Raw genomic sequence first — 114,258 nt, 5'->3', positions numbered from 1 at the left:
GAAGGGAAAGACTATGATCACGAATACCGGCTGGTGATGCCCGACGGTTCCATCAAATATGTTAGAGCGGTGGCACGAGCAACGCGAGATTCCAACGGTTGCGTGGAGTTCGTCGGATCGGTGACCGACATCACGGCGACCAAAGAGGCGGAGCGTAGGCTTCGTGACAGCGAGCAGCGCTTTCGAGATTATGCCGAAACCGCGTCTGACTGGTTCTGGGAAACCGGCCCAGACCATCGCGTCACCCAGATATCGGAACACTCCGATACCAACACCGTCCCCGCGGGCCTGATCGGGCTCACACGCTGGGACATTGCTCCTGATGCTGCTCTCGAGCCCGAAAAATGGCGGCAACATCGAGCGGCGCTCGACGCCCACGTCCCGTTCCGCGACTTGGTGTATCGCAGCAGAGACCGCGATGGACGGCCAATCTACGTCCGGACCAGCGGCAAGCCGTTCTTCGACGCCGACGGCGCTTTCCTGGGCTACCGTGGCGTTTGCTCCGACGTGACCGCGGCCATCCGGGCCAATCAAGCCGAAGACGCGCTGCGCAAGGCCCAGGCCGAACTCGCCCATGTGACACGTGTCACGACACTGGGTGAGCTGACCGCTTCGATTGCCCACGAAATCAATCAGCCGCTCGCCGCGGTGATCGCAAACGCCGACGCCTGCCTCGCCTGGCTGCAGCGCAGTCCGCCGGATATCAAAGCGGCCCGCCGCTCCGTGGAATGGATCATCGAGGATGGCAGGCGTGCCGGCGACGTGATCCGTCACGTTCGGGCGCTCGCCAAGGGGTCTGACATCGAGATGGTTCCGCTCGATGCCAATGCGGTCGTGCGGGAGGCCGTTGCACTCGTTCAGCGCGAAATGGCCAGCCACGCCGTGTCCGTCCGCATGGAGCTGTCGTCGGCGCTGCCGAGGATCTTTGGCGATCGCATTCAATTGCAGCAGGTCCTGATCAACCTCATCATGAACGGGATCGAGGCCATGGGAGACGTCCACGATCGCCCGCGCGAGCTGGCGATCCGTTCAGAGGCGAGCGGCGATGGCGCGATGCAAATGAGCGTTTCCGACCGCGGAGTCGGCATCAGCGAACAGGCGATGGACCGCCTGTTCACGCCGTTCTTTACCACGAAGTCCTCCGGCATGGGCATGGGTCTGTCGATCTGTCGATCGATCATCGAGGCCCATGGCGGACGACTTTACGCCGTGCCAAATCAGGAGCGCGGCGCGACTTTTCAGATTACCTTGCCCCTCCATCGAGAGGAAGCATCGTGACCGAGCGCGCGGACTCTTCGCCGCCACAGAAGGACGGCGATCAGCCCATTGTCCTCATCGTCGACGACGACGCGTCCATGCGCCGTGCGCTCACCAATCTGTTCGAGTCGGTCGGTCTCAAGGTCGAAGCATTCGGCTCGGCGCCGCAGCTCCTCCAGGCCAAGCCGCCAGACGTCCCAAGCTGCCTGGTGCTCGACATCCGCCTGCCCGGAACGAGCGGCCTCGAGCTGCAGACCGATCTTGCCAAGGCAAATATCCACACGCCTATCATCTTCATTACCGGTCACGGCGATATTCCCATGACGGTTCGGGCCATGAAGAGCGGGGCGATCGACTTCTTGACCAAGCCGGTCCGCGATCAGGACATTCTCGACGCAGTCCAGGCCGCGATCGAGCGAGACCGCAAGCGCCGCGACCTCAACAGGACGGTCTCGACCGTCAGATCACGCTTCGAGTCACTGTCCTCGCGGGAGCGAGACGTATTGTCACTGGTGACGTCCGGCCTGATGAACAAGCAGGTGGCCGCCCAGCTCGGATTGGCCGAAATCACCGTTAAAATCTACCGCGGCCAGATCATGCGGAAAATGGGCGCGAAGTCGCTGGCCGACCTGGTGAGAATGAGCGAGGCGCTCGGGATTGGCCCGAACAAGTCCGATGCACAAACCTAAGTATGAGTTTCCAATCGTGACCGGCAGGTCCACCTTACGCCTTTATGTTGTAGCCGTGGGCGACGGCAAGCGTAATTCCCGGCGAGGAGCGGACGTCTTGTCAGTGGCTTCGGTCATCTCGGTGCTTGACGACGACCCCTACGTTCGGGCCGCGATCAACAATCTCTTGGAATCGCGCGGATACAACGTCCACACATTCGCCTCGGCGGAAGAGTTCTTGAGCTCGACCGATTCGAGCGACACCTCGTGCGTGATCGCCGACGTGCAGATGCCGCTGATGAGCGGAATCGATCTGTTGACGCAGATGCGGGCGCAGGGTTCGGCCACGCCGTTCATATTCATCACAGCTTTCCCGGATGACGGCGTGCGTGTGCGGGCACTCAATGCGGGCGCAATCTGTTTTCTCGGTAAGCCGTTCGCTGCCTCGGATCTGATGCAATGCCTGGACCGTGCGCTGGCACTCGATCACCAAACCACGTCGTGAGCGCCCGCGGCCCACAAACGCGGCAGTGACCGAGATGGCCGGGCTGGCGGCCTACTCAGAAAATTCGCGGAACCTCGCCACACCGCGAGGCCTGCGCCGACCGCCTCAATCCACCTTGATGTTCGCCGCCTTGATGATCGGCCACCATTTCGCGATCTCGGCCTTTTGCCGCGTGGCGAGCGCTTCGGGCGTGAGCTGATCCTTGGGCGTCATCTCCAGGCCCTGGCTTTCGAGCTGCTTCCTCACCGCAGGATCGTTCAGTGCTTCCACGGCCGCGGCATTGAGCTTTGCGACGATCTCCTTCGGCGTGCCCTTCGGCACCCACATGCCCGACCACAGCGTCATGTTGAAGCCCTTCAGGCCCGCCTCCTCCGCGGTCGGGATCTCGGGCGCCGAGGCGAGGCGCTTGTCGTCGGTGACGGCGTAGGCGCGGATGGTGCCGGCGCGGACCTGGCTGATGGAGTTGGAGGTCTGGTCGACGATGATGTCGATCTGGCCGGCGATCAGGTCGTTCAATGCGGGCGCCGTGCCGCGATACGGCACGTATTGCAGCTTGATGCCGGAGACGCTCTCGAAATAGACGCCGGCGATGTGGCTGCCGGAGCCTGCGCCGGCCGTGCCGGCGGTCGGCGGCGACGGCCGCGACTTCAGCCAGTCCAATAGCTCCTTCAGCGAGGTCGCGGGCGCCGCGTTCTTGCTGACCACGATCATCGGATTGCTCGGCAGCAGCACCACCGGCTCGAGGTCGGCGACGAGGTCGTATTTGAGCTTGTAGACGGCGCCGTTGGCGACGTGGGTGCCGAGATGGCCGAACGAGATGGTGTAGCCGTCGGGCGGCGATTGCACGGCACGGCCGACCCCGATCGAGCCGCCTGCTCCGGTCACGTTCTCGACCACCAGGGGCTGGCCGAGCGAGACGCGCATCCGCTCGGCAAGCACGCGCGCCATCGCATCCGACGGCCCGCCGGCCGCGAACGGCACGATGATGGTGATGGGACGGGAGGGATAATCGTCGACGCGCGCGACGCCTGCGACAGCGAGAACAGCAATCAGCGCAGCCCAGACCGCCTTCGTCATTGTCTTCTCCCCAGCGATGTCGATATTGTTCTTGCTCTTCCCGCGTACGGGAAGAGGGATCATTCGTGGCGTATTGCCGCGCTAGAACTGGGAATAGTCGATCGGCTTGTGACGATCGAGCGTGCGGGTGACCGGCGGCAGCGGGTATTTCAGGCCGGTCGCGCAGTTGAACAGCATGACGCGGTCGGTCTTGCTGACGCGGCCGTCGGCGAGGCTCTCCTTGTAGGCGGCGTAGGTTGCGGCGCCCTCGGGACAGAGCAGCAGCCCCTCCTCGCGCGCGACCTCGTTCAGCGCCGCCGAGATCTTGTCGTCGTCGACCGCAATGGCAAAGCCCTTGCTCTCGCGCACCGCGCGCAGAATGAGAAAATCGCCGATCGCCTGCGGCACGCGGATGCCCGAGGCGATGGTGTGGGCGTCCTCCCAGCGCGTCGCGTGCTCGGTGCCGGCCTCATAGGCCCGCACCATCGGCGCGCAGCCCGAGGCCTGCACCGCAACCATGCGCGGGCGCTTTGATCCGATGAAGCCGATCTTCTCCAGCTCGTCGAAGGCCTTCCACATGCCGATCAGGCCGGTGCCGCCGCCGGTCGGATAGAAGATCACGTCGGGCACGTCCCAGCCGAGCTGCTCGGCGAGCTCCAGGCCCATCGTCTTCTTGCCTTCGATGCGGTACGGCTCCTTCAAGGTCGAGGTGTCGAACCAGCCGACCTTGGCCTTGCCCTCGCCGACGATCTTGCCGCAATCGTCGATATAGCCGTTGACGCGGTAGACGGTCGCGCCCTGGAGCTCGATCTCGCTGACGTTCACTTCAGGCGTATCCGCCGGGCAGAAGATCGTGGTCTTGATGCCGCAGGAGGTCGCATAGGCCGCCAGCGCCGCGCCGGCATTGCCGTTGGTCGGCATCGCCATGTGCTTGATGCCGAGCGCCTTGCCCATCGACACCGCCATCACGAGACCGCGCGCCTTGAACGAGCCGGTCGGCAGCCGTCCCTCGTCCTTGACGATGATCTCGCCGCCGCCAAGCTTCTTGCCGAGCTTGGGCAGCCGGATCAGAGGCGTCGTGACTTCACCGAGCGAGACGATGTCCTTGCATTTGCGAACCGGCAGCAGCTCGCGATAGCGCCACATGTCGCCGGGGCGTTGGGCGAGTGCGTCCTTGGTCAGCGCCTTCTTCACGCCCGCGAGATCGTAGCGCACCAGAAGCGGCTTGCCGACCTTGGAGAGGTTGTGGACCTGGTCGGCGGCGTAATGGTCGCCTTCCATGGCACATTCGAGATGGGTGACGAAGGTCGGGCGCTCGATGGTGAGGTTGTCATTGTCGTGCATGGGATGATTTCCTTCTTGTTCTGCAAACGGCTCTCTCTGCTCGTCATTGCGAGCGAAGCGAAGCAATCCAGAGTCTTTCCGCAGAGGCGGTCTGGATTGCTTCGCTGCGCTCGCAATGACGGCGGTGGGCGGCGATGCCAGCCATCAAATATTCAACACCCGTCCATACGCATCCAGCACGGCTTCCTTCATCATCTCCGACAGCGTCGGATGCGGGAACACCGTGTGCATCAACTCTTCTTCCGTGGTCTCCAGGTTCATGGCGACGACGTAGCCCTGGATCAGCTCGGTGACCTCGGCGCCGACCATGTGGGCCCCTAACAGCTGGCCGGTCTTCTTGTCGAAGATCACCTTGACCAGGCCCTGATCCTCGCCGAGGGCGATCGCCTTGCCGTTGCCGACGAAGGGGAAGCGGCCGACGCGGACCTCGCGGCCGTTCTCCTTGGCCTTGGCTTCGGTCAAACCGACGGAGGCCACCTGCGGATGGCAATAGGTGCAGCCCGGGATCATGTTCTTGTCCATGGGATGCGGGTGCAGGCCCTTGATCGCCTCGACGCAGATCACGCCCTCATGTTCGGCCTTGTGCGCAAGCATCGGAGGACCGGAGACGTCGCCGATGGCATAGATGCCGGGAACGTTGGTCTTGCCGTAGCCGTCGACCACGATGATGCCGCGATCGGTTTTGACACCGACTTTTTCCAGGCCGAGATTCTCGATATTGCCGACGACGCCGACCGCCGAGATTACGCGCTCGAACTCGGTCGCGACGGGCTTGCCCTTGCCGTCGTCGATGGTGGCGACGACGCTGTCGGCCTTCTTCTCCACCTTTGTCACCTTGGTGGAGGACATGATCTTGATGCCCTGCTTCTCCAGCCGCTTGCGGGCGAAGCCTGCGATCTCGGCGTCCTCGACGGGCAGGATCTGCGGCAGGACTTCCACCACGGTCACGTCGGAGCCCATGGTGTGGAAGAACGAGGCGAACTCGATGCCGATCGCGCCGGAGCCGACCACCAGCAGCGACTTCGGCATCCGCTCCGGCACCATTGCTTCAAAGTAGGTCCAGATCAGCTTCTTGTCGGGCTCGAGGCCGGGCAGCACGCGCGGCCGTGCGCCGGTCGCGACGATGATGTGCTTGGCCTGATAAGTCCCCTCGCCCAGCGCGCCCTTCGGGCCCTCGACGTCGGACTTCTTCACGGTGACCTTGCCGGGCGCATCGATCGAGGCGGCGCCCCAGATCACGCTCACCTTGTTCTTCTTCATCAGGAAGCCGACGCCGTCGTTCAGCCGCTTGGAGACGCCGCGCGAGCGCTGCACCACGGCCTTCGGATCGAACGAGACCTTCTCCGCCGACAGGCCGTAGTCTTTGGCGTGCTGCATGTAGTGATAAATCTCGGCCGAGCGTAAGAGCGCCTTGGTCGGGATGCAGCCCCAGTTCAGGCAGATGCCGCCGAGATAGGACTTTTCGACGATCGCGGTCTTGAGGCCGAGCTGCGCGGCGCGGATTGCGGTGACATAGCCGCCGGGGCCGGAGCCGATGATGATGACGTCGAAGGATGTATCGGCCATAGCGGCTCCCGTTCAACTCAAGAAGCGCCGCGGGCGCGGCGCTTGACCAGAAAAGACCTCACCAGCCATTCGAGCACCACCGCCAGGACTATGATGGCCAGCGCGGTGAGCACGATGGGCTGGGCGATGTTCCGTGCCAGCTGCTCGCCGGCAAAGAACGCAGAGTGAAGAAAATCGAGCCCGATCGGGTTGAGCGCGACGATGGCTCCGAGTAGCAGCGATATCCATGGCCAGCGGGTCCGGACATGCAAGGTTGCCCCCTCTGCCGCCGCGTCAGACCATCATCATCACAGGGTTTTCGATCAGCTGCTTGAACGCGCCGATCAGCTCGGCGCCGAGGGCGCCGTCGATGGCACGGTGATCGCAGGACAGGGTCACGCTCATCATGTGCGCGATCTCGATCTTGCCGCCGCGCACCACGGGACGCTCCTCGCTGGTGCCGACCGCGAGAATCGTCGCATGCGGCGGGTTGATCACGGCGGTGAAGTGGCTGATGCCATACATTCCGAGGTTGGAGACGGCGGTGGTGCCGCCCTGATACTCCTCGGGCTTCAATTTGCGGGAACGTGCGCGCGCCGCAAAGTCCTTCATCTCGTTGGAGATAGTCGAGAGCGTCTTGGTCTCGGCCTTGCGGATGATCGGCGTGATCAGGCCGCCGGGCATCGCAACGGCAACGCCGACGTCGGAATGATGGTGCTTGACCATGCCGCTTTCGGTCCAGCTCACGTTGCAGTTCGGGATCTTCTGCAGCGCCACCGCCATCGCCTTGATGACGAAGTCGTTGACCGAGATCTTGTAGAGCGGCTTCTTCTCCTTGTCCTTGGGTGCAGCCGCATTGATCTCCTCGCGCGCGGCGAGCAGCTTGCCGATGTCGCAGTCGATGGTGAGATAGAAATGCGGGACGTTCTGGATCGACGCAGTCAGGCGCTGCGCGATGGTGCGGCGCATGCCGTCATGCGGGACAATGTCGTACGAGCCCGGCTCGAACAGCGACAGGATCTGCTTGTCCGACATGGTCGGCGCGATCGCCGGCGCGCCTGACGGCGCCGCGGCGGGTGCCTTGAGGCCCTTGCCGGATTTGGCCTGCTCGACGTCACGGGCGACCACGCGGCCGTGCGGGCCGGTGCCGGTGACCATGCCGACATCGATGCCGGCTTCCTTGGCGAGGCGCCGCGCCAGCGGCGATGAGAACACGCGACCGCCATGGCCATTGGCCTGGGCGGCCGGAGCTGCGGGCTGCGGCGCGGGTGCTGCGGGCGGCGGCGCGGCCTTGGGCGCAGCGGGCGCTGGCGCGGCAGCCGGTGCGGCCGCTGGGGCTTCGGCGGCCTTCGGCGGCGCGGCCGAAGCGCTGGGCTTGGCGCTCCCTGCGGCTTTCACGTCCTCGCCCTCACCGGCGAGCACGGCGATCACGTCGTTGACCGGAACGTCCTGCGTGCCCTCGGGCACCAGGATCTTGGCGATCGTGCCCTCGTCGATCGCCTCGACCTCCATGGTCGCCTTGTCGGTCTCGATCTCGGCAATGACGTCGCCGGATTTGACCTTGTCGCCTTCCTTCTTCAGCCACTTGGCGAGGTTGCCCTTCTCCATCGTCGGCGAGAGAGCGGGCATCAGGATGTTGATGGGCATGCTGACCTCAAGAAGAACTTTGCAAAACGTCGTCTCCGACAGCGGCGACGAACAGACCAGGTTTAGTTGCCGATGTCGCCCTGCCACAGGCGCTCATTGGCAGGGATGGAACGCCAATTCTTCATCATGGTGATGGAGCGATCGTCGGCAAGGTCGATCCAGGGGATGCCGAACTTGTCGAGGATATCCTTGGAGCCGGGGAACGTGATGGACTCTCCGATCACCACCATCTTGACCTTGAACAGCGCGAGCGCGCCGGCGCACATCGAGCAGGGCGACAGCGTCGTGTACATGACGGTATCGTGGAACGAGATCGCGCCGGCCTCGCGCAGGCAGCTCATCTCGCCGTGCAGGATCGGATTGTTCTCCTGCACGCGATTGTTGTGGCCGCGGGCGATGATCTTGTTGTCGCGCGTCAGCACCGCCCCGATCGGCAGGCCGCCCTGCGCGATTGAGGCTTCCGCCTCGCGGATCGCCTCCAGCATGAAATCGTAATGATAGGATTCGATTGCCATGGTCAGTGCCCCTTGCCGCGCGGCGTCGTGGTGCCGGTGTCGGTGGGACGCTCGATCTCGGCCTGGAACATGTCGAGGATCCGGTTCAGCGCGTCCTCCTCGGTGTATTCGCTCTCGCGCGCGTAGGCGCGCGCGGCGTGGCGGGCGAGATCGACGAGCAATAGCCCCCACATGTCGGGCTCCTCGAAGGCGCGCTGGAACGCCATCGACAGCCCGCCATCCAGCACGAAGACGCGCAGGATCTCGACCGCGTCGTCGCGGGTCATGACGTCGGGCGGCAGTGGCTGCTCCTTGGGGCCGCTCATTGCGACGAACTCGATGCGTCCTGGAGGACAAGAACCTTCCCGTCAAACTCTACTCCAATCGCTCGCTTCAGCATGGACCGGAGCGCAAGGAAACCAACGGCGAAAAACAAACCAGCCAAAACGACCGGCTGGAAGATCATCGCGTTGACGACGGTCGTGGCAGTGGCCGCAAATTCCGGATAGCCCAGCATGCGCGACAGGATCGCCACCAAAAGCATCACCGGAAACTCAACGACCATGACCACGAGCGGAATAGCCGCCGTAAAAGCCAGAGCTGCCAATATCCAGCGCCAGTAGATATGCCAGGTTAGCTTATACATGGTTGCCTATTCTACCTGTAGCAGACGGCTTTGGCGGCCTCGACCACCTCCGCCGCCGAGGGCAGCGCGAGCTTCTCCAGGTTCGCGGCATAGGGCATCGGCACGTCCTTGCCGGACACGCGCGTCACCGGCGCGTCGAGATAGTCGAAGGCGTTCTCCATGATGCGCGCGGCGATCTCGGCGCCGACGCCGCTCTGGGCCCAACCCTCTTCCACCGTCACGGCGCGGCCCGTCTTCTTGACCGAGTTGACGATGGTCTCGGTGTCCATCGGCCGCAACGTGCGCAGATCGATCACCTCGGCCTCGATGCCGTCCTTGGCAAGCTCGTCGGCGGCCTTCAGCGCATAGGTCATGCCGTTCGACCAAGAGATGATGGTGACGTGGCTGCCGGCGCGGACGATGCGCGCCTTGCCGATCGGGATGATGAAATCATCGAGCTTCGGCACTTCGCCGGTGTGGCCGTACAGCACCTCGTTCTCGAGGAAGATCACCGGATTGGGATCGCGGATCGCAGCCTTGAGCAGGCCCTTGGCATCGGCCGCCGAATACGGGGCGACGACCTTGAGGCCCGGAACGTGCGAGTACCAGGCCGAGTAGTCCTGGCTGTGCTGGGCGGCGACGCGCGCAGCCGCACCGTTCGGTCCGCGGAACACGATCGAGCATCCCATCTGGCCGCCGGACATGTAGAGCGTCTTGGCCGCGGAGTTGATGATCTGGTCGATCGCCTGCATGGCGAAGTTGAAGGTCATGAACTCGACGATCGGCTTGAGGCCGGTCATCGCCGCACCGACGCCGACGCCGGCAAAGCCATGCTCGGTGATCGGCGTGTCGATCACGCGCTTGGCGCCGAACTCCTGGAGCAGGCCCTGGGTCACCTTGTAGGCGCCCTGATATTCGGCCACCTCTTCGCCCATCACGAACACGTCCGCATCGCGGCGCATCTCTTCGGCCATGGCGTCGCGCAGCGCTTCGCGGATGGTCTGCGTCACCATCTCGGTGCCGGCAGGCACCTCGGGATCGGGCTCGGCAACGGCCTGCGGAGCTGGCGCAGCCTTCGGCGCGGGCGCCTCGGCCTTTGCTGCGGCTGGCGGCGCGGACTCCGCAGCCTTCGCGGCCGCTGCAGGTGCTTTCGCCAGATCAGCCGCGCTCTCACCATCGGCGAGAATGGTCGCGATCGGTGTGTTTACCGCGACATCAGCGGTGCCTTCGGGGATCAGGATCTTGCCGAGCGTGCCCTCGTCGGTCGCCTCGACCTCCATGGTCGCCTTGTCGGTCTCGATCTCGGCGATCACGTCGCCGGACTTGATCGTCTCGCCCTCTTTCTTCAGCCATTTGGCGAGGTTGCCCTTCTCCATCGTGGGCGACAACGCGGGCATCAGCACTTGAATTGGCATATCGACTCCAAAGAAAGCTAGCGCGCGTTCAGCGGTAAACGTCGGTCCAGAGCTCGGCGGCATCCGGCTCGGGATCATGCTGGGCGAAATCGGCGGACGCGTTGACGATGTCCCGCACCTCGGCGTCGATCGCCTTCAGATCGGCCTCGCTGACCTTGGCGGCGAGCAGGCGGTTGCGCACCTGCTCGATCGGGTCCTGGTCGTGGCGAACCTTCTCGACCTCCTCGCGCGTGCGATATTTTGCAGGATCGGACATCGAATGGCCGCGATAGCGGTAGGTCTGCATCTCCAGAATGAAGGGACCCTTGCCGGCGCGGCACCAGGCCGCCGCCTCCTCGCCCGCCGCCTTCACGGCGCGGACGTCCATGCCGTCGACCTGCTTGCCGGGAATGTTGAAGGACGCGCCGCGCTTGGAAAAATCCTGCTGCGCCGAGGCGCGTGAGACCGAGGTGCCCATGGCGTAGCGGTTGTTCTCGATGACAAAGATCACCGGCAGCTTCCAGAGCTCCGCCATGTTGAAGCTCTCATAGACCTGGCCCTGGTTAGCCGCGCCGTCGCCGAAATAGGTGACGCTGACGTTACCGTTGCCGCGATAGTGATTGGCGAAGGCGAGGCCTGTGCCGAGCGAGACCTGCGCGCCGACGATGCCGTGACCGCCGTAAAAGTGCTTCTCCTTGCTGAACATATGCATGGAGCCGCCCTTGCCCTTGGAATAGCCGCCGCGGCGTCCTGTCAGCTCGGCCATCACGCCGTTGGCGTCCATGCCGGTCGCAAGCATGTGACCGTGGTCGCGATAGCCGGTGATGACCTGATCGCCCTCTTTCAGCGCCATCTGCATGCCGACCACCACGGCCTCCTGGCCGATATAGAGGTGGCAGAAGCCGCCGATGGCGCCCATGCCGTAGAGCTGGCCGGCCTTTTCCTCGAACCGCCGGATCAGGAGCATGTCGCGGAGCGCCTTGAGCTCCTGCTCCCTGGTGAATTCCGGGGGCGAACCGCCGTCGGTCTTGTCCTGTGGAGCGCTTGCGGCGGCTTTCTTGGGTGCGGCCATGGGAATTCCGGGTCAGAGAAAACTTTCGCCCTCTCTAACCCAAGTCAAACGCCCTTGGAAAGCACCGCGGCGGCATGGCACGACTTTCATTATGCCGCACTGCAGCGTGATCGAAATATTGGAAAATCTTTGGCGCTGATCAGGCAACAAATCTATGCACGCCATGGCGTGCGCAGATTCGTGACCGGATCAAGAACGGTGCGTGCGCCAATCCCGACATTCGGAGCGGGCGGCGCCGAAGCGGCGCCGCCCTTCCGACCCGATCAGAAGAAGCCGAGCTTCTTCGGGCTGTAGCTGACCAGGAGGTTCTTGGTCTGTTGGTAGTGATCGAGCATCATCTTGTGGGTCTCGCGCCCGACACCCGACTGCTTGTAGCCGCCGAACGCCGCATGGGCGGGATAGGCGTGGTAGCAGTTGGTCCAGACCCGGCCGGCCTGGATCTCCCGGCCGAAGCGGTAGCAGCGATTGGCGTCGCGGCTCCAGACACCGGCACCCAAGCCGTAGAGCGTGTCGTTGGCGATCGCGAGCGCCTCTTCGTCGGTCTTGAAGGTCGTGACCGAGACGACGGGGCCGAAAATCTCCTCCTGGAAGATTCGCATCTTGTTGTGGCCCTCGAACACGGTCGGCTGGACGTAGAAGCCGCCGGTGAGATCGCCGCCGAGATCGGCGCGTCCGCCGCCGGCCAGCACCTTGGCGCCCTCCTGCTTGCCGATGTCGATATAGGAGAGGATCTTGCTGAGCTGCTCGCTGGAGGCCTGCGCGCCGATCATGGTGGCGGCATCACGCGGATCGCCCTGCTTGATCGCGGCGACGCGCTTGAGCGCCCGCTCCATGAAACGGTCGTAGATGTCGGCGTGGACCAGCGCCCGGCTCGGACAGGTGCAGACCTCGCCCTGGTTCAGCGCGAACATGACGAAGCCCTCGATCGCCTTGTCGAAGAAATCGTCGTCCTCGGCGGTGACGTCCTTGAAGAAGATGTTCGGCGACTTGCCGCCGAGTTCCAGCGTCACCGGGATGAGATTCTGGCTGGCATATTGCATGATGAGCCGGCCCGTCGTGGTCTCGCCGGTGAAGGCGATCTTGGCGATGCGCGGGCTCGACGCCAGCGGCTTGCCGGCCTCGAGGCCAAAGCCGTTGACGATGTTGAGCACGCCCGGCGGCAGCAGGTCGGCGATGATCTCGGCCCAGACCATGATCGAGGCCGGGGTCTGCTCGGCGGGCTTGAGCACCACGCAATTGCCGGCGGCGAGCGCCGGCGCGAGCTTCCAGCAGGCCATCAGAAGCGGGAAGTTCCAGGGAATGATCTGGCCGACCACGCCGAGCGGCTCGTGGAAATGGTAGGCGATGGTGTCGTGGTCGATCTCGCCGATCGAGCCTTCCTGGGCACGCACCACGCCGGCGAAATAGCGGAAATGGTCGATCGCGAGCGGCAGGTCGGCGGCGCGCGTCTCGCGGATCGGCTTGCCGTTGTCCCAGGTCTCGGCAATCGCCAGGCGCTCGAGGTTTTCTTCCATGCGGTCGGCGATCCGGTTCAGGATCGCGGCGCGCTCGGCGACGCTGGTGCGGCCCCAGGCGGCCTTGGCGGCATGCGCCGCATCGAGTGCCGCCTCGACGTCCTGCGCGTCGGACCGCGCGATCTTGCAGACGACCTGGCCGGTCAGGGGCGAGGCATTATCGAAATATTTCCCGGAGATCGGCGCGACGAACTTGCCGCCGATGAAATTGTCGTAGCGTTCGGCAAAGGGAACTTTGGTGACGCTGAGGAATTCCACCTTGTTCATTGATCACTCCCGATGTTGCTGTTTGCGCTTGTCGTCGCCTGTTCGCGACTTGCGCAGACGATGATGCGGGAGGCGTTTTCTGTCAGCCCGGGCGGACGCGATCGCGGAGCGGACCTGTCGCAGTTCTGCGACAGTTGTACTCGCCCGTCAGAAGCAAGGAGCAATTGGCGCACCAGCGGCTTCCACCGTCATTGCGAGCTGCGACGCAATGACGATTGAGGAATAGCGCGGCCTAGTGGTTCAGCTCGAACCGCTTGAGCTTCCGGTGCAGCGTGGCGCGGCTGACGCCGAGGGCCTTGGCGGCGGCGGAAACGTTGCCGCCGGCGCGCAGCAGCGCGCGTTGCAGCACCGCACGCTGGCCTCCGGCAAGATGATCGTGCGCGGCATCACCGCCGAGAAGATCGGCCGCGGGCATCGGCCGCAACGCACCGCCGGTCGCGATGCCGAGCGCCAGCCGGGCGGAGCGCGTTGCGCCGATCACCAGATCGTCCGCATCGACCGCAACGAGGCCGCCGCAGCTTCCGTCCGCCGCCTGCGTCAGCACGATGCGGGCATGGGCGAAGACCTTGCGAAACAGGTCGGCTTCGATCCGCTTGGCCGCCTCGCCCGCCGCGAGCGCGATCAGGCTGGCGAAGGCGTCGGTGCGGTCGGCGCGGCAGGAGGAGACGTCGAGCACGCCCGCGAGCGCCGCCTCGTGGTCGTAGATCGGAACGGCGGTGCAGCTCAGAAGCGTGTTGCGGGCAAAGAAGTGCTGGTCGCGATCGATGGTCAGCGGACGCTGCTCGACGAGGCAGGTGCCGATGCCGTTGGTGCCCTCATGCTCCTCGCTCCAGAGCGCGCCCGTCCACAGGCCCCAGGACTGAAACGTCGCATCGTCCGCCGCCGTGCCGCGGCGATCGACCGGCACGCCCTCGCGATCGGCGAGCAGCACACAGCAGCCCGCAGCGCCGACGGCCTGATATAGCCGGTCCATCGCGCCCTGCGCGGCCGCCAGAAGCGGCGCGATGCGCTCTCGCGCCTGCTGCAGCTCGGCTTCGGTCAGCCGCATCGGCGCGGCGCGACCGCTGGGATCAAGGTGATGCAATCGGGAGGAACGACGCCACGAGGCCACGAGCGCGGAGCGAGCCGCCTGGCCTGACGCGATGGCGGCCTCGACACGGGCCGCGTGATGCCGGGGCATTGTCCCATTCATCACAGTTTCCTCCGGATAGCAGTGTAGGACGTACCGGTGCTGTCCGGTTGATCTGCGTCAACTTCAGCGAGCGCCACCAAAGGCATGAGCCCGCCGCGGCGCCGCCGTCAAGGCAACCGCGCGGTTCCGGGGTTACGACCTTCGCAGGAGGCAAAAGGATAGAGCGGTCGGATTTCAGCAGCGAACTTTCGCTGCGACTTTCAGAAGCTGCTGATGGCTAGTTCGCCGGGATCATCCGAACGAGATCGCGCGGATGGACATAGTCGAGCTGGAAGCGCGCGCGCTCGTCCAGCATGTCCGGGTCGAGCTTCTCCGACCGCAGCAGCGACACCCGTTGCTCGCTCCTGGCCCGCTCGCGCTTGAGCTGAGCCAGCTCGCTCGTCAACGCGATGATCTCCTGATCCAGTTCCTGGCGGGCGTTGAGACCGTATTTGCCGGTATAGGCGTTGACGCCGAAATAGCCGACGATCGCCGCCGCCATCGCATAGAGGGCAAGGCCGGTCAGGATCGACTTCAGGCGCGCGCGTGAGACCATCTTCGGAAGATGGGACAGGTTGGTTAAGGGAGTGCTAATTGCCTCTCTCAATACGCCAATCGTCATGCCCCGGCTTGTCCCGGGCATCCACGTTCTTCAGTGAGGTCGGCAAAGACGTGGATGGCCGGGACAAGGCCCGGCCATGACGGAGAGAGCGAGAACTCAGCCCTGATTCTTCGCCACATGCGCGGCGAAGGCCTCGATGTATTGCTGCAGCACCGTCTTGAGGGAGTCCTTGGTCAGGTTGCCCTCCGCATCGAAGGCATCGCCGACGCCATTGAGATAGATTTCCGGCTGCTGAAGGATCGGACCGGAAATGCCAGGCAGGATGGTCTGCAGATGCTTGGCCGCACTGACGCCGCCGAGCGGACCCGGCGAGTTGGAGATGATGCCGACCGGCTTGCCGAGGAACGAACTCTTGCCATAGGGCCGCGAGGCGACGTCGATGGCGTTCTTCAGGACGCCCGGGATCGAGCGGTTGTATTCGGGCGTGACGAACAGGACGCCGTTCGAACTCTTGAGCTTCTCGCGGAAGGCGAGCCAGTCCGCGGGCGGCGCGCCCTCGAGGTCCTGGTTGAAGAACGAGATGCCCGCCGGCGTGATCACCTCGAGCTTGAGCGAGGCAGGCGCGAGCTTGGCGAGCGCATTGGCGATCTTGAGCGAGAAGCCGTCCTTGCGCAGGCTGCCAGCGATCGTGACGATGTTGTAGGCCATTGGGTGTCCTTGAAGGTGAGCGGGAATGCCGGGACGGCACTTAAGCCATCCGGGCCGATAGATGCAAGTGCATGAACTGGTCCGATTTGGAAACGCTGCGTTTCCGGAAATGGGTCCGCTTGCGCTCCACCCGGGCCACAATCAAAAGCAATCAGGCCGCCAAGCGGCGGCCTGATGTTTACCGGTAACGGACCGAAGCGATCACTTGTTCGGGTTGATGAGGAATTTTTCGCCGGTGGCGCGCTTGGCATAGACCCCGATATTGGCGAGATCGAGCGCCTCGGCGAGCGACACCACCTTGGTGTAATGGCTGGCGAAGGTGGTCTTGAGCTCGGATGCCACGCGCTGGCGCAGGCGGCCGATCTCGGCCGGGCCGATGTTCTGAAGGAATGGCGTAAGCAGCCAGCCGCCGACGCCCCAGCTGAGGCCGAACGAGCGGTTTAGCTCCGTCGGCCGCGTGTCGAGGCTGCCATAGATGTAGACCTGCTTGTACACGTTGGAGCCGTAGCGGCTGTATTCCTTCGCGGTCTTGTTGGCCGCGATCTCCATCGCGGTCAGGATCTGGCTCGCCAGCTTGCCGCCGCCGATGGCGTCGAAGGCGATGGTGGCGCCGGTCTCGACCAGCGCGTTGGTGAGATCGTCCATGAAGCTCGGTACGCTGGAATCCACGACGTATTTGGCGCCGATCTTGTGCAGGATGTCGGCCTGCTCCTTGTTCCTGACGATGTTGACGAGGCCGATGCCGTCCTTGATGCAGATCTTGTTGAGCATCTGGCCGAGATTGGAGGCGGCCGCCGTGTGCACGAGCGCCTTGTGGCCCTCCCGCCGCATCGTCTCGGTCATGCCGAGTGCGGTCAGCGGATTGACGAACCAGGAGGCGCCGTCCGCCGCCGTGGTGCCCGGCGGCAGCTCCATGACGTCGCGGACCTTCAGCACGCGGTACTGCGTGTACATCGCGCCGCCGATCATCGACACCGTCTTGCCCATCAGGGCCTTCGCTGCGTCCGACGATCCAGTCCGGATCACCGTGCCGGCGCCCTCATTGCCGACCGGCAGCGACTGATCGAATCTCGCCGCCATCATCCGCATCGCCGCCTCCGGCATCGTCGCGGTGATGACCGGCATCTCCTTGGTGCCGGAGGCCTTGGCGGCCGACATGTCGGCCGCCCCGATCAGCAGCCCGAGGTCTGACGGGTTGATCGGGGTCGCCTCGACGCGAACCACGACCTCATCGTCGGCCGGCTCCGGCGTCGGGACCGTCACGAGAGACAATTCCAGCTCGCCGCTTTTCTTGAGCAGCGAACGCAATTCCAGTCCGGTCTTGCCGTCACTCATGTCGATCCTCCCCTGTCCTTCTCTTCGCGCGGATCGAGACGCCGGCTTATGCCAGCGCCTTCAGTGCCGCCTTGCCGCCATAAAGCGCCTGCTTGCCGAGCTGCTGCTCGATGCGCAGGAGCTGATTGTATTTGGCGGTGCGGTCGGACCGCGCAAGGGAGCCGGTCTTGATCTGACCGCAATTGGTGGCGACCGCGAGGTCGGCGATGGTGGAATCCTCGGTCTCGCCGGAGCGGTGCGACATCACCGAGGTGTAGCCGGCCTTGTGCGCCATTTCGACGGCGGCGAGCGTCTCGGTCAGCGTGCCGATCTGGTTGACCTTGATCAGGATCGAGTTGGCGCGGCCGGTCTTGATGCCTTCGGCGAGGCGCTTGACGTTGGTGACGAAGAGGTCGTCGCCGACCAGCTGGCACTTCTTGCCGATCAGGTCGGTGAGCTCCTTCCAGCCGTCCATGTCGTCTTCCGACATGCCATCCTCGATCGTCACGATCGGATAGCGCGAGACGAGGTCTGCAAGATATTTCGCCTGCTCGGAGATCGAGCGGGTCTTGCCCTCGCCTTCGTAGACGTATTTGCCGTCCTTGAAGAACTCGGTCGAGGCGCAGTCGAGGCCGATCATGATGTCGGTGCCCGCCTTGAAGCCGGCCTTGCCGATCGCGTTCATGACGAAGTCGAGCGCGGCGTCGGCCGACGGCAGGTTCGGGGCGAAGCCGCCCTCGTCGCCGACATTGGTGTTGTGGCCGGCCTTCTTCAATTCGGACTTCAGCGTGTGGAAGACTTCCGCGCCGTAGCGCAAACCTTCGGCGAACGAGGATGCGCCGACCGGCAGGATCATGAATTCCTGGAAGTCGATCGGGTTGTCGGCGTGCACGCCGCCATTGATGATGTTCATCATCGGCACCGGCAGCAGGCGCGCCGAGGTGCCGCCGACATAGCGGTAGAGCGGCATGTCGAGCGAGTTCGCGGCCGCCTTGGCGCATGCCAGCGAGACGCCGAGAATGGCGTTGGCCCCGAGCCGGCTTTTGTTCGGCGTGCCGTCGAGGTCGATCATGATCTGGTCGATCTGGGCCTGTTGCTCGACGTCGAGGCCGCTGAGGGCCTCGAAGATCTCGCCGTTGACGGCGCCGACCGCCTTGGTCACGCCCTTGCCGAGATAGCGGGTCTTGTCGCCGTCGCGCAGTTCCACGGCCTCATGGGCGCCGGTGGAGGCGCCGGACGGAACCGCGGCGCGGCCGAGCGCGCCGTCCTCCAGCACGACATCGACCTCGACGGTGGGATTGCCCCGGCTATCGAGAATTTCGCGGCCGATGATGTCGATGATGGCGGTCATGATGTCCACTTCCGTTCGTTAGGGCTGATCGGTGCCGCGGGTCTTACACGGGCCGCAAGCAAATGTGAACGCTTGGACGCACTGCTCTGACTGACGCGTGAGGTGCCTCAGACTATGCTCCGCGGCACCTGGTCCGCGTGCCCAACCTCAATCTCAAACAGTCGGGGTAACGCCATGAATCGCCGCCAGTTTCTTGCTTCGAGCGCCGCGCTGCTTGCCGCCCACCCAGGTTTTGCGCAGGAAGGCCCGTTCCGGACGAGATACTATCCCATCAGCCCGGGCATCGGCCTGCATGATCTCACCCCCGCCCCCGACGGCACCATCTGGTTCACGGCGCAGGGCAAGGGCCTGCTCGGCAGACTCGATCCCCGCGATGGCCGTTTCAAGACGGTCAGCCTCGGCCAGGGCGCGGCCCCACACGGCGTGACGATCGGCCCCGACGGCGCGCCCTGGATCACCGAGGGCGGCCAGAACGCGATCGCGCGGGTCAACCCTTCCGATCTCAACGTCACGCTGTTCCGCCTGCCGGAAAGGTTCGCCTCAGCCAATCTCAACACCGGCGTGTTCGACAAGGACGGCACCTATTGGTTCACCGGGCAATCCGGCTATTACGGCCGGCTGTCTCCGAAGACCGGCGAGATGAATGTGTTCAAGGCGCCGAAGGGGGTCGGCCCCTACGGCATCACGGTAACCCCCAAGGGTGATGTCTGGTACGCCTCCCTCGCCGGCAGCCATATCGCGAAGATCGACCGCGCGGGCGGCAATGCGATTGTGGTCGAGCCGCCGACCCCGAACCAGGGCTCGCGGCGCGTCTGGTCGGATTCGAGGGGCCGGATCTGGGTCAGCGAGTGGAACAGCGGCCACGTCTCGGTGCATGATCCCGCCGACAGCTCGTGGAAGACCTGGAAGCTGCCGGGCGAACGTCCCCGCGCCTATGCCGTGTACGTCGATGACAAGGACAAGGTCTGGCTGACCGATTTCTCCGCCAACGCCATCGTCCGGTTCGATCCCGCTACCGAGAAGTTCAACGTCTTCGCCAGCGACAAGGCCAACGCCAATGTCCGCCAGCTCGACGGCCGTCCGGGCGAGCTGTGGGGCTGCGAGTCCGGCAACGACCGCATCGTCATGATCCAGACGATCGCCGCCGGTTGACGGCAGCGGCATTTGCGTCCATCCCGGCATCCGTAAAAGGATGTGACGACGATGGCGAAAAAATCCCTCCAACTCGGCCGCGCGGTCGAGTGGCCGCACACGCCGGAAGAAGCCCAGCTCGATCGCGTACCCAATCCGCAGAAGGGCACGGACTATCTGGTCCGCTTCACCGTGCCGGAATTCACCTCGCTCTGCCCGGTCACGGGCCAGCCGGATTTTGCGCATCTGATGATCGACTACGCGCCGGGGGCGTGGCTGCTGGAATCGAAATCGCTGAAACTCTACATCGCGAGCTTCCGCAATCACGGCGCCTTCCACGAGGACTGCACCGTGATGATCGGCAAGCGCATCGCTTCCGAGATCAAGCCGAAATTCTTGCGCATCGGCGGCTATTGGTATCCGCGTGGCGGCATCCCGATCGACGTGTTCTGGCAGACCGGCCGCGTGCCGAAGGGCCTGTGGGTGCCTGAGCAAGGCGTTGCGCCCTATCGCGGACGGGGCTAGTTGGAGACGACGACGATGACATCAATCTCCGCAACATTCCGTAACTTTGCGCTAGGCGTCCTCGGCGTCCTCTTGCTGACCGGCACATCGGATGCCGCTGAGGTGCGGGTGATGATCTCCGGCGGACTGACGGCCGCCTACAAGGCGCTCGTGCCGGAATTCGAGAAGGCCACGGGCAACAAGGTGCTCACGGAATACGGGCCGTCGATGGGAACGACCGCCAACGCGATTCCCGTCCGGCTCGAGCGCGGCGAGCCGGCCGACGTCCTGATCATGGTGGGCTATGCCCTGAGCGACCTCGCGAGCAAAGGCAAGTCGTCGCCGGCAGCCAGGTCGATCTCACGAGGTCACCGATCGGAATCGCGGTGAAATCGGGCGCGCCGAAGCCGGACATCAGCTCGGCCGATGCCGTCAAGCGCGCGCTGCTGGCGGCGAAGACGATCGCCTATTCCGACAGCGCCAGCGGCGTCTACGTCTCGACCGAGATGTTCGACAAGCTCGGCATTGCCGACGTCATGAAGGACAAGGCCCGCAAGATTCCGGCAACGCCGGTCGGCGAGATCGTCGCGCATGGCGAGGCCGAGCTCGGCTTTCAGCAGATCAGCGAATTGAAGCCCGTCAAGGGCATCGACATCGTCGGACCGCTGCCGGACGAATTGCAGAAGATTACGATCTTCTCGGCTGGGATTGCGACGGGCGCAAAGGAGCCGGAGGCTGGCCGCGCCTTGATAAACTTCCTCGCCTCCCCCGCCGCACGCGACGCGATCATCGCGAGCGGGATGGAGCCTATCGCGGCAGCTGACGGGGCGAAGTGAGACAACCCGGCCCGTGTCCGGACGCGGTGCAGCGTGAAACGCTGCGCCGCTGGCGCGGACCCGGCGCGACGAATTTCTGGACCCCATAGCAGATCGACGTTGCGCGCGTGGCTTACCTCTGCGAGTCAGTATATCTAGCCCAATCTAGGAACGCTTAGCTATGCTCACCGTCTATGGCGAAGGTCGTGGCTTCCGTGTTGTTTGGCTGCTTGAGGAATTGGGGTTGGCTTATCGGCTGCGCCCGGTCGATCTGCTGGCAGCCGAGGTTGATCGCGATTTCCTCGCGATCAACCCCGCCGGCTTCATTCCCGCACTGCAGGACGGCGAGACGATCATGGTCGAGTCGATCGCGATTCTTGAGTACCTGCTTGCCCGCCACGGCTCAGGTTCGCTTGCCGTCGCCCCGGACGATCCCGCGTTCGCTTCCTATCTGCAATTTCTCCACTTGGGCGAGGCCGGGCTCGCCGGACCGATGAACGCCGTCTTGGTCGGTCGCCAACTGGCACCCGAAGCCGAGCGAAATGCCCGAGTTACCTGCTGGGCGCTCGAGACCTTCGAGAGCCGCCTGGGGTTGGTGATCCGCCGCCTCGCGGAGTGCCCCTATCTCGCTGGCGACCGATTCACTGCTGCCGATATCTCGGTGAGCTACGCCCTCCTGCTCGGCCTGCGAACTGGCAACTATGTCCCCGGTTCTACCGAGCGGGACTATCTCGCTCGCACGACGGCACGCCCTGCCTACGCCCGAGCGATGGAAAGCTGCCAGGCCACCAAGGCTTGGGCGGCGAGATCACCGGGATTGTAGTGCTCGAGCCCGCTCCTGCCCAACAAGCTTACGAGTTGACGGCCTAGTACGCGCTCAGGAGATCGACCTTCGCATTCGCCAGCACCAGGCGCCGCGCCAGGATCGCGGCGAGATTGCGCATGATCTTCAACGACGTTTCCGGGTGCAGCCGGCGGTAATCGGCAAAGCTGTCGAGCGGCAGTTCGAGGCAGGTGACGGGCGTGTCGGCCAAGACGTCGGCGCTGCGGCTTTGCTCCAGGATCGCCATCTCGCCGAATTCCATGCCGGGGCCGAGGGAAGCGAGCCGAACGCCGCTGCGCAGCTTCACGCTGACCATGCCGCTCTGGAGAAAGAACAGCGAATTGGCGGGCTCGCCTGCCGCGATGATGCGCTGGCCGGCCGCGTAATGCCGCGTGGTCGACAGCTTGATGATCGCGGCGATCTCCTCGGCGTCGAGCTCGGCCAGCAGCGCCTGCTCGCCGAGATGCGCGCTCTCCTTGAGATCGGTGAAGCCGCCGAAGCGGTAGATCACCTGGTCTTCGGCCCATTCGATGGCATCGTCGAGCAGTGCGAAGCGGCGCAGCCGGCGCGGCTCGGCGGTGCGCGCGGCGATCGCGCTCCACACCGCGGAGTTGGTCTCGAAGCCGGACAGGATGGCGGTGACGCCGGCATTGCCGAGCGCGGCCAGCGTCTCGCCAAGCAGCGCAGCGCCGGCCGCGGTGATGTCGGGGACGCGGCGGAAATCGATGATCAGCAGCGGTGCGTTCGGCGGCTCGCTGGTGAGCCGTCGGGTGACGTAGTCGATGGTGGCGAAATTCATCGCACCGACCAGCTCGAGCACGCGGATGTCGCTGTGTCGTTCGTCGAGGATCTGCTGCTCGTGTGGCTGGCGGCTGCGGCGCGAGGAGATGCCGTAGACGTCGTAATCCGCCATGATGCTGGTGCGGACGTCGGCGTTGCGATTGAGCATGTGCAGGTCGAACCGCGCCGACAGCGCCTCGCAGACCTTCAGGCCGCGCACGCTGTTGAAATGGTTGTCGAGCAGCGGCGAGAACGTGCCGAGCCCGAGCTGCGAGGGCAGCGCCGCGACGATGCCGCCGCCGACGCCGCTCTTGGCGGGAATGCCGACGCGATAGGTCCACTCACCGGCATAGTCGTACATGCCTGAGCTCGTCATCACCGAGAGCGTGCGCGCGACGATATGCGGCGTGATCACCTGCACGCCCGTCACCGGATTGATGCCCCGATTGGCGAGCGTTGCCGCCATCACCGCGAGGTCGCGCGCGGTGACCAGGATCGCGCATTGGCGGAAATAGACGTCGAGCACGGCATCGACGTCGTCGGGCAGCACCGCGTAATTCCGCAGCAGCCACGCAATTGCCCGATTGCGATTGCCGGTCGCGGTCTCCGACGCGTGTACGACCTCGTCGACGCTGAGCTCGCGGCCGGCGAACGCGCTGAGCTTGGCGCGGACGCGCTCGAAGGCGCCCTTCCCTTCGACCTCATAGATAAGGCCCGAGCAGGCGATCGCGCCGGCATTGACCATGGGGTTGAAGGGACGGTTGTCGTTGGTGAGCCGGATTGAGTTGAAGGCCTCGCCGCTCGGCTCGACACCGATCGTGGCCGAGACGCGCGCCTCGCCGACCATCTCCAGCGCCAGCGCGAAGACGAAGGCTTTGGACACCGACTGGATCGTGAACGGCACCTCGCTGTCGCCGACCTCGTAGACATGGCCGTCGATGGTGACGAGCGCGATGCCGAAATGATCGGGATTGGCGCGCTTCAGCTCGGGAATGTAGTCGGCAAGCTCGCCGGAATTGTCGGTCCGGAATTCGGCGTGGCAATCGGTGAGGAAACGCCGCAGCGGCGGCTTGGTGGGATATCCGGTCGAGCGGGCTGGACCGGCTGCGCTGGCCGAATGACTGGTCTGGACGTCCACGGTCTCACACCTCGATTTGCCCAGAATCGAAGCAATTCGTGTGCCATGTATACCGGGCCGATGGTGTCGTGGTGGGGAGCAATGCCCCTTGGCGTCGCACCCTTCGCGGGCGGGCGTTATTGGGCGGCGTTTCGCGTGGCGGGCGGGGAGGTCCCGCCCACCACGCTTTTTATCCGCGTCAGGTGATCGCGATCGGACAGCCATTGCTGCCGGTAGCGCCTTTGATCGGCGATGGCGTGAAGCAGTAGACGAACTGGTACTTCTTGTCGGCAATCAACTCGTCAAAGATCAGGTTCTCGTGGTTGAGGATGCCGTGCTTGGTCTGCAATTCGGCGTGAACCACGAAGGCGAGCGACTTGTCCGGATTGGGCACCACTTCGACCGCCCAGGTGTCAGCCGCAGTCAGCGCGAGATCCTTCTCGATGATCCACTTCGCGGCATCGAGGCCGATTCCAGGCTCGCCGCTATTGTAGCGATCATTGTTCTTCATCCACAGGGAGCCCCAGCCGGTGTGGAACATGATCGCATCGCCTGGCTTGATGTCGCTCTCCGCGATGCTTTGCTTCGCAAGCGCCGCCTTGATATCGGCCGAGGTGATCTCTTGGCCCGCGTCCATCATGCCGCCCTTCAGCGCGACCATATCGATCAGGTGGGCGCGTGTGAACAGCGGCTTGAGCTTCTCGGCGCCAAGCTTCTTCAGGCCGTAGGCGTCGCCAATCTCTGCGGCGCTGAAGCCGTTGTAGAAGCGCATCTCGCTCTTGTCGCCGTCCTTGCCCAGCTGGATACCGATATGGCCGAGCCCGTCGAATTGTGTACCGGTCTGGCCGATTTCGGTGGCGAGAAACTCGTCGTGATAGACGAGCTTGTTGTCGCCGAACGGGCCGCCAGTCGGCCCGCCGGGAATGCGCAATGAGAATGCGCGGGCGCCGAACAACGGCATGCCTTGCTCGTAGACGCGGCCGATCTTGTAGATCTTGCCATCCTTGATCCACTTCACGGCATCGAGAACCTTCGCCGGGGTGATGTGGTTCGACGCGCCCGCCTCGTCGTCTTTGCCCCATTTTGAGGGCCACCAAGGCTTGTCCACGCCCTTTGGCATCGCCGCGGTTTGAGCCTGCGCCGCGGTAATCGGTGCGAGTGAGAACTTGCCGTGCATCGCACCTGCGAATGCCGCCCCAGCCGCACCGGCAATGCCTGCCGTGCGGAGCAAGGTCCGCCGATCGGTCGCGGCACCGCCCTTCTCTTCATCGCCTTTGGTATCGTCCATCGTTTCCTCCCGGGGTTTGCCCGCTGAGATCGGGCTTAAGATCCTGTTTTCGGAATGCTCGTCCTCCATTAGGCTGTTGTCCAGCGACAAAAATAAGACCAGGGTTGAGGATCGCCGATGAGCCTGTTCGAGAGCGACAAATCCGCCGAGCGGACTCCGGTGTCACTGATCACCGGCTTTCTTGGCAGCGGCAAGACGACACTGCTCAACCGCCTGCTGCGCCATGACGCGATGAAGGACAGCGCCGTCGTCATCAACGAATATGGCGAGGTCAGCCTCGACCACCTCCTCGTGGAACGCGTCGACGGCGAAGTCGCCGTGCTTGCGAGTGGTTGTATTTGCTGCACTATTCGCAGCGATCTGGAAGACACCCTGCGCGCGCTGCTGGTGCGCCGCGATCGTGGCGAGGTACCGCCGTTCCGCAGGATTTTGGTCGAGACAACGGGGTTGGCTGACCCCGCTCCCATTGCTCAGCTGCTGCTGAACAACCCTTTGGTCTCGCATTTTCTGCGGCTAGACACCGTGGTGACGACCGTCGACGCAGTCAATGCAGCGCGGCAGCTCGACCGCCAATACGAGGCGGTGAAGCAGGTCGCGCTCGCCGACCGGCTGCTGATCACCAAACGCGATTTGGTCAAGGACACTGACACATTGGACTTGCGGCTTCGTCGGCTCAATCCTGGCGCCAGGATCGAGAGCGTGGTGCATGGCGAGGTCGATCCGGCCCAACTGTTCGGCGCTGCCCTCATTGACCCCGAAAAGAAGACAGCCGATATCGAGCGCTGGCTCAACGAACAGGCGTTCGCCGACGTCGCCAAGGCGGCGCATGAGCGCGCCCATCATCACGGTGACGGTCATGCCCATCACGAGCATCACAGCCACGATGCATCGATCCTTAGCTTCATGATCGCATTCGACGATCCCCTTGACTGGATGGCCGTATCGCGCTGGCTCGCGCATCTGCGCGCCACCCGGGGAGAGGACCTCTTGCGGGTCAAGGGCATCTTGAATCTTCGCGATGAAGCGACACCGATCGCGGTCCATGGCGTCCACCACGTCTTCCATCCGCCGGTGGCGCTTGCAAAATGGCCCGATGCCGACCGCCGTTCGCGCATCGTGTTCATCACCCGTGGCATTACGCGCCACGAGGTGCTTGACCTCTGGCAGGAGGCCCACGCGGGCGCCTGAGTTCCGCAAAGACCGCTCGCGAAGCTTTTTGAAGGGGCGACGCTTCTCCCGGACGCGCCTCAGACGCGGGCGTCTGACGGGGCCCGCTGCCGCAGCATGCGGGCACAGACGAGGCCCAGCACCACCATGATCGCGGCGCTTGCGAGCAACGTCGGCACCTTGCCGCCATGCTGGAGCCCGAAGCCATAGGCGAGCGGTCCCACCGTCTGCCCCATGAAGAAGAAGAACGAATGCAGCGACATCGCTGTCGCGCGCGCACCGATCGACAGCTCGCTGGCGAACACCTGCAGGCAGCCATGGATCATGTAGAAGCCCCAGCCCATCGCCAGCATGCTGACGAATTGCAGCTTCCAGCCGGGACCGAAGGCGAGCGCGCCGAGCTGCAACGCCACGAGGCTCGCGCCCGCGATCATCATGCCCTTGACGCCGAGCCGCGGCAGCATGCGCGAGACGGTGAGCGTGTAGAGCAACCCGCCGACCGCAAATCCCGCGATCACGATGCCCGCGATCGAGAGGGATTTCTCGCCGAGCTCGAACAGGAACGCGGCGATGAAGGGAAACAAGCCGAACACGCAGCAGCCTTCGACGAACACGGCCGAATAGCTGTAGCGCGTGTTGGGATTGGAGAAGATCGTGCGGTAGCCCTGCCGCAACGTCCTGAAATCCGTCTTCGGCGGCGCCGTCAGCGCGGCCCCGCGAAATCCTGCCGCAACCGCCACGGCCGCGATCAGCCCGAGCGCGCCGAGGATCACCAGCACGCCGCGCCAGCCGATGAAATCGCCGATGATTCCGCTGGCGGACGAGCCGAGCAGATTGCCGGTCATCGAGCCCGCCATCGTGCGCCCGATCGCAACCTGCCGCTTGGCCGGCGCAACGAGATCGGCGGTGAGGCCGAGCGCGACAGGAAACACGCCGCCTGCGGCGATGCCGGCCAGGATGCGGCTTGCGAACAATCCGGAGAAGGAGGTGGCGAGCGCGCCGAGGATGCAGGCAACGCCCAGCAGCGCCAGGCACGCCGTCATCAATCGCGCCTTGCCGAACAGATCGGCCGCCGCTCCGATCGCCGGCTGAACCAGCGCGTAGATCAAGGCAAAGCCGGCCGCGATGCTGGCGGCCGTCGTGATGCTGATCGCGAAATCATCCGCGACATGCGGCAGGACGGGATCGAGCGCGCGCGTCGACAGTGCGGCCGAGAAGCCGGCGAGCGCAATGATGTTGATCGCGGGCGGAAATTTCTGGTCGGACGACGGCCTGGTCACAGGCTGGTGCATCAGCGCATGGTGCTCTTTGACGTCGTCTTGGCCAGCGCATCGAACGCCATCAATCGCGCGACCAGCCCTCGAACTCGCGCAGCGGCACCATGTTGGGGCCGTCCGATGGCGCGCGATCGGGATCAGGATGGGTCTCGATGAAGACGCCGGCAACGCCGACCGCGACAGCTGCACGCGCCAGCACCGGCACGAATTCGCGCTCACCGCCCGAGGACGTCCCCTTCCCGCCTGGCTGCTGCACCGAATGGGTGGCGTCGAAGATGACGGGCGCGCCGGTGCTGCGCGCAAGGATCGGCAGCGCGCGCATGTCGGACACGAGCGTGTTGTAGCCGAATGAGGCGCCGCGCTCGGTGACGAGCACGTTCGGATTGTTCGCGCTGGTGATCTTGGTCACGACGTTGGCCATGTCCCAGGGCGCCAGGAACTGGCCCTTCTTGACATTGACGACCTTGCCGGTCGCAGCCGCCGCCAGCAGCAGATCGGTCTGCCGGCACAGGAAGGCCGGAATTTGCAGGATGTCCACCGCCTGCGCCACCTCGGCGCATTGCGTGGCGTCGTGCACGTCGGTCAGCACGGGCAAGCCGAGCGAGGATCGGATCTCCGCGAAGATCGGCAGCGACTGCGCAAGACCCAGCCCGCGCGCCGCCGCCGCGCTGGTGCGGTTGGCCTTGTCGAACGAGGTCTTGTAGACGAGGCCGATGTTCAGCCGCGCCGCGATCTCCTTCAGCGCGGAGGCGACCTCCAGCGCATGCTCGCGGCTCTCCAGCTGGCAGGGCCCAGCAATGACCGAGATCGGCAGATCATTGCCGAATTTGACCCTGCCGACGGTGACGACCGGCGCTGCTGACGTCGAAGAGCTCAAGGCAAATCCCTCGTTTCGGCGCGACCATAGCCGCCATGAGGGTCGGATCAACCCCTCTTCCGCCCGGGCGGTCCGAATATCAGGGTTGCGCCAGGGTCCCCCCAGCCGCGCTGGCGTTGGCTATTTCACCGCCGAGAAAGCGGTCGGCGCCAGGATCTGGCTGACGATATTGGCAACGATCTGCCCGTCGGATTCGCTCTCGGCGCGGGCCTTCATCCAGTCCGGATCGGTCATGAACGCGGCCCACTTCTTCTCGCGCTCGGCGAGGGAGTCCCAAGCGAGGAAATAGGTCAGCTCCTGGTTGGATTCACCGATCACGGTCGTGAAGAACCCCGCCTGCTTGATGCCGTGCTTCTCCCAGATCTTCAGCGTGGCAGCCTCGAACCGCTTGAGCAATGCCGGCAGGCGGCCGGGCAGGCAGCGATAGACGCGCATTTCGTAGATCATTCATGGTCCTCCCTGACAGGAGCGGCGGTTATACCCGCTGGCCACAACTCTGTCTTGAGCCTCGCCCGGGCGCCCCTCATGGCGTTTCGTGCATAGCTCGATAGCAGGGGGCCGACGCTCTTGATAATGTACGCTCGGTCCTGGCGTATCAGCCGCCGACGGCCCGAGAGCAATCGGCGAAACGACCGAAGCGATCAAAGGAGGCAGAGGCAATGACCTATTTTGATCTCGGACCGTACAGCCGCAAAATCACCACGACTTCGCCTGATGCGCAGCTCTGGTTTGACCGAGGGCTCAATTGGGTGTTCGGATTCAACCACGGCGAGGCGATCAAATGTTTTCGCAAGGCGCTCGAGTTCGATAACAGCGGCGCCATGGCGCACTGGGGCATCGGCTACGCCGCGGGTCCCAACTACAACCTGCCCTGGGTCCGCTATGACGCACAAGGCCGTCAATTGGCGCTCGCTGCATCATACGATGCGACGCAGGACGCGCTCGCGCAGGCGGACAAGGCGAGCCCGGTCGAGCAAGCCCTGATCCGCGCCCTGTCTGCGCGCTATCCGCAGCGTGAAGCGATCGAGGACATGGCGCCGTGGGACAAGGCCTTCACGCGAGAGATGCGAAAGGTCTTCGCCACGTATCCCGACGATCTCGAGGTCCGAGCCATCTTTGCCGAATCGATCATGAACGAGACGCCGTGGCTGATGTGGGACCTTGAGTCTGGAGAACCCACCAAGGGCGCCGGCACCGAGGAATGCAGGGCCGTGCTCGAACAAGCTTTCGATCGATGGCCGGCTGCGTGGAATCATCCGGGACTGCTTCATCTCTACGTCCATCTCATGGAGATGTCGCCCTTCCCGCAACGGGCGATGCGGGCTAGCGACCGGCTGCGCGCGATCGTCCCCGATAGCGGCCATCTGATCCACATGCCGACGCATCTCGACGTGCTGTGCGGGCAATACAACGACGTCCTGCTCTACAATCAGAAGGCGCTGACGACCGACCGCAGGTTCCTCGCTTATTCGGACGATCCGGGTGTCTACCTGGTCTATGTCATCCACAACTTCCACTTTGCCATCTACGGCGCGATGTTCCTGGGTCAATACGCCCCCGCTATCGCAGCGGCCGAGGAACTCATTGCCACCGTGCCCGAGCCAGTGCTGCGCATTCAATCGCCCCCCATGGCGGACTTCCTGGAAGGCTATTTGACGATGAAGCAGCACGTTCTCGTGCGTTTCGGCAAATGGCACGACATCATTGCCCAACAGCTGCCGGAGGATCGCGAGCTATACTGCTCGGTGACGGCGATGATCCACTACGCCAAGGCGGTGGCTCATTCGGCGCTTGGCCACGTCGCCGACGCCGAAACTGAGAAAGCGTTGTTCGCACAGGCGAAGACGCGCGTGCCGGAGAGCCGGCTCGTGCACAACAACAATGTCGTCGCCCTGCTCGGCGTGGCCGAAGCCATGTTGAATGGCGAACTGGAATATCGCAAAGCCAACTACGACTTTGCATTCGCTGAGCTGCGTAGATCCGTCGCGCTCAGCGACGCCCTGCCCTATGACGAGCCGTGGGGATGGATGCAGCCACCGCGTCACGCACTCGGCGCGCTGCTCCTGGAACAGGGACGGATCGAGGAAGCCGAGGCGGTGTACCGTTCCGATCTCGGCCTCGATGGAAAGCTGAGCCGAGCCTGCCAGCATCCCGACAATCTGTGGTCGCTTCACGGCTTGCACGAATGTCTCATGCGGCGTGGCGACAAGACCGAAAGGCCGCTGATCAAGCAGCGACTTGACCTCGCCCAGTCGCGGGCGGAGGTGCCGATCAAGGCATCTTGCTTCTGCCGCAGGATGGACATCGCGGCCGCGTAGCCGGACGTGCGAGCAAGACTTCGTCAGGGAAGACCGAGCCGGCTACACCAGCCGGCTCTGCACCATCGCCGCCTGAATGAACGAGGCGAACAGCGGATGCGGCTCGAACGGCCGCGACTTCAGCTCGGGGTGGAACTGGACGCCGATGAACCAGGGATGATCCTCGTATTCGACGATTTCAGGCAGCACGCCGTCGGGCGAGAGCCCTGAGAATTTCAGGCCGTGCTGCTCGAGGCGGTCCTTGTAGGCGGTGTTGACCTCGTAGCGATGGCGGTGACGCTCGGAGATTTCGGTCGCGCCGCCATAGACCTGCGAGACGCGGCTGCCGCGGTTGAGCGCTGCCGGATAGGCGCCAAGCCGCATCGTGCCGCCGAGGTCGCCCGCCTGCGAGCGCTTCTCGAGCTCGTTGCCGCGCAGCCACTCCGTCATCAGGCCGACCAGGGGCTCCTTGGTCGGGCCGAACTCGGTGGAGTTGGCGTCCTCGATGCCGACCAGGTTTCGCGCGGCCTCGATCACCGCCATCTGCATGCCGAAGCAGATGCCGAAATACGGCACGTCGCGCTCGCGCGCGAACTGCGCCGCCTTGATCTTGCCTTCGGCGCCGCGCTGGCCGAAGCCGCCGGGCACCAGGATGCCGTTGACGTGCTCGAGGAACGGCGCCGGATCTTCCTTCTCGAAGATCTCGCTCTCGATCCAGTCGAGATTGACCTTCACCTTGTTGGCGATGCCGCCATGCGAGAGCGCCTCGATCAGCGACTTATATGCATCCTTCATGCCGGTATACTTGCCGACGATGGCGATGGTGACGTTGCCTTCGGGGTTGCGGATGCGCTCGTTGATCTGCTGCCAGCTGCGCAGCTCCGGCGGAATCCGCGAGGCGATGCCGAAGGCGGCGAGCACTTCGTCGTCGAGGCCCGCATTGTGATAGGCCTCGGGGACCGCATAGATGTTGTCGACGTCGCGCGCCTCGATCACGGCGCTTTCGCGCACGTTGCAGAACAGCCCGAGCTTGCGCCGCTCCTCCTTCGGGATCTCGCGGTCGGTGCGGCAGAGCAGGATGTCCGGCTGGATGCCGATGGAGCGCAGCTCCTTCACCGAGTGCTGCGTCGGCTTCGTCTTCAATTCGCCGGCGCTCGGAATATAGGGCAGCAGCGTCAGATGGATGTAGACGGCATGGTCGCGCGGCAGCTCGTTCTTGAGCTGGCGGATCGCCTCGAAGAACGGCAGGCCCTCGATGTCGCCGACGGTGCCGCCGATCTCGACCAGCACGAAGTCGTAATCGTCATTGCCGTCGAGAACGAATTCCTTGATGGCGTTGGTGACGTGCGGAACCACCTGGATGGTCGCGCCGAGATAATCGCCGCGGCGCTCCTTCGAGATGATGTCCTGGTAGATGCGTCCCGTGGTGATGTTGTCGGCCTTGGTCGCCGGCCGGCCGGTGAAGCGCTCGTAGTGACCGAGATCGAGATCGGTCTCCGCGCCGTCATCGGTCACGAACACTTCGCCGTGCTGATACGGCGACATCGTTCCGGGATCGAGGTTGAGGTAGGGGTCGAGCTTGCGGAGGCGGACCTTGTAGCCCCGGGCCTGCAGCAGGGCACCCAGTGCCGCCGAAGCCAAACCCTTGCCGAGCGAAGAAACCACGCCGCCGGTGATGAATATGTACCGCGCCATGGGACTTAACCTCTAATCCCTCGAATTCGATTCGCCAAAGCGATTCGTATTCCGCCCCAAAGATTTTGCGGGCCTGTGGGTGATCCAGAACTGAGAGTGGTGACAGTGCCTTGATGGGGATTGTTGATGCAGGACGGTAGCCATCGCCCTGCATGGCCCCCCTGCTTTATTGCGAGCGTGGCACCTGAGGACCGGTCGGAGCCGGTGCTTGCTGCTGCTCGTCGGCCTTCTTCAGCGAATCCAGGATGCCGCCCGAGGTCGGCGGCGCGATCGGCGATCCGCCGGCCGGCTGGGTCTGCGCGGGCTGGCCGATGATCGATGACGGCTTGCGGTCGTAACCGGCATACCAGGACAGGAACAGGCTGGTGAGAAAGAAGCCGACGGCGAGGATCGCCGTGGTCCGAGTCAGCAGGTTCGCCGTGCCGCGGCTGGACATGAAGCCCGCGCCGCCGCCCATGCCGAGCCCGCCGCCTTCCGACTTCTGGAGCAGGACGGCACCGATCATGACGGCGACGATCATGAGGTGGATGACGATGACAACGGTCTGCATGATATCCTTCCGTCACAAGCGGGCGGCGCCTGACGGCGGCCGATCGCGCTTCGCGGGTTTTCCTGAAGTTGCGCGGTGTTACACGATCGGACGTGGCAATGCCACCCCCGATCGGGCCCGGACCCACGGTTCGGGTTGGCAGCGCTTAGTTAGGACAGCCCTTGGCAATGGCAAGGAAATCGGCCGCTTTCAGGCTGGCGCCGCCGACCAGGGCACCGTTGACGTTTTTCACCGCCATCAGCTCGGCTGCGTTCGAGGGCTTGACCGAGCCGCCATAGAGAATCCGCATCCTGGCCCCCTCGCCCTTGAACCTGGAGATCAGGAACTCCCGGATAAAGCCATGAATCTGCTCGACATCCTGGGCCGTGGGGGTCAGGCCCGTGCCGATCGCCCAGACCGGCTCATAGGCCACGACCAGATTGGCCGCCGTCGAGCCATCCGGCAGCGAGGCGTCGAGCTGCCCGCGCAGGACGTCGAGGGTCTGGCCCGCATCGCGTTGGCCCTGCGTTTCGCCGATGCAGACGATCGCAATGGCCCCGGCGCGCCAGGCCGCCTCGGCCTTCTGCCGGATCAGCGCATCGCCCTCGCCGTGGTCGGCGCGGCGCTCGGAATGCCCGACAATAACGGCCGTTGCGCCTGCATCCACGAGCATTTCGGCAGCGATATCGCCGGTATGGGCGCCGGAGGCCTTGGGATGGCAGTCCTGGGCCCCGACCGCAACCTTCTTGCCGCGCGCCTTCTCGGCAAACGCCACAATCAGGGTCGCCGGCGGGCAGACCAGCAGGTCGGCCTTGCCAGCCACGTCTGCCGCGCCGTTGAGCATGGCGTCGAATTCGACAGCCTGGGCCTTCAGGCCGTTCATTTTCCAGTTGCCGGCGATCAGCGGTCGGATGGCGTCGGTCATGTCAGTTTCCAGCGATACGGGGTTTGTCCATGCGCTAGCAGAGGACCTGCCGCAGTTCCAGATTCTTGTTTTGACGCGTTTTCGTGGCGCGAACCGGGCTCCGCTTCGCTTGAAAACGCTTTGGGACTCTTAACCGCAGCTTCTCGCCGTCGCATGAGGCGAGGTTGCGGGGGGAAAGCCGCCACTTTATGATGATCTATCAATTTGGTGACGCGCTTTTGCGGAATCTGCATTAAGACGCGCTCCGTTCCCCTCCTGACCAAACAAGTTGGACCAAATGCTCCGAGGAATGCGTAAGGCCTCATCGAACTGGCTCGGCAAGACCATTATGGCCGTGGTGATGGGCGTGTTGATCGTCAGTTTCGGCATTTGGGGCATCGCCGACATCTTCAAGGGCTTCGGGCAGTCCACGGTGGCCAAGATCGGCCGCACCGAGATTTCGCTCAACGAGTTCCGTCAGATCTACACCGACCGCCTGCAGCAGATCAGCCGCCAGTTCGGCCGTCCGCTGACGCCCGACCAGGCGCGCGCCTTCGGCCTGGATCGCCAAGTGTTGCAGCAGACCATTGCCGAGGCCGCCCTCGACGAAGAGGCGCGCCGGCTCGGACTTGGCCAGTCCGACGAGCAGATCCGCCAGCTCATCATGAACGATCCCAACTTCAAGGGCGTCGGCGGCAATTTCGACGCGAACCGCTTCCAGGCCTTGATCCGCAACTTCGGCTACACCGAACAGCGCTATGTCGCCGAGCAGCGCAAGGTGTCGCTGCGCCGGCAGATCACCGGCACGGTCGGTGCCGGCCTCGAGCCGCCCAAGGCCATGATCGACGTGCTGACGCGGTTCCAGAACGAGCAGCGCGCCATTGAATTCGCCAAGCTCGATGCTGCGCAGGCCGGCACCATCGAGGCGCCCTCGCCCGAAGCCCTCGCGACCTATTTCGAGGACCACAAGGTCCAGTTCCGCGCGCCCGAATATCGCAAGATCGCCTTCGTCGTGATCTCGCCGGAAGAAATCGGCAAATGGACCGAGGTCTCCGATGAGGATGCCAAGAAGATGTTCGAGCAGCGCAAGGACCGGCTCGGCACGCCGGAGAAGCGCCAGATCCACCACATCGTGTTTCCCAACGAGGCCGAGGCCAAGGCGGCACGCGAGCGCCTCGCCGGCGGCATGTCGTTCGAGGACCTCGGCAAGGAGCGCGGGCTGAGCGCTTCCGACGTCGATCTTGGACTGGTGGCCAAGTCGGCGCTCGATCCTGCGGTCGGGACTGCTGCCTTCGCGCTTCCGGCCGGTGAGATCAGCCAGCCGATTCAGGGCGCCCTCGGCACCTCGATCGTCAAGGTCGACAAGATCGAGCCGGGCGTGGAAGCCGATTACGCCAAGCTCGCCGGCGACATCAAGCGCGAGATCGCGACTGAGCGCGCGCGGCTCAAGGTCGCCGATCTCCGCGACAAGATGGAAGACGAGCGCGGCGGCGGCTCCAGCGTCATCGACGCGGCGCAGAAGCTCGGCCTCACTGCCGTGACCATCGAAGCCGTCGACCGCTCCGGCCGCGCCCCGAACGGCCAGCCGATCGCCAACATCCCGCAAGGCCTCGACGTGGTGTCGCAGGCCTTCAACACCGACGTCGGCGTCGACAACGACGCGATCTCGTTCAAGGGTGGTTATGTCTGGTACGACGTGCTCGCCATCACGCCCTCGCGCGACCGCAATCTCGACGAGGTCCGCGACCAGGTCGAGGCGCGCTGGCGCCAGGACCAGATCGCGACCAAGCTGAAGGCCAAGGCGACCGAGATGGTGCAGAAGCTCGAATCGGGCGGCAAGCTCGCCGACGAGGCGGCCGCGGTTGGCACCAAGGTCGAGACCGCGACCGGCTTCAAGCGCGACGACTCGCCCGCCGGCGTGCCCGGCACCGTCGTGGCGGCGGCCTTCCGCACCGCCAAGGATGGCATCGGACAGACGGCCGTGAGCGGCGGCAGCGAGATGATCGTCTTTCGCGTCACCGAGATCATCGATCCCGCGGTCGACTTTGCCTCGGACGCGGTCAAGAAGCTGAAGGAGAGCCTCGAGCGCGCCCAGACCGAGGAGCAGGTCGCTTCCTACGTCAACAAGCTTGAAACCGACATCGGGACCACCATTAATCAGGCCGCCTTCGCGCAGGTGACCGGCGCGAACCAGTGAGTTGAAAGCACGCGATGGACGACCTGAAATCTATCATTGGAAAAGTGGCGACCGGCGCCAGCCTGTCGCGTGACGAAGCCGCTTCCGCCTTCGATGCCATGATGAGCGGCGAGGCCACGCCCTCGCAGATGGGCGGGCTTCTGATGGCGCTACGGGTGCGCGGCGAGACCGTGGACGAGATCACCGGCGCGGTCGCGGCGATGCGCTCGAAGATGCTGACCGTGCAGGCGCCGCCCGAGGCGGTCGACATCGTCGGCACAGGCGGCGACGGCTCCGGCTCGGTCAACGTCTCGACCTGCGCGTCCTTCATCGTCTCGGGCGCCGGCGTGCCGGTGGCCAAGCACGGCAACCGCGCGCTGTCGTCGCGCTCGGGCGCCGCCGACGTGCTGGCCTCGCTCGGGGTGAAGATCGATCTCAAGCCGGGGCAGGTCGGCCGCTGCGTGCGCGAATGCGGCATCGGCTTCATGTTCGCCCCCGCCCACCATCCCGCCATGAAGAACGTCGGCCCGACCCGCGTCGAGCTTGCCACGCGTACGATCTTCAACCTGCTCGGCCCCCTGTCCAACCCGGCCGGCGTGAAGCGGCAGATGGTCGGCGTGTTCTCACGGCAATGGGTGCAGCCGCTGGCGCAGGTGCTCAAGAACCTCGGCTCCGACTCCGCCTGGGTGGTGCACGGCTCCGACGGTCTCGACGAGATCACCCTCACCGGCCCGACCTTCGTCTCCGCGCTCCACAACGGCGAAATCCGGAATTTCGAGGTGACGCCGGAGGAAGCCGGGCTTCCGCGTTGCGAGGCCGGTGCGCTCAAAGGCGGTGACGCCGACGCCAATGCGATCGCGTTGCAGAGCGTGCTCGACGGCAAGCAGAGCCCCTATCGCGACGTGGCGCTGATCAACGCCGCCGCCGCGCTGGTCGTGGCCGGCCGCGCCAAGGACCTCAAGGAAGGCGTCGCGATCGGCGTCCGCTCGATCGACAGCGGCGCGGCCAACGCGAAGCTGAAGCACCTGGTCGCGGTCTCCAACAGCTGAACTCCCGCATGTCTGACATCCTGACCAAGATCGAGACCTACAAGCGCGAGGAGATCGCGGCGGCGAAGCGCGCGCGTCCGCTCTCCACGGTCGAGGCGCAAGCCAAGGCCGCCTCCGAGCCGCGCGGTTTCCTGCGCGCGATCAAGGCCAAGCACGCCAAGGGCGGCTACGCGCTGATCGCCGAGATCAAGAAGGCCTCGCCCTCCAAGGGACTCATTCGCGCCGATTTCGACCCGCCGGCACTCGCAAAGGCCTACGAGGCGGGCGGCGCAGCCTGCCTGTCGGTGTTGACCGACACGCCCTCGTTCCAGGGCCATCTCGACTTCATGGTGGCCGCGCGCGAAGCAACCTCGCTCCCCGTGCTGCGCAAGGATTTCTTGTTCGATCCCTACCAGGTGGTCGAGGCGCGCGCACACGGCGCCGACTGCATCCTGATCATCATGGCGGCGCTCGATGACGCCGCCGCCAGGGAGCTCGAGGACGCCGCCATCGCCCATGGCATGGACGTCTTGATCGAGATCCACGACCGTACCGAGCTCGACCGGGCGCTGAAGTTGCGGTCGCCGATGATCGGGGTCAACAACCGCAATTTGCGTACCTTCGAGACCACGCTGGCGACCAGCGAGGCGCTGGCGCCGCTGATCCCCGCGGATCGGCTGATGGTCGGCGAGAGCGGCATCTTCACGCAAGAAGACCTCGCCCGGCTGGAGCGCGTCGGCATGTCGACCTTCCTGGTCGGCGAAAGCCTGATGCGGCAGGCCGACGTCACGGCGGCAACACGCGCGCTGCTCGCGCGCGAGGCGACGGCGCGCGCGGCGGGCACGCGCTGAGATGGCGCGCAAGCCAGCAAAGACCAGGTCAGCCAAGACGAAGCAGGCCAAAGCCAAGGCCGGCCCCGCCCTCACCCATATCGGCGCCTCCGGCGAGGCGCGGATGGTCGACGTCTCGGACAAGCCCGCGACGGAGCGGCTTGCGGTCGCCGAGGGACGCGTCGTCATGACCAAGACGACGCTCGATCTGATCGTGTCCGGCAACGCCAAGAAAGGCGACGTGCTCGGCACCGCGCGCATCGCCGGCATCATGGCCGCCAAGCGCACCTCGGAGCTGATCCCGCTCTGTCATCCGCTCGCGCTGTCGAAGGTCATTGTCGACATTGAGCCTGACGCAAAGCTGCCGGGCTGCGTGGTGCGGGCCAGCGTGAAGGTGACGGGACCGACCGGCGTCGAGATGGAGGCGCTCACGGCGGTATCGGTCGCCTGCCTCACCATCTACGACATGATCAAGGCAGTCGAGCGCGGCGTTCGCATCGAGGGCATCCATCTCGTCGAGAAGCTCGGCGGCAAATCCGGCCATTACCGCGTCTGAAGCGGGCTTGCGTTGACGCGCCGCTTTCGCGCCGCGCGCATGGATTGCTTTTGCGCGCGACCGTTCACGTTTCGTTAACCGCGCTTCCTAACTTAACCTCCACACCGTCCCCGTAAACCAACGGGTGTTCTCAGGCTCATGAATTGATCCTGACGTGTGCGCGGCAACGATCCAGCATGAAGATGAAATTCGGCAGTCGTCTCTTTGACCAGGTCTTCGTGCGCAGCGGACCGATCCGCTGGCTGGTGGTGGGCGGCACGCTGCTGATCGCGGCCATCGCCATAGGCTCGGTGCTGATGGCGCAGAACTTCCGCGAGCGGGCGCTGCGCAATTCCAGCCGCGAGCTGGAAAACACCGTGCTGCTGCTCGCTCATCATTTCGATCAGCAATTGCAGGACTTCGCGGTCATCCAGAAGGATTTCGTCGATCACGTCCGCACCACCGGAATTGCGACCGGAGAGGACTATCGCAAGCGCCTCTCCGGCGAGGACGTGCACCGGATGCTGCGGTCGAAGATCGAGGCGCTGCCTTATATGGGCGGCGTCAACATCATCGATGCCGAAGGCAATCTGATCAATTCGTCGACGGCATGGCCGGCCCCAAAGGTGAATGTTGCCGATCGCGCCTACTTCCGCACCTTCAAGTACGATCCCTATGCGCCTGATGTCCTGATCGAGCCGCTGCACAGCCGCATCTCCGGCGCATGGACCATTCTGGTGGCGCGGAGGGTCGTCGGACCACGCGGCGAGTTCCTCGGTATGGTCGGACGCGGCATCGAGCCCGCCAATTTCGAAAAATTCTTCGCCTCCGTCGTGCTCGGCGAAGGCGCGACGATCTCGATGCTGCATCGCGACGGCACGCTGCTCGCCCGTTATCCGCATTCCGGCGAATTGATGGGACGAAACTTCAAGACCGGTCTTTTCGAGCATCAGAGGGTGTTCGGCCTCGATCATTTCGCCGGCCGCGTCAACAGCCCCATCGATGGTGAGGACCGGCTGATCTCCTCCCATGCGCTGCCCCACTTCCCGATCCTGATGATGGCCACCACCACGCGCGCGGCGGCCCTGGCGGATTGGCGCGAGCAGATCGGCATTCTGATCTCGGTCGCGGCCTCTTCCGCGCTCGCGATTGCAGGCGTGCTGATTGCCGTCGTGCGCAAGCTGCTGGAGCAGCACCGCCTTTCGCGCGAACGGCTGACGCTGGAAAAGCAGCGGCTGGACCGCGCCGTCAACAACATGACGCAGGGCCTCCTGCTGTTCGACGCCGGGCAGCGGCTCATCGTCTGCAACCAGCGCTACATCGAGATGTACGGTTTGTCGGCCGAGGTCGTGAAGCCCGGCTCAAGCTTCCGCGACATCATCGCCCATCGCAAGGCAACCGGCTCGTTCACCGGCGACGTCGACGCCTACGTCGCGCGCGTCCTGAAGGACATCCATCTCCGCAACTCCATGGTGGTCGATACCGCCGATGGCCGCTCGATCCACATCCTCAACGAACCGCTCGCGGATGGCGGCTGGGTGGTGACCCATGAGGACGTCACGGAGCGCCGTCGCATCGAGGAGCGCATCACCCACCTCGCCCATTACGACGCGCTGACGGACCTGCCCAACCGCGCCATGTTCCACGAGCATCTGCGGCAAGAGCTGGCCGCGGTCGGCGACGGCGAGCAGATCGCGGTCCATTACATCGACATCGACGAGTTCAAGGGCGTCAACGACGCGCTCGGCCATCTCGTCGGCGACGAGCTGTTGAAATCGATCGCGGCGAACCTCCGCCGCTGTGCGGGTCCGGAGGACTTCGTGGCACGACTCGGCGGCGACGAATTTGCCATCGTGCAGGGCGCGGTGACGTCGTTGGATCAGGTCAACGAGCTCGTCGCGCGCGTCTTCGACACCATCCGCACACCTTTCGACTGCATGGGCCATCATCTCACCAGCGACGCCAGCATCGGTATCGCGCTCGCGCCGGAGCACGGCACGGCGCTCGACCAGATCCTGAAGAATGCGGACATGGCCATGTACGCGGCCAAGTCCGCCGGACGCCACACCTACCGCTTCTTCGAGCCGGACATGGACGCCAAGGTCCGCGAACGCCGCCAGCTCGAGGGCGACCTTCGCCACGCCATCGCGCAAGCAGGTCGCGAAGGCGGGCTCGAGGTCTATTACCAGCCCTGCCTCGGCCTGAAGGACGACCGCATCACCGGCTGCGAGGCGTTGGTGCGCTGGCGCCATCCCGAGCGCGGCTGGGTCTCGCCGGCCGATTTCATCCCGATCGCCGAAGACACCGGCCTGATCAACGAGATCGGCGAATGGGTGCTGGCGACCGCCTGCCGGGATGCGGCAAGCTGGCCCGACGACATCCGCCTCGCCGTCAACGTCTCGCCGGTGCAGTTCAAGAGCGGCACGCTGGCGCTGAAGATCATGGCGGCGCTCGCCGCGTCGAACCTGCCGGCGAGCCGGCTCGAGCTCGAGATCACCGAGGCGGTCCTGATCCGCGACGACGATGCCGCGCTCGCGATCCTGCACCAGCTCCGCGCCATCGGCATACGCATCGCACTCGACGATTTCGGCACCGGCTACTCGTCGCTGAGCTATCTGCACCGCTTCCCGTTCGACAAGATCAAGATCGACCGCTGCTTCGTCGACGACATCGCCCGCCCCGACGGCTCCGCCAGCATCGTTCAGGCTGTCGTCAACCTGGCGACCGCCCGCCGCATGACCACGACGGCCGAGGGCGTCGAGACCGAGGAGCAGCAGCGTCTGCTGCGCACGCTCGGCTGCTCCGAGATGCAGGGCTACCTGTTCAGCGCCGCCAAGCCCGCCGGCAAGATGCTGGAGCTGTTCGCGCTGCACCGTAGCCGGCTCGCCCAGCGCGACGGCAGCGAGAGCCGCCGCCGCGAGGTCGGCTAGGTCGGACCTCGGTTGTCGGCGCAACGGCACTCCCAGAAGCTTTCCTCCAGGCAGACGACGCAGGTTTGCTCGAGGCGCTCCTTCAGCGCTTGTCGTGCCCTGTGAAGCCGAACGGTCAGGTTGTTCATGGTCACGCCGAGGTCGGCGGCAACGGATTCCCGCGGCTCGCCGCCGAGATCGATCCTTCGAATGACTTCGGCGTGCTCTGGCTTCAACAAGGACAGATGAACGTGGAGGCACTCGCAGACTGCGGCATTCGCCGCGGCGTCCTGCTCGGCCGGCAGCCGATCGTTGAGCTCATGCGGGAACGGCATCTCCCTCGTCCTGCTCCTTGATGCCTGGCGGTGGAAGTCGGCGATGGTCGTCGCCAGAACCCGGCTCAGCCAGCCTCGAACCGAGTCCGCGTCGCGAATGTCGCCGGACCGCTCCAATGCGCGCAACATGAATAGCTGGAGCACCTCTTCCGCTTCGGCCCGACCGCCAAAGCGTCGCTGCAGATAGCCGCGCAGGCGATCGTAGCTGCCGACGAGCGCGGCACGAACGACCGTGTCCTGCACGTCCGGGGAGCCGGCCGCCTGTACCGGCAGAGTCTCGTTACGCGATTTCATGACCCATCGTCCTTGCATGCCATTGGAGAGATCGCTTCGTTGCAGCGAAATTCGTCAGATCGCGCGCAAGCGCGGTCCGCCGAGGCAGCAGCTCCCGAGAGAGTCGTGAACGATCGTCGTCGTGATTGCGCGTCGGCCTCGCTATGGCGCGAGCCAATGATCGCCCCGTCCACGTTCTTCTGCTCAACGCGCAGCGTCACGCGAGTGCCTGGCGCATCGCCATCATCCGCCGGGTACGGCACCCGTCACAGACGTGTCCATCCGCGCTCGGACCTGGAGCGACGCAGTACGATCTTCGGGAGCTAGCTCAGGCGATGGGGGGCCGATAGTGGCGGCGGAACGCGCCTTCCTCGCCGATCACGTCCGGGTGCGCCTCGCAGCGCGAATGCGGCGACACGAACTCCGCGATCCCAGGTGCTTGAGGCGACACTGCGCTGAAGCACAATACCGAGCCACAGCAGGCCGCATGCCGGTCGCCGGGCTCGTCCCGCTCGTTGTCACAATCTCCGTCTTTCGCAACGTCGTGCGAATGCACCGCCGATCCGGCACTGCTTGGATCGTGCGCATGCGCGGGCTGCTCGCAGGGTATCGAAGTGAGTGGAGCGACCGAGATGGCGAGCGACGGTGTCATCGACGCAAGCAGATAGGCCATGGCGACAAGCCATCCCCACCACCTTCGCCTCGGCTTTCTCGAGCCAATCATTCCTGCACCGCTGCTTGCCCTCGAAAATATAACTCTGGTTGTATCGCCGGCCAACAGAAAACGGCGCGCATGCCGAGCCAGCCATGCGGGACGGACCTTGCGCCACACGGAATTTGTCGGCTTCGGCAAGACATCTACCTCAAGCAGCCCATGAAATATTTTTCGCGGATCCCGTAATGTTGGAAGCCCACCGGCGTCGCGTTCAACCATCAATGGTGCTTCATCCAGCCGACGCTCTTAATGTTATTGAATGAGTCCGTCGTGTGGCACAAAAAGCATTGGTCCACCGATGCATGCTCCTGTCCCGCAATCATCCGATCCATCATGAAATGGTCCATATAGTGGCTCGGCGGCGCCTTATGACATTCGGCGCAGTCTTTCGAGGTTGGCGACGGATGCAGGGAGCCCGTGATTTTCCAGGACGCCAGCGCATGGCAATCGGCGCATTCCCGTCCAAACAATCCGCGGTGCGGCTCCCGGTTGCTGTGGCAGTTGGCGCAATCGAGCGCGGCCCTTTCGGGCCAGTCGGACTTTGGCAGTCCGAGAAACTCCGTCAGATCGGCTCTCAGTTGATCGACCGCGCTCCACTCGAACCCCCTCTTACCGGAGGCCGCCATCGTGACTTGCAGCAATGACGCATGGTTCATCCGGATCGGACGCGAGTCGCCCGCGTGCTCGCGATGGCAGCCGGAACACTGACCGCCGATGACGGCATGAAACGCCGTCGATTGCTTGGCGAGATCCGCGGCCGAAGGCGCATGACAGGTAATGCAGGCGGCTGCCTCGACGCCTTTGACCGGCGAATGGCAGCTCTCGCATCTGTCGGCCAGAAATGCGTGCTTGGCGGACAGCGGCCCGGGACTGACGAGCCTTGTCCAACCCGGCACGAGTCCCGGGCTGCCCCGGTACAGGGCAATCGATGCGACCGCCGCGCTCGCGACCGCAAGGGTCGCGACCACGACATAGAGCACGCCCCTGACAGTCACGCGAGCCACCGCAGCCCATAATAGACCTCGGTGGCCACGTGCACCGCGAGCAGCGCGTACATGACGATCGCCGCCAGGACGTGGAGCCCGATCCACTGCATGAAGATCGCCTTGACCGCCTCGCTCGATCCGATCGCCGTTTCGAGATCGGAAATGCCGTCGACGAGCTGCAGCAGCGGCACGTCCTGCAACGCCAGTGCATGCATCCCGCCCCCGTCTCGCGGATCCCGATCGGGGGACATCGCCGCTGCGCAGCGCTCATAGGCCGACCTCAAGGTCGCCAGGTGCGACTGCTGCTGGCGCAGCTCCATCGCGGTCTGCGGCAGGTAATAGCGGCCGACGAATCCGGTGACAACCACAATCAGCATGCTGGTCAGAAGGGCGATCCCGAGCGGACTCTGGAGCTTGTGCCCGGTATGCAGCAGCGCGAGGAATGCAGCGACGATCCCGGCATAGGCGTGAAACGCCAGGAGCGTCGGCATCGACACGCATCGCGTGACGAGGGCCTTGAGCCTCGTGCTGTATTTGGTCATGGGATAGGCGAGAAGCAGGATCATCAGCGCGGCCGCGAACGCGCCGAGGATGAAGCCGGCGAGGCTTCCGGCAAAGCGGCTGTCTGAGTGAAGCACGAAAGCCGGCGCCAGCAGCAGCAGGGCCGCCAGCACGGCGTCGGCGATCAGGCGCTCTCTCCCGGTCAACATCTCAGACCTCGACGACCAGATCCCCGACCGATCTCGCCTGGCAGGCCAGGATGAGACCGTTCGCCTTGTCCTCCGCGGTCAGGGCGTCCTGGACCTCCATCGTCACGTTGCCTTGCAACAGATGCGTCTTGCAGACGCCGCAGACCCCTGCCCTGCAGGAATAGTCGATCGCAACGCCAGCGCTCTCGGCAACCTCCAGCACGCTCTTGTCCGGCGGCAGCGCCGCCATCTTGCCGGATTTGGCGAAGCGAATGGTCGCCGTTGCCGGACCGACTGCTGCGGCCCCTCGGTTGCCCGCTTCTCCTTCCGCCATTTGCGCTTCGCTGGCGGCCTTGCCGGCCGGTGGAACGGCGCCGCGGGCCGGCCCGAAGGCTTCGGTCTTGATCTGCTCGCCAGGCACGCCGAGGCCGATCAGGGTTTTGCGGAGCGCATCCATCATTCCGGGCGGACCGCACAGATGAACGCGCCGCTTCGCAAGATCCGGCACCGCCTGTATCAGGAATTCGGCCGTGATCTGCCCCTCGCGTCCCATCCAGGACGTGCCTGAGGCCCGCATCATCGTGGCCGCGACGTGCAGGTTGTCCATCCTGCGCTGCAGGTATTCCAATTCGTCCCGGAAGATGAACTGCTCGGTCGTCTGTGCGCCGTAGATGAGGTAAATCTGGCCGGGCCAGGCGATGTCCGAGAGATAGCGGATCGCCGCCATCAACGGCGTGATGCCGACCCCGCCACCGATCAGGACGACGCTGTCGGCCTCCGTGCCCGTGAACGTAAAGGCGCCGGACGGGCCCGTGACATCGACGAGGTCCCCCTCCTTCAGCTGGCCGTGCATGTAGTCGGACAGCAGCCCGCCTTCCTGGCGCTTGATCGTGGTCTCGACATAGGCGGTCTGCGCCGCGGACGAGGCGATCGTGTAGGAACGCCTGACCGTCTGTCCGTCAACCTCGATGGCATAGGTCAGGAACTGCCCGGGCAGGAACGCAAACGGAATCGTACCACCCTCCGCCGCCTGCAGTCGGAAGGTCTTCACGTCAGGCGTCTCCCGATAAATCGCGCAGACCCTCAGCTTGCCCTTCCAGGGGCTACTCGCCGCACCGCGCGGCGGTCGGCGGTCTGTATCCCCGGAAGTCGTCGTTCCGCCGATGTCGTTCAGCGGACTGGCGGCTGGCGTGGTTACAGTGGTTATGATTGGCGTGACCGCAGCCGGAGCGACTGCCACGCGCGTCAGCCGGTCGACGAGCGCGTTCGCCCGGCGCATGCGCGCGATGTAAACGGCGAGCATCCCCACCGAAAACAGCGCCAGCAGCGCCATGGTGGTGACGTGAAACCAGGAGATCCCGGTCGCGCCGTCATCGGCATCCACAGTGCTTCGGGCAGACGGCAGGTTCATTTGCGACTTGAACCAGGCCTGCGCGATCTGCTGTGGCGGTTTGCCTTCGTGAAGCGAACGCAGCGCGACCACGCCGCTCTGGACCGCGTTCAGGGACTCGCGAAGCCGGCGCGAGGCCTGATCGGCGGCGGCGATGTCGCCGCCGGCGATGGCGTGCCGCAGGTTCGTTTCGGCATCCGCCAGGCGATCGGTCTCGGCGCCGATCCGCGCGTGCGCCTCGCTCTCCAGGCTGCTCCTCTGCTCGGCAGACAGCGCCGGCATCTCCATCAATGCCGGATAGAACGCCTTGCGCGGCCGGCCCATCATGCCGTCCATTCCGCCCATCATTCCGGCGGACGAAGCGGCGGGCGACCCGCCAGCCGCTTGTCCATCGCTCGGACCGGCCGATCCCTCCGGCTCCGGCCTCGCCTCGCCGCCGGCCCCGGCGGGATGGTGCGCCGCGTGATCGCCCTCAGCCTCCGCGACCTTCCAAGGCTGCGCGAACCTTTCGGCGGCAGCTGTTACGCCGCGGCCGACGTCGGATGCCGGCGCGGCCATCGCGGTGAGCTGGCTCGCCAGGATGCCCAGCGCAAGCAGGCCGAAGCGACGTCGAAGGATCGGACCGGACATGATCTTGCGCGTTCACATCGGCGGTCAGAACGATGCGATCAGAGGCAGCAGGATCGTATCGGCGGTCTGCTTCTGACTTTCGTTCAGCGACGCGTAGAGCCGCGTGAAGGCCGAGCGAGCCGACTTGATCGCCTCCAGACGCTCGGACAGATGCCGCTCGTAGTGCTCCAGACGATCCGCACCGCCGAGCTTGTCGTCCATGACGAGCATCTTGCGCGCTTCCAGGAGGTGCTGCCGGCTCGACCGCAATGCGTCCGCGACGTTATTCCAGTCCGCACTCTGCTTGTCGCTGATCTGCAGCTCCGCCTTCAGGAAAGCGATCCGCCCTTCGAGCCGCTCGGTCACGTCCGCCGGACCGCTCATTCCACCGCTGCCGCCGGATGGGCTCATCTGGCCGCGCATCATCTTCTCCATCATCTGCATCATCATCGGCATCATCTGCATCATGCCGGAGTTCTCCTGACAGCCCGCACCCTGGCAGTCCCGCATCTGGCCTTGCGGCGACATCTTCATCTTGTCGTCGTTCATCCGGCCGCCGCCCATGCTCTGAGATTGCCCTGCCGGCTGGCCCATGTTCATCTTGCTGCCGGAATCCGAGGGATCGGGCCTCTTCATCTTGTCGTCATCCATCATCGCGATCCGAGCAGGATCGGCGGAGTATGCCGGCGACAGCACAACCGCCCCCAGGACGAGCACGGCGAACGTGGCTGCGCTCATGACGACATTTCTCGAGTTCATGTTCATTCTCCAGGTTTGGTTCAGTTGGTCATCTGACCGTCGAGGTGGGCGATCAGACGACGAGGCGCGCGGCAGTCAGGCCTTATGGACGCGAAGCTTCTCCGGCTCTTACGCACGGACGTGCCACGCGGCTTGATGGTCTCTTCCGCGAGATCAGCCCGGACGTCATCATCCGCCCGTCTCCTGGGCCGAGCGGCTCCTGTCGACATCCTTCGACCACGTCCGGTAATAGGCGATGATCGTCATGATCCACAGACCCGCTGCACCGACGATCAGCTGCGTCCATATTCCCTCGGAGCCCGACTCGATCACGAAATGCGCGACGAAGGACAGAAACAGGCCGACGCAGAACACCGACAACGATTGCTGGCCGCATCTGATCAAGGGCTGCAGCAGCGGCGACTTGAGGCCCGGCCAGTCGATCGGGATGAGCCGGACGACGATGAGCATCAGGCTCGCCAGATGGATGAGACGATAGGGACCGAGATTGGTCTTGTCGTTCGGAATGAAGATCGCGGCGAGCCCTTCAGGGACGGAATCGCGCAGTCCCGGGATTCGTTCGGCCAGCGTCACGACCAGCGCAAAGAGCAGGACGGCACAGCTGAAGGCGAACGCCGTGCGGGACGACAGCAGCCAGCGGCTCGCGGCCGCCCCTCCCAAGGCCAGCCAGGCGCCGAAGACGAACAGCAATTGCCAGGCGAACGGATTGAAGTACCAGACTCCAGCCGGATAGGACGGCAAATTCCATCCGCAATGGCGGGCCGCCAGATACAGACCGAGCGAGCCGATCATCACCGCGTTGCGCCAGCGCAGCATGACCCACTGCACGGCGGGAAACGCGGCCATCAGCACGATGTAGAGAGGCAGCACGTCGAGATTGAGCGGCTTGAACTTGAGGATCAGGCCCTGTGCGAGCGTCTCGACCGGAAAATTCATCAGCGGCGCGACGTTGAACTGATCCATCAAATGCAGATCGTCGTACCTGTGCGCGATGTAGTGCACGGCCGTGAGATAGACGAAGAACAACAGAAGGTGAGCGACATAGAGCTGCCACACCCGCCGCAGCAGCCGGGTTGCTCCGATGACGAAGCCACGCTCCATCATCATCGCGCCGAACACGAAGGTCGCGGTGTAGCCGGAGATCAGCACGAACAGATCGGCGCCGTCGCTGAAGCCGTAATTGCGTGTCGTGAACCAGACCAGCGCGGAATCCGGAATGTGCCCGAGAAAGATCAGCCAGTTGGCGAGGCCGCGAAAAAGATCGAGACGCAGATCGCGCCGCGGCACGACCAGCACGGATCTGATCGTGATCGTCTCCCACAGCCGACGACGCAACAGAAGCATAACTTGCAGGGGCTGCGCGGGGTCGTTAACCGTCTCTTCAGTCAACCGCACGTTCTCCATCATTACGATCGCCATTTCGGATCGCAACCTCGTCGTCGCTCGTTCGAGCCGGCACGCTAGGTTGCGTCGTTGTTGCCCGCTTGACGGACATCAAAGCCGGTCGACGCACCAGCAAATTCTTTTTGTGGTTCAATCGCGTAATAAATCGAGATGGATCTCGTCCTCCATCGGCAGTTCACCTGCCGATGACTACATGCCCCCCGAGCGACATGCTTGAGGGCATTGCACGAGGTTACGATTTCGCGCGTCGGCTTAAGATTTTTTTCTGTAAGAAGATCGCCGCTTCGCGTCGCCTGCAGCAACTCGACGAGTCTTCACATCTCAGCACTCGGCATGCGCATCGGCATGTTGATCTTGCTCAACCCGGACGATCGCACTCCGGGTTTGGTTGCGGCTCGATCAAGCCACCGGGACTTGATTGGCACCACTTGATGAATTCGAACAGGAGAAACCAAATGAGTCACCGCAAGCTGATCATCGCGGCCGCGATCATGTCCTTCGTTGCGCTGCCCGCGATGGCGCAGAAGAGCGCGACCGACGAGAAGAACGGCCATCACTATTCGGGCGGACCGAAGACCGAGGTCCCCCATCACATGGGCAAGAAGGAGAGCGACGGCGGAACGACCAGCGGTTCCGGGGGCAGCCACCATTATGGTGGCGGGCCGAAGACGGAAGTCCCGCACCATACCGGCGCGAAGAAGCCGCAATGACCAAGGCTTGCCGTGCCGCGATCCCGAACTGGGACGGCGCTGCAAACGAAATCGCCCGGAAGCGGCCATCCGCTCCCGGGCGATCCATTATCTGTAGAGCTCGTAAGGTCTAGTTCGGCACTGCAGCCTTGGTCGCAGGCTTGGCGGCGACGGCATTTGCGGTGACGCCATGGAGGAAATCGTAGGCCGCGTGCAGGGCCTTGTCGTCCTTCTCTTCCGGCGGAACGTAGGACTGCGACCCGGTCTGCTCGCTGCCGTCGGCGGCCGACAGATGGCCGCGCATCTGGGACTCCGCCATGGTGTCCATCCGCCCCTTCAGCTCGGGCGGGACGTCCTGGAGGATCTCGATGTCGGGCGCGATGCCCTGGGCCTGGATCGAGCGGCCCGACGGCGTGTAGTAGCGTGCCGTGGTCAGCGCCAGCGCGCCGTGGTCGGCGCCGAGCGGAATGATGGTCTGCACCGAGCCCTTGCCGAACGAGCGCGTGCCAATGATCGTCGCGCGCTTGTGATCATGCAGTGCGCCGGCGACGATCTCGGAGGCTGAGGCCGAGCCGCCGTTGACCAGCACCACCAGCGGCTTGCCCTTGGTGAGGTCGCCGCCATGGGCGGTGAAGCGCTGCGTCTCTTCCGGAGAGCGGCCGCGGGTCGAGACGACCTCGCCGCGCTGCAGGAAGGCGCTCGACACCGACACGGCCTGGTCGAGCAGGCCGCCAGGATTGTTGCGCAGGTCCACCACATAGCCGGCGAGCTTCTCCTGCGGGACCTGCTTGGAGACCGAGGCGATCGCCTTCTTCAGGCCGTCGGTGGTCTGCTCGTTGAAAGAGGTGATGCGGATATAGCCGATGTCGCCGTTCTCGACGTGGAAGCGCACGGGGCGCACATGGATGATCTCACGCGTGATCGCGACGTCGAGCGGCGCATCCGCGCCCTTGCGGATGATGGTGAGCTTGGTCTTGGTGTCGACCGGCCCCTTCATCTTGTTGACCGCCTGCTCGAGCGTCATGCCCTGCACGGCCTCGCCGTCGATCTTGCTGATGAGGTCGCCGGACATGATGCCGGCCTTCGAAGCCGGCGTGTCGTCGATCGGCGAGACGACCTTGACGAGGCCATCCTCCATCGTGACCTCGATACCAAGGCCGCCGAACTCGCCGGAGGTGGTCTCCTGCATCTCGGTCCAGGCCTTGGCATTCATGTAGCGCGAATGCGGGTCGAGCGAGGTCACCATGCCGGTGATCGCACCCTCGATCAGCTTGGCATTGTCGGGCTTCTCGACATAGCTGGCCTTGACCCGCTCGAACACCGCGCCGAACAGATTGAGTTGGGCATAGGCATCATCCGCGCTCACTGCCGCCCGCGCCGCCCATACGCCGCCCTGCGGGCTGGCTACCAGAAGGGTCAGACACGCTCCGGTGAGCGCGCCCAGGGGGAACAGCAGGGATTTCCGCATGGATGAGGGTGCCTTTTGCTGGGCGGTTCTCTTGAGGCTGGGACGCGCCATGCAAATGGCGATCCAGCCCATCTCTCACAATACCATTCTGGTTTCTTCAAGGCCGGGACGCCACACAGGCGGGTCGACCGAAGAAATCCCTTCGCCTTGGCCTAAACTTTTGGCAACGTTCCGAAACTGTTTCGACGCAAGACGACAGCGGTCGGGCCGCCCACGCCTCGCAGCTATGCGATTTTAGGATGGTTTTGGAGGGCCGGACGCGATAGGCGATGGCGATAAGACTTCAAATTCTCGGGAGGACAACAATGAATGAAGCGCCCCGCATCCGGCCGGAACGGAACGTCGAGCTCGGTGCCAGCGACGAGCCGTTCCAGAACCTGCACGAGTTCGTCCGGAAGGCGCGCGCCAACCTCAACCAGAATGCCTGGGACTACATCGTCGGCGCCGCCGAGACCGAGACCACGATGCGGCGCAACCGCATGGCGCTCGACGAGATCGCCTTCCGCCCGCGCGTGCTGCGCGACGTGCGCAAGGTCGATGGCAGCGTCGAGCAGTTCGGCCGCAAGGTGCGGCTGCCGGTGGTGCTGGCTCCCGTCGGCGCACTCGAGATCTTCGATCCGGACGGCGCGGCGAGCGTCGCGCGCGCTGCAGGCACGTTCGGCGCGGCGCACATGCTGAGCTCGGTGTCCGAGCCCGGTCTCGAGAAGACCGCCGAGGCTGCCCCTGATGCACTGCGTCTCTATCAGCTCTATGTCCGCGGCGACGATGCCTTCGTCGCCGACGTCGTCAGCCGGGCCGAGAAGAACGCTTATGCCGCCTTCTGCCTGACCGTCGACACCGCCCATTACAGCCGTCGTGAACGTGACATCGCCAAGCGCTACGTTCGCGAGAGCCGCCTGCGCGCCACCGGCGGCGATTTCCAGAAGGGCCTGGAGTGGCGGACCGTGAAGATGATCAAGGACAAGTTCAAAATTCCGCTGATCCTCAAGGGCATCGCCACCGCCGAGGACGCACAGATCGCGCTCGATCACGGCGTCGAATGGATCTACGTCTCCAATCATGGCGGCCGCCAGCTCGACCACGGCCGCGGTGCCATGCACGTCCTGCCGGAGATCGTCGACGCCGTGAAGGGCCGCGCGAAGATCATGGTCGACGGCGGCTTCTGCCGGGGCACCGACATCGTCAAGGCGATCGCGGCGGGCGCCGACCTCGTCGGCATCGGCCGGCTGCAATGCTGGGCGCTGGCCGCAGCTGGCGAAGCCGGTGTCGCGCGGATGCTGGATCTGCTCGAAGACGAGGTGCTGCGCTGCCTCGGCCTCCTGGGCGCCACCTCATTCGCCGAGATCGACAAGTCCTGCCTGCATCCGGCGACCGCCACCAACGCGCCCAGCGTGTTCAGCGCGTTCCCGCTGTTCGACCACGATCCCTATCGTTACTGAGCATACTGAAGTGAAAAGGACGCAATGACATCGCTCTCTCCCGGCAGCGCGGATGCGCTGCTGTTCGACCTCGGGCGCGTGGTGCTCGACATCGACTTCTCGAAGGCGATCGCCTGCTGGGCGGGACATGCCGGCTGCCAGCCCGAGGCCATCATCGCGCGCTATGTGCGCGACGAGGCCTACCGCCTGCACGAGATGGGCAAGATCAGCGACGCGGACTATTTCGCCTCGCTCCGATCCTCGCTCGGGATCGGTATCTCGGATGCGCAGTTCCTGGAAGGCTGGAACGCGATCTTCGCCGGTGAGATGCCCGATATCGCCGAACTGTTGCCGCGCGCGGCGAAGCGGATGCCGCTCTACGCCTTCTCCAACACCAATCGGCCGCACGTCGACTATTTCTCGAAGGAATATGCCGGTCTGCTCGGCCATTTCCGCGAGCTGTATCTGTCCTCCAGCATCGGCCTGCGCAAGCCGGATGCCGAGGCCTTCGACCATGTCGTCGCGGCGATCGGCGCGCCGGCCGAGCGCATCGTCTTCTTCGATGACCTCGCCGAGAACATCGAAGGAGCGCGGGCACGCGGCTTGACCGCCGTGCATGTCACCTCGCCGCGCGACGTCGGGAACGCATTGAAAGCGCTGGGGATCTGAGCCACAGGAAGCCCGGACCGTGCTCAGTTCCAGGGGCTAAATTTGGTGGAGATGAGGAACCCAATCACTTTGTGCATTTTTATACAGAGTTCCGGGAACGGAATCCTGCCCTTCGGACTCATGAGTCCGTTGGGCCTTCTACATTGGACTGATCGACGTGCTGGGCAAGACCTATCTCACCAAGCAGGCTTCTCTCCTGCTCGAATTCGCCAGAACCACCTCGGATTCTGACCTCTCCGCCAAACTGATCAGCAAGGCCGCCGACCTGAAATCCCAGGCCGATCCGCTGCCCGACAAGGATCAGGGCCCCAAGGCGCCCGACGTCGCGGATTTCAGTCCGGGCGATCCGACGGAGCGTTGACCGATGTTGGCCGTGGCGCTCGTCATTCTCGTCCTTGCCATGGCTATCCTCGTTCCGGTCTGCCTCGCCTTCCGCATCATGCCGCGGCGGAGTTGAGCCAGCTCAACCATCCGAGTGCTCGCGTTCCTGCGTGGGATGCTTGATCGCGAGAATGACGATTTCGCCAGCCTCTACTTCCAGCCGGTATTAGACCAGATAAGGGTACCGCCGCGTTACCAGCTTGCGTACGCCCTCGACCTTCTGCGGTCTTCCAAGCCGTGGAAAGCGAACGAGATTTTGAAGCGATTCAAGAATCGCAGCGCGCACGCGCAATGCACCTTGCGGGCTGTGCTCCCTGACATAGTCGGCAATCTCAATCAGATCCTTGGCCGCGCGTCGTAAATCTGAGCCTCATCGCTCGAAGCGGCGAAAGGCTGCTTCGATCTCGGCGTCAGACGCAAATTGCCGGAGGTTCGCTTGTGTGAGCCCCTCGAGGACCGCCGCAAGGTGGCCGGGATCCATTTCCTCAGCCTCCTCTCCGCCGTCGCTCAAAGCCAACATGGCGCGCGCGATCTCGTCCTGGCTATCCGCAGGAAGCTGCCGCACGGCCTTGAGCGCCTTTTCGAGCAGTTTTGTCATGGACAGAAGATAAGCCGACCCGAGACCGAAAGGAAGTGTGGCTTCTTGCTGGCCAGGGAGGCCTTTTTGCTTCAGTCCCTCCGCTCAGCTAGAACTTGCCGACCGAGTCCTGATTTGTTGCGGAGTTCGCCCGTGGCCCTGATGCCGGTTTCTGACGCGCTCGCCGCGGTGCTGACCGGCGCCGAGCCGCTGGCCGAAGAGATGGTTCGCCTCGACGAGGCCCACCATCGTGTGCTCGCGCACGATGTCGCGGCGCGGCGCACGCAGCCGCCGGAGGCGATGTCGGCGATGGACGGCTATGCCGTGCGCGCGTCCGACGCGGCCATCGAGTCCAGGCTGACCGTCGTCGGTGAGGTCGCGGCGGGTCGGCCGTTCGCGGGAAGGGTCGGCCCCGGCGAAGCCGTGCGGATCTTCACCGGCGGCGTCGTTCCCGACGGCGCCGATGCCGTCGTGATCCAGGAGGACACAATTGCCGACGGCAAGCATGTCACGATCAAGGAAGCCGCAATTTGTGGCCGGCACATCCGCCCTGCGGGCGTCGACTTCCGCGAAGGCGACGTGCTGCTGCGCAAGGGAATCCGTCTCACCGAGCGCGATCTCGCCCTCGCCGCCGGAATGAATCATCCTTATCTCGGCGTTATCCGCCGCCCGAGGGTCGCGATTCTCGCCACCGGCGACGAGCTGGTCATGCCGGGCACCGCGCCTGGTCCCGGTCAGATCGTCTATTCCAATGGCTATGCCCTGCACGCCCTTGCCCGCAGCGAGGGCGCCGAGACCATCGACCTCGGAATTGCCGCCGATACGCTGGAGTCCACGTCCGCCGGCATCCGCCGCGCGCGCGAGAGCGGTGCCGACATCCTGGTCACGACCGGCGGTGCGTCGGTCGGCGACCACGATCTGGTCCAGCAGGCGCTCAAGGGCGAAGGCATCGAGATGGCGTTCTGGAAGATCGCGATCCGGCCCGGCAAGCCGATGATGCATGGTCGCCTCGGCGCGATGCGCGTGATCGGCCTGCCCGGCAATCCCGTGTCGTCATACGTGTGCGCCTTCCTGTTCATGGTGCCCTTGATTCGGGCCCTGTCGGGCGGTTCAGTGATTCATCATCAGCGCGAGCGCGCCGTGCTGGGCCGCGACCTCGGCGCCAACGATCAGCGCGAGGATTATCTGCGTGCGCGGCTGGAGGTGCGCGACGACGGCACGCGCGTCGCCCTTCCCGTCAGCCATCAGGACTCCTCCCTGCTTGCGAATCTCTCTGCGGCACAGGTACTTCTCGTGCGCGCACCGTTCGCGCCGAAGGCCGAGGCCGGCACACCTTGCGAGGTGCTGCGGCTGCCCGTCTGAGCTGCTGAGCCACACGCATTCCGCGAGTTCAGCCGCGTTCACCATAAATTAAGCAGTTGCGGAACACATATCGAACATATAGTGTCCGTTCATGATTTGTTTCGAGGATGTAGCGGCTTATTGCCGACTTCATCGTCTCGGAATCGAACGACATCAACCGGGGGACTTTGGTCGAGATGTTGACGCGCAAACAATACGAGCTTCTGCGGTTCATCAGCGAACGTCTGAAGGAAAGCGGCGTGCCGCCGTCCTTCGACGAGATGAAGGATGCGCTCGACCTGCGCTCGAAGTCAGGCATTCATCGCCTGATCACTGCGCTTGAGGAGCGCGGCTTCATTCGCCGCCTGCCCAACCGCGCCCGTGCCATCGAGGTGATCAAGCTGCCCGAGCTCCAGGCCGCAGCCGGCAATCGCCGCGGCTTCACCCCGAGCGTCATCGAGGGCAATCTCGGCAAGGTGCGCGCGAGCTCCAGCCCGCCCGCGGATGAGGGCGAGCGCCCCGTCGCGGTGCCCGTGATGGGCCGCATCGCGGCCGGCACGCCGATCGAGGCGCTGCAGACCCGCAGCCACACCATCAGCGTCCCGCCGGACATGCTCGGCTCCGGCGAGCACTACGCGCTCGAGGTGCGCGGCGATTCGATGGTCGAGGCCGGCATCCTCGACGGCGACATGGCGCTGATCCAGCGCAACGAGACCGCCAATACCGGCGACATTGTGGTGGCGCTGATCGACGACGAGGAGGCCACGCTCAAGCGCTTCCGCCGCCGCGGCGCCTCGATCGCGCTCGAGCCCGCCAATGCCGCCTACGAGGTCCGCATTCTTCCGCCGAACCGCGTGAAGATCCAGGGCAAGCTGATCGGGCTTTACCGGAAGTACTGATACCGGAAGTAAGCGCTACGCGCGCTTCGATCGTCGATCCAAGATTGGAGCGGATACTTGTCCGCTCCGGCTGGATGGTCTTTCTGGTTCTGCGCTGACTGTTCGGCGCCTCTTCCCGCGCGACACTCGCCCATGCGGACACGCGGCCATTTCGCTCCGCCGGTAGAGTTGTGCCGACAGCGCCGATAGTGCGGGCCAAATGCAAGGACGCGAGGTTTGTTCCTATCGAATCCGGGAAAGATAATGTGATCGCGTGCTGCGGATGCGAGCCGCAGATTTGCCCATAACCGAGCAGAGCGTTGGAGGCTTCCACTCTGATAGAGGCCTGCGCCTCGAAAGAGACGCGGGTCGCTATCCCAGTATGAGGAGCACCCGATGTGTGACTATAGCCTGCATGCCGTCGCGACGCGCCCCGCCGAAGTTGGCGAGACGATCGTCACGACAACCTTCCGCGGCACCTCGACGCGCGGCTTCGCCTCCGAAGCCGATCTCTCCGTCGCGGTCTGTCTGCTGCCGGGAACGGAGCTCGCTTTCGCCGATAACGTCCGCTACGACAACCGCTGGATCTGGACGCGCACCGTCAACTCCCGCGTCGGCAAGTTCGGCAAGATCGACCCGCACATTCCCGATCGCCATCATGACGCGATCGAATTTCCGGACGGCAAGTACGTGCTGGTGACGCAGCTCGTCGAAGGCCAGCGCGCGACCGTGCTGCAATTGCCGGTGACGCAGCAAGCCATCGAGCGCGAGCACAAGCCGCAGATCGTCGCCGACACGCGGCCCACGATCACGCGCCTGCCGATCGGCTGACGCGGTCGGCCCCGACCGAAAAGTCGAGGGCCAAATTCAAATGCCATCGCCGGCCGCGGCCGGCGAGATGGTATGGTTTGCGTCCTGCGGGATCCCGTCGGACCGGTTTTTCCCCGCATTGATCTTCAATCGTCGGCCTGCAAGTCGGCCTCCGATGGCGTTGCGTCCCGGTTGCGAGGCACGGCCGTCTTCGGCACGAGGCTGCCGTCGAAATCCCCCTCGCCGGCGCCGGCCGGCAGCCAAGGACGGCTTGCCCCTCTCGCCCTCACCGCCTGCACCGAAAAACCCTCTGCGCTTCGCGTCAGAGCCAGCGCGCCCTGACTGGCAAGACGCGCCCGATCGACCACCATCGCCGCGCAATCGGGCGGCGCGGGCCGCGCCGTCACCACCAACGCGGCGCGGCTGCAATCATCGGCCAGCGCGTCGATGCGCGTCGCCAACGCGATCAGCCGTCCGTCCGCGAGCGGCGCCACGCAACCGGACTCGTCACATGACACGCTGCTCGCCAACGAGGCGTTGCCGGCATCACGCGGATCGGCATCTGCGGCCAGCCACTCCTTCAGCAGGAAGCTGTCCTTGCTGGCGCGGATCACTTGCAAGCGCTCATCCCCGCCCCGGACCGCGACGCTCGCGCCATCCCCGGCAATCAGGACATCAGGCTGGCGCACCGACAGCCCCCAGAGGATCGCCGCCAGCAGCACCAGGGCGCCGGACCAGCGCAAGGGCGTGCGCAACAGGCCCATCACGATGAGCCCGAGGCTCGCCGCGATCAGCGGCGCGATCCCGAACGCCGGAATGCGGCCGACGGCGCCCGGCAGGGCCGCCACCCAGCGCGCGACCAGGACCATCCACTCGATGCCGATCCCCATCAACCACCAGAACACGCCGTCGAGCCCGAAAGGCGCTGCGAGCAGTCCCAACAGCCCGGCCGGCATCACCAGCGCCGAGACCACCGGCATGGCGCCGAGATTGGCGAGCACGCCGTATGGCGTCACGCGATGGAAGTGGAAGGCGGCGTAGGGCGTGGTCGCGAGCCCCGCGATCAGCGAGGCCAGGAACAGCATCGCGATCTCGCGGCCGCCCCACAGCGCGATCCGCGCCGTCGCGGAATGATCGGGTGAGGCGAGCAGGTTCGGCATGCCGATCTGCACCAGCGCCACCAGCCCGAGCGTTGCCGCAAATGACATCTGGAAGCTCGGATGCACCAGCGCCTCGGGCGCGACCGCGAGCACGATCAGCGCCGCCACCGCCAGCGTGCGGAAGGTGATGGCGCGGCGGTCGACCATGACGGCGATCAGCACCACCGCCGTCATGAAAAACGATCGTTGCGTCGCGACCTCCGCGCCCGACAGCAGCAGGTAGAACGCCGCCGCGACCAGCGCGGCGGCCGCCGACCATTTCTTGATGGCAAAGCCGGCCGCCAGCCCCGGGATCAAGGCCAGCAGCGCGCGCACCGCGAAGAAGACGACGCCGGCGACGACCGCCATGTGGTAGCCGGAGATCGACAGCGCATGGCCGAGCCCCGAGACGAACATGGCATCGTTGACCGGCGCGGTAATCGCATCGCGCCGCCCCGTGAGCAGCGCCGTTGCGATCGCCCGGTTGTCGCCTTCGAGCGTTGCGCGGATGCGCGCATCGATCGCATCGCGCAGGCCCTGCATGAAGGCGGCGTAGCGCAGCCGCAGGCCGCCGGCATCCGGCGGCCTGGACGCCGTGATCGCGCCCATCACGAAGCCGGAGGCACCGATGCTCTGGAAGAACATGTCGCGCGAGAAATCATAGCTGCCGGGCCGCACCGGCGAGATCGGCGGCAGCAGCCGCGCCTTCAATTGCACGAAGCTGCCGACTTCGGGCGCCGTGCCCTTGCGCACCGAGAGGCGGACGCGCTCGAGCTTGACGTCGCCGCGCTGCGCCTCCATCGCGCTGACGCGCAGCACGAAGCGATCGGTACGCTCGCGAATGTCGCGCGCTTCCACGAAGCCCGACAGCGACACCGAATAAAGCGGCTTGGCGAGCACGGGATGGGCGACGCGCGCCGTCTTCCAGGTCGCCATGGCAAATCCGGCGGCGACCGCCGCGATCATGATGGCAGGAGCAAACAGCCGGCTCCGCCGGAGCAACACCGCGCCGAGCATCAGCGCGATGGCCGTCGCGGCAACCACCCACAGCACCGGCTCATGATCGGCGGCGAAATAAAGCGCGATGCCGCCGCCAAAGGCGACGGGCACCCACGGCAACAGCCGGCCTGGCCCGGCCTCGGCGCGCGCCCACTGGCGCAGCATTTCGACGATGGCCGGCCAGATGCCAAACCCCGCCGGCGCAAAGCCGCCGGCCGGGGCGGCGCGGCCGACCGGCCACGTCCCGGCAACTCCCTGGGAGCGTCCTGGCCGCCCCGGCTCCGCCATTCCCTGCACCTTGCGATACGCGACGGGTGCGGAGGCTACCGGACCGTGCGGCTGCGCGAATAGCGGTACAGATCGGGAACGGGCGACGGAGCGCCCTACTTTTCCTCTTCCATCGTCACGGCGACGTCCGCCTTGGCGGACAGCCGCACCTTGTTGCCTTCAACATCGGCAACGAGGCCCTTGTCGATGAAATGATGGTGGCCCTTGTGGCTGCCCTCGCCGCTGTCCTTCCTGGTCAGCTTGATGCGGTTGCCCTCTACCCTGTCGACGGTGCCGACATGGACACCGTCGGCGCCGATGACTTCCATATGCTCTGCGATGTTCTGCATGGCGGGATCCTTGGTTGGATCGCAGCCAACGCGGCAGGCGCGCGTTCGTTTCAATCGTATTCCGGGGCGCGACGAAGTCGCGAGCTATGATGCGCAATTGCGCATCATAGCTCGCGCCAAGTGGCGCGCCCCGGAATGACGACACTGATGGAACGACCGCTAAATCAGCGGCGCCTGCGACGAGGCGTGGTGATTGACGATCTTCCAGTCGCCTTCCTCGCGGATGATGACCCAGCTCATCTTGACGACGAGATCGTCCCGCTCGCCGGCGAGATCGAACGTGATGATCGCGGCCATGTTGATCAGGTCAGGGCCGGCCTGCGCGGCGTACACGTCGGAGAAGGTCGCGCTCGGCCTGCGCCAGCGCGGCAGGCCGTTGAAATAATCGGCAACGCCGTCCCTGCCCCGATAGAGTTTTGGGTTCGAGCCGAAGAAGAACGCGTTCCTCGCATAGAGCGAGGACAGCGCGGCCGCATCGAGCGTCGCGAAGCCGGCGCACCATTTCGCGATGATGGCGGAAACGATGGCGTCGGCTTCGCTGCTCATGCCCTCGCCTCAGCCCTTCGCGACTTCCTTGGCGAACGTATCGCGCAAGCCGATCGTACGCGAGAACACCGGCTTGCCCGGCGTCGAGTCCTTGTCGCGGACGAAATAGCCCTGGCGCTCGAACTGCATCGGCTCGGTCGAATTGCTCTCGGCAACTGACGCCTCGACCCGCGCATCGGCGAGGATCTCGAGCGAGTTCGGGTTGAGATCGGCCGCGAAATTCGAGGCGTCCGGACTCGGATTGGCGAACAGCTGGTTGTAGATGCGGATCTCCGCCGGCTTGGACGTCGCCGCCGGCAGCCAGTGCATGGTCGCCTTGACCTTGCGGCCGTCGGGCGCGTTGCCGCCCTTGGTCGCGGGATCATAGGTGCAGCGCAGCTCCACCACCTCGCCCTGGTCGTTCTTGATCACGCCGGTGCACTTGACGAAATAGGCGTAACGCAGCCGCACCTCGTTGCCCGGCGACAGGCGGAAGAACTTCTTCGGCGGGTTCTCCATGAAATCGTCCTGCTCGATATAGAGCTCGCGGCCGAACGTGATCTTCCGCGTGCCGGCGCTAGGGTCGTCCGGATGATTGATCGCCTCGAGCTCCTCGGTCTGTCCTTCCGGATAATTCTCGATCACGACCTTGAGCGGCCTCAAGACTGCCATGCGCCGCTGCGCCGTGCGGTTCAGCTCCTCGCGGATGCAGAACTCCAGCATGCCGACATCGACGACGCTGTTTGCCTTGGCGACGCCGATGCGCTTGACGAATTCGCGCAATGCGGCCGGCGGCACGCCGCGGCGGCGCATGCCCGCCATGGTCGGCATGCGCGGATCGTCCCAGCCGGCGACATGACCCTCGCGGACGAGCTGCGTCAGCACGCGCTTGGACAGCAGCGTGTAGGTCAGGTTGAGGCGCGCAAACTCGTACTGGTGCGGCTTGGACGGCACCGGCAGCTTCTCGATGAACCAGTCGTAGAGCGGCCGGTGGTCCTCGAACTCCAGCGTGCAGATCGAATGCGTGATGCCTTCAATCGCGTCCGACTGGCCGTGGGCATAGTCGTAGCTCGGATAAATGCACCATGCGTTGCCGGTGCGCGGATGGTGCGCATGCAGGATGCGGTACAGCACGGGGTCGCGCAGGTTGATGTTGCCCGCGGCCATGTCGATCTTGGCCCGCAGCACACGCGCGCCGTTGGGGAATTCGCCGGCCTTCATGCGGCGGAACAGGTCGAGATTCTCCTCCACCGAGCGGTCGCGGAACGGCGAGTTCTTGCCGGGCTCGGTCAGCGTGCCGCGCGAGAGGCGGATCTCCTCCTGGGTCTGGTCATCGACATAAGCGAGGCCGTCGCGGATCAGCTGCTCCGCCCATTCATACAGGCGGTCGAAATAGTCCGAGGCGAAAAACAGGTTCTTGCCCCAGTCGAAGCCGAGCCAGCGCACGTCGGCCTGGATGGAATCGATATATTCCTGCTCTTCCTTGACCGGATTGGTGTCGTCGAAGCGCAGGTGGCAGCGGCCCGGAAACTCCTGGGCGATGCCGAAGTTGAGTGCGATCGACTTGGCGTGGCCGATGTGCAAATAGCCGTTCGGCTCCGGCGGGAACCGGGTCACGATCTCCTTGTATTTGCCCTGGTCGAGGTCGGCCTGGATGATGTCACGAATGAAATCGCGCCCAACCTCAGCTGCCACCGGTTCTGTCATTACGAAAATCCTGTAGGGAAATCAGCGGTTCTTCTGCCAAATTCGCGTGGCCGCGCCAAGAGCTTAAGCAAGGCCTGTCAGGTCCGCCGCCGCCCTTTAGTTATGTCCCGTTCCTGCTATACACCACCGCCTCCAATGCATAGGCCCTGCCAAGAATGTCCGATTCCGTCGTCACGCGCTTCGCTCCCTCGCCGACCGGCTTCCTCCATATCGGGGGCGCCCGCACGGCGCTGTTCAACTGGCTCTTTGCCAAGAAGCACGGCGGCAAGATGCTGCTGCGGATCGAGGACACCGACCGCGAACGCTCCACGGAGGCGGCAATCGGCGCCATTCTCGACGGGCTGAAGTGGCTCGAGCTCGGCTGGGACGGCGAGGTCATCTACCAGTTCGCCCGCGCCGCCCGGCACCGCGAGGTCGCCGAGCAGCTGCTGGCCGACGGCAAGGCCTACCGCTGCTACGCCACCGCCGAGGAGCTCGCCGCCATGCGCGAGAAGGCGCGGGCGGAAGGCCGCACCCGCCTCTATGACGGCATGTGGCGCGACCGCGACCCCGCGGCGGCTCCCAGCGACGTCAAGCCCACCATCCGTCTGCGCGCGCCGCAGACCGGCGAGACCGTGATCGAGGACCAGGTCCAGGGCCGCGTGGTCTGGCAGAACGAGAACCTCGACGATCTCGTCCTGCTGCGCGGCGACGGCAACCCGACCTATATGCTCGCGGTGGTGGTCGACGACCACGACATGGGCGTCACCCACGTGATCCGCGGCGACGACCACCTGATCAACGCCGCCCGGCAGAAGCAGATCTACGATGCGATGGGCTGGGCGCTGCCGAGCATGTCCCACATCCCCCTGATCCACGGCCCGGACGGCTCGAAACTGTCCAAGCGGCACGGCGCGCTCGGCGTCGATGCCTACCGCGCCATGGGCTACCTGCCGGCTGCGCTGTGCAACTACCTCGTCCGGCTCGGCTGGAGCCACGGCGACCAGGAGATTTTCTCGACCGAGGAGATGATCGAAGCGTTCGATCTCGCCAGCGTCGGCCGCGCCGCCGCCCGCTTCGATTTCGCCAAGCTGGAAAACCTCAACGGCCATTACATCCGTCACGCCGACGATCAATCACTCGTGAAGATGTTCGAGGACGTGCTCGACCACATCGTGCCGAGCCGCGACGAGATTAAGGCCAAATTAAACGACACCACGCGCGCGCAGCTGCTCAAGGCCATGCCGGCCCTCAAGGAGCGTGCCAAGACGTTGATCGAGCTGATCGACGGCGCCCATTTCATCTTCGCCGACCGGCCGCTGGCGCTCGATCCCAAGGCGGAGGCGCTGCTGACGCCGGAGAACCGCAAGCTGATCGGCCAGCTTCATTCCGCGCTGGAGAAAGTCGAGACGTGGAGCGGCGCCACCACCGAGGCCGCGCTACGCGCCTTTGCGGAGGAAAATAGTCTCAAGCTCGGCGCGGTCGCCCAGCCGCTCAGGGCGGCGCTCACCGGACGGACGACGTCGCCCGGCATATTTGAGGTTTTGGACGTGCTGGGCCGCCAGGAAAGCCTCGCCCGGCTCAAGGATCAGGCTACGACGTAAGTCGACCATGCGTGCGGCGATCTTGCAGCGCACATAGCAATAATATACCCATCTCCCCCACATTCTGGAACATCCGGCCTGCCCCCATGGTCGCCCTGGGGGCCTCCGGCTCCGGCCCGTTTCACCACACATCGGGGACCTCTGATGGACGCAAAACCAAGCCCAAAGACCGCGACGCTGACGGTCGGAAACAACAATTTCGATCTCCCGATCCTCAGCGGCAGCGTCGGGCCTGACGTCATCGATATTGGCAAGCTTTACGGCCAGTCCGGCCTGTTCACCTACGATCCGGGCTTCACCTCGACCGCGAGCTGCCAGTCCAAGATCACCTATATCGACGGCGACGCGGGCGTGCTGGAATACCGCGGCTACCCGATCGAGCAGCTCGCCGAGCACGGCGACTTCCTGGAGACCTGCTACCTCCTGCTCTACGGGAACCTGCCGACCGCCGCGCAGAAGAAGGATTTCGACTACCGCGTGACCCATCACACGATGGTGCACGAGCAGATGGCCCGTTTCTTCCAGGGCTTCCGCCGCGATGCCCATCCGATGGCGATCATGGTTGCGGCCGTCGGCGCCCTCGCCGCGTTCTATCACGACTCCACCGACATCAATGATCCGAAGCAGCGCATGATCGCCTCCATGCGCATGATCGCGAAGATCCCGACGCTGGCCGCGATGGCCTACAAGTACACCGTCGGCCAGCCCTTCGTTTATCCGAAGAACTCGCTAGGTTTCGCCGAAAACTTCCTGAACATGTGCTTCGCGGTGCCCTGCGAAGACTACAAGGTCAGCCCGGTGCTCGCGGATGCGCTGGAGAAGATCTTCATCCTGCACGCCGATCACGAGCAGAACGCCTCGACCTCGACGGTGCGCATCGCCGGCTCCTCGGGCGCAAACCCGTTCGCCTGCATCGCGGCCGGCATCGCCTGCCTCTGGGGCCCGGCCCATGGCGGCGCCAACGAGGCCGCGCTGAACATGCTCTATCAGATCGGCACGGTCGACAAGATCCCCGAGTTCATCGCCAAGGTGAAGGACAAGAACTCCGAAGTCCGCCTGATGGGCTTCGGCCACCGGGTCTACAAGAACTACGATCCGCGCGCCAAGATCATGCAGAAGATGTGTCATGCCGTGCTCAAGGAGACCGGCCATGGCGACGATCCGATGCTGAAGGTGGCGATGGAGCTCGAGAAGATCGCGCTCAGCGACCAGTACTTCATCGACCGCAAGCTCTACCCGAACGTCGACTTCTATTCGGGCATCACGCTGAAGGCGATGGGCTTCCCGGTCTCGATGTTCACCGTGCTGTTCGCGGTCGCCCGCACCGTCGGCTGGATCAGCCAGTGGAGCGAGATGATCGAGGATCCCCAGCAGAAGATCGGCCGCCCGCGCCAGCTCTACACCGGCGTCGCCAAGCGCGATTACGTTCCGATCGACAAGCGGTAACAATCGGCCATCACGCCTTTTCGAAACGGCGCCATCGCAGGATGGCGCCGTTTTTTCGTTTGCGAGACAGCCTTGTAGGGTGGGCAAAGCGCAGCGTGCCCACCACCTCTCGCGACTGATAGGAAGTTGCCCACCCTACGAAACCGGTTGCTGCCGCGCACAACAACAAGTCGGATCATCGCGCCAGCCAGCGCTTGACAGCCGAAACGCTTCGCGCGCAAATTCTTACACTAAGTAAGAATGACGACAGGGATGGAAATGCCGGAGCAGCCGAGAAGTCGGCGGCAGACGCGCGCTGCCATTTTGACTCATCTGCTTCAGTCGGGCGGCTCGTTTCGTCCGCCACTGGCCAAGGCCGTGCGCCTGTCGGAAGCGAGCCTGTCGCGCATCCTGCTTGACTTGAAGGCCGAAGGCCTGATCGAGGAAGTGCGGCGCCCTGCCCCTTACGTTGGTGGCCCGACCGGCCTCGTGTCGCTCGACGGCGCGGTGGCGCTTGGGGCTCTGGAGCTGACTGGCCAATGGCTCGGCGTCGGCGTTGGCAGTCTTTCCGGCGAACTGCATTACACCGAGCGCGTGCCGCTGCCGAAGAAGCCGACGGTCGACTCCGTTGGCGATGTCTTTCGCGAGGCACTGGCCTTGCTGCACGACTGGACACGGCGGCGCCGCATCAGGCTAGCACAGATCGGCGCGACCGTTCCGGGCCTCGGCCGTCTCAGCGTATCAGGCAATCCGATCATTCCCTGTGACGTCGAACGTATCAGCAGCATGTTCGGCGAGATGTTCGCGGGCGTGCCTGTTGCCTTCACCAATTCGGTGGTGGCGCACGCCGCCTTTCATCGTTGCCGTAACGAGGACTATCCCTTTAGCGATCCACATCTGTTCGTGTTCGTCGGCCAGGGCGTCGCCGGCGCCTGGGTGGATGATCCTAGCGAAGATGACGCGCTCGACCCGGTCGAGCTCGGCCACATGGTGTTCGGCACCGACGGCCCCCGCTGCCGCTGCGGTCATCATGGCTGCGTCGAAGCCTATACGTCGCTGCCGGCGCTGGCCGAGCTGCTGCATATGACGGAAGCAGAATTGCTACAGCTCGGCCATGATTGGGTGACCGCGATTCCTCTCACGTCCAGGGTGCGCCAGGAATTGCGCCAGCGGCTGTTCCGGCTTGGTCTCGCCATCGGCAACACATTGAACGTCAAACCATGCCGCGGCGTAGTCGTCAGCGGCTGGCCATCGCTGCTCGCCGAGAAGGAGCGAAAGGCCGTGATCGACGGGATCGACGCCTGCCTGCTCGGCGGACGCAAATTGGCGCAGGTCTCCGTCGCCTTCGTGCCGCCGTCGACCGGCAACGATCCGCAGGCTGCGCTCGCCTTCGCCGCGTTTTGCCTGGCGAGATCTGGCGGCATGCCGTCCGCATCGACGGAGGCCGCCTGAATGACTTAAGCCGCGTGCGGCTCGCGCACGCCAACAACAGCGCCAAAAATGGCGTAAGCAACTTCACACCGGGAGGAACTGCCATGCCGATCACAACAACAAGGCGTCGTCTGCTCGCGGGATCTGCTGCCGCGCTCGCATTTCCGCACCTTGCCCGCGCGCAAGGCGCAGTCAAGCCGCGCCTCACCGCAATCTCGCAATGGTCCGCCGGCAGCGACGGCGCCGCCATCACCGCGCTCGGCAAGAAGTTCGAGGAGAAAGGCGGCGTCTGGCAGCACTCGCCCGTCCCCGGCTTCACCACGGACATGATGAACAAGTTGCGTGCGCAGATCATTGCCGGCGATCCGCCGGCCTGTTCGCAACTCAAGGGCCCCGAGATCGCGGCCTGGTCGAAGATCGCGCCGACCGTCGACCTCGACGCCGTGGTCGCGGCTGCCGGCTACGAGAAGGTCGTTGCGCCGGACCTTGCAAAGCTGCACAAGCCGACCGGCAAGTGGATTGCACTGCCGCTACAGATCTACAGCACAAACATGCTGTTTCTCTCCAAGCGCGGAATGGATAAGGCCAAGGCCGACAAGATCCCGGTCACCTGGGCTGACTTCAATGACCTTGCCGAGAAAATGAAGTCGGCCGGCATGGCCTACCCCATCGCCAACGGCGGCACCCGCGCCGACGACGGGCAGAAATTCGAGGCGTCCCTGGCCGGCATCAGCCCGACGGCATACCGCGCCGCCTGCATGAATCTCGACAAGAAGGCGCTGGAGGGCCCTGAGATGAAGGCAGCCTTCGCGCAGACGCGCAAGATCTCCAACTGGTGTGATCCCAATGTCGGCGTCCAGCCCTATGCCACCAATTTGAAGCGCTTCGTCGACGGCGACATGGGCATGCTGATCATGGGCGGCTGGGCCCAGGGCGTATTGAAAAACGCCGGCTTCAAGTTTGACGACTACGTCATCACCCCCGGCCCCAGTGACAACGGCAAGCCTGTCTTCCTGTTGAATGCCGATGCCTTCATCTTCTGGCAGCGCAAGGAGGCCGATCTCCAGGCCGGCCAGATGTTGATGGCCCAGCTCGTGATGGATCCGGCGATCCAGACCATGTATTCGCAAATCACGGGATCGATCCCCGTGCGTACCGATGTCGACCTGTCCGGCGAGGGCTGGTCGGATGGTCAACGGACAACCGCGGCCGCATTGAAGAATGCCATGGGCAACAATCAGGCCGTCCTGAGCCTCGCGCACAACATGGCCCAGGAAAACGGCCTGACCGCGGCGATGATCGACGTCATCACTGAATATGTGAAGAACAAGACGATCAAGCCGGAGGAGGCCGTCAGCCGCCTCGCCGACGCCGTCGAGGGCGCACGTTGACCGACGTCGTCTCGACAGCAAGACGGCCGGGCCGGGCGGCGCCCCCGGAGATGGTGCGCCGGCTGCCCGAATTTCTGATGATCTGGGTGCCGCTGCTGTTATCCGCAGCGCACCTCATCTCCTTTTCGATATGGACCATTTGGATTTCGTTTACGCCCTCCACCCTTGTTCCCGTTACGGGCTGGGTTGGTTTGCGCAACTACAATTCGGTCCTGGCGTCGCGAAATTGGCAGATTGCCTTCGACAATCTACTGCTGTTCGGCAGTGCTTTCGTGCTGCTCAGCTTGATTACCGGTCTCTTGCTCGCGATCCTGCTCGATCAGCGCATTCGCGGCGAGAACGTGCTGCGATCCATCTTCCTCTATCCCATGGCCGTGTCGTTCGTCGTCACAGGCACGGTGTGGAGCTGGCTGCTCAATCCCGGCATCGGGATCGAGAAGCTCGTCCATGATCTCGGCTGGATGGCCTTCAAGTTCGATTGGCTGGTCAACCGCGACATGGCCATCTGGACCATTGTCATCGCCGCGATCTGGCAATCCTCGGGCTTTGCCATGGCCCTCTTCCTGGCCGGCCTCCGCTCCGTCGATTCCGAGATTCTCAAGGCGGCACAGATCGACGGTGCCGGGCCAATCCGAACCTATTGGCGCGTCATTCTGCCGACGCTTTGGCCGATCACCGTCACGGTCATCGTTGTCCAGTTGCAGTTTGCGATCTCGGCCTTCGACCTCGTCCGCGCCCTCACCAACGGGGGGCCAGGAATCGCGACCCAGCTGCCGGCGCTTGTTGTCTATGATTTGATGTTCCAACGCAGCCAGCTCGGCCGGGGCGCGGCTGCGGCGGTGCTGATGCTGCTCATTCTGCTAGCGGTGCTGCTCCCTTATGCGGCGTGGCGCTATGTCCGGCAACGGCGCGCGGCCCATGCGTGACCGAAGCTTCGCCCCAAGCCGCGCTCTGATCTATCTGATCGTAACCTTGTTCGCGGCCGCCTACCTCGCGCCGCTGGTCGTCGTCATTCTGAACTCGCTCCGGACCAATGAGGAGATCGCGCAGAGCTCGATGATCGGCTGGCCGCAACACTGGGCGTTTGGCAATTATGCCCTGGCCTGGAGCGGCTTTTGCGTCGCCGAGACCTGCGCCGGCATCCGGCCCTATATGATCAACTCCGCGCTCGTCACGATTCCTGCGACGATCATCTCGACCCTGCTCGGCGCTATTGCAGGGTACGCCATATCACTCTGGCGCTTTCGGGGCGATAACTGGATCTACGGCATCGTCACCCTTGGCCTCTTCCTGCCCCAGCAGATGCGCCTCTTGCCCTGGACGATCGTGTTGCGGGACATCGGGCTGATCAACACGCTGACGGGCCTCGTGCTGATCCACACCATCCAGGGGCTGTCCTTCACGGTGCTGTTCTGCCGCAACTACTATATCGCCATTCCGCACGAGCTGATCCGGGCCGCACGCATCGATGGCGCCGGCTTCTTCCGCATCTTCTGGCGCATCATCCTGCCGCTCTCGGCACCCATCCTGATCGTCACGGTGATCTGGCAGTTCACCCATATCTGGAACGAATTCCTCTATGGCGTGACCTTCACGACCGGCCAGCAGCAGCCCGTGACGGCCGCGCTCATCGCACTGTCTACCCCAGTCGCAGATATCCCCAAGCAAGGTGTGCAGAGCGCCGCGGTGATCATCGCAGCCCTGCCGACTTTGCTGATCTATCTGTTCGGCGGCAAGTACTTCGTCCGCGGCCTGACTGCCGGGGCCGTGAAATGATGGAGTTGTCATGGCAGCACTGAGCATTCGCGCCCTCTCCAAGCGTTACGCCAATCTGGAAGTGCTGAAGGACATCGCGCTCGACATCGAGAGCGGCGAGTTCACCGTGCTGGTTGGCCCGTCCGGCTGCGGCAAGTCCACCCTGCTCAACATCGTTGCCGGGCTCGACCGCCCGAGCGCGGGAACGATCGAAATCGGCGGCCGCGTCGTCAACGACGTCGCGCCGAAGGACCGCGACATCGCCATGGTGTTCCAGTCCTACGCGCTCTATCCCTCCATGACCGTGCGCCAGAACATCACCTTCGGCATGGAATGCCGTCACGTTCCCAAGGCCGAGCAGGACGCTGCGGTCGCGAATGTCGCAAAACTGCTCCAGATCGAGCCGCTGCTCGGCCGCAAGCCTTCGCAATTGTCCGGCGGCCAGCGCCAGCGCGTGGCGATGGGGCGCGCGCTGGTGCGCAATCCCCTGCTCTTCCTGTTCGACGAACCGCTCTCCAATCTCGACGCCAAGCTGCGCGTCGAGATGCGGATGGAGATCAAGCGCCTGCACCAGCGCATCGGCGCCACCATCGTCTATGTCACCCACGACCAGATCGAGGCGATGACGATGGCGACGCGGATCGCCGTGATGCATCAGGGCAGCGTGCAGCAATTCGCCGATCCCGACACCGTGTACCGCTACCCCGCCAATCTGTTCGTCGCGCGCTTCATGGGCTCGCCGCCGATGAACACCATGCCGGCCCGGCTGGAGGCCGAAAATGACGGGCCGGTCGTCGTGATCGGCGCGGGGCGGCCGGACGAGCTTCGTCTGCGCCTGACGGGATATGACGCCGCAGCCCCCTTTGTCGGACGCAAGGTGGTGTTCGGAATCAGGCCGGAATGCATTGCCGAGGGCAGCCGCACGTTTTCCAGCGAAGCGCCAGTCCTCGTCGAGGCGCCGGTGGAGCTGGTCGAGCCGACAGGTGCCGAGACCATGGTGTTGCTGCGGCTCGGGGGCGAGCCCGCGATGGCGCGGGTCTCGCCGGATATCCGCCCCGCGCCCGGCACGTCCGCCGCCTTCGCGCTCGACACCCGCCGCATTTGCCTGTTCGACCCCGAGACGGAGCGCCTGATCGCATGACGAAGACGACCTATTCAAGCCTTGCCGGCCGCGTGGTGTTGATCACCGGGGGCGCCAGCGGCATCGGCGCCGCCTTCGTTCGCGCCTTTGCGACCCAGGGCGCCCGGATCGCCTTCTTCGACATCGATAGGGACGCGGGCGAAGCCCTGGGGCGGGAGATAGCGGCCTCGTCCGGGACTGCGCCGCTGTTCGTGCCCTGCGATCTCCTCGACATCGATTCCCTGCGCAGCGCGATGGCGGAGGCGCACCGTTCGCTTGGCGACGCCGCCGTTCTCGTCAACAACGCCGCCAACGATCAGCGCCAGGTTCTCGCCGAGGTGACGCCGGCCGAGTTCGACTGGATGATCGGCGTCAATCTCAAGCACGTCTTCTTCGCAGCGCAAGCGGTGGTGCCGCAGATGCAGGCGCGCGGCGGCGGCTCGATCATCAACATGTCGTCGATCGCCTGGATGCGCGGCGCGCCGGCGCTGCCGGTCTATGCCGCGGCGAAAGCGGCGATCGTCGGCATCACGAACTCGCTGGCGCGGTCGGTCGGTCCCGACCGCATTCGGGTCAACGCGATCGCGCCGGGCATGGTGATCACCGAACGCCAGCGCCGGCTGTGGTATCCGGACGATCGGGTCATCGCCGAGATCCGCTCGCGCCAGGCCGTTCCGGATGCGGTGACGCCCGAGGACATCGCCAACATGGCGCTATTCCTCGCCTCCGACGAAAGCCAGCGCATCACCAGCCAGTGTTTTCGGGTCGACGGCGGACTTGCCTAGGGCGTGTGCTCATAAAAATCGTTTCGGGTCCGCATTGCTGTCCGAGTGAGACGTCAAACACACACGTCAATGCATGCCGCTGGGCCAATCGGCGCCTTGAGCGCAGCCCACCTGATCGCAAGATGTGATTTTCGACAATGCGATTGGAGAGCTAGGAAACCTTGGGGAGTTCGCGCGTTTAGGGGCCGGAGCAAGCGATGGAGGAGAACCATGCGAACAGCAATTCTCGCATTGATTGTAGTTGCCGGGAGCGCAATTGCCTTCCAAGCAACGGCCCAACAGCAAAAGGCTGCACCCAGTGAGCAAACCAAGGAGGAGATGAACCGCGATGTAGACCAAGGGCTCAAGGCTGGCCAGCCCAACGAGCAGATGCAGCGCGATGCCGACAAAGGGATCAAGACCCGCAACTCCGGAGAGTCCGGATACGTTGCCGATCAAGACAAGCCGGCCGCTTCTGCGCATCCTCCGGGCCGACCGGGAAGTGAGCAGACCACGGGTTCGGGTGGCCAGACCAGCACTCCGAAATAGACTTAGAATACCTGGTGATGGCGAGTGGCGGCCGGAAATGGCCATCTCACCATTCGCATTCGGGTCCTGGACCTAGCGTGTCGATCGGCCGCCGACCAAATCGCCTTCCGGGTCACCAGCGGCGGTCCGCCGCTCGACGCGTCAGGTCCGGTTCTCCCCAGGGAGCGGCCCCTTTCCACTGCTCAAGGCAGTTCGGTTGGGGCCATCAATAGCAAATTATTCGATCACCTCGTCGGCGCGGGCCAGCAGCGCCGGGGGAAGGGTCATGGCGAATGCTTTTGCCGTCTTCAGATTGATTAGAAGTTCAAATCTGGTCGCCTGATAAATCGGAATGTCACCCGGTTTGGCTCCTTTCAGGACTTTGTGCACGTCATCGGCCAACTGCCTGAACAGCTCCGCGAGATTGAGAGCATAACCCATCAGTACGCCGGCTTCGACGTAATCGCGGTACGGACATATCGTCGGCAGGCGTTTTTTCATGGCGAGCTCGGCGATGAGCTGGCGGTTGGCGTAAAGATCACCCTCTCCGCTCACCAGCACGGCATCCGGCCGTTGCTCCGATATCGCATCGAAGACACGCTCAATCTCCGACGGCTTCCCCTCCTGCGGGAAGACAAAAGCCAGTGAGATTCCCAGACGCGCGGAGGCATTTCGCAAGACTTGGCCGACAGACCCTTCCCATCCGCCGCGCATCCCCAGAAATACGGCCTTCTGCATCGAAGGAATGGCTTCTTTCAAGAACTCCAGCCGCTTGCCCCAGATCTCGATGCCGGCATCAAGCGTGATGCCGGTGAGGTTGCCGCCGGGTCGCTGCAGATTGGTCACCAGCCCCGCCTGCAGCGGGTCCAGCATGAAAGCAACAATCGGTATCGTACTGGTTGCCGCCTTGAACATGGTTACGACGGGATTCGTTCCGGTGACGATGACATGCGGATTGCGAGCCACGATTTCACGGACCACGTCGGCATAACGGTCGTGGCGCCCCTCGGCCCAGTAGCGCTCGATGATCAGATTTTGTCCTTCTACGTAACCCAAACGGCGCAACTCACCGAAAAAGGCACGCCATGCGCTGCCCCCGCCCGTTTCAGTCAGAAGCGTCGGGGGGATTGCCGGATGGAACATCGCCAGCAGCGGCGGTCTCGCCGCTTGCTGCGCGCGCGCCGCCAGCGGCGAGACCGCCGCGCCGCACAGCAGAGTAATGAGCTCGCGTCGCCTCACTGCCATGCCTCCGCACGCTGACCAAAATGATAGCACACCTCGACAAGGCGGGAGACTGCTGCGCTGCGGAATTCCGGCCCCAGCTTAGGCCTGGACTGGTTACAAGCGCCCTTCGGCGAGCGCCGTCCCGCGTCACATCGCTATACAGAAGCCCTGTATACGGGAGTATAGTCGCCAAAGGCATGTTCCTGATCAATCTTGGGCAACTCTGGGACGGGACGCAATCCGGTCCGACAATCGGTCGATTAATTCATCACGCGTGAGCAAGAGATGATCATGCAACATGCGATTCAAGCGCCGCCGGTCGCGCTCGATGTCGAGTGAGCGCAAGCGCCCCGAGGAGGCACTGCGCGAGAGCGAGGAGCGCTTTCGCACGCTGGTGCAATTCTCCTTTGATGTGTACTGGGAAACGGACGCGCAGCATCGCTTCATCCGCCAGGAGTTCGCCGAGACGCTTCCCGAGCCGCCGGTCTCCGAGATCGGCAGGACACGATGGGAGGTCCCGTATCTCGAACCTGACGCAGATGGCTGGCGCAAACACCGGAAGATACTCGACGCTCACCTCCCGTTTCGCGATTTCGAGCTCGCGCGGCCGACGCCCGACGGCGGCAAGCGCTATATTTCCGTCTCTGGGCTGCCCATCTTCGACGAGACAGGGAACTTCGTGGGTTACCGCGGTGTGGGGCGCCACATCACGGAGCGCAAGCGCGCCGAACAGGCGCTGATCGAGAGCGAGGCCCGTTTCCGTACCTTCGTGGACCACGCGACCGATACGTTCATGCTGCACAGTGAAGATGGTCGCGTTCTCGACGTAAATCGGAATGCCTGCGAAAGTCTCGGCTACAGCCGGACCGAACTGGTTGGGGCAAGTGCGGCCTTGTTCGATCTTGAGATGGATGAAACGATTTGGCGTCGCAACCGCGAGCGTCTCAAGACCGGCGGCATCGCTACGCTCGAGAGGCGCTATTTCCGAAGGGACGGCACTGTGTTTCCCGTCGAAGTTCGTATGCGGGAATTCTGCGTAGGCGGACAGTCCCGAATCATTTGCCTGAGCCGCGACATCACCGAACGCAAGCGAACCGCCGAGGCGTTGCGCGAGATGCAGGCTGAACTGACACACGCCAATCGCGCCGCGGCAATGGGCCAGGTCACGGCTTCGGTGACACACGAATTAAGCCAACCAATCACCGCGGTGCTCTGCGACGCAGAAGCCGCACTGAACTGGCTGGGAACACAATCTCCGAATTTCGAAAAGGCACAGCAGGCGCTCATATCCATTGTTGCAGAAGCCAAGCGAGGCGGCGAGATCATCAGTTGGATCCGTTCCTTGATCAAGAAAGCTCCGGCGCCGAAGGAGAGCGTCGATGTCAATGGTGCAATCCTGGACGTGATCACCATAGCCCGTAGCGAGCTGATCAAACATGATGTCTCGATTCAGACCGACCTCGCTTCGGGCTTGCCGCTCGTGAAGGGCTATCGCGTTCAGCTGCAACAGGTGGTTCTCAATTTGATCCTCAACGCGATCGAGGCAATGAACTGCGTCGACGTTGGCGGACGAGAGCTGCGGATCAGCACGGCCGCAAATGCATCAAATCTCGTCGTTGTCGGCATACGGGATACCGGACCTGGACTTGACGTCGCAATCGTTGACCGCGTGTTCGAGCCCTTCTACACCACCAAGCCGGACGGGACCGGCATGGGCTTGTCGATTTGCCGATCGATCATCGAGGCGCACGGAGGTCGACTTTGGACCGGTGCGAATGAACCAAGGGGGGCCGTGTTTCACTTTAGTCTGCCTTCGGAACAGGGGTGATCCACGCCGCTTCAACGTAACTCACGGCTTCGCTGTTGCGTTTCTTGGCGTCTGGTCTTTGGAGGGCAGCTCACGCGAAAGCTGCTGAGAAAGCGCCACCCGCCCTGGCGCATCGTTGCGAGCACGATGTCGGCGGCGAGCACGCTCCGCGATGTGTTGCCGGTCGACATGATCTGACCGAGCCTGGCAAAGGCCTCGACCTGCTCTCGGCGGCGCGGCGCATCCGTCAGCAGCGCACAGAGCGCCGGCGCCAGCTTCTCCGGCGTGCACGCAGGGCTCTCACCCACATCTGCCGAGAGGAGCCGGATTGGCATCGACCGTACCGTGACTTACGCGCCATAGGCCGGTGCCGTTTTTGCCGACATACACGGGATCTGCCTCGACCGTTGTTCACGGGCTGGTTGCGAAAACGAGGATTGATCCAGTTGCGCGAAACAACCGCGGCTTGTGAAACCTGGAAAAACAGGCTTAGCTAAGGGAACAGCGTCCAAGCGGCGGCACGGACCCACGCATCAGAGTGACCACGGATACACCATGGCCTTCCCCCGTGAACCCGATGCCAGCCCAAGACCCGACCCGCTTGTAGGGCCGGACGTCTCGCGAGAGGTTATTCCTGGTCAGCGCAAGCTGGTGGCCGTGCTCGCGGCCGACATCGTGGGTTACAGCCGATTAATGGAAGCGGACGAGGAAGATACCCACAAGCGGGTCCTCTTGCTGCGCGCAACCACTATCGACCCGACGATCGCGAAGTACAGGGGCCAGGTGATCAAGAACACCGGAGACGGTTTTCTTGCGGTTTTTGACAGCGCAAATGACGCCTCCCAATGTGCGCTTGCAATTCAGCACGGCGCCAATGCGATGTCGGCGGAAGAACCGGAACATCGGTTCATCAGTCTCCGGATGGGGATTAACGTTGCCGACGCGATCTTTGAACGCGAAGATATTTATGGCGATGGGGTGAACATCGCCGCTCGGCTTCAGACCTACTCCGAGCCCGGCGGCATCGTCGTCTCAGGTGCCGTCGCGGATCAGATCAGTGAGCAGGCCGGCGTCTCCGTCGTCGACTTCGGCGATCTGCATCTGCGAAATCTGTCGCGCCCCGTCAAAGCGTTCGGGCTGCGCATCGATCGTTCACCTCATCCGGTGGCAGATAGTCCGGTCAGAGCGCAGGGACGTCCATCGATTGTCGTTCTGCCATTCCGCAATCTTGCCAGTCAGGATGATGCCTATTTTGCCGAAGGGATTGTCGACGAAATCATTCACGCGCTCTCCGCGCTGAAGGAGCTGTTCGTGATATCGCGCGGGTCGACGCTGGGTTATGGCAGCGAGATCATCGATGTCCGCGCCATCGGTCGCGAGCTGGGCGTGCGCTATGTGCTCTACGGCAGCGTTCGCCGCTCCGGCGGGCGGCTGCGTATCAATACCGAGCTCAATGACACCGAGTCGGGCAACATCATCTACTCCGATCGTCATGAAGGCGAGCTCAGCGAGCTGTTCGCACTGCAGGAGCAAATCTCGACGCGCGTGGTCACGACCATCGCTCCACATGTTCGCGAGTGGGAGCGTGCACGGGCTCTGCGCAAGCATCCGCAGAATTTGACGGCCTACGATCTGGTTCTCCAGGCGTTGAGCTATCTATACCGTATGGACTACGACTCGTTCTCGCGGGCGCGCGGATTGCTACAGCAGGCCGTCACGCATGACCCCAACTATGCGCCGGCCTATTCATACCTCGCGTACTGGTACATGTTCAGGGTCGGCCAGGGCTGGTCCACCGACGCCGCTGCCGATAGCATGGAGGCGTCGCGCAATGCGTCCAAGGCAATCGAGCGCGATGGCAACGATGCGCTCGCTCTGGCAATCGACGGTCACGTGCATTCGTATCTGTTCAAGGATTTCGAGACAGCAACCCGCCTGTTGGACCGGGCGATCACGGTCGGTCCCAATTCGGCCATGGCGTGGACGATGAGCAGTGCGACCTGCGGCTATCTCGGCGAGGGCCCAACCGCGGTCTTGCGCGCCGAACACGGCCTGCGCTTGTCGCCCCTGGATTCACACGTGTTCTGGCACGAGCACCTGCTTTCCCAGGCGCACTACATCAACGGCAATTTCGATGAAGCGGCCGCCTGCGGTTGGCGAGCGGCGAAGCATAATGAGCGTTTCACCTCGAACTTCCGCATCCTCGCAGCCAGCCTGGTGGCCATCGGAAAGTTTGTGGAGGCGCGCCAGATCGCGGAACGCCATATGCTGATCGATCCGAATTTCCATTTACAGGCCTGGGCGGACCGCACGCCGCTCAACGCGGCCACCCGCGACAATCTTCGACAGCGGCTCAAGGCGGCAGGATTTCCAGACTGAGTTTTAAGCAAGCGATAGGCGGCAAATCATTGGGAGGCTGCGATGGCAGGCAACGCCGGAAATGCGGGAAACGCAGGTAACGCTGGGAATGCGGGAAACGTCGCCAATGCAGGCTCGGGCGGCGGCGGTTGGATCTTTCCGGATCGCGTGGACCTGCCGTTCATTACGGAAACGGGCGTCAGCACCAACCGCACCACGGTCACCGAGTTTCCGGACCGGAGCTGGACCCCGGACTGGTACGCTTGGCGGCTGCTGGCCGAATTCGCCATTCACGGCGGGTGGAGCACGATCACGGTTGCCCAACCAAACTATGCGAACACCGGAGCTGAGATCGACGCGCTCGTGACGATGGCCAAAGACGAGCGGGCGGATGCGCTCGGCGAGATTTTTGCGCAGAACGAGGAGTTTCTGAGCTACTTCATGGCGCTTCTCAACGTCACGCCGAACTCGCATCCAAACACCTGCCGCGTGATCACGACGGCAAGTCTGATCGCGCTCCAGGTCGCGATGCATTGGAAAGCCTACTACAAGCGGCCACGACCCTCGCAAATCTGCCCCGCGCTGTTGCCGCCGATTCAGGTTCCCGGCCACGCCTCCTATCCGAGCGGGCACGCGACTCAGGCGCATTTGGTCGCGCTCTGCCTCGAGCCGGTGTTACCTGTGTCGGTGAAGCCGATGGCGAATGATCTCACCATTCTTGCCCGTCGTATCGCGCGAAACCGCCAGATCGCCGGTCTCCATTACCAGAATGACACGGACGCCGGCGTCCAATTGGCCAGTGATCTCTTCCAAATTATGGACAACAAAACCTCCGTGCCAAGTTATGATGACTTGGTCGCAGCTGCTCAGGGGGAGTGGCCATGAGCGCGCGCGCGAGCGGTGTCGAGCAACACACGCTTCCGTCGCGGGACGATTTGAACGCGGGTCTGCGTCGGCAGATATTGCTGCCACCGCCGCCACCGCCCAAGGACTTCGACGCGCTGAATGCCGATGCGCGGGAGCTCGAATTCTTCCGGCTTCCGCCCAGGCCGCCCCTGGTCGCGGGACGCCGGGCCGAGACGTTGTGGGCCAGGCTTCTTTCCAAGCCTATCGAAGTTCTGCCCATGATCTACCCGGGCTCCGCGACCGACTTTCGTGTCAACCGCGGCCGTTTGGGCTCAGGCCATCCCGGCCGACACGAAACCAGCTTCAATTGGTCGGGCGCATGTATTGCGGCGATGGAGGGCACCCAGTTCACACAGGTGTGGGGGGCCTGGGAGGTCCCTACGCCCAGTGCTCACTCGTTTCCGCCGGGCGATTATCGCTGCTCGACCTGGATCGGGATCGATGGCCATCGGCGATTCGATACTTCGCTGCCGCAGATCGGGACGACGCAAAAGATCGTGGTCGCCAACGACGGCAGCGTCGGGACGCCGACCGCGGAAGCATGGGTTCAATGGTGGTTTCGCGGTGACCGCGATACGGGTCCGTGGACACTTCCCAACTTTCCGGTGGAACCGGGGGACCACGTCAGATGTGTTCTGACCGTCATGGCGCAGGACCACGTCCGTTTTTTCATCAAGAATGAATCGAAAAATGGAAAGTCGCTTTCGGTCGATCTCCTTGCGCCGACGATTCCACTTCCCGGCCCGATCGGAATTCCGATCGAATTTCCGGCGCGGGGCCGTACGGCGGAGTGGGTCACGGAGCGCCCCACCGTCTTGCATGCGACGGACCTCTATCGCTTGCCCAAGTATGGCGTGACGAAGTTCGTGGATTGCTTCGCGCTCGCGGGCACCGGCGGGATCGGCTTTCAGCCTCAAGATCTGGAGAATGCCAGGCTGATCAAGATGATCGAGATCCGCGACAATCCGCATCGGACCGCGCCATTGTCAAAACCGGAAAAACTGGACCAGCAAACCGTACAAACCAGGTTTGTGGGCTGAGGATTTTTTAGCTCGTTCGCCGGCCCTGGCGCATCGTCGCGAGCACGATGTCGGCGGCGAGCACGCTCGGCGATGTGTTGCCGGTCGACATGATCTGATCGAGCTTGGCGAAGGCCTCGACCTGCACGCGGCGGAGCGGCGAATCCGTCAGCAGCGCGGCGAGCGCAGGCGCCAGCTGCTCCGGCGTGCACGCCTCCTGCAAATATTCCGGAATGACATCCTTGCCGATCACAAGATTGGCGAGGATCACCGAGGAGACGCGGATCGCGCGGCGCAGGATGAAGGCCTCGATCGCGCCGACGCGATAGGCAGTCACCATCGGAATGCCTGACAGCGCGAGCTCGAGCGTCACCGTGCCGGACTTCGCCAGCGCGGCGTGGGCGATGCGGAAGGCAGCTCGCCTCTCGTTCTCGCCGATTACGATTTGCGGCTTGACCGGCCAGTTCGCGACGCCCTCGCGGATGGTGGCTTCGAGATGCGGCATGGTCGGCAGCATCAATTCGAACGCGCAGCCCTCACCCCTTAAGCGGCCGAGCGTTGCGCCGAACACGCCGAGATGATGCCTGACCTCGCTGCGGCGGCTGCCGGGCAGCACCAGCAGCACCGGCGGCTTACCCTCGCGACGCTTCTGCTCCTCCGCGCTCGGACGCAGCGAGCTCAATTGCTCGATCAGGGGATGGCCGACATAGCTGCAGGGCGGCCCGCCGAGCTTGCGGTATTCCTCCGGCTCGAACGGCAGCAGGCCGAGCACATGGTCGACATAGCCGAGCATGGTCCGCGCCCGCCCCGGCCGCCATGCCCAGAGCTGCGGCGAGACGTAATCGACGATCGGGATCGCCGGACTGCGCGAGCGCACCTGGCGGGCGACGCGATGCGTAAAGTCCGGGCTGTCGATGATGACGAGCACGTCGGGCGCGGCCGCGGTCACGGCATCGGCCGTCTCGCGGATCAGCCGCAGGATCTTCGGCAATTGCTGCACCACCGCGGCAAATCCGACGATCGACAGCTCCTCGATGGGAAACAGCGATTCCAGGCCCTCGCGCGCCATGGTGCGGCCGCCGACCCCGACGAACTGCACGCCGTCGCCGAGGCGCTGGCGCAGCACCTTCATCAAGGCGCTGCCGAGCCGGTCGCCGGATTCCTCCGTCGCGATCAGGAAGATTTTGCGCTTGGGATCACGCGACATCACGCGGGCAAGCCGATGACGAAGAGATATTTGGCATCGGCAAGCGCGATCATCGCCTGCGGCTCGGCGGCGATGGTGTTGCCCGCGATGACGGCGATGCCGGCAAGGCCGGCGGCCGCGACGCCCTCGATGGTGCGCGGACCGATCGTCGGCAGGTCGAAGCGCAGATCCTGGCCGCTCTTCGGCGCCTTCACCAGCACGCCGCGTCCGGTGGCGGCGCGGATGCGGCCCTCCTCGCGCAGCCGCGCGACGCGTGCGAGCAGCGCGTCGGTGCCCTCGATGTCCTCGACCGCCACCACATGCCCGTCGATCACGACCGCAGCCTGGCCGATGTCGAACGGACCGAGCGCGGTCAGCACCGCCCGACCGCGCGCGATGTCGGTCTTGCTGGCCTCGCTCGGCCAGGCGCGGCCGATGCAGCCCTCGGGCATCAAGAGATCCGGTGCGACGTCCTTGATGCCGACCATGCGGAAGCCGTCCTGCTCGAGGATGCGCCCGACACCCGACAGCAGATGATCGTCGCCGCCGCGGAAGGCGCGGATGACGTTGCCGAGCAGGCGCAGCGTCTTGATGTCGAACCGGATCTCGGACAGCGACGGCCGCACCAATGTGCCGATGAAGATCAGGTCGCGGCAGCCTTCCTCGCGGAACAGCCGCATCGCGCGGCCGAGCTGGCCGACCGAGATCCAGCGATGGCGGAACTTCTCCACGCGCTGGGGATCGCAGGCCCCGCGCAGCGGGAACAGCACCGGCGTGATGCCGTGCGCGGCGAGCGACTCGGCGACCGCGAACGGCATGGCGCCGCCGCCGGCGACGATGCCGACCGGTGACGAAACCTGCAAAGCCGCCGATGTCGTGCCCGCGGCCATCCCAAGATCACTCCAAGATCACTTCGCGATGGCGGGAAGACAGAGCGGGCGCTTGCCCTTGCCGATGAAGTCGAGGATTTCGGCGATCGCGGGGTCCTCGCCCGCGAGCGGCCGCGCCGCCTCCAGCCGCTCGGCGAAGGTGCCGGGGCCATGGAAGAGCTTCTGGTAGAACGCGCGCACGGTGGCGAGCCGCTGCTTGGTGAACTTGCGACGCTTCATGCCGATCAGATTGAGGCCTTCGAGAGCGGCATATTGGCCGTTGACGAGACCGAACGGAATGATGTCGTCGCGCACGCCGCACACACCGCCGACCATGACCTGCGCCCCGATGCGGGTGAACTGATGCACGGCGGACAGCCCGCCGATAAACACGAAGTCGCCGATCTCGCAATGGCCGCCGAGCGTTGCCGAGGTCGCGAAGATCACGTCGTTGCCGACATGGCAGTCGTGGCCGACGTGGCTGCAGTTCATGAAATAGCCGCGGTCGCCAACCGAGGTGACGCCCCCGCCGACAACGGTCCCCGCGTTCATGGTCACGGATTCGCGGATGGTGCAGCCGGAGCCGATCCTGAGCTGCGTCAGCTCGCCACGATAGCTGAGCGACTGCGGCGGCGTGCCCAGCGAAGCGAACGGATAGATGGTGCAGCCGTCGCCGATCGTGGTCTGCGCCGTGACGTGCACATGCCCGATCAGCTTGCAGTTCGCGCCGATGACGACGTTCGGGCCGATGATGCAATAAGGTCCGATCTCGGTGCCCGCGCCGATCACGGCGCCGTCCGCGATCCGTGCGGTGGGATCAATCTTGCTCATCAAGCCAATCTTACTCGTCAAGAAGGTCTGGTTATATATTGAAGTCGCTCGGTTTTCGGCTGGTTAGCGCGACTATGCCCGATCTGTCCAGTGACGTATCATCTCGCCGTGTTTCAAGTGCCGGATGAGGCAGCGTTGCCGTCCCGTCGCCAGGTTCATGCGGAGCTTCAACGATCGTGGTCAGGACCCTGATCCTTCTACTGGCACAGCTCGCGAGCACACCGATCGTGTCCGAGGCGGTCGAGACCGGCGAACACCGCCTGGTCGATCTCCAGACTTTCGAGTGCCGGGACATCACCCGCAGCACGGTGCTTCAGCGGGTCTGTTACGATCGTGCGCAGCAGGACCTGATCGTCGCGAGCAACGGCGCCTATCACCGCTATTGCGGCGTGACGGCCGACACGGTGGAGCGCCTCCTCGGCGCGCCGTCCATGGGCCAGTTCTTCAACCGGAATATCAGGCGCGAGATGGCCGGCAGCCGCTACGATTGCACCTGAGGCGGACGCCCGGCTCCGCTCAATCGGTCAGCATGGCGCCGACGTCGGCTTCGGCGACGACCTGCCCGTTGACCTTGGCGTCGCCGTGAAACCACCACATGGCCTTGCGGCGGCCGAGCGAGCGCATGTGATACTCGATCGTGTCGCCCGGCAGCACGGGCTTGCGAAACTTGCACTTGTCGATGGTGAGGAAATAGACCGCCCGCGGCTTCTCGGTGCCCTCGACCGACTTGATGCCGATCACGCCCGCGGTCTGCGCCATCGCCTCGATCATCATGACGCCGGGATAGACCGGACGCTCGGGGAAATGCCCCTGGAACGCCGGCTCGTTGAAGGTGACGTTCTTGATGCCGATGCCGCTGTAATCGGCGCGGATGTTGATCACGCGGTCGATCAGCAGCATCGGAAAGCGGTGCGGCAGCGTCTGGAGGATCGCATTGATGTCCACCAGCTCGAACTTAACAGGTGATTCCGCCGTCATTCCCGTCCCTCGTCCTTCGGATCGGCCTTGCTGTCGCGCACCAGGCGCTCCACCGCGATGATCTCCTTGAACCATTGCTTGGTCGGCTTGGCAAAGAGGCCACCCCAACGGCCATTCGGCGGGATGTCGTCCTTGACCCCGCTCATCGCGGTAACCTGGGCGCCATCACCGATCTTGAGGTGATTGTTGATGCCAACCTTTGCTCCCAGCGCCACGTTGTCGCCGATCGTCAGGCTGCCCGCGAGGCCGATCTGAGCCGCCAGCAGGCAATTCCGGCCGATCGTCACATTGTGGCCGATCTGGACCTGATTGTCGATTTTGGTGCCCTCCCCGATCACGGTGTCGCGCAGGGAGCCGCGGTCGATGGTGGTGCCGGCGCCGACCTCCACATTGTTCTGGATCAGCACGCGGCCGGTCTGGGGGACCTTCAGATGCCCCTCGGGGCCGAAGAAGATGAATCCGTAGCCGTCCTGGCCGATCGAGCAGCCGGGATGGATCAGCACGTCGTTGCCGATCAGGGCGCATTGGATGGCCGTGCGGGCGCCGACATTGCAGTCCCGGCCGATCTTGACGCCGGGGCCGATGACCGCGCCGGCGCCGATCACCGTGCCGCTCCCGATCTCGACGTCCGGGCCGATGACCGCCAGGGGCTCGACGATGACGTCGTCCTCGAGCCGGGCCGAGGGATCGATGATGGCGGACGGTGCAATACCCTCGATGCCGAACCAGGATTGCGGCCGCAGCGCATCGGCGTGCCATTCCCGCGCGATCCGGACGAAGGCGCGGAACGGCTGCGCCACCCGCAGCACGGCCACGTGGGCAGGCACCTGGGCCTCGAAGCGTGGGCTTACCAGGCATGCCCCGGCGCGGGTCGCTTTGAGTTCCTCGAGATATTTGAGGTTGTCGAAAAAGGCCAAATGCATCGGGCCCGCTTCATCGAGCGAAGCAAGGCCCGTGATGACGTGGCCGCCCCTCGCCGGGTCGACCAGCTGCGCCTTGGTCAGCGTGGCGATGTCGGCCAACGCTGCGGCAGGCGGCTTTGTGAAGAAGGTCGGCTGCGCCATTCCACCCCGTCGCGGTCCGGCTTCGGCATGAAGCGGTCAGGCCGCATCATGCCTCATGTCTTTGATCGGCACGATCCCTTTCGGAAACCGGCTCCGGCGATCCGGATCGTGCCGTGCTGATCGAACTAGAACGTGGTGCCGCCGCCGAACCGGAACTCCTGCGTGCGGTCGTACTTGCCCTTGCTGAGCGGCACTGCGTAGTCGAAGCGCAGCGGTCCGAACGGCGACTGCCAGATCACGCCGACACCGACCGACGAGCGAACGACCTTGCTGTCGTCATATACGAGACCGGTGCAGGTCCCGGTGCTGTTCGGATTGATGGTCGACGGGATACAGCCCGGCACGTTGACCTCGTTGGTGGCGGTCCAGCTCGTCGGTCCCTTGTAGTCGTAGAGGCCGCCGGCGTCGGCATAGACCGCGCCCTTCAGACCCACTTCCTTGGGCAGGAACCAGAACGGCATCTGCAATTCGAGCGAAGCACCCCAATACTTGGTGCCGCCGAGCGCATCCTGCGTGCCGAAGGGGTTCAAGTCGCGCGGACCGATGCCGTTCGGGGCAAAGCCACGAACGAGGTTCGGGCCCATCTGGAAGTGGTCGAGCATGCGCAGATCGTTGCCGATCTTGTTCAGCATGCCGCCTTGCAGGCGGACGAGGCCGACGATGTCGGAGACGAGCGGCGTGTAGTACTTCGCGTCGACCACCGACTTCAGATAGGAGACGTCGCCGCCGACGCCGGCGAAGTCCTGCCGGAAGTCGACGAGCAGACCATCGGTCGGGTTCTTGTTGTTGTCCAGCGTGTTGTAGGTCAGCGTGTAGCCGAGCGCCGAGGTCAGAGTCTTGCCGTTGGCCAGCTCCTTGCGGACCGGCAGCGAGGCTTCGCCATCGTTGTAGCAGCCGAGGCCGTTGGTGGATGCAGCCAAGGGCGTACCCGTCGCCGCCGAGTAGGCCGGACTGGGGTTGAATGCCGATGACAGCGGGTCGTTGTTACAGTTGGCCAAGTAGCTCGGCAGCGTGATCTCTTGCCGATAGATCGAGTAGCGCACCTGGAGCGAGAGATCTTCACGCAAGGAGAAGCCGAGTCGCGGCGAGAAGCCGAGCGTCCTGGTGCCGTAAGAGATGTAGCTGTTGGACTTCTGCTCACGCTGATAGAGGTCGAGGCCGAGCGCGACGCGGTAGTCGAGCAGATATGGCTCGACGAACGACAGCGAGTAGCCGCGGGCATACTGGCCATAGGTCACCGACGCCTTGGCGAACAGGCCGCGACCGAGCAGGTTGCGCTCCGAGATCGAGACTTCGGCCAGCGCGCCGTCGGTGGTTGAGTAACCGCCCGAGACCGAGAAGTCGCCGGTCGATTTCTCTTCCATGTCGACGATCAGGATGACGCGGTCGCTGGACGAGCCCGGCTCGGTCGTGATCTTCACGGTCTTGAAATAGTCGAGGTTCTTCAGGCGCCGCTCGGCACGGTCGACCAGCGCGCGGTTGTAGGCGTCGCCTTCCGAGATGTCGAACTCGCGGCGGATCACGTAGTCGCGCGTGCGGGTGTTGCCGCGCAGGTTGATGCGCTCGATATAGGTGCGCGGGCCCTCGTCGACGTTGAACACGACGGACACGGTGTGCGCTTCGAAGTTGCGGTCGCCGCCGGGCCGGACCACGGCGAAGGCATAGCCGCGCCGGGAGGCCTCGATCTGCATCTCCTCGACCGACTTCTCGACCAATTCGACGTTGTAGAGCGAGCCGACATTGATGCGCGAATAGCCGCGCATCGAGCTCGGATCGAAGTTCGGAATGCTGGTGCGGAAATCGACCGAGCCGACGCGGTATTGCTGACCTTCCTCGATCTTGAAGGTGACGTTGAAGCCCTTCTTCTCCGGATCGTACTCGGTGAGGGCCGCGACGACCTGCACGTCGGCGAAGCCGTTCTTGAGATAGAATCGGCGGATCAGATCGCGATCGGCTTCGACGCGATCGGGATCATAGACGTCACCGCTGCCGAGAAAGCTCAGCAGATTCGTTTCGCGCGTCTTGATCACGTCGCGAAGGCGGTAGGACGAGAAGGCATTGTTGCCGACGAACTCGATCGACCGGACGCCGGTCTTGACGCCCTCCTCGACCGTGAAGATCAGGTCGACGCGATTGTTCGGCTGCTCGATGATCTCGGGCGTGACGCGCACGTCGTAGCGGCCGGAGCGGCGATAGATTTCGGCGATTCGGAGCGTGTCCGACTGCACCATGGCGCGGGAGAAGGTGCCGCGTGCCTTGGACTGGACTTCAGCGGTGAGCTGCTCGTCCTTGATCTTCTTGTTGCCCTCGAAGGCGATGCGGCCGATCACCGGGTTTTCCACCACGGAGACGATCAGCTGGCCGCCGGAACCGCGGTTGATCCTGACGTCCTGGAACAGGCCGGTCTCGATTAACGCCTTGAGGCCGTCGTCGATGGCGGCCTGATCCAGCCGGCCGCCCGGGCCCGGCTTGAAATAGGAGCGGATCGTCTCCACCTCGACGCGGCGATTCCCTTCGACGGAAATCGACTGAACGGTCTGAGCGAGCGCAGACGAAGACACGAAAACAGCCCCAACCGGGGCAACCACCGGCGCGCCGAACAAGATCAGGGTCGCGATCAAGCCCCCCCGGAGTCGCAGTCCAAACTTCATCGCGCAACGCGCCCTTATCATTCCGTGCCAGACCCAACCCCAACGCCGGTCCGGAGATTCCCCAAGTTCAGGCCGCTTGTAGCCAATTTCGCCGACGCCGCAAACGGCCGAAAGCGCCGTAATTTCAATTTCATTCCAAGACGTTGCTCAACAGCAACGCCACAAAAAAGCCCCTATCAGGAAGCCGCCATCCGCAGGATGTCGTTGTAGGTCGCGAACACCATCAACATCAGCACGAGGCCAAGGCCGATTCGGAACCCCATTTCCTGGGTCCGCTCGGACAGGGGCCGACCCCGAACCACCTCGGCCGCATAGAACATCAGGTGGCCGCCATCGAGCAGCGGGATCGGGAACAGGTTCAAAAGGCCGATCGAGACCGACAGCACCGCGCAGAGATTGATCACGAACTGGAACCCGGCGCTGGCCGCCTGGCCGGACATTTTCGCGATTCCCAGGACTCCGCTGACCTCGTTCGGATTGCCCTGGCCGACGAACAGGGAGCCCAGGAACTTGAAGGTGCTGGTGATGATGAACCAGACCTGCTCGACGCCGATCTTTAGCGCCTCACCGACGCCGACCGGGGTGGTCGACGCCTCCCCGGCCTGCGACTTGTGCTCGACGCCGAGAACGCCGAGACGGTGGCTGTTGCCGAACGGGTCCTTGCGCTCCAGCAGCGCCGGGGTCGCGGTCAGCGAGACGATGGCACCGTCGCGCTTCACCTGGAAGGTAAGCGCCGAACCGGCGTTCATCGCAACGATTCGCTGCATGTCGGCAAAGCTCTCGATCGGCTTGCCGTCGATCTGGATGACGACGTCGCCGACCTTGAAGCCGGCCGCAGCCGCCGCGCCGTCGGCGACGACACCGTCGACCCGGGCGATCGTGCTCGGCTTGCCGTAATAGAGGGCCATTCCGGCGAAGATCAGCGCGCCCAGGATGAAATTGGCGATCGGCCCGGCCGCAACGATCGCCGCGCGGGGGCCGACCTTCTTGTGGTGGAAGCTGCCGGCGCGCTCCTCGGCCGTCATGGCCGCCAGCGTCTGGGCCGACGGGGTCGAGGCCTCGCTCTCGTCGCCGAAGAACTTGACGTAGCCGCCGAGCGGGATCGCCGAAATCTTCCAGCGGGTGCCATGACGGTCGTTGAAGCCGACCAGCTCGGGGCCAAAGCCGAGCGAAAAGGTTAACACGCGCACGCCGGCCCAGCGCGCGACCAGGAAATGGCCGAGCTCGTGGAAGAACACGACGATGGTCAGGACGAACAGGAAGGGAACCGCGTAGCCGAGGAGCCCATGGCTCAACGTATTGAAACTATGGACGAAAAAGTCGATCATCGAATTCCCTCACCCAGCGCCGCAAGGCCCTGGTCCCGAACCAACTAGGATGCCTTTAAGGCAATTTGAGGCAATAGGGCGGCGGCCCTATTTCGCGCAACATGGTCAACAGAGATTGCATCGTCCGCCGACATCAGGGGCGCCTGGTTGCCGCCCTTGATCCAATCCTCGAGCGTCGCCTCGACCAGCCGGGCAATCGCGCCGAACCGGATCTTGCCGGCAATGAAGGCGGCGACCGCAACCTCGTTGGCGGCGTTGTGACGGTTGTCGCGCCCTTCCCGGTCCGGAGCGATTCGTAGGCCAGCCGCAATCCGGGGAAGCGCTCGAAGTCCGGCGCCTCGAAGGTCAGCTGGCCGATCTTGGCAAGGTCGAGCTTGGCGGCCGGGCCCTTGATGCGATCGGGCCAGCCGAGGCAATGGGCGATCGGCGTCCTCATGTCGGGCGCGCCGAGCTGGGCCACGACCGAGCAGTCGGAAAACTCGACCATGCCGTGGATGATCGACTGCGGATGAACCAGCACATCGATCTCGTCCGGCGAGAGCGCAAACAAATAGGACGCCTCGATCACTTCAAGGCCCTTGTTCATCATCGAGGCCGAATCGATCGTGATCTTCTGGCCCATGCTCCAGTTCGGATGCTTCAGGGCCTGCTCGAGCGTCGCCTGCTCGATGTCCGCAGGCTTCCAGGTCCGGAACGGACCGCCGGAGGCCGTGATGATGACGCGGACGAGTTCGTCGCGATTGCCTGAGCTCAGTGCCTGGAACAGCGCGTTGTGCTCGGAATCGGCCGGCAGGATGCAGGCGCCCGCTTTTGCCGCGCGCTGCATGAAGAAGTCGCCGGCGCAGACCAGGCACTCCTTGTTGGCGAGCGCGACATGCGCGCCGCGATCGACCGCGGCAAGCGCCGGCTTCAGCCCGGCAGCGCCGCTCACCGCCGCCATCACCCAGTCCGCCGGGCGCGCGCCGGCCTCGATCACCGCACTTTCGCCGGCGCCGCATTCGGTGCTGGTGCCCGCCAGCGCGTCCTTGAGCTCGGCGAGCTTGGAGGTGTCGGCAATCGCGACATAGCGCGCGTTGAATTCCTTGGCGAGCTTGGCCAGCGCTGCGACATTGCCGTTCGCCGTCAGCGCCTCGACACGGTAGCGCTCGGGCGAGGCGCGCAAGAGGTCCATCGTGCTGTCGCCGATCGAGCCGGTGGCACCGAGGACTGTGATGCTGCGAATGTCAGACGCAGCAAGCCTGTTGTTACGCAAGGGAACGGCGCTCATATCCTCACCAAACCATAAGACCGCTTCCGGCGCTATGCACACCATGGCGGAGAAAGCCGATAATCCATGCCGCCAGGATGGCGGCGATAAAACCGTCCAGGCGGTCCAGTAGTCCGCCATGGCCGGGAATTAAGTGACTGGAATCCTTGACACCGAAGCGCCGCTTCACGGCGGACTCGAAGAGATCGCCGAGCTGCGACACCACCGACAGGACGGCGCCGACGAGCAGCAATGGAACCGCTTTTCCGATCCCGCAGGCGGCAAAGCCGGCGGCGACCGCAAGGCTCGCCGCAAAACCGCCGAGCGCGCCGGCCCAGGTCTTTTTCGGGCTCACGCGCGGCCATAATTTCGGACCGCCAATGCTGCGTCCGGCGAAATAGCCGCCGATGTCGGTCGCCCAGACCACCAGCAGCACGAACATCAGCGCGGAGAAGCCGTTGACGAGATCCTTCCGCACCAGGATCGAGGCCAGCAGCGCCGCCGCCGCATAGGCAAATCCGCTGGCCGCCCACAAGAACTTGCCCCGCGCGATCAGCGTCACGAGCGCGCCGCCGATCAGGCCGGTGACGACGGAAGTCTTGAGCGCGCCGAAAGCGACGGAGGCTCCCATCATGGCGATCACGACCGTCCCCGCCCCGGTCAGTGCGGCCGATCCTGCGCCCACCACCATCAGCCATTCGGCAAACAGCCCGATCGAGACCAGGGTGACGAAAAGCGCCCACAGCCAGCCGCCGGCATAGGCGATCGCAATGGCCAGCGGCGCCAGCACCAGCGCCGCGAGGACCCGCATCACCAGATTGCTCGGGGCAGGCTTGGCGCCCACCGGTGCAGAATCGGGTTCGTTCACGAGGCGGTCTTCGCAACCAGGCCGCCGAAACGGCGCTCGCGCCTGGCAAATTCGGCAATCGCGCTTTCCAGCGCCGCCTTGTCGAAGTCGGGCCAATGGATCGGCGCGAACACGAGCTCGCTATAGGCGGCCTGCCACATCAGGAAGTTCGACAGGCGCTGCTCGCCGCTCGTGCGGATGATGAGATCGGGATCGGGGATGTCGGGCGCGTCGAGATGCGCGCCAAGCGTCTCGGCGTCGATCGTGGCAGGATCCCGCCTGCCCTCCGCGACCTCGCGGGCGAGCTTCCGCGCCGCCTTCGCGATCTCCTGCCGCGAGCCGTAATTGAAGGCGACGACGAGCGTCAGTCGCGTATTGTCGCGCGTCAGCTCCTCGGCCTCGTTCAGCAAAGCGCAGATGTCGCTCTCGAGCCCCTCGCGCTCGCCGATGATGCGGACCTTGACGCCGTCGCGATGCAGGCTCGCCAGATCGTTGCGGATGAAGCGCCGCAGCAGGCCGAACAGGTCGCCGATCTCGCTCGCCGGACGCGACCAGTTCTCCGAAGAGAACGAGAAGATGGTGAGATAGCGGATGCCGAGCTCGTGCGAGGCGCGCACCACACGGCGCAATGCGTCCACGCCGCGACGATGCCCTTCCGCGCGCGGCAGACGCGCGCGGCCGCCCAACGCCCGTTGCCGTCCATGATGATGGCGACATGCGCGGGCGCCTCGGACCGGTCGGGTCCTTCCGTTGCGGGCGCGGCGGCGTTGGACATGAAGGCGATGCCTTAAACGGTGAGGATTTCTTTTTCCTTGGCGGCCAGCAACTGGTCGATCTCGGCGATGGTGCCGTCTGTCGCTTTCTGCACCTCGTCGGCGTGACGCTTCTGATCGTCCTCCGACATCTCGTGATTCTTCTCGAGCTTCTTGAGCACGTCGAGACCGTCGCGGCGGACATGGCGCGCGGCGACCTTGGCGGCTTCGGCATATTTGTGCGCGACCTTCACCAGCTCCTTGCGGCGCTCCTCGTTAAGCTCGGGAATGCGCAGGCGCAGCACCTGGCCCTCGGTCGCCGGCGACAGGCCGAGATTGGAATCGACGATCGCCTTCTCGACGGCCTTGACCATCGACTTGTCCCAGACCTGAACCGAGATCAGTCGCGGCTCCGGCACGCTGACGGTGGCGAGCTGATTGAGCGGCATGTGGCTGCCATAGGCCTCGACCTGCACCGGATCGAGCATCGAGGCAGAGGCGCGTCCCGTGCGCAGGCCGCCGAGCTCGTGCTTGAGCGAGGCGACGGCGCCCTGCATGCGGCGCTTCACTTCGTTGAGGTCGAAATTACCCGTGGCCATCATGTTTTCTCCTTCAAAATCCCGGCGACCGCTCCGCGCCGTTCCCTTTCGGGCGCGCCAGTTGAGCCGTCAGCCGGCGACGATGGTTCCGTGGCCGACGCCACGCAGAATCGCGCCGATCGAGCCCGGCTCCGCGATCGAGAATACGATGATAGGCAGCGATGTCTCGCGGGCAAGCGCGAAGGCGGTCGCATCCATCACCTTGTAGCCGCCCTCGATCGCCTGCGAATGCGTCAGGCGGTCGAACCGCGTGGCGGTCGGATCCTTCTTCGGATCGGCCGAGTAGACCCCGTCGACATTGGTGGCCTTCAGGACCGCCTGCGCGCCGATCTCGGCGGCCCGCAGCACCGCCGTCGTGTCGGTGGTGAAGAACGGATTGCCGGTCCCGCCGCCGAGCAGCACGATGCGGCCCTCGGCCAGGTATCTGTGTGCCGCGGCGCGGGTGAACAGCTCGGAAATCTCGGGCATGACGAAGGCCGACAGCGTCCGAGCCGGCGTGCCCTTGCGCTCGATCGCCGCTTCCAGCGCGAGGCAGTTCATCATGGTGGCGAGCATGCCCATGGTGTCGCCGGTGGTGCGCGACACCCCGCGGGATGAGACCTCGACGCCGCGGACCATGTTGCCGCCGCCGATTACGACCGCGACCTCGGTGCCGAGATGGCGGGCCGCGATCAGATCGTCCGCAACCCGGTCGACGGTCGGCTGATCGATGCCAAAGCCTTGCTGTCCCGCGAGATATTCGCCGGACAGCTTGATCACGACGCGACGATAGACCGGATCAGTCATGAGCACTTTCCTTGTCCGGGCGCCGCTTCCGGCGGCACGCCGGAAGGAACGTTCCGGCGCTTACTTCTTGCCGCTGGCCGCGGCGACCTCGGCCGCGAAGTCGCTTTCCTGCTTCTCGATTCCCTCGCCGAGAGCATAGCGCACAAAGCCGGCGATCTTCACAGCGCCGCCGACCTTGCCCTCGGCCTCCTTCACCGCCTGCGCCACCGACTTGCCGGTGTCGTGGATGAAGGCCTGCTCGAGCAGGCAGACTTCCTTGTAGTAGGTCTTGAGGCCGGACTCGACGATCTTCTCGATCACGTTCTCCGGCTTGCCCTGCTGACGGTACTTGTCGGCCAGCACGTCCTTCTCGCGCTTGACCACGGCCGGATCGAGGCCGGAGGGATCGAGCGCCAGGGGGTTGGCAGCGGCGACGTGCATCGCGATCTGACGGCCGAGCGCTGCGAGCTCGTCAGCCTTGCCCGGCGATTCCAGCGCCACGATCACGCCCATCTTGCCGGCGCCCTCGATGACGGCCCCGTGAACATAGTGCGAGACCACGCCCTGGCTCACCTCGAGCTGGGCGGCGCGGCGCAGCGTCATGTTCTCGCCGATGGTGGCGATCGCATCATTGATGGCGGTTTCGATCGTGACGTCGCCGACCTTGGCGGCCTTGATCTTCTCGACGTCGGCGCCGACGTCGAACGCGACCTGCGCGATCATCTTGACCAGGCCCTGGAACTGGCCGTTGCGGGCGACGAAGTCGGTCTCTGAATTGACCTCGACCACGACGCCCTTGGTGCCCTTGGTGAGTGCGCCGATCAGGCCCTCGGCCGCGACGCGGCCCGACTTCTTGGCGGCCTTGGACAGACCCTTCTTGCGCAGCCAGTCCTGCGCAGCTTCCATGTTGCCGTCGTTTTCGGTGAGCGCTGCCTTGCAGTCCATCATGCCTGCGCCGGTCGATTCGCGCAGGTCCTTGACCATCGCAGCTGTGATCGTTGCCATCGTTGAAAATCCTTTGTGCCTGCTGGTTTGCCGCGGCGCGGCATCAAATCGCCCCGCCGCGGTCCATCTCAGGAAGTCGCGTCAACTGAAATGGTGGCCGGATCCTATCCGGCCAACCCATCGCTCTTTTTGACTATTCCGCTTCCGCGGTCAGCGCCTTGGCCTTGGCCACCCAGGCATCCGCGCGGCTCGGCAGACCGACTTCTTCGCCGATCGTGTGCGCGGTGTCGTGGTCGAGCTCGGCGAGCTGCCAGTAGTGGAAGATGCCGAGATCGTTGAACTTCTTCTCGATCGCACCCGACACGCCCGGGAGCTTCTTGAGGTCGTCGGCGGTGCCGCGGGGACCCGCAAGGCCCTGGAAACCGCTCGAGGACGCTGCCGGCAGCTCTTCGGCGAGCGGCTTGGCCGACGCTCCGATGTCGACGCCCGAATCGCCCTGCGCACGCGAGATGCCGTCGATCGCCGCACGCGCGATCAGATCGCAGTACAGCGAGATGGCACGGCCGGCGTCGTCATTGCCCGGCACCACATAGGTGATGCCCTTGGGGTCCGAATTGGTGTCGACGATCGCGGCGACCGGGATGTTGAGCCGCTGGGCCTCCTGGATCGCGATGTCTTCCTTGTTGGTGTCGATCACGAAGATCAGGTCGGGCAGACCGCCCATGTCCTTGATGCCGCCGAGCGAGCGGTCGAGCTTGTCGCGCTCGCGCTGCAGCGTCAGGCGCTCCTTCTTCGTGTAGGAATTGGCTTCGCCGCCCGAGAGCACGTCGTCGAGGTGACGCAGGCGCTTGATCGAGGCCGAGATCGTCTTCCAGTTGGTCAGCGTGCCGCCGAGCCAGCGCGAATTGACGAAATACTGCGCGCAGCGCTTGGCCGCGTCGGCAACGCCGTCCTGGGCCTGGCGCTTGGTGCCGACGAACAGGATGCGGCCGCCCTTGGCCACCGTGTCGCTGACGGCCTGGAGGGCCTGGTGCAGCATCGGCACGGTCTGGGCGAGGTCGACGATGTGGATGTTGTTGCGGGTGCCGAAAATGAACGGAGCCATTTTCGGATTCCAGCGGTGAGATTGGTGACCAAAGTGCACGCCAGCTTCCAGCAGCTGACGCATAGTGAAATCGGGTAGTGCCATCGTTCTAGTTCTCCGGTTGGTTCCTCCGGAAACGTGTGAGCAAAACGGAGCGTTCTCGCCCCGGCTGCCACCGGACGGCCTTGTGAGCCATGTTTCCGTGTGAGATGGCGCGCTATATAGCGCCATTTCGGCCAGAAGCAAGGAAATAACGGGCCTTTGGGGACGCCTCTAGGCTGCGCTCGCTTCCGAGCGTCCCCTGCCCCTTGAGCCTCCTAACACTTTGGCTGGCCCGGCGGGCAGCTCTTCGGTGGCGGGCCGGCCGGCCGCGGAGGCGGATGCGGCGCTGCGGCCATCGGCGGCGGCGCCGGTCGGGCGACCGGAGGTGGTGGCGGCGGCGGCGCTGGCCGTGCGACAGGCGGCGGAGGTGGTGCCGGCCGCGCCATCGCGGGCGGAGGCGGCGCCGGCCGGGCAACAGGTGGCGGCGGTGGCGCCGGCCGCGCCACGGCGACGGGCGGAGGCGCGGCCCGCGGCGGCGGGGGTGGCGCAACCCGCGGCGGAGGCGGCGGCGCCGGCCTTGCCAGAGCCTGAGGATGCGGAGGCGCAGCGGCGGGCCTGCCGGCCTGCGGCGGCGGTGGTGCGGGCCGACGATCCTGAACTCCGGACGGTGTCCGCGCCGCCAAGGGTGGCGGCGGAGGTGTCACGGGTTTGGCCGCAGTCGGGGCGGCGGGCTTGCCGGTGGCCGCGCTCGGCGGCGGCAAAGCGCCCGGCGGAGGCCCGCCCGGCCTGCCGCGCAGGTCTGGCACAGGCGGGGTCGTTGTCCCCGGCCTGGGCAGGGCCGCGGACGGATTCGTCGCGTTTCCGGAAGCCGGTGGGTGATTGGGCGTCGTAGCCGCGTTCGGCTGCGGCGGTGGGACGTTGCCGCTCGGCGCCGTGGCGGTCGCGGCGGGCTTGCCTGGGGATGGGACAGTCCCGGGCGCGGCCCCCGCTCCAGCCGGCGGCGGCCCGCCGGGGGTGCCGGGCACGGGCAGCGTATTGGCCTGCGGCAGCTTGGTCGGCGCCAGCGCTTGCGGGGGTGTAGCGGCGCTGCCGGCGGGCGCGGTCGCGGTCGGACTGGGTGTGCCGCCCGGCGTCCCCGTCCCGGGCGCCGCTCCGGCCGGCGGGCTGCCGGGCGCTCCCGGCGCCGGCACCGTATTGGCCTGCGGCAGCTTGGCGCCTGCGGGCGGCGGCGCCGTCGTGCCAGGCGCAACATTGGCCGGAGCCGGTGCCGCGAGACCCGGCTTCGCCGTCGGCTGGATCGTCGCGCTCGGCGGCATCGGCGCCTTGCCCTGCTGGATCAGAGCGGCGCGCTGGACCACCGCCTGCGGCACGGCCGGACCTGCCGGCGTGGCGCGGCCGGCAACCGCCGGCGCCAGATTGCCCGGTCCGGGCGCCGGCCCCGCGGCCGGCGGCGGTGCCGGCGGGCGGTTGATCACGGTGTTGATGACCGTCGTGTTGTGGATGTTCTGATAGATGATGTTGTTCGGCGGCGGCGCGACATAGACCGGCGGCCTGACGAATACCGGGATCGGCACGAACACCGGCTGCGGCAGCACGAACAGGCCGACCACGGGCAGTGGCGGCGGCAGCACGACGAAATCCGGCGGCGGCGGCGGCAGGTAATAGACCGGCGGCGGCGGTGGCGGCGCGAAGCCGAAATCGGGATCGCTGAAATACAGCACGGGACGGTCGACATAGACCACCTCCTCCGGCGGCGGTGGCGGCACGTCGTAGTCGATCATCGCGAAGCTCGGCGGCGGCTCGGGCGGCGCGGTGAGGATCGCAAGGCGGCGCCGTGCGTCTGCCGCATGCGGCCCGCGCGGATAGCGGCGCAGATACGACCAATAGGCCTCCGGCGTGTCGGTGCGGTAGGTCCGCCGCCAGGTGATGGCTTCGCGGCGCGCGGCAACGATCGCCATCACGCGCTTGGCGAGCGGGTCGTTCGGATAGGCCGCGAGAAACTCCTCATAGGCCGGCAGCGTGTCGCGCTCGAGCGCGGCGGCGTAGGCATCCTGCACGCCGAGATCGCGGATCGGCTTGCTCCGGATCGCGGCGACCTGGTCGGGCGCAGCCGCCGGCGGCGGCGCATCGGGCGCGCGCTCGAAGAACGAGAATGGCGCCGAGATCTTCTGCTCGTTCCAGGGCACCTGCGCGCCCTTGGAGGCCTCGTTGACGCGCAGGCGGACGCGGTCGAACACCTCGGGCAGCGGCAGGCCGCCGGTGCGGATCATCTCGGCGAGCGACTGCGCATAGATGCCGTAGGGCCCCGGCTCCTCCGGCGCCACCGTGCCGGGCGCGGCGTTGAAAGCGATCAGCATGTTCGGCTCCGGCTCGACCAGCGCCAAACCGCTCGCGATCGGCTGTCCGCCCTCGATGAAGGGCTGCGCCCGGGCCGCGTCGAGCACCACGATATTGGCCTTGAGCGGAATCGAGGCGAGCTGGCGCGCATAGTCACTGATGCGCAGGGCCTCGGTCGGTATGTCGGTGTCGCGGCTGATGTTGGAATCGACCGGGATGAAATAGTTCTCGCCGGCCAGCTGCACGCCGTAGCCGGCAAGATAGATCATCGCGACGGTGCCCGGCCCCGACGCCTGGGCCTTCTGGATGAAATCGCGCAGGCTCTTGCGCAGCGTGTCGCCGTCGAGATCGCGCGCGCCGACCACGTCGAAGCCCGCCGCCTGCAGCGTTTGTGCGATCAGGCCGGCGTCGTTCGCGGTGGTCGCCAGCGGCGATTTGGCATAGGCGCCGTTGCCGACCACGAGCGCGATGCGCTTTTCCTGCTGCTGGGCACGCGCCTGTTGCGGCAAGCCCACGGCAAGGACCGCCAGGAGAAGGCAGAGGAAGACTTTGAGCGTCCCGCGCATGGCTGTGCCCGCTTTTGTTGTTGAGGTGGCCACCGCGTATCAGGCGCGCGGCCAGCTGAATGGCACTTGAACGAGATGCCCGGATTGGGGCGGTGGCATGGCGCCGCCACCCAAGTCAACTCCACGTCGAACCTGCACGTCGGGCGCAAGCCTCGCGACCGCACTGCGGCGCGAGGCTCCCCGGCCCGTTCAGCCCTGGGCGATCAGATCGACCGTGCCCGTCGTTAGCCGGTAGATGCCGCCGACGACCTTCACCTTGCCCTGCTCCACGGCGGCATTGAGGATGGGCGCGGCCGTCTTCAGCTTGGCGATGTTGTCGACCACGTTCTGCCGGATCGCCTTGTTGAGCACGTCCCCGCCCTGCTGCATCGCCGCCTTTGCGGCGGGCGCGATCGCATCGACCAGCGAGGGAATGTGCCCCGGCGGCGACGTATTGTCCTTGATCGCCTTCAGCGTCGCATCCACCGCGCCGCAGGCATCATGGCCGAGCACGAGGATCAGCGGCGTGTTCAGCACCGCCACCGCATATTCCATGCTTGCGATGGTCTCGGTGCCGGCAAAGTTTCCGGCGACGCGACAGACGAACAGGTCGCCGCGACCCGTGTCGAAAGCGTATTCCGGCGCGATGCGCGAGTCGGCGCAGCTCAGCACGGCCGCGAACGGGTTCTGCCCGCCGGCCAGCGCCTCGCGCTCGTGCTTGAAATCGTGGCGCCGCGACACGCCGGCGACGTAGCGCCCATTGCCCTCCATCAGCCGCTTCAGCGACGCGTCGGGCGACAGCACATTCTGCGGCTTCGGCGGCTGCTTGGCGTCCTTGGCCAAGGCGCCACTGGCGAAAGCTCCACCCGCGAAAGCCATGCCGAACGCGGCGGCGCCAAACAGCATCGCCGATCGCCGCGACGGCGCGATGTCTTGAGGCAGAGGTTTGTGATGCAGAGAGGCAGAGCACTTGTCGCACATGTGACATCTCCTCGGGGTCAGTGGACGAATGAAGCGTATCGCGAAGATCGGTGCGCCGAAATGAAGAAATAACTAATGTTAATTGATGCAATCGATGATTGCTGCACCGCGTGCTATGCTGCAAGCCGAAACGCGTGGCCCATCGTGCGCCCGACGATTGCACCGACCTGCGTCCGCCTGCAGGCATTCGAGATCAGCCCGCCAAAGAGTGATCCGAAAAAATTGCGACAATTCCTTTTCTCGACGAATGCGGCACGCATTCACGCGCAGATCGTGCTCAAGCAACGATCCAGATCACGGCGATGCTTCGTCAAGATCTCTTCGCGCTCCAGAGCTGCCCCGCGTCCACAAGCCCCGTGCCCGGCGCGATCAGAGGCACGTCATCGTACCGCGCGCCCTACTCGACGGCTTCCAGCTCCGCGAGTTTCGTGCGCGCGGTTGCCTCATCCAGAGCAACGATCTCGCCCGGCCCGAGATTAGCCTCGCCCGCCGTCGCGACGGACACGACCGCAAGTCCGGCCAAACCGCCGAGCACGGCGCCACCCATGGCGGCATCGTGCCTGGCGCTGCTCTTGATCAGGTAGAAATGCGTCCGGCCTGCCTCCATGACGATCTCGCGCTTGGTCTCGCCCGGAAACATCAGTTCAGTGACCAGCACGTCGTGACGTCCGGCAGGCCGGTCGGCATAGGCATATTTCCCAGCCACGATTTTTCCGAGCGGAGCACCGTCGAGTTTCACCTCGCAGGCGCAAATAGCCATGCTCAGGCCGTTCCTCTTGTCCTGCAGGAACACCACACGCGCGTGCCCCGCGCGCGGAGGACCGACCTTCTTAGACACCGACGCAAAGTCCGTTCCGACCTGATTGCTGACGCACCCCGTCAGCATGGCACAAACGGCCAACAACAACGCACCCTGTCGCAGCATCACACGCCCCATTCCATTCCCCGGGGCACATGCTAGTCGGAATCAGCGCTGGGTTGCAACCGATGCAGTACGACTACTTTGTAAAAACCGGAACGCGCGGCGGAGAAGCTAAAGCTGTTGCACGTCCACCACGCCCGCGACCGCCTTGATCGCGCCGGCGATCTGCGGCGAGACCTTGAAGCGCCCGGGCAGCTTCATCTCCACCTCGGTCTCGAGGTCGAGCATCATCACCAGCGAGACCTCCCCGTCGCCGCTTCCGCGCGGTGCGATGCCGGGACTGCCGACCTTCGGCGCGCCGCCGTTGGTAGCCGCCATATCGGGCCCGGCGAGACGCTTGGCGATCGAGTCCAGCGGTTTGGTGTCGCGCAGGAAGATGCGCAGGCCCTTCTGCGTCTTGGCCGCGGCGTCATCGAGCGGCTCGGCATGCAGCACGCGGGCGCGGACGTCCTCGCCCTGGAGCTCGGCGCCTAACTGCAGCAGCACGGCCGCGCCGGGCTCCAGCACGTCGCGATATTGCGCGAGGCCTTCCGAGAACAGCACCGCCTCGAAATGGCCGGTGGGATCGGACAGGCCCATGATGCCCATCTTGTTGCCGGTCTTGGTGCGCCGCTCCATGCGCGAGACAACGGTCGCGGCGACCTTGCCGGCGGTGGCGCCGGTCTTCACCGCGCGTGAGAACTCGGCCCAGCTCTGCACCCGCAGCCGCTTCAGCACGGTCGCGTAATCGTCGAGCGGATGTCCCGACAGGAAGAAGCCGATCGCGTCGTATTCGCGGCGCAGCCGCTCGGCCGGCAGCCACGGCTCGACCTGCGGCAGCATGATGGTCGGCGCATCCGCCGACATGCCGAACATGTCGTTCTGGCCGATGGTCGCAGCTTCATGCGCCCGCTGGCAGGCGGCGAGGATCGCGTCCGCACCGGCAAAGACGCGCGCCCGGTTCGGCTCCAGCGTGTCGAAGGCGCCGGCAGCGGCGAGGCTTTCGATGATGCGCTTGTTGATCGCGCGCGGCGAGACGCGCGCGGCGAAATCGGCGAGCGAGGTGAACAGGCCGCCTCGGGTGCGCTCCGCGATGATCTGCTCGATCGCCTGGATGCCGACGCCCTTGAGCGCGGCGAGCGCGTAGTAGATCGTGTTCTCGCCGACCTCGAAGGTCGCGCCCGAGCGGTTGATGTTCGGCGGCTCGACCTTGATGCCGAGGCGCTGCGCCTCGGAGCGAAATTCGGAGAGCTTGTCGGTGTTGTTCAGATCGAGCGTCATGGACGCTGCGATGAACTCCACCGGATAATGCGCCTTCATGTAGGCGGTGTGGTAGGACACCAGTGCATAGGCCGCCGCGTGGCTCTTGTTGAAGCCGTAGTCGGCGAATTTTGCGAGCAGCTCGAAGATGGTCTCGGCCTGCCCCTTCGGCACGCCATTCTTAACCGCGCCCGCAACGAAGATGTCGCGCTGCTTGTCCATCTCGGCGCGGATCTTCTTGCCCATAGCGCGGCGCAGCAGGTCGGCATCGCCGAGCGAATAGCCCGACATCACCTGCGCGATCTGCATCACCTGCTCCTGGTAGATGATGACGCCGAAGGTCTCCTTCAGGATCGGCTCCAGCACGGGGTGCAGATATTCCGGCTCCTCGTCGCCGTGCTTGCGCGCGCAATAGGTCGGGATGTTCGCCATCGGGCCCGGCCGATACAGCGCGACCAGCGCGATGATGTCCTCGAAACGGTCCGGCCGCATGTCGATCAGCGCCCGCCGCATGCCCTGGCTTTCAACCTGGAACACGCCGACCACGTCGCCGCGCGCCAGCATCTGGTAGCTCTCGGCATCGTCGATCGGCAGCGTGGCGAGATCGACATCGATGCCGCGCGGCTTCAGCAGCTTGCAGGCGACGTCGAGCACGGTGAGCGTCTTCAGGCCGAGGAAGTCGAACTTCACGAGCCCCGCGGGCTCGACCCACTTCATGTTGAACTGGGTCACAGGCATGTCGGATTTGGGATCGCGGTAGAGCGGCACGAGCTCGCTCAGAGGACGATCGCCGATCACGATGCCGGCCGCGTGGGTCGAGGCGTGGCGGGTCAGGCCTTCGAGACGCTGGGCGATGTCGAAGGCGCGCGCCACCACCGGGTCTTCGTCGCGGAACGCCTGCAGCTTGGGCTCGCTCTCGATCGCGGCGGCCAGCGTCACCGGCGCCGCCGGATTCTGCGGCACCAGTTTGGTCAGCTTGTCGACCTGGCCATAGGGCATCTGCAGCACGCGGCCGACGTCGCGCAGCACGCCGCGCGCCTGCAGCGTACCGAAGGTGATGATCTGCGCGACCTGATCGCGGCCGTAGCGCTGCTGCACGTAACTGATCACCTCGCCGCGGCGGTCCTGGCAGAAGTCGATGTCGAAGTCCGGCATCGAGACGCGTTCCGGATTGAGGAAGCGCTCGAACAGCAGGCCGAACCTGATCGGATCGAGGTCGGTGATGGTGAGCGCCCACGCCACCAGCGAGCCCGCGCCGGAGCCGCGGCCCGGCCCGACCGGAATGCCTTGGCTCTTCGCCCATTTGATGAAGTCGGACACGATCAGGAAGTAGCCCGCGTATTTCATGCGGGTGATGACGTCGAGCTCGAAGGCGAGCCGCTTGGCGTAGGTCTCCTCCGTCGTGCCCTGCGACAGGCCGTGGACGCTCAGGCGCTTGGCCAGCCCCTCCTCCGCCTGGCGCTTCAATTCGGCGGCCTCGACTGCGGCGGCATCCGAGCTCTGCGCCGCACCCACGGTGAAGAACGGCAGGATTGGCTTGCGCGTCATCGGCCGGAACGAGCAGCGCTCGGCGATCTCCACCGTCGAGGCCAGCGCCTCCGGAATGTCGGCGAACAGCACCGCCATCTCGGCGCGCGTCTTGAAGCGATGATCCGGCGTCAGCTGCATGCGGTCGGTCTCGGCGATCAGCCGGCCACCGGCAATGCAGAGCAGCGCATCATGCGCTTCGTAATCGTCGGTGGTCGCGAAATACGGCTCGTTGGTTGCAACCAGCGGCAGCCCCTTGGCGTAGGCGATGTCGATCAAGCCGCCTTCGACGCGCCGTTCCTTCTCGGCGTTGTGGCGCTGCAATTCGATGTAGAGGCGGTCGCCGAACAGAGCAGCGAGACGCTCGCACCGCACGCCGGCGAGCTCGGCCATGCCACCGGCGAGCGCCAGCGAGATCGGGCCGTCCGGCCCGCCCGTCAGCGCGATCAGGCCCTCGGTCTCGTCCTCGAGCCAGTCGAGCTTGACGAACGGAGCATGGCTGTCCGGCGATTCCAGGAACGCGCGCGAGTTCAGCCGCATCAGGCTGCGATAGCCGCGCTCCTGCGCGGCCAGCAGCACCACGCGCGACGGCCCCATCGCGTTGCGCGCGTTGGGATCCTGATCGCCGAAATCGATGGCCAGTTCGCAGCCGACGATCGGCTGGATGCCGGAGCCCGCCATCTTGTCGGAGAACTCCAGCGCGCCGAACAGATTGTCGGTGTCGGTCAGCGCCAGCGCCGGCTGGTGGTCCTTCTTGGCAAGCTCGGCGAGCTTGGCGATCTTGATCGAGCCCTTGAGCAGCGAATAGGCCGAGTGAACGTGAAGGTGGACAAATCCGGCGCTCGGCATGGTCGCGTGACGGCCTCTTGCAGATGAGATGGGGCGGTCGCCGGCTCCTCAAGGCATCATGCACTCGCGCTGCCGACTCGGCATCGCAATGGTGGGGTCTCGCGCCGCCAGAGTCCACGCCGGAGCGGCCGCTTCGCCGCGTCGTCCCGCTTTTCCCCAACCGGGCCTGCCCCGGAGCTGCGGGGACAAAGCTGCGGGATGCTCAAAGCTGCGGGATGACCTGGGCCCAGATCGCGATCATCCCGACGAACAGCGTGATGGACGCCAGCGCAGCCGCCTCTTCCACGAAAATCCTGAACATGGTCTCGCTCCCTCGCTAGAACGTATGAAGAACATTGTTCTCATTTCGTTCTCAGGAGTCAAGCCTAACCCGAGATGTCGCAGCGCGATGGTTAACTCGCTGAATTCACGCAATAAAAAAGCCCCGGCCGAGGCCGGGGCTTTCGTCGGCCGCTCGCGTGGAGCGGGTCGGTTTTAGTAGCGACCCAACATCGGGCCGCCGAACTTGTAGTTCAGGCGGACGAGGCCCATGTCGACGTCCTGACGGATGCGCTCCGTACCGGCAAAGCCGGCGAAGGTGACGTCCTTGTCGGCCAGGAAGATGTGGTTGTACTCGACGCCAACCGACCAGTTCGGCGCAAAGCCGTACTCGAGGCCGGCACCGACAGTGCCGCCCCAACGGGTGTCGCTGGTCGACGCCAGCAGCGGACCACCGAGGCCGTAGATCTCGTACTTGTCGCTGACCACAGCCGCACCACCCTTCACGTAGAGCAGCACGTTGTTCCAGGCATAGCCGACCTGGCCAGTGATCAGACCGAACGCGTCGATCTTGGTGCGGTTGCGGGTGGCAAACAGCGCGCTGACGTTGTCGCCCGAGAAGTCAGCCCAGTTGCCCTGGCCTTCCAGGCCGAACACGAACTGTCCAGACTGCCAGCGATAGCCGACTTGGCCACCGACCGTGGCGCCGGTCGCGTCGTGCGAACCTTCACGACCGAGACCAACGAAGTCCCAGGTCGCGTGCGACGAACCACCGCCTCCGTTGATACCGATGTAGAAGCCGCTCCAGTCGTAAACAGCAGCGATCGCCGCCGGCGGCGCCTTGGTGTAGGGCCGTGCCGCGAGATCGGCAGCCAGCGCCGGCGCAGCCGCGCTGAGCGCGACAAGGCTGACAGCGGCGAGCAACAACTTCTTCTTCATTTGATTCCCGTTCCAGTTTCTTCAGAGGCCCCCGGGCCGTGGCGTGGTCATAACAGCGATCGACGGAATTGCTGTAACCGCGACGCCACAGTGCAATCCAAAGGACGCTGCTCATTAACGAATGTTAATCGCAGGTGCGCGAAACCCTTTGAAACAAGGGGTTTTCAGCAGTTCCAACGTCGAGAGACGAGATCAACTGCATGCGGGCGTAACATCGTCGCGCGCACATTCGCGTGATGGGAGAGTCGAAAATCGCGGTGGAGTTACTCATCCCATTGTCGCCATATTTTCGCTCGCATTCATCACATTCGCACTCGCACCAATCGCGAGTTCGCTCGTGCACGTTCGGCAAGGATCATTCCTTCTGTCTCACGGCGATGAATGGCCGAGACTGAGCAATTGCAGGTTCGAGATCCGGCGCGCTGAGCTCGCCGCGCCGCACTCCTGCTCGCCCTCACGGCATGCTCCCGCCAAGCGGAGCTGCGCGCGCGCAAACTTTTAATCCGCGCAATCCGATCTGCACCGCCGCCCGGGCCGCGCTGCGGCGAGCGGCGGATGATCGAGTTCGCCGCGGCGACGTGCGAACCGCGAGGCGCCGGAACGTCTCGCACACATTTGCCGGATGTCTGTCCGAAATGAATGCGCACGGCGCAGGCGGCCGCAAGTTGTGACCGCGCCAGTCATCGTATAGCGTCCGTCCAGCTGTCCTTCGCGCAGTCGATCCTGCCATGCTCGCCCGTATCCTGCTCCTCCTGGCCTCGCTCTTGCTCCCGGGCACTTTGCGTGCCGAAGCAGCGCCGACCGAGAAAGCCGGATTTGCCTCCAGGCTGACGATCTATCTCGCCAAGGGGCCACCCGATGCATGCGGCCCGGGCTGCGATCGCTGGATCGCCATCGAAGGCGAGATCGATCGGGAGGCTGCGCTGCGCATTCGCCGCTTCCTCGCCGCGGTCAAAGACCTGCAGCGTCCGATCTACCTGCATTCGCCCGGCGGCAACGTCGAGCAGTCCTATGCGATCGGGCGGTTGCTACGCAGCCGCAAGGCGATTGCCAGGGTCGGCCGGACGATCGCGACCGCCTGCGCTGCGGGCACGCAGGTGGACGCCGCGTGCCTGAAGCTCAAGAACGCAAACGGCGAGGTCGAGGCCGAGCTCACCACGTACCGTGCCATGTGCAACTCGGCCTGCGGATACGTGTTTCTCGGTGCGACGTCGCGCGAGGTCGCCCCCGATGCCGCAATGGCGGTGCATAATTCGAGGCTGGTGCTCGCCTTTGACGGACGGCCCGATCCGGCGGCCGTCGCGGAATACAGGCGCCGCCGGCTGTTGGCGGCCGATCGTGATCGCGCCGCGTTCATCGCAGCGATGGGAATTAGCCGCGATCTCGATTCGCTCATCCGGACGGTAAAGTTCGAAAGCCTGCACGTGCTGACGCGATCCGAGCTCTACGGTTTCGGCATCGACACGCGATCGCTTGCCGAAACGAACTGGACGCTGGAGAAAGAGGCCCGGCCGTTCGTCCGCAAGATCGCGACCGCAAAGAAGGAGAGCGCCGCCACGTTCCGAACGATGGAGCTGCGCCTGTCTTGCGAAAGCAGCAAGGGCGCGCCGCTGACGTTTGCGGCCGAGGTCGACGAAACGGCCGCCGGCAAGAGCACGATCCTGATCACGGCGGATGCCGCCAAGGACAAGGCGGCCGGAGGATCTCCGCTACGGACCGGCAAGTACGAGGTCTGGCGCGGCAATATCGACGCCGACATGGTCAAGGCAATAATGGCCTCCCGCTCCCTGCAGGTCCGCGAAACCACGCCGATAGCGGACGACAAGACGGACATCACGAGGTTCGAGCTCGACCTGGCGGGCCTGCCGTCACAGTGGGCCCGGCTCAAGGCATCCTGCGCGTTGCCGACGACGGGCCCGACAAGCTCCTGGCCGACGACGCCTGGGCAAGCGGCTCCCTGGCAGGCAGCTCCTTGGCCCGAGAGCCCGTGGACGCCTGCGCCTCAACCGGCCGTCAGCACAAACTCTCCGCGCGCTCTGGCGCCTTGAAAGGCCGTCGGCCATCGCCCCGGGGCGATTCAACTCGTAACATCATTCAACCTTCGTCGAGCAGGTAGCGGACCTTGGCGGCCAAGTCTTCGATCGCAAAGGGCTTGGACAGCAAATGCTTGCCGGCATCGAGCACGCCATTATGGACGATCGCGTTGCGCGTGTAGCCGGTCGTGAACAGCACTTTCAGGTCCGGGTATCGTCTTGACAGTTCGGCCGCGAGTTCGGCACCGGTCATATCTGGCATGACAACATCGGTGAACAGCAGATCTGGAATGAAACCGCTTTCGATTTTCCCGATCGCCTCCCTGGCGTTCGCGGCCTCGACAACGGTGTAGCCAAGCTCGCGCAGGCTTTCGGATGAGATGCTGCGGACCCGCTCGTCGTCCTCGACGACGAGGATGGTCTCGCTCTGCAGGCTTGCACCGGGATGTGGCACCCCTTGAGACGGCGTTGTGATAGTCTCCTCGCCCGCGAAGCGTGGAAGATAGATCTTCACGGTCGTGCCGACGTCCACCTCCGAATAGATTTTGACATGGCCGCCCGACTGCCGCACGAAGCCGTAGACCTGGCTGAGGCCAAGTCCAGTCCCCTTGCCCACGACCTTGGTCGTGAAGAACGGATCGAAGACCTTTCCCAGCACGTCCGCCGCAATGCCCGTGCCATTGTCCGTCACCGCAATGAGAACGTACTGCCCCGGCTGCAGCGCGTATTCACGGGCATATTTTCGATCTATCGAGGCATTGGCCGTTTCGATCGTCAGCCTGCCACCCTTCGGCATGGCATCGCGTGCATTGACTGCCAGATTGATGAGAGCGCTTTCGAGCTGGGCAGGGTCTGCCTTGACGCGCCATAGGTCAGCCGCCAGGACCGTCTCGAGACGGACGAGCTCGCCGAGCGAGCGCTCGAGCAGCTCACTCATCTCACCGACCATCCTGTTGATGTCCATGACCTCAGGCGCAAGAGGCTGCTGTCGCGAGAACGCCAACAATCTTTGCGTCAACGTCGCGGCACGGTTTGCACCATCCATGGCGCTCTCAAGGAAGCGGTCAATGTTGGGCTCTCCCTTGCCGAGCCGCCGTTTGGCGAGATTCAGGCTGCCGAGGATCACGGCCAGCATGTTGTTGAAGTCGTGGGCGATCCCTCCGGTCAATTGCCCGACGGCTTCCATCTTCTGCGATTGCCGCAATTGCTCCTCGGCTTTCATGCGCTCGGCGATCTCGTCGGAGACACGTTGCTCGAGTTCGGCATTGAGCGCTTCGAGCCTGGTCAGCAGCCGGGCGTTGTCGATTGCCGTCGCGGCGTGGCCGGCAATGCCGAGCAATGCGGCCTCATGCTCTTTGTGGAATCGACCGACCTCCGCATGACCGAAGAAAAGCCCACCGAGCACTTCGCCGCTTCGCGAGATCACCGGAACTGCCAGGTAGGACCGGACCGGAAGATGGCCCTCGGGCATGCCTTTCCCCGGCGCATTCTTGCCATAGCGCGGATCTTGCAGGATGTCGTCCGACCTCACCACGCCCGTGCCCTTGAAGGTCGGCTCGAACACGGCGGTGTTGCGTGGCATTGGGAAGTTTTCGAAAGCGGATCGCGGCACGCCGGACAGCGAATACAGCATGTAGCTGCCGCCGTCCGCGGCCACGACGTTATAAAAGAAGGCTCCGAACTGCGCGCCCGTCAGCTCGACGCCGGCATCCGTCACGATCTGGACGATCCTGTCGAGATCGCGTTCGCGGGCAACGGATGCTCCCGTGTCGTTGAGGATCCTCAGATGACGTTCGGTCTTCTTTTGCGCGGAGATATCCAGCACGGTCCCGATAAATCGGGTAGCCTGGCCATCGGAAAAGATCGTATGACCCGTTGCGGCGATCCAGCGCTCGAGGCCATCCTCGATGCCGACGGTCCGGTATTCGATGTTGTAACTTCTCGGAGAATGGGGCTGTAACGCGGCCGAGACGGCCTCATGGGTGCGCTGCTTATCGTCGGGATGGATGCCCTTCAGGAATGAGCCCTCATAGCTGACCTCGGCATCCGGTGAGAGACCGAACACCTCCTTGCAGCGGCTATCCCATCGAAGAATATCGTTGACCGGATCGTAGTCCCAGGTGCCGATTCCGGCAGCCTTGTTGGCGAGGACCAGCCGCTCGGCTGCTTCGCGCGCCGCCTGCTCCGATCGGACGCGCTCGATATGCGCCCATGATCGCTCCGTCACCTCGGTAAGCAAGGCAAGTTCGCGCGCCGTCCAAAGATGCGGCCCGCGATGATGAATGGCCATCAAGGCGGTAAGTCGCCCTTCCTTCACCAAGGGCATGCAGATCGTCGAACCTATCCCAATACGCTGGAAAGTGGCGGCTTCGTTGGGGGCGATCTCCTTCAGATTGTCGTTGATGATGAGGGGCCGGCCGGCGCCCAGCTCTCGCACCGCCTTTTCGCCGAAGTCGGCAAGGCTGTAGTGCCCCAATATGTGCGTCGCACCGGGGGCGGCCCAGTCCCCGCGGATGGTGAAGCCGTCCTGATCAGGATCCATGTCGGCATAGGCGCAGTTGGAGACGCCGAGATACTCACCGACCATTCTCGTCGTCACCGCCATGACGCCGTCCGCATCGCGCGTCTTGGCCGTTTCCTTGTTGAGAGCGTCCAGAAAGAGGAGCCGCGCTTCGTTCTCGCGCACCGCGCTCTCGGCACGGCGACGTTCGACGGCGGTGCGGGTGCGTTCGGCAACCTCGCGGATGAGCTCCAGCTCCGCGGGGCTCCATTCGCGCGGTGTGGCATTGTTGAGGTACAGCAGCGCAACAACCCCGTCGGGCTCGGAGATTGGCATGTTGACCAATGCGCGGGCCGAGATTGCCTCGAGAGCTCGGGCGCGGTCGCCGACGCGAGGGTCCTTTTCGGCATCGGCGCAGATGACCGTCTCCCCCCGTTTCAAGTCCTCGATATAACTGCCGTAGTCGCGAAATCGCAGCACGCCGGCCAGGCTCGAGATCCCAGGCGCATTCCAGTCGCGCGCGATGGTGATGGTCTCGGCTGAGGTATCGACGGTGCCGTAACCTGCCCGGCTGACATTGAGGCTGCGGCCCAGCAGCTCCGCCGCCGCATAGGCGAGATCGTCAGGGTTGCCGATCTCTCGAATAAGATCGCCGAGGGTGGCAAGGACGGCGTTGCGATCGGCCGAGCGTCTCCCGGTCGCTGTCGTCATCGGTCAACCCCGAACACGTCCCTCGCTCCACCTGCACACCGATGAAACAGTAACCGTAGGGGGAGCCTTAGGTTCCCGGCGCGGGGGCGGCTAGGCATCAAGACGCCTGCTGCCAAGGCGAGTGATGATCAAGTCGCTTCAACAACGACCGGCTTACACCGGCGTATAGATCACGAGCTTCAACGCGGGATCGTCGTTGGCCTGGAAGCTGGTGTGCTCGAAGTGCAGCACGCCCTTGGTCGGATGGTTCATGGTCTTGCGCCCCGAGATGGTGCTGCGGATGTCGTGTGCCTCCCACCATTCGACGAATTCCGGACTGCCCTCGCGCAGTCGCGTCAGCAGCTCCGTGAAGGCGGGATCGCCGGCCCAGACGTCGTGATTGGCGCGAAACATCGCCACCATGGCCTTGGCGACGTTCTCCCAACCGGCGCCGTAGGATTTTCGCGCCTGCTTGTTGGTCATCATCAGGAGCAGCGTGTTGCGATCCTGCTCCGGCAATCGCCCGAAGCCGAAGATCTCTTCGGCCGCATCGTTCCAGGCCAGCACGTCCCAGCGCCGGCCGGTGATGTAGGCCGGCTGGTGCAGGCTCTCGATCATCCGCCGAATGGGCGGTGGCACGATTTCGCGCGTGAACGGGCTTCTTGCGCGCTCGCGCGCCAGCGCCTTGAGGTGCGCGTGCTCGGCCTTGCTGAGACGGAGGGCCCGGGCCAGCGCATCCACGGTGGTGACGGACGGGCTCACCGTGCGGCCCTGTTCGAGGCGGATGTACCAGTCGACGCCGATGCCGGCGAGCTGCGCGACCTCCTCGCGGCGCAGCCCCGCGGTGCGACGCCGGCTACCCGCGGGCAGCCCGACCGTTTTCGGCGACAGCTTTTCGCGACGGGACCTCAGGAAGTCGCCGAATTCGACGCGGCGGGGGTCGGCCATGGACGTGCTCCGTGGGGAGGGACAAGGCAATACTAGGATAATACCAGGCCTTCTTGCCGCGCGACAGTCCTCGCATATTCCGTGCACCTCACAATGAGGTGCGAACGAAGGTCGACATCATGAAGGCTGCTGTACTCAAATCTTTCGGATCCCCGCTCGTCATCGAGGACGTCCCCGAACCCGTGCTCGGCACCGGCGAAGTGATCGTGGATGTCGTCGCCACCCGCGTGCTGTCCTATTCCAATGAAGTGTTCAGCGGTGAACGCAAGTACGCGTTGGACTTGCCCGTCATTCCCGGAGCCGGCGGGGTCGGCCGTGTGCGCGCGATCGGCCCGGACGCAACAAAATTGTCCGTGGGCGACTGGGTGCTCTGCGATCCGACAGTGCGCTCGCGCGACGACGCGATCGCTCCGGACATTCACCTGCAGGGTGTGAGCGCGCGCGGCGAAGGCGGCATGCAGCTACAGAAATATTTTCACCACGGCTCCTTCGCCGAGCGGATGAGGGTGCCGACGGAGAACGTGACGCGGCTCGGCGAACTCAGCGAAGCGGAGGCCGCGAGATGGAGCGTGCTCGGCACCATGCTCGTGCCCTATGGCGGCTTCCTTGCCGCAAGGCTGCAGCCCGGCGAGACCGTGCTCGTGAGCGGCGCGACCGGCAATTTCGGCAGCGCCGCCGTGGCCGTGGCGCTCGCAATGGGAGCGGCCTGGGTCGTGGCGCCGGGCCGCAACGAGAAGATGCTCGCCGAACTCGTGCGTCGCTATGGCGCGCGCGTCAGGCCGGTGAAGCTGACCGGCAACGAGAATGACGACCGTGAGCTGATGAAGCGCGCAGTGCCTGCCCCGATCGATTGCGCGTTCGATATCATGCCGCCCTCCGTCGCCACGACGGTGGTGCGCGCCGCGATCATGACGGTGCGGCCCAATGGCCGCGTCGTGCTGATGGGCGGCGTCAACATGCAGGGCGGTCCAGGCCTGGAGCTGCCCTACAACTGGATCATGCGCGAATGCATCACGATCCATGGCGTCTGGATGTATCCGCGCGATTCCGCGGCTCGCCTGATCGCGCTGGTGCGCGCGGGACTGCTCAAGCTGGAGGAGTACGAGACCACGGCCTTCGATCTCGACCACGCCAATGAAGCCGTGGCGCATGCCGCGGCCAATGGCGGGCCGTTCAAAATTACGGTGATCAGGCCCTGAGCCTGAGGCGGCGGGGGGAGCGCCGTCGTCGATTGATTTTGGAAGCCCCACCAAGCACTTGGCTACTGTGCATGGGGTTGTTTTCGAAGGTTCTTAGTCGAGTTCGACCACCTGGCCGTGCGACAGCGACACTCGCCGGTCCATGCGGCCGGCGAGTTCCATGTTGTGGGTCGCGATCAGCATCGACACGTGCGTCGCCTTGACCAGCTGCATCAGGGCCTGGAACACGTGCTCGGCGGTCCCAGGATCGAGATTGCCGGTCGGCTCGTCCGCAAACAGCACGCGCGGCGCATTGGCCACTGCACGGGCGATCGCAACACGCTGCTGCTCGCCGCCGGACAACTCGGCGGGGCGGTGGGTGATGCGGTCGCCGAGCCCGAGATAGCCGAGGATCTCCTTGGCGCGCTTGACGCTCTCGGACTTCTTCAGGCCGCGGATCATCTGCGGCAGCATGACGTTCTCGAGGGCCGAGAACTCCGGCAGCAGCCGGTGCGACTGATAGACGAAGCCGATATCGGTGCGGCGCAGCTGCGTGCGCTCGATGTCGGGCAGCTGCGAGGTCGGCGCGCCCGAGACATAGACCTCGCCGGAATCGGGTGCTTCCAGAAGGCCCGCGATGTGCAGCAGCGTCGACTTGCCCGAGCCCGACGGCGCCACCAGCGCGACCGATTGGCCAGCCCACAGCGCCAGCTTGGCGCCGTCGAGGATCGTCAGCGGCACCTCGCCCTGCAAGTACTGCCGCTTTATCTCGTGGAGATAAATGACCGGTACATCTTCCGCCCCCTGCTGTTGCTCCATCAGCCCCTCACTCGTACCGGAGCGCTTCGACGGGATCGAGGCGCGCGGCGCGCCACGACGGATAGAGCGTCGCCAGGAACGACAGCGTCAGCGCCATGATGACGACGGCCGTGGTCTCGCCGACGTCGATCTCGGCGGGCAGTTTTGACAGGAAGTAGAGCTCCGGCGAGAACAGCTCGGTCGAGGTCAGCCAGGACAGGAATTGCCGGATCGATTCGATGTTGAGGCAGATCACGAGGCCGACGCAGAAGCCGACCAGCGTGCCGACCACGCCGATCGAAGCGCCCGTGATCAGGAAGATCCGCATGATCGATCCCTGCGAGGCGCCCATGGTGCGCAGGATCGCGATGTCGCTGCCCTTGTCCTTCACCAGCATGATCAGGCCGGAGACGATGTTGAGCGCCGCGACCAGCACGATCATGGTCAGGATCAGGAACATCACGTTGCGCTCGACCTGGAGCGCATTGAAGAAGGTCGAGTTGCGCTGCCGCCAATCGACCAGGAAGATCGGCCGGCCCGCCGCCTCCGTCACCGCCTTGCGGAAGGCGTCGATCCTGTCGGGGTTGGTGGTGAACACCTCGATCGAGGTAACGTCGTTGCTGCGGTTGAAATAGGCCTGCGCTTCGGCGAGCGGCATGAACACGAAGCCGAGATCGTATTCGGACATGCCGATCTCGAACACCGCGACGATCTTGTACGGCTTGATCCGCGGCGTCGTGCCCATCGGCGTCACCGCGCCTTTCGGCGCCACCAGCGTGATGCTGTCACCGGCATGCAGCGAAAGCTGGTCGGCGAGGCGGCGGCCGATCGCGACCCCCTGCCCTTCGTCAAACCCTTCGAGCGAGCCCTGCTTGATGTTCTTGGCGATCGAGGTGAGGTTGTTGAGATCGTCGGAGCGGATGCCCCGCACGAGGACGCCGGAGGCGTTCCATGGCGATGACGCCAGCGCCTGACCGTCCACCACGGGCGCGGCAAGACGAATGCCCCCGACCTGGCTGACGCGCTCGGCGACGTCCTTCCAGTCGGTCAGCGGCGATTCCAGGGGCTGGACCAGGATGTGGCCGTTGAGGCCCAGGATCTTGTCGAGCAGCTCTTTGCGGAAGCCGTTCATCACGGCCATGACGATGATCAGCGTCGCGACGCCGAGCATGATGCCGAGAAAGGAGAACCCGGCAATGACCGAGATGAATCCTTCCTTGCGGCGCGCCCGCAAATAGCGCGCCGACAGCATCCACTCGAATGGCGCGAAAGGCGCGGTTTGCACGGTTTCGGTCATGGTCTCATCCATCGCTCGATAATCCCATGATTCGGGGTCAATTGTGGCCGGATTGGCGGCCGCGATATCGCGCGATGAACAATATTCAGCCGACCAGCCTTATCAGCCCACAAGTCTTGCGACCGCGTCGGCAGGCGACATGGTCTCGCGCGCGCCGTCGCTGCGCCGCTTGATCTCGACCTTGCCGTCGGCGAGCCCCTTCGGCCCGATCATGATCTGCCAGGGGATCCCGATCAGGTCGGCAGCGGCGAATTTGGCGCCGGCACGCTGGTCGGTGTCGTCGTAGAGCACGTCGACGCCCTTGGCGGTGAGCTCGGCATAGAGCTTCTCGCAGGCCGCATCGACCGCGGCATCGCCCTGCTTCAGGTTGAGGATCGACACGCGGAACGGCGCCACCGCCTCCGGCCATTTGATGCCGGCATCGTCATGGCAGGCTTCGATGATGGCACCAAGCAGGCGCGAGACGCCGACGCCGTACGAGCCGCCATGGATCGGCACGTCGACACCGTCAGGCCCCGCCACCAGCGCCTTCATCGGCTCGGAATATTTGGTGCCGAAATAGAAGATCTGGCCGACCTCGATGCCGCGGGTGTTCACCCGCTTGTCCCCGGGCACCTCCTGCTCGAAGCGCGCGGCGTCGTGGACGTCCTCGGTCGCTGCGTAGAGCGAGGTCCACTGCTTGATGATCGGCGTCAGGTCGCTCTCATAATCGACGTCCTCGCCCGGCACCGGCAGGTCCAGCACGTCGCGATTGATGAACACGCCGGATTCGCCGGTCTCGGCAAGCACGATGAATTCGTGGCTGAGATCGCCGCCGATCGGACCGGTCTCGGCGCGCATCGGGATTGCCTTCAGTCCCATCCGTGCGAAGGTGCGCAAGTACGCAACGAACATCTTGTTGTAGGCGACGCGCGCCGCGGCCTCGTTGAGATCGAACGAATAGGCGTCCTTCATCAGGAACTCGCGGCCGCGCATCACGCCGAAACGCGGACGCTGCTCGTCGCGGAATTTCCATTGGATATGATAGAGATTCAGCGGCAGGTTCTTGTAGGATTTCACATAGGCGCGGAAGATCTCGGTGATCATTTCCTCGTTGGTCGGCCCGTACAGCAGCTCGCGCTTGTGGCGGTCGGCGATGCGCAGCATCTCCGGACCATAGGCATCG

At 64.6% G+C, this 114,258-nt stretch carries 96 protein-coding genes and 5 pseudogenes (2 of these 101 cut by a window edge); 37 read left to right on the top strand and 64 right to left on the bottom strand.

The features are described from left to right. The 3 genes from ACNJYD_RS18315 to ACNJYD_RS18305 form a co-directional block, all read left to right on the top strand. A protein-coding gene (locus ACNJYD_RS18315; RefSeq protein WP_439367302.1) for a PAS domain-containing sensor histidine kinase crosses the window boundary here: on the top strand, positions 1-1,278 show its 3' portion. The gene continues 708 nt to the left of window position 1, outside the view; only the last 1,278 of its 1,986 coding nucleotides appear in the window; its start codon lies beyond the left edge, outside the window; the stop codon is at positions 1,276-1,278. After that, positions 1,275-1,946 (top strand): response regulator transcription factor, encoded by a 672-nt coding sequence (locus ACNJYD_RS18310; protein WP_172783645.1) that lies wholly within the window; start codon positions 1,275-1,277, stop codon positions 1,944-1,946. The genes ACNJYD_RS18315 and ACNJYD_RS18310 overlap by 4 nt, the downstream gene beginning before the upstream one ends. 97 nt (positions 1,947-2,043) lie before the next feature. After that, on the top strand, positions 2,044-2,430 hold the full coding sequence (locus ACNJYD_RS18305) for a response regulator transcription factor (RefSeq protein WP_172783821.1): 387 nt from the start codon (positions 2,044-2,046) through the stop codon (positions 2,428-2,430). A gap of 105 nt (positions 2,431-2,535) precedes the next feature. On the opposite strand, the gene ACNJYD_RS18300 is transcribed toward ACNJYD_RS18305, so the two are convergent. The 16 genes from ACNJYD_RS18300 to eno form a co-directional block, all read right to left on the bottom strand. Continuing rightward, positions 2,536-3,507 (bottom strand): tripartite tricarboxylate transporter substrate binding protein BugD, encoded by a 972-nt coding sequence (locus ACNJYD_RS18300; RefSeq protein ID WP_439367299.1) that lies wholly within the window; start codon positions 3,505-3,507, stop codon positions 2,536-2,538. An 81-nt stretch (positions 3,508-3,588) separates the two neighbouring features. Then, positions 3,589-4,830 (bottom strand): threonine synthase, encoded by a 1,242-nt coding sequence (locus tag ACNJYD_RS18295; protein WP_439367296.1) that lies wholly within the window; start codon positions 4,828-4,830, stop codon positions 3,589-3,591. A gap of 144 nt (positions 4,831-4,974) precedes the next feature. Then, positions 4,975-6,396: a dihydrolipoyl dehydrogenase gene (gene lpdA, locus ACNJYD_RS18290; protein ID WP_439367293.1), complete on the bottom strand. Its 1,422-nt coding sequence runs from the start codon at positions 6,394-6,396 to the stop codon at positions 4,975-4,977. 17 nt (positions 6,397-6,413) lie between these two features. Continuing rightward, positions 6,414-6,647: a hypothetical protein gene (locus ACNJYD_RS18285; RefSeq protein ID WP_212257195.1), complete on the bottom strand. Its 234-nt coding sequence runs from the start codon at positions 6,645-6,647 to the stop codon at positions 6,414-6,416. A gap of 22 nt (positions 6,648-6,669) precedes the next feature. Further along, entirely contained in the window at positions 6,670-8,022 is a 1,353-nt protein-coding gene (locus ACNJYD_RS18280) for a pyruvate dehydrogenase complex dihydrolipoamide acetyltransferase (protein ID WP_212257196.1), read from the bottom strand. 62 nt (positions 8,023-8,084) lie between these two features. Continuing rightward, positions 8,085-8,537, bottom strand: a complete 453-nt coding sequence (locus tag ACNJYD_RS18275) for a nucleoside deaminase (RefSeq protein ID WP_172783639.1) — start codon at positions 8,535-8,537, stop codon at positions 8,085-8,087. 2 nt (positions 8,538-8,539) lie between these two features. Continuing rightward, entirely contained in the window at positions 8,540-8,842 is a 303-nt protein-coding gene (locus tag ACNJYD_RS18270) for a DUF5076 domain-containing protein (protein ID WP_172783638.1), read from the bottom strand. Next, positions 8,839-9,162, bottom strand: coding sequence for a hypothetical protein (locus tag ACNJYD_RS18265; protein WP_172783637.1), 324 nt, complete (start codon positions 9,160-9,162; stop codon positions 8,839-8,841). The genes ACNJYD_RS18270 and ACNJYD_RS18265 overlap by 4 nt, the downstream gene beginning before the upstream one ends. Before the next feature lie 11 nt (positions 9,163-9,173). After that, on the bottom strand, positions 9,174-10,556 hold the full coding sequence (locus ACNJYD_RS18260) for a pyruvate dehydrogenase complex E1 component subunit beta (RefSeq protein ID WP_212257197.1): 1,383 nt from the start codon (positions 10,554-10,556) through the stop codon (positions 9,174-9,176). A 28-nt stretch (positions 10,557-10,584) separates the two neighbouring features. Continuing rightward, positions 10,585-11,607: a pyruvate dehydrogenase (acetyl-transferring) E1 component subunit alpha gene (pdhA, locus tag ACNJYD_RS18255; protein WP_439367289.1), complete on the bottom strand. Its 1,023-nt coding sequence runs from the start codon at positions 11,605-11,607 to the stop codon at positions 10,585-10,587. A gap of 263 nt (positions 11,608-11,870) precedes the next feature. Continuing rightward, on the bottom strand, positions 11,871-13,388 hold the full coding sequence (gene adh / locus ACNJYD_RS18250) for an aldehyde dehydrogenase (RefSeq protein WP_172783634.1): 1,518 nt from the start codon (positions 13,386-13,388) through the stop codon (positions 11,871-11,873). A 232-nt stretch (positions 13,389-13,620) separates the two neighbouring features. Beyond that, positions 13,621-14,580 (bottom strand): helix-turn-helix domain-containing protein, encoded by a 960-nt coding sequence (locus ACNJYD_RS18245; RefSeq protein WP_172783633.1) that lies wholly within the window; start codon positions 14,578-14,580, stop codon positions 13,621-13,623. 217 nt (positions 14,581-14,797) lie between these two features. Then, the gene (locus ACNJYD_RS18240) at positions 14,798-15,115 is read right to left on the bottom strand and encodes an FtsB family cell division protein (protein ID WP_439367286.1); all 318 of its coding nucleotides are present in this window, start codon (positions 15,113-15,115) and stop codon (positions 14,798-14,800) included. Between the two features lie 162 nt (positions 15,116-15,277). Beyond that, a complete protein-coding gene (locus ACNJYD_RS18235) occupies positions 15,278-15,829 on the bottom strand; it encodes an NADPH-dependent FMN reductase (protein WP_172783632.1) in 552 nt (183 codons plus the stop codon). A gap of 201 nt (positions 15,830-16,030) precedes the next feature. After that, positions 16,031-17,164 (bottom strand): zinc-binding dehydrogenase, encoded by a 1,134-nt coding sequence (locus ACNJYD_RS18230; protein WP_212257200.1) that lies wholly within the window; start codon positions 17,162-17,164, stop codon positions 16,031-16,033. Between the two features lie 46 nt (positions 17,165-17,210). Continuing rightward, positions 17,211-18,494: a phosphopyruvate hydratase gene (gene eno, locus ACNJYD_RS18225; protein WP_439367284.1), complete on the bottom strand. Its 1,284-nt coding sequence runs from the start codon at positions 18,492-18,494 to the stop codon at positions 17,211-17,213. A 174-nt stretch (positions 18,495-18,668) separates the two neighbouring features. Between eno and ACNJYD_RS18220 the strand changes: the two genes are divergently transcribed. From ACNJYD_RS18220 to ACNJYD_RS18205, 4 genes and pseudogenes are all read left to right on the top strand, one after another. Further along, complete coding sequence (locus ACNJYD_RS18220) at positions 18,669-19,646, top strand: Vgb family protein (RefSeq protein WP_439367282.1); 978 nt, start codon at positions 18,669-18,671, stop codon at positions 19,644-19,646. A gap of 51 nt (positions 19,647-19,697) precedes the next feature. Further along, the gene (gene queF, locus ACNJYD_RS18215; RefSeq protein WP_061881832.1) at positions 19,698-20,150 is read left to right on the top strand and encodes a preQ(1) synthase; all 453 of its coding nucleotides are present in this window, start codon (positions 19,698-19,700) and stop codon (positions 20,148-20,150) included. Positions 20,151-20,165: 15 nt separating this feature from the next. Then, positions 20,166-20,965, top strand: a pseudogene (locus ACNJYD_RS18210) (substrate-binding domain-containing protein). 160 nt (positions 20,966-21,125) lie between these two features. Beyond that, entirely contained in the window at positions 21,126-21,767 is a 642-nt protein-coding gene (locus ACNJYD_RS18205) for a glutathione S-transferase family protein (protein WP_172783627.1), read from the top strand. 43 nt (positions 21,768-21,810) lie between these two features. On the opposite strand, the gene glsA is transcribed toward ACNJYD_RS18205, so the two are convergent. After that, complete coding sequence (glsA, locus tag ACNJYD_RS18200; protein ID WP_439367279.1) at positions 21,811-23,685, bottom strand: glutaminase A; 1,875 nt, start codon at positions 23,683-23,685, stop codon at positions 21,811-21,813. Between the two features lie 178 nt (positions 23,686-23,863). Next, positions 23,864-24,952, bottom strand: a complete 1,089-nt coding sequence (locus tag ACNJYD_RS18195; protein ID WP_439367277.1) for a cyclase family protein — start codon at positions 24,950-24,952, stop codon at positions 23,864-23,866. A gap of 117 nt (positions 24,953-25,069) precedes the next feature. On the opposite strand from ACNJYD_RS18195, the gene ACNJYD_RS18190 reads away from it, so the two are divergent. Beyond that, positions 25,070-26,140: a CobW family GTP-binding protein gene (locus ACNJYD_RS18190; protein ID WP_212257204.1), complete on the top strand. Its 1,071-nt coding sequence runs from the start codon at positions 25,070-25,072 to the stop codon at positions 26,138-26,140. A 59-nt stretch (positions 26,141-26,199) separates the two neighbouring features. Here ACNJYD_RS18190 and ACNJYD_RS18185 read toward each other — a convergent pair whose 3' ends face one another. The 3 genes and pseudogenes from ACNJYD_RS18185 to ACNJYD_RS18175 form a co-directional block, all read right to left on the bottom strand. After that, positions 26,200-27,411 (bottom strand): MFS transporter, encoded by a 1,212-nt coding sequence (locus tag ACNJYD_RS18185; protein WP_212257205.1) that lies wholly within the window; start codon positions 27,409-27,411, stop codon positions 26,200-26,202. Continuing rightward, positions 27,411-28,273: pseudogene (kdsA, locus tag ACNJYD_RS18180) on the bottom strand (3-deoxy-8-phosphooctulonate synthase). Before kdsA ends, ACNJYD_RS18185 begins: the two are co-directional and overlap by 1 nt. Before the next feature lie 120 nt (positions 28,274-28,393). After that, a complete protein-coding gene (locus ACNJYD_RS18175; RefSeq protein ID WP_212257207.1) occupies positions 28,394-28,720 on the bottom strand; it encodes an NIPSNAP family protein in 327 nt (108 codons plus the stop codon). A gap of 212 nt (positions 28,721-28,932) precedes the next feature. Here ACNJYD_RS18175 and ACNJYD_RS18170 point away from each other — a divergent pair, with 212 nt between their 5' ends. Then, a complete protein-coding gene (locus ACNJYD_RS18170; RefSeq protein WP_212257208.1) occupies positions 28,933-30,591 on the top strand; it encodes a hypothetical protein in 1,659 nt (552 codons plus the stop codon). A 42-nt stretch (positions 30,592-30,633) separates the two neighbouring features. On the opposite strand, the gene ACNJYD_RS18165 is transcribed toward ACNJYD_RS18170, so the two are convergent. The 3 genes from ACNJYD_RS18165 to tpiA all read right to left on the bottom strand — a co-directional run bounded on the left by ACNJYD_RS18165 (position 30,634) and on the right by tpiA (position 33,719). After that, on the bottom strand, positions 30,634-32,265 hold the full coding sequence (locus ACNJYD_RS18165) for a CTP synthase (protein ID WP_212257209.1): 1,632 nt from the start codon (positions 32,263-32,265) through the stop codon (positions 30,634-30,636). Between the two features lie 166 nt (positions 32,266-32,431). After that, positions 32,432-32,815: a preprotein translocase subunit SecG gene (gene secG, locus ACNJYD_RS18160; RefSeq protein ID WP_172783619.1), complete on the bottom strand. Its 384-nt coding sequence runs from the start codon at positions 32,813-32,815 to the stop codon at positions 32,432-32,434. Between the two features lie 145 nt (positions 32,816-32,960). Next, complete coding sequence (tpiA, locus tag ACNJYD_RS18155) at positions 32,961-33,719, bottom strand: triose-phosphate isomerase (RefSeq protein WP_212257210.1); 759 nt, start codon at positions 33,717-33,719, stop codon at positions 32,961-32,963. 277 nt (positions 33,720-33,996) lie between these two features. On the opposite strand from tpiA, the gene ACNJYD_RS18150 reads away from it, so the two are divergent. From ACNJYD_RS18150 to ACNJYD_RS18130, 5 genes are all read left to right on the top strand, one after another. Then, positions 33,997-35,895: a SurA N-terminal domain-containing protein gene (locus ACNJYD_RS18150; protein WP_212257211.1), complete on the top strand. Its 1,899-nt coding sequence runs from the start codon at positions 33,997-33,999 to the stop codon at positions 35,893-35,895. A 14-nt stretch (positions 35,896-35,909) separates the two neighbouring features. Further along, entirely contained in the window at positions 35,910-36,923 is a 1,014-nt protein-coding gene (trpD, locus tag ACNJYD_RS18145) for an anthranilate phosphoribosyltransferase (protein ID WP_172783616.1), read from the top strand. Positions 36,924-36,931: 8 nt separating this feature from the next. After that, positions 36,932-37,753, top strand: a complete 822-nt coding sequence (gene trpC / locus ACNJYD_RS18140) for an indole-3-glycerol phosphate synthase TrpC (protein ID WP_212257212.1) — start codon at positions 36,932-36,934, stop codon at positions 37,751-37,753. 1 nt (position 37,754) lies between these two features. After that, entirely contained in the window at positions 37,755-38,288 is a 534-nt protein-coding gene (gene moaC / locus ACNJYD_RS18135) for a cyclic pyranopterin monophosphate synthase MoaC (protein WP_271506510.1), read from the top strand. 176 nt (positions 38,289-38,464) lie between these two features. Further along, complete coding sequence (locus tag ACNJYD_RS18130) at positions 38,465-41,197, top strand: bifunctional diguanylate cyclase/phosphodiesterase (protein ID WP_439367272.1); 2,733 nt, start codon at positions 38,465-38,467, stop codon at positions 41,195-41,197. On the opposite strand, the gene ACNJYD_RS18125 is transcribed toward ACNJYD_RS18130, so the two are convergent. From ACNJYD_RS18125 to ACNJYD_RS18095, 7 genes are all read right to left on the bottom strand, one after another. Further along, positions 41,194-41,805 carry an RNA polymerase sigma factor gene (locus ACNJYD_RS18125; protein WP_439367270.1) on the bottom strand — a complete coding sequence of 204 codons (612 nt, stop codon included), beginning with the start codon at positions 41,803-41,805 and terminating at the stop codon, positions 41,194-41,196. The two genes, ACNJYD_RS18130 and ACNJYD_RS18125, sit on opposite strands and share 4 nt — an antisense overlap. Before the next feature lie 307 nt (positions 41,806-42,112). Beyond that, positions 42,113-42,457 carry a hypothetical protein gene (locus ACNJYD_RS18120; RefSeq protein ID WP_172783611.1) on the bottom strand — a complete coding sequence of 115 codons (345 nt, stop codon included), beginning with the start codon at positions 42,455-42,457 and terminating at the stop codon, positions 42,113-42,115. A gap of 260 nt (positions 42,458-42,717) precedes the next feature. Next, a complete protein-coding gene (locus ACNJYD_RS18115; RefSeq protein WP_439367268.1) occupies positions 42,718-43,494 on the bottom strand; it encodes a class III cytochrome C family protein in 777 nt (258 codons plus the stop codon). Next, a complete protein-coding gene (locus ACNJYD_RS18110) occupies positions 43,491-44,195 on the bottom strand; it encodes an iron reductase (protein WP_172783609.1) in 705 nt (234 codons plus the stop codon). The genes ACNJYD_RS18115 and ACNJYD_RS18110 overlap by 4 nt, the downstream gene beginning before the upstream one ends. 1 nt (position 44,196) lies before the next feature. After that, complete coding sequence (locus ACNJYD_RS18105) at positions 44,197-46,194, bottom strand: FAD-binding oxidoreductase (RefSeq protein WP_439367266.1); 1,998 nt, start codon at positions 46,192-46,194, stop codon at positions 44,197-44,199. Positions 46,195-46,218: 24 nt separating this feature from the next. After that, positions 46,219-46,932 carry a Spy/CpxP family protein refolding chaperone gene (locus tag ACNJYD_RS18100; protein WP_439367264.1) on the bottom strand — a complete coding sequence of 238 codons (714 nt, stop codon included), beginning with the start codon at positions 46,930-46,932 and terminating at the stop codon, positions 46,219-46,221. 168 nt (positions 46,933-47,100) lie between these two features. Then, entirely contained in the window at positions 47,101-48,351 is a 1,251-nt protein-coding gene (locus ACNJYD_RS18095) for an OpgC domain-containing protein (protein ID WP_439367262.1), read from the bottom strand. A 440-nt stretch (positions 48,352-48,791) separates the two neighbouring features. Here ACNJYD_RS18095 and ACNJYD_RS18090 point away from each other — a divergent pair, with 440 nt between their 5' ends. Then, a complete protein-coding gene (locus ACNJYD_RS18090) occupies positions 48,792-49,046 on the top strand; it encodes a hypothetical protein (RefSeq protein WP_172783606.1) in 255 nt (84 codons plus the stop codon). Between the two features lie 109 nt (positions 49,047-49,155). Here the strand turns inward: ACNJYD_RS18090 and ACNJYD_RS18085 are convergent, their stop codons facing one another. Beyond that, positions 49,156-50,493 carry a S41 family peptidase gene (locus ACNJYD_RS18085; RefSeq protein WP_212257215.1) on the bottom strand — a complete coding sequence of 446 codons (1,338 nt, stop codon included), beginning with the start codon at positions 50,491-50,493 and terminating at the stop codon, positions 49,156-49,158. Positions 50,494-50,798: 305 nt separating this feature from the next. Between ACNJYD_RS18085 and ACNJYD_RS18080 the strand changes: the two genes are divergently transcribed. The 3 genes from ACNJYD_RS18080 (at position 50,799) to ACNJYD_RS18070 (ending at position 52,941) form a co-directional block, all read left to right on the top strand. After that, positions 50,799-51,932 (top strand): alpha-hydroxy acid oxidase, encoded by a 1,134-nt coding sequence (locus ACNJYD_RS18080; RefSeq protein ID WP_439367260.1) that lies wholly within the window; start codon positions 50,799-50,801, stop codon positions 51,930-51,932. A gap of 24 nt (positions 51,933-51,956) precedes the next feature. Next, complete coding sequence (locus ACNJYD_RS18075) at positions 51,957-52,580, top strand: HAD family hydrolase (protein WP_212257216.1); 624 nt, start codon at positions 51,957-51,959, stop codon at positions 52,578-52,580. Positions 52,581-52,737: 157 nt separating this feature from the next. After that, positions 52,738-52,941, top strand: coding sequence for a hypothetical protein (locus tag ACNJYD_RS18070; RefSeq protein ID WP_128265692.1), 204 nt, complete (start codon positions 52,738-52,740; stop codon positions 52,939-52,941). 186 nt (positions 52,942-53,127) lie between these two features. Here ACNJYD_RS18070 and ACNJYD_RS18065 read toward each other — a convergent pair whose 3' ends face one another. Together ACNJYD_RS18065 and ACNJYD_RS18060 are read right to left on the bottom strand one after the other, a co-directional pair. Continuing rightward, positions 53,128-53,292, bottom strand: coding sequence for a type II toxin-antitoxin system RelE/ParE family toxin (locus tag ACNJYD_RS18065; protein ID WP_439367487.1), 165 nt, complete (start codon positions 53,290-53,292; stop codon positions 53,128-53,130). A 39-nt stretch (positions 53,293-53,331) separates the two neighbouring features. Beyond that, positions 53,332-53,559 (bottom strand): hypothetical protein, encoded by a 228-nt coding sequence (locus tag ACNJYD_RS18060; protein WP_172783601.1) that lies wholly within the window; start codon positions 53,557-53,559, stop codon positions 53,332-53,334. A 132-nt stretch (positions 53,560-53,691) separates the two neighbouring features. Between ACNJYD_RS18060 and ACNJYD_RS18055 the strand changes: the two genes are divergently transcribed. The 3 genes from ACNJYD_RS18055 to ACNJYD_RS18045 all read left to right on the top strand — a co-directional run bounded on the left by ACNJYD_RS18055 (position 53,692) and on the right by ACNJYD_RS18045 (position 56,588). Next, the gene (locus ACNJYD_RS18055; protein WP_439367257.1) at positions 53,692-54,900 is read left to right on the top strand and encodes a molybdopterin molybdotransferase MoeA; all 1,209 of its coding nucleotides are present in this window, start codon (positions 53,692-53,694) and stop codon (positions 54,898-54,900) included. 176 nt (positions 54,901-55,076) lie between these two features. Continuing rightward, positions 55,077-55,778: a transcriptional repressor LexA gene (gene lexA / locus ACNJYD_RS18050; protein ID WP_036009965.1), complete on the top strand. Its 702-nt coding sequence runs from the start codon at positions 55,077-55,079 to the stop codon at positions 55,776-55,778. Positions 55,779-56,153: 375 nt separating this feature from the next. Next, entirely contained in the window at positions 56,154-56,588 is a 435-nt protein-coding gene (locus ACNJYD_RS18045; protein WP_172783599.1) for a hypothetical protein, read from the top strand. 125 nt (positions 56,589-56,713) lie between these two features. On the opposite strand, the gene ACNJYD_RS18040 is transcribed toward ACNJYD_RS18045, so the two are convergent. The 4 genes from ACNJYD_RS18040 to ACNJYD_RS18025 form a co-directional block, all read right to left on the bottom strand. Continuing rightward, on the bottom strand, positions 56,714-58,993 hold the full coding sequence (locus ACNJYD_RS18040) for a ComEC/Rec2 family competence protein (RefSeq protein WP_439367254.1): 2,280 nt from the start codon (positions 58,991-58,993) through the stop codon (positions 56,714-56,716). 95 nt (positions 58,994-59,088) lie between these two features. Then, positions 59,089-59,322 carry a DUF2171 domain-containing protein gene (locus ACNJYD_RS18035; protein WP_172783597.1) on the bottom strand — a complete coding sequence of 78 codons (234 nt, stop codon included), beginning with the start codon at positions 59,320-59,322 and terminating at the stop codon, positions 59,089-59,091. Between the two features lie 159 nt (positions 59,323-59,481). Further along, complete coding sequence (locus tag ACNJYD_RS18030; RefSeq protein ID WP_260379303.1) at positions 59,482-59,868, bottom strand: YybH family protein; 387 nt, start codon at positions 59,866-59,868, stop codon at positions 59,482-59,484. Between the two features lie 9 nt (positions 59,869-59,877). Continuing rightward, complete coding sequence (locus ACNJYD_RS18025) at positions 59,878-61,554, bottom strand: glutamine--tRNA ligase/YqeY domain fusion protein (protein WP_439367252.1); 1,677 nt, start codon at positions 61,552-61,554, stop codon at positions 59,878-59,880. A gap of 155 nt (positions 61,555-61,709) precedes the next feature. Between ACNJYD_RS18025 and gltX the strand changes: the two genes are divergently transcribed. The 9 genes from gltX to ACNJYD_RS17980 all read left to right on the top strand — a co-directional run bounded on the left by gltX (position 61,710) and on the right by ACNJYD_RS17980 (position 71,572). Then, positions 61,710-63,137, top strand: coding sequence for a glutamate--tRNA ligase (gene gltX, locus ACNJYD_RS18020; RefSeq protein ID WP_439367250.1), 1,428 nt, complete (start codon positions 61,710-61,712; stop codon positions 63,135-63,137). 144 nt (positions 63,138-63,281) lie between these two features. Continuing rightward, complete coding sequence (gene gltA / locus ACNJYD_RS18015) at positions 63,282-64,583, top strand: citrate synthase (protein WP_172783593.1); 1,302 nt, start codon at positions 63,282-63,284, stop codon at positions 64,581-64,583. A gap of 252 nt (positions 64,584-64,835) precedes the next feature. Then, positions 64,836-66,014 (top strand): ROK family transcriptional regulator, encoded by a 1,179-nt coding sequence (locus ACNJYD_RS18010; RefSeq protein ID WP_212257221.1) that lies wholly within the window; start codon positions 64,836-64,838, stop codon positions 66,012-66,014. A gap of 83 nt (positions 66,015-66,097) precedes the next feature. Next, positions 66,098-67,384: an ABC transporter substrate-binding protein gene (locus ACNJYD_RS18005; protein ID WP_172783592.1), complete on the top strand. Its 1,287-nt coding sequence runs from the start codon at positions 66,098-66,100 to the stop codon at positions 67,382-67,384. Further along, a complete protein-coding gene (locus tag ACNJYD_RS18000; RefSeq protein ID WP_439367248.1) occupies positions 67,381-68,310 on the top strand; it encodes a carbohydrate ABC transporter permease in 930 nt (309 codons plus the stop codon). The genes ACNJYD_RS18005 and ACNJYD_RS18000 overlap by 4 nt, the downstream gene beginning before the upstream one ends. After that, positions 68,303-69,160 (top strand): carbohydrate ABC transporter permease, encoded by an 858-nt coding sequence (locus ACNJYD_RS17995; RefSeq protein WP_172783591.1) that lies wholly within the window; start codon positions 68,303-68,305, stop codon positions 69,158-69,160. The genes ACNJYD_RS18000 and ACNJYD_RS17995 overlap by 8 nt, the downstream gene beginning before the upstream one ends. A 10-nt stretch (positions 69,161-69,170) precedes the next feature. Further along, entirely contained in the window at positions 69,171-70,280 is a 1,110-nt protein-coding gene (locus ACNJYD_RS17990; RefSeq protein ID WP_271506480.1) for an ABC transporter ATP-binding protein, read from the top strand. After that, complete coding sequence (locus ACNJYD_RS17985; RefSeq protein WP_439367245.1) at positions 70,277-71,044, top strand: SDR family NAD(P)-dependent oxidoreductase; 768 nt, start codon at positions 70,277-70,279, stop codon at positions 71,042-71,044. Before ACNJYD_RS17990 ends, ACNJYD_RS17985 begins: the two co-directional genes overlap by 4 nt. 210 nt (positions 71,045-71,254) lie before the next feature. Then, positions 71,255-71,572, top strand: coding sequence for a hypothetical protein (locus tag ACNJYD_RS17980; protein ID WP_172782858.1), 318 nt, complete (start codon positions 71,255-71,257; stop codon positions 71,570-71,572). A gap of 216 nt (positions 71,573-71,788) precedes the next feature. On the opposite strand, the gene ACNJYD_RS17975 is transcribed toward ACNJYD_RS17980, so the two are convergent. Continuing rightward, positions 71,789-72,790 (bottom strand): ABC transporter substrate-binding protein, encoded by a 1,002-nt coding sequence (locus tag ACNJYD_RS17975; RefSeq protein ID WP_439367243.1) that lies wholly within the window; start codon positions 72,788-72,790, stop codon positions 71,789-71,791. Between the two features lie 283 nt (positions 72,791-73,073). On the opposite strand from ACNJYD_RS17975, the gene ACNJYD_RS17970 reads away from it, so the two are divergent. Next, a complete protein-coding gene (locus ACNJYD_RS17970; protein ID WP_439367241.1) occupies positions 73,074-74,603 on the top strand; it encodes a PAS domain S-box protein in 1,530 nt (509 codons plus the stop codon). 11 nt (positions 74,604-74,614) lie between these two features. Here the strand turns inward: ACNJYD_RS17970 and ACNJYD_RS17965 are convergent. After that, positions 74,615-74,872: pseudogene (locus ACNJYD_RS17965) on the bottom strand (hypothetical protein); the annotation flags it as partial. 265 nt (positions 74,873-75,137) lie between these two features. Here ACNJYD_RS17965 and ACNJYD_RS17960 point away from each other — a divergent pair. The 3 genes from ACNJYD_RS17960 to ACNJYD_RS17950 are packed head-to-tail and all read left to right on the top strand — an operon-like array spanning position 75,138 to position 78,886. After that, on the top strand, positions 75,138-76,961 hold the full coding sequence (locus ACNJYD_RS17960; RefSeq protein WP_439367239.1) for an adenylate/guanylate cyclase domain-containing protein: 1,824 nt from the start codon (positions 75,138-75,140) through the stop codon (positions 76,959-76,961). Positions 76,962-77,003: 42 nt separating this feature from the next. Further along, complete coding sequence (locus tag ACNJYD_RS17955) at positions 77,004-77,825, top strand: phosphatase PAP2 family protein (RefSeq protein ID WP_439367237.1); 822 nt, start codon at positions 77,004-77,006, stop codon at positions 77,823-77,825. Then, the gene (locus tag ACNJYD_RS17950) at positions 77,822-78,886 is read left to right on the top strand and encodes a G1 family glutamic endopeptidase (RefSeq protein WP_439367235.1); all 1,065 of its coding nucleotides are present in this window, start codon (positions 77,822-77,824) and stop codon (positions 78,884-78,886) included. Before ACNJYD_RS17955 ends, ACNJYD_RS17950 begins: the two co-directional genes overlap by 4 nt. A 7-nt stretch (positions 78,887-78,893) precedes the next feature. On the opposite strand, the gene lpxB is transcribed toward ACNJYD_RS17950, so the two are convergent. From lpxB to lpxA, 3 genes are read right to left on the bottom strand one after another with little or no spacing between them, the layout of a single operon-like run. After that, positions 78,894-80,072 (bottom strand): lipid-A-disaccharide synthase, encoded by a 1,179-nt coding sequence (gene lpxB / locus ACNJYD_RS17945; RefSeq protein WP_439367233.1) that lies wholly within the window; start codon positions 80,070-80,072, stop codon positions 78,894-78,896. Further along, a complete protein-coding gene (locus tag ACNJYD_RS17940) occupies positions 80,072-80,941 on the bottom strand; it encodes an LpxI family protein (RefSeq protein WP_172783583.1) in 870 nt (289 codons plus the stop codon). The genes lpxB and ACNJYD_RS17940 overlap by 1 nt, the downstream gene beginning before the upstream one ends. Positions 80,942-80,959: 18 nt before the next feature. Then, positions 80,960-81,751: an acyl-ACP--UDP-N-acetylglucosamine O-acyltransferase gene (gene lpxA, locus ACNJYD_RS17935; protein ID WP_212257230.1), complete on the bottom strand. Its 792-nt coding sequence runs from the start codon at positions 81,749-81,751 to the stop codon at positions 80,960-80,962. Between the two features lie 176 nt (positions 81,752-81,927). Between lpxA and ACNJYD_RS17930 the strand changes: the two genes are divergently transcribed. After that, complete coding sequence (locus tag ACNJYD_RS17930; RefSeq protein ID WP_260379316.1) at positions 81,928-82,248, top strand: KTSC domain-containing protein; 321 nt, start codon at positions 81,928-81,930, stop codon at positions 82,246-82,248. Positions 82,249-82,267: 19 nt separating this feature from the next. Here the strand turns inward: ACNJYD_RS17930 and fabZ are convergent, their stop codons facing one another. The 16 genes and pseudogenes from fabZ to ACNJYD_RS17850 form a co-directional block, all read right to left on the bottom strand. Next, positions 82,268-82,729 (bottom strand): 3-hydroxyacyl-ACP dehydratase FabZ, encoded by a 462-nt coding sequence (gene fabZ / locus ACNJYD_RS17925; protein WP_024341283.1) that lies wholly within the window; start codon positions 82,727-82,729, stop codon positions 82,268-82,270. Then, positions 82,726-83,793 (bottom strand): UDP-3-O-(3-hydroxymyristoyl)glucosamine N-acyltransferase, encoded by a 1,068-nt coding sequence (gene lpxD, locus ACNJYD_RS17920; RefSeq protein ID WP_172783580.1) that lies wholly within the window; start codon positions 83,791-83,793, stop codon positions 82,726-82,728. Before lpxD ends, fabZ begins: the two co-directional genes overlap by 4 nt. Positions 83,794-83,918: 125 nt before the next feature. Further along, positions 83,919-86,444: an outer membrane protein assembly factor BamA gene (gene bamA, locus ACNJYD_RS17915; RefSeq protein WP_172783579.1), complete on the bottom strand. Its 2,526-nt coding sequence runs from the start codon at positions 86,442-86,444 to the stop codon at positions 83,919-83,921. Positions 86,445-86,620: 176 nt separating this feature from the next. Next, positions 86,621-87,772, bottom strand: a complete 1,152-nt coding sequence (rseP, locus tag ACNJYD_RS17910) for an RIP metalloprotease RseP (RefSeq protein WP_439367229.1) — start codon at positions 87,770-87,772, stop codon at positions 86,621-86,623. A gap of 44 nt (positions 87,773-87,816) precedes the next feature. Then, a pseudogene (dxr, locus tag ACNJYD_RS17905) lies at positions 87,817-89,039 on the bottom strand (1-deoxy-D-xylulose-5-phosphate reductoisomerase). A gap of 4 nt (positions 89,040-89,043) precedes the next feature. Further along, the gene (locus tag ACNJYD_RS17900; protein WP_439367227.1) at positions 89,044-89,886 is read right to left on the bottom strand and encodes a phosphatidate cytidylyltransferase; all 843 of its coding nucleotides are present in this window, start codon (positions 89,884-89,886) and stop codon (positions 89,044-89,046) included. Then, positions 89,883-90,640: pseudogene (locus tag ACNJYD_RS17895) on the bottom strand (isoprenyl transferase). The gene ACNJYD_RS17900 and the pseudogene ACNJYD_RS17895 overlap by 4 nt, the downstream one beginning before the upstream one ends. Positions 90,641-90,652: 12 nt before the next feature. Beyond that, the gene (frr, locus tag ACNJYD_RS17890) at positions 90,653-91,216 is read right to left on the bottom strand and encodes a ribosome recycling factor (protein WP_025036556.1); all 564 of its coding nucleotides are present in this window, start codon (positions 91,214-91,216) and stop codon (positions 90,653-90,655) included. A 69-nt stretch (positions 91,217-91,285) separates the two neighbouring features. Next, on the bottom strand, positions 91,286-92,002 hold the full coding sequence (gene pyrH, locus ACNJYD_RS17885; protein ID WP_439367225.1) for a UMP kinase: 717 nt from the start codon (positions 92,000-92,002) through the stop codon (positions 91,286-91,288). A gap of 60 nt (positions 92,003-92,062) precedes the next feature. Next, positions 92,063-92,986, bottom strand: coding sequence for a translation elongation factor Ts (gene tsf / locus ACNJYD_RS17880; RefSeq protein WP_124158103.1), 924 nt, complete (start codon positions 92,984-92,986; stop codon positions 92,063-92,065). A 133-nt stretch (positions 92,987-93,119) separates the two neighbouring features. Continuing rightward, a complete protein-coding gene (locus ACNJYD_RS17875) occupies positions 93,120-94,115 on the bottom strand; it encodes a 30S ribosomal protein S2 (RefSeq protein WP_172783573.1) in 996 nt (331 codons plus the stop codon). Positions 94,116-94,327: 212 nt separating this feature from the next. Then, positions 94,328-96,955 carry a caspase family protein gene (locus ACNJYD_RS17870; protein ID WP_212257234.1) on the bottom strand — a complete coding sequence of 876 codons (2,628 nt, stop codon included), beginning with the start codon at positions 96,953-96,955 and terminating at the stop codon, positions 94,328-94,330. A gap of 189 nt (positions 96,956-97,144) precedes the next feature. Further along, positions 97,145-97,915, bottom strand: a complete 771-nt coding sequence (locus tag ACNJYD_RS17865; RefSeq protein WP_212257235.1) for a carbonic anhydrase — start codon at positions 97,913-97,915, stop codon at positions 97,145-97,147. A gap of 397 nt (positions 97,916-98,312) precedes the next feature. Then, a complete protein-coding gene (locus tag ACNJYD_RS17860; RefSeq protein ID WP_439367222.1) occupies positions 98,313-98,852 on the bottom strand; it encodes a DUF2846 domain-containing protein in 540 nt (179 codons plus the stop codon). 96 nt (positions 98,853-98,948) lie between these two features. Continuing rightward, positions 98,949-102,452, bottom strand: coding sequence for a DNA polymerase III subunit alpha (gene dnaE, locus ACNJYD_RS17855; protein ID WP_212257237.1), 3,504 nt, complete (start codon positions 102,450-102,452; stop codon positions 98,949-98,951). A gap of 474 nt (positions 102,453-102,926) precedes the next feature. Next, a complete protein-coding gene (locus ACNJYD_RS17850) occupies positions 102,927-103,649 on the bottom strand; it encodes an outer membrane protein (protein WP_172783568.1) in 723 nt (240 codons plus the stop codon). Positions 103,650-104,377: 728 nt separating this feature from the next. Here ACNJYD_RS17850 and ACNJYD_RS17845 point away from each other — a divergent pair. After that, a complete protein-coding gene (locus tag ACNJYD_RS17845; protein ID WP_246571232.1) occupies positions 104,378-105,697 on the top strand; it encodes a hypothetical protein in 1,320 nt (439 codons plus the stop codon). 46 nt (positions 105,698-105,743) lie between these two features. Here ACNJYD_RS17845 and ACNJYD_RS17840 read toward each other — a convergent pair whose 3' ends face one another. Next, positions 105,744-108,893: a GAF domain-containing protein gene (locus ACNJYD_RS17840; protein WP_439367219.1), complete on the bottom strand. Its 3,150-nt coding sequence runs from the start codon at positions 108,891-108,893 to the stop codon at positions 105,744-105,746. 153 nt (positions 108,894-109,046) lie between these two features. Further along, positions 109,047-109,820: a helix-turn-helix transcriptional regulator gene (locus ACNJYD_RS17835; RefSeq protein WP_439367217.1), complete on the bottom strand. Its 774-nt coding sequence runs from the start codon at positions 109,818-109,820 to the stop codon at positions 109,047-109,049. 119 nt (positions 109,821-109,939) lie between these two features. Between ACNJYD_RS17835 and ACNJYD_RS17830 the strand changes: the two genes are divergently transcribed. Next, entirely contained in the window at positions 109,940-111,019 is a 1,080-nt protein-coding gene (locus tag ACNJYD_RS17830; protein WP_212257240.1) for a quinone oxidoreductase family protein, read from the top strand. A 93-nt stretch (positions 111,020-111,112) separates the two neighbouring features. Here ACNJYD_RS17830 and ACNJYD_RS17825 read toward each other — a convergent pair whose 3' ends face one another. From ACNJYD_RS17825 to proS, 3 genes are all read right to left on the bottom strand, one after another. Beyond that, on the bottom strand, positions 111,113-111,817 hold the full coding sequence (locus ACNJYD_RS17825) for an ABC transporter ATP-binding protein (RefSeq protein ID WP_212257241.1): 705 nt from the start codon (positions 111,815-111,817) through the stop codon (positions 111,113-111,115). Between the two features lie 7 nt (positions 111,818-111,824). Beyond that, positions 111,825-113,105: a lipoprotein-releasing ABC transporter permease subunit gene (locus ACNJYD_RS17820; protein WP_172783564.1), complete on the bottom strand. Its 1,281-nt coding sequence runs from the start codon at positions 113,103-113,105 to the stop codon at positions 111,825-111,827. Between the two features lie 90 nt (positions 113,106-113,195). Continuing rightward, a protein-coding gene (gene proS, locus ACNJYD_RS17815) for a proline--tRNA ligase (RefSeq protein WP_172783563.1) crosses the window boundary here: on the bottom strand, positions 113,196-114,258 show its 3' portion. Its footprint extends 257 nt past the window's final position; only the last 1,063 of its 1,320 coding nucleotides appear in the window; its start codon lies beyond the right edge, outside the window; it ends in the stop codon at positions 113,196-113,198.

This window comes from Bradyrhizobium sp. SPXBL-02, assembly GCF_051853065.1.
Lineage (GTDB): Bacteria > Pseudomonadota > Alphaproteobacteria > Rhizobiales > Xanthobacteraceae > Bradyrhizobium.
Note: the sequence above shows the minus strand (reverse complement) of the source record. Positions and strands in the feature narration are given on the sequence as shown.

What these genes read in the sequence shown, in the direction of transcription:
- bamA (WP_172783579.1), bottom strand. Translation starts at nt 86,444, where the DNA reads ATGAAGTTTGGACTGCGACTCCGGGGGGGCTTGATCGCGACCCTGATC.
- adh (WP_172783634.1), bottom strand. Translation starts at nt 13,388, where the DNA reads ATGAACAAGGTGGAATTCCTCAGCGTCACCAAAGTTCCCTTTGCCGAA.
- ACNJYD_RS18150 (WP_212257211.1), top strand. Translation starts at nt 33,997, where the DNA reads ATGCTCCGAGGAATGCGTAAGGCCTCATCGAACTGGCTCGGCAAGACC.
- ACNJYD_RS17840 (WP_439367219.1), bottom strand. Translation starts at nt 108,893, where the DNA reads ATGACGACAGCGACCGGGAGACGCTCGGCCGATCGCAACGCCGTCCTT.
- pyrH (WP_439367225.1), bottom strand. Translation starts at nt 92,002, where the DNA reads ATGACTGATCCGGTCTATCGTCGCGTCGTGATCAAGCTGTCCGGCGAA.
- ACNJYD_RS18085 (WP_212257215.1), bottom strand. Translation starts at nt 50,493, where the DNA reads ATGCGGAAATCCCTGCTGTTCCCCCTGGGCGCGCTCACCGGAGCGTGT.
- ACNJYD_RS18130 (WP_439367272.1), top strand. Translation starts at nt 38,465, where the DNA reads ATGAAGATGAAATTCGGCAGTCGTCTCTTTGACCAGGTCTTCGTGCGC.
- ACNJYD_RS18045 (WP_172783599.1), top strand. Translation starts at nt 56,154, where the DNA reads ATGTGTGACTATAGCCTGCATGCCGTCGCGACGCGCCCCGCCGAAGTT.
- ACNJYD_RS18165 (WP_212257209.1), bottom strand. Translation starts at nt 32,265, where the DNA reads ATGGCGCGGTACATATTCATCACCGGCGGCGTGGTTTCTTCGCTCGGC.
- ACNJYD_RS17865 (WP_212257235.1), bottom strand. Translation starts at nt 97,915, where the DNA reads ATGTGCGACAAGTGCTCTGCCTCTCTGCATCACAAACCTCTGCCTCAA.
- ACNJYD_RS17845 (WP_246571232.1), top strand. Translation starts at nt 104,378, where the DNA reads ATGCTCGCCCGTATCCTGCTCCTCCTGGCCTCGCTCTTGCTCCCGGGC.
- ACNJYD_RS17875 (WP_172783573.1), bottom strand. Translation starts at nt 94,115, where the DNA reads ATGGCACTACCCGATTTCACTATGCGTCAGCTGCTGGAAGCTGGCGTG.
- ACNJYD_RS18295 (WP_439367296.1), bottom strand. Translation starts at nt 4,830, where the DNA reads ATGCACGACAATGACAACCTCACCATCGAGCGCCCGACCTTCGTCACC.
- ACNJYD_RS18095 (WP_439367262.1), bottom strand. Translation starts at nt 48,351, where the DNA reads ATGGCGATCGTAATGATGGAGAACGTGCGGTTGACTGAAGAGACGGTT.
- ACNJYD_RS18275 (WP_172783639.1), bottom strand. Translation starts at nt 8,537, where the DNA reads ATGGCAATCGAATCCTATCATTACGATTTCATGCTGGAGGCGATCCGC.
- secG (WP_172783619.1), bottom strand. Translation starts at nt 32,815, where the DNA reads ATGCAGACCGTTGTCATCGTCATCCACCTCATGATCGTCGCCGTCATG.
- lpxB (WP_439367233.1), bottom strand. Translation starts at nt 80,072, where the DNA reads ATGTCGCGTGATCCCAAGCGCAAAATCTTCCTGATCGCGACGGAGGAA.
- ACNJYD_RS18300 (WP_439367299.1), bottom strand. Translation starts at nt 3,507, where the DNA reads ATGACGAAGGCGGTCTGGGCTGCGCTGATTGCTGTTCTCGCTGTCGCA.
- ACNJYD_RS18010 (WP_212257221.1), top strand. Translation starts at nt 64,836, where the DNA reads ATGGAAATGCCGGAGCAGCCGAGAAGTCGGCGGCAGACGCGCGCTGCC.
- fabZ (WP_024341283.1), bottom strand. Translation starts at nt 82,729, where the DNA reads ATGACGGCGGAATCACCTGTTAAGTTCGAGCTGGTGGACATCAATGCG.
- ACNJYD_RS17995 (WP_172783591.1), top strand. Translation starts at nt 68,303, where the DNA reads ATGCGTGACCGAAGCTTCGCCCCAAGCCGCGCTCTGATCTATCTGATC.
- ACNJYD_RS18035 (WP_172783597.1), bottom strand. Translation starts at nt 59,322, where the DNA reads ATGCAGAACATCGCAGAGCATATGGAAGTCATCGGCGCCGACGGTGTC.
- moaC (WP_271506510.1), top strand. Translation starts at nt 37,755, where the DNA reads ATGGCGCGCAAGCCAGCAAAGACCAGGTCAGCCAAGACGAAGCAGGCC.
- ACNJYD_RS18220 (WP_439367282.1), top strand. Translation starts at nt 18,669, where the DNA reads ATGAATCGCCGCCAGTTTCTTGCTTCGAGCGCCGCGCTGCTTGCCGCC.
- ACNJYD_RS18090 (WP_172783606.1), top strand. Translation starts at nt 48,792, where the DNA reads ATGAGTCACCGCAAGCTGATCATCGCGGCCGCGATCATGTCCTTCGTT.
- rseP (WP_439367229.1), bottom strand. Translation starts at nt 87,772, where the DNA reads ATGATCGACTTTTTCGTCCATAGTTTCAATACGTTGAGCCATGGGCTC.
- ACNJYD_RS18190 (WP_212257204.1), top strand. Translation starts at nt 25,070, where the DNA reads ATGAGCCTGTTCGAGAGCGACAAATCCGCCGAGCGGACTCCGGTGTCA.
- ACNJYD_RS18060 (WP_172783601.1), bottom strand. Translation starts at nt 53,559, where the DNA reads ATGACAAAACTGCTCGAAAAGGCGCTCAAGGCCGTGCGGCAGCTTCCT.
- gltA (WP_172783593.1), top strand. Translation starts at nt 63,282, where the DNA reads ATGGACGCAAAACCAAGCCCAAAGACCGCGACGCTGACGGTCGGAAAC.
- ACNJYD_RS18235 (WP_172783632.1), bottom strand. Translation starts at nt 15,829, where the DNA reads ATGGCCTACAACATCGTCACGATCGCTGGCAGCCTGCGCAAGGACGGC.
- ACNJYD_RS18270 (WP_172783638.1), bottom strand. Translation starts at nt 8,842, where the DNA reads ATGAGCGGCCCCAAGGAGCAGCCACTGCCGCCCGACGTCATGACCCGC.
- ACNJYD_RS17870 (WP_212257234.1), bottom strand. Translation starts at nt 96,955, where the DNA reads ATGCGCGGGACGCTCAAAGTCTTCCTCTGCCTTCTCCTGGCGGTCCTT.
- dnaE (WP_212257237.1), bottom strand. Translation starts at nt 102,452, where the DNA reads ATGCCGAGCGCCGGATTTGTCCACCTTCACGTTCACTCGGCCTATTCG.
- ACNJYD_RS18185 (WP_212257205.1), bottom strand. Translation starts at nt 27,411, where the DNA reads ATGCACCAGCCTGTGACCAGGCCGTCGTCCGACCAGAAATTTCCGCCC.
- trpD (WP_172783616.1), top strand. Translation starts at nt 35,910, where the DNA reads ATGGACGACCTGAAATCTATCATTGGAAAAGTGGCGACCGGCGCCAGC.
- ACNJYD_RS17850 (WP_172783568.1), bottom strand. Translation starts at nt 103,649, where the DNA reads ATGAAGAAGAAGTTGTTGCTCGCCGCTGTCAGCCTTGTCGCGCTCAGC.
- lexA (WP_036009965.1), top strand. Translation starts at nt 55,077, where the DNA reads ATGTTGACGCGCAAACAATACGAGCTTCTGCGGTTCATCAGCGAACGT.
- ACNJYD_RS18245 (WP_172783633.1), bottom strand. Translation starts at nt 14,580, where the DNA reads ATGAATGGGACAATGCCCCGGCATCACGCGGCCCGTGTCGAGGCCGCC.
- ACNJYD_RS18260 (WP_212257197.1), bottom strand. Translation starts at nt 10,556, where the DNA reads ATGCCAATTCAAGTGCTGATGCCCGCGTTGTCGCCCACGATGGAGAAG.
- queF (WP_061881832.1), top strand. Translation starts at nt 19,698, where the DNA reads ATGGCGAAAAAATCCCTCCAACTCGGCCGCGCGGTCGAGTGGCCGCAC.
- ACNJYD_RS17960 (WP_439367239.1), top strand. Translation starts at nt 75,138, where the DNA reads ATGGCCTTCCCCCGTGAACCCGATGCCAGCCCAAGACCCGACCCGCTT.
- ACNJYD_RS18280 (WP_212257196.1), bottom strand. Translation starts at nt 8,022, where the DNA reads ATGCCCATCAACATCCTGATGCCCGCTCTCTCGCCGACGATGGAGAAG.
- ACNJYD_RS17970 (WP_439367241.1), top strand. Translation starts at nt 73,074, where the DNA reads ATGCGATTCAAGCGCCGCCGGTCGCGCTCGATGTCGAGTGAGCGCAAG.
- pdhA (WP_439367289.1), bottom strand. Translation starts at nt 11,607, where the DNA reads ATGGCCGCACCCAAGAAAGCCGCCGCAAGCGCTCCACAGGACAAGACC.
- eno (WP_439367284.1), bottom strand. Translation starts at nt 18,494, where the DNA reads ATGACCGCCATCATCGACATCATCGGCCGCGAAATTCTCGATAGCCGG.
- ACNJYD_RS18265 (WP_172783637.1), bottom strand. Translation starts at nt 9,162, where the DNA reads ATGTATAAGCTAACCTGGCATATCTACTGGCGCTGGATATTGGCAGCT.
- ACNJYD_RS18240 (WP_439367286.1), bottom strand. Translation starts at nt 15,115, where the DNA reads ATGGTCTCACGCGCGCGCCTGAAGTCGATCCTGACCGGCCTTGCCCTC.
- ACNJYD_RS18100 (WP_439367264.1), bottom strand. Translation starts at nt 46,932, where the DNA reads ATGAACTCGAGAAATGTCGTCATGAGCGCAGCCACGTTCGCCGTGCTC.
- ACNJYD_RS17990 (WP_271506480.1), top strand. Translation starts at nt 69,171, where the DNA reads ATGGCAGCACTGAGCATTCGCGCCCTCTCCAAGCGTTACGCCAATCTG.
- ACNJYD_RS18125 (WP_439367270.1), bottom strand. Translation starts at nt 41,805, where the DNA reads ATGAAATCGCGTAACGAGACTCTGCCGGTACAGGCGGCCGGCTCCCCG.
- ACNJYD_RS17820 (WP_172783564.1), bottom strand. Translation starts at nt 113,105, where the DNA reads ATGGATGAGACCATGACCGAAACCGTGCAAACCGCGCCTTTCGCGCCA.
- ACNJYD_RS18105 (WP_439367266.1), bottom strand. Translation starts at nt 46,194, where the DNA reads ATGTCCGGTCCGATCCTTCGACGTCGCTTCGGCCTGCTTGCGCTGGGC.
- ACNJYD_RS18025 (WP_439367252.1), bottom strand. Translation starts at nt 61,554, where the DNA reads ATGACAGAACCGGTGGCAGCTGAGGTTGGGCGCGATTTCATTCGTGAC.
- ACNJYD_RS17860 (WP_439367222.1), bottom strand. Translation starts at nt 98,852, where the DNA reads ATGGGGCGTGTGATGCTGCGACAGGGTGCGTTGTTGTTGGCCGTTTGT.
- ACNJYD_RS17985 (WP_439367245.1), top strand. Translation starts at nt 70,277, where the DNA reads ATGACGAAGACGACCTATTCAAGCCTTGCCGGCCGCGTGGTGTTGATC.
- trpC (WP_212257212.1), top strand. Translation starts at nt 36,932, where the DNA reads ATGTCTGACATCCTGACCAAGATCGAGACCTACAAGCGCGAGGAGATC.
- ACNJYD_RS17950 (WP_439367235.1), top strand. Translation starts at nt 77,822, where the DNA reads ATGAGCGCGCGCGCGAGCGGTGTCGAGCAACACACGCTTCCGTCGCGG.
- ACNJYD_RS18110 (WP_172783609.1), bottom strand. Translation starts at nt 44,195, where the DNA reads ATGTTGACCGGGAGAGAGCGCCTGATCGCCGACGCCGTGCTGGCGGCC.
- ACNJYD_RS18030 (WP_260379303.1), bottom strand. Translation starts at nt 59,868, where the DNA reads ATGAGCAGCGAAGCCGACGCCATCGTTTCCGCCATCATCGCGAAATGG.
- ACNJYD_RS18120 (WP_172783611.1), bottom strand. Translation starts at nt 42,457, where the DNA reads ATGGCCTATCTGCTTGCGTCGATGACACCGTCGCTCGCCATCTCGGTC.
- frr (WP_025036556.1), bottom strand. Translation starts at nt 91,216, where the DNA reads ATGGCCACGGGTAATTTCGACCTCAACGAAGTGAAGCGCCGCATGCAG.
- lpxD (WP_172783580.1), bottom strand. Translation starts at nt 83,793, where the DNA reads ATGGCGCAGCCGACCTTCTTCACAAAGCCGCCTGCCGCAGCGTTGGCC.
- ACNJYD_RS17940 (WP_172783583.1), bottom strand. Translation starts at nt 80,941, where the DNA reads ATGGCCGCGGGCACGACATCGGCGGCTTTGCAGGTTTCGTCACCGGTC.
- ACNJYD_RS17980 (WP_172782858.1), top strand. Translation starts at nt 71,255, where the DNA reads ATGCGAACAGCAATTCTCGCATTGATTGTAGTTGCCGGGAGCGCAATT.
- ACNJYD_RS17835 (WP_439367217.1), bottom strand. Translation starts at nt 109,820, where the DNA reads ATGGCCGACCCCCGCCGCGTCGAATTCGGCGACTTCCTGAGGTCCCGT.
- ACNJYD_RS18040 (WP_439367254.1), bottom strand. Translation starts at nt 58,993, where the DNA reads ATGGCGGAGCCGGGGCGGCCAGGACGCTCCCAGGGAGTTGCCGGGACG.
- ACNJYD_RS18195 (WP_439367277.1), bottom strand. Translation starts at nt 24,952, where the DNA reads ATGGACGATACCAAAGGCGATGAAGAGAAGGGCGGTGCCGCGACCGAT.
- lpxA (WP_212257230.1), bottom strand. Translation starts at nt 81,751, where the DNA reads ATGAGCAAGATTGATCCCACCGCACGGATCGCGGACGGCGCCGTGATC.
- ACNJYD_RS17955 (WP_439367237.1), top strand. Translation starts at nt 77,004, where the DNA reads ATGGCAGGCAACGCCGGAAATGCGGGAAACGCAGGTAACGCTGGGAAT.
- ACNJYD_RS18075 (WP_212257216.1), top strand. Translation starts at nt 51,957, where the DNA reads ATGACATCGCTCTCTCCCGGCAGCGCGGATGCGCTGCTGTTCGACCTC.
- ACNJYD_RS18170 (WP_212257208.1), top strand. Translation starts at nt 28,933, where the DNA reads ATGACCTATTTTGATCTCGGACCGTACAGCCGCAAAATCACCACGACT.
- ACNJYD_RS17825 (WP_212257241.1), bottom strand. Translation starts at nt 111,817, where the DNA reads ATGGAGCAACAGCAGGGGGCGGAAGATGTACCGGTCATTTATCTCCAC.
- tsf (WP_124158103.1), bottom strand. Translation starts at nt 92,986, where the DNA reads ATGGCAACGATCACAGCTGCGATGGTCAAGGACCTGCGCGAATCGACC.
- tpiA (WP_212257210.1), bottom strand. Translation starts at nt 33,719, where the DNA reads ATGACCGACGCCATCCGACCGCTGATCGCCGGCAACTGGAAAATGAAC.
- ACNJYD_RS17830 (WP_212257240.1), top strand. Translation starts at nt 109,940, where the DNA reads ATGAAGGCTGCTGTACTCAAATCTTTCGGATCCCCGCTCGTCATCGAG.
- ACNJYD_RS18175 (WP_212257207.1), bottom strand. Translation starts at nt 28,720, where the DNA reads ATGATCTACGAAATGCGCGTCTATCGCTGCCTGCCCGGCCGCCTGCCG.
- ACNJYD_RS18080 (WP_439367260.1), top strand. Translation starts at nt 50,799, where the DNA reads ATGAATGAAGCGCCCCGCATCCGGCCGGAACGGAACGTCGAGCTCGGT.
- ACNJYD_RS18205 (WP_172783627.1), top strand. Translation starts at nt 21,126, where the DNA reads ATGCTCACCGTCTATGGCGAAGGTCGTGGCTTCCGTGTTGTTTGGCTG.
- ACNJYD_RS18230 (WP_212257200.1), bottom strand. Translation starts at nt 17,164, where the DNA reads ATGAGTGACGGCAAGACCGGACTGGAATTGCGTTCGCTGCTCAAGAAA.
- gltX (WP_439367250.1), top strand. Translation starts at nt 61,710, where the DNA reads ATGTCCGATTCCGTCGTCACGCGCTTCGCTCCCTCGCCGACCGGCTTC.
- ACNJYD_RS18005 (WP_172783592.1), top strand. Translation starts at nt 66,098, where the DNA reads ATGCCGATCACAACAACAAGGCGTCGTCTGCTCGCGGGATCTGCTGCC.
- lpdA (WP_439367293.1), bottom strand. Translation starts at nt 6,396, where the DNA reads ATGGCCGATACATCCTTCGACGTCATCATCATCGGCTCCGGCCCCGGC.